The organism is Stenotrophomonas sp. DR822 (assembly GCF_019793815.1).
Classification (GTDB): domain Bacteria; phylum Pseudomonadota; class Gammaproteobacteria; order Xanthomonadales; family Xanthomonadaceae; genus Stenotrophomonas; species Stenotrophomonas indicatrix.
Map to the genome: position 1 here is coordinate 3,163,893 of NZ_CP081826.1, position 112,257 is coordinate 3,276,149.

At 67.0% G+C, this 112,257-nt stretch carries 104 protein-coding genes and 2 riboswitches (2 of these 106 running past the window's edge); of the genes, 56 read left to right on the plus strand and 48 right to left on the minus strand.

The features are described from left to right. From K5K93_RS14505 to ampE, 5 genes are all read left to right on the plus strand, one after another. A protein-coding gene (locus K5K93_RS14505) for a DUF6776 family protein (protein ID WP_025874629.1) crosses the window boundary here: on the plus strand, positions 1–122 show its final stretch. It extends 622 nt beyond the left edge of the window; the window shows 122 of its 744 coding nt (coding positions 623–744); its start codon lies beyond the left edge, outside the window; the stop codon is at positions 120–122. Positions 123–126: 4 nt separating this feature from the next. Continuing rightward, positions 127–591, plus strand: coding sequence for a polymer-forming cytoskeletal protein (locus tag K5K93_RS14510; RefSeq protein WP_222388252.1), 465 nt, complete (start codon positions 127–129; stop codon positions 589–591). A gap of 31 nt (positions 592–622) precedes the next feature. After that, positions 623–1,015, plus strand: coding sequence for an iron-sulfur cluster insertion protein ErpA (gene erpA, locus K5K93_RS14515; RefSeq protein WP_025874631.1), 393 nt, complete (start codon positions 623–625; stop codon positions 1,013–1,015). Between the two features lie 141 nt (positions 1,016–1,156). Further along, positions 1,157–2,089 carry an NAD(+) diphosphatase gene (nudC, locus tag K5K93_RS14520; RefSeq protein ID WP_222388253.1) on the plus strand — a complete coding sequence of 311 codons (933 nt, stop codon included), beginning with the start codon at positions 1,157–1,159 and terminating at the stop codon, positions 2,087–2,089. Between the two features lie 94 nt (positions 2,090–2,183). Beyond that, on the plus strand, positions 2,184–3,071 hold the full coding sequence (gene ampE / locus K5K93_RS14525; RefSeq protein ID WP_222388254.1) for a regulatory signaling modulator protein AmpE: 888 nt from the start codon (positions 2,184–2,186) through the stop codon (positions 3,069–3,071). Between the two features lie 485 nt (positions 3,072–3,556). Here ampE and K5K93_RS14530 read toward each other — a convergent pair whose 3' ends face one another. From K5K93_RS14530 to K5K93_RS14570, 9 genes are all read right to left on the minus strand, one after another. Beyond that, the gene (locus K5K93_RS14530) at positions 3,557–3,982 is read right to left on the minus strand and encodes a DUF2752 domain-containing protein (RefSeq protein ID WP_025874634.1); all 426 of its coding nucleotides are present in this window, start codon (positions 3,980–3,982) and stop codon (positions 3,557–3,559) included. A 43-nt stretch (positions 3,983–4,025) separates the two neighbouring features. Beyond that, positions 4,026–4,310 carry a CD225/dispanin family protein gene (locus tag K5K93_RS14535; protein WP_025874635.1) on the minus strand — a complete coding sequence of 95 codons (285 nt, stop codon included), beginning with the start codon at positions 4,308–4,310 and terminating at the stop codon, positions 4,026–4,028. A 33-nt stretch (positions 4,311–4,343) separates the two neighbouring features. Next, on the minus strand, positions 4,344–4,631 hold the full coding sequence (locus K5K93_RS14540) for a CD225/dispanin family protein (RefSeq protein WP_025874636.1): 288 nt from the start codon (positions 4,629–4,631) through the stop codon (positions 4,344–4,346). Between the two features lie 183 nt (positions 4,632–4,814). Next, positions 4,815–6,704, minus strand: coding sequence for an MFS transporter (locus K5K93_RS14545; protein WP_222388255.1), 1,890 nt, complete (start codon positions 6,702–6,704; stop codon positions 4,815–4,817). Positions 6,705–6,873: 169 nt separating this feature from the next. After that, on the minus strand, positions 6,874–9,051 hold the full coding sequence (gene yccS / locus K5K93_RS14550; protein WP_222388256.1) for a YccS family putative transporter: 2,178 nt from the start codon (positions 9,049–9,051) through the stop codon (positions 6,874–6,876). Positions 9,052–9,171: 120 nt separating this feature from the next. Beyond that, positions 9,172–11,229, minus strand: coding sequence for a TonB-dependent receptor (locus K5K93_RS14555; protein WP_222388257.1), 2,058 nt, complete (start codon positions 11,227–11,229; stop codon positions 9,172–9,174). Positions 11,230–11,477: 248 nt separating this feature from the next. Further along, the gene (locus tag K5K93_RS14560; RefSeq protein ID WP_222388258.1) at positions 11,478–14,600 is read right to left on the minus strand and encodes an efflux RND transporter permease subunit; all 3,123 of its coding nucleotides are present in this window, start codon (positions 14,598–14,600) and stop codon (positions 11,478–11,480) included. A 31-nt stretch (positions 14,601–14,631) separates the two neighbouring features. After that, positions 14,632–17,865, minus strand: coding sequence for an efflux RND transporter permease subunit (locus tag K5K93_RS14565; protein ID WP_222388259.1), 3,234 nt, complete (start codon positions 17,863–17,865; stop codon positions 14,632–14,634). Positions 17,866–17,939: 74 nt separating this feature from the next. After that, positions 17,940–19,178: an efflux RND transporter periplasmic adaptor subunit gene (locus K5K93_RS14570; protein ID WP_222388260.1), complete on the minus strand. Its 1,239-nt coding sequence runs from the start codon at positions 19,176–19,178 to the stop codon at positions 17,940–17,942. Between the two features lie 186 nt (positions 19,179–19,364). Here K5K93_RS14570 and K5K93_RS14575 point away from each other — a divergent pair, with 186 nt between their 5' ends. The 9 genes from K5K93_RS14575 to K5K93_RS14615 all read left to right on the plus strand — a co-directional run bounded on the left by K5K93_RS14575 (position 19,365) and on the right by K5K93_RS14615 (position 28,353). Beyond that, positions 19,365–20,684 carry a M20 family metallopeptidase gene (locus tag K5K93_RS14575; protein WP_093818228.1) on the plus strand — a complete coding sequence of 440 codons (1,320 nt, stop codon included), beginning with the start codon at positions 19,365–19,367 and terminating at the stop codon, positions 20,682–20,684. Positions 20,685–21,247: 563 nt separating this feature from the next. After that, positions 21,248–22,066 (plus strand): NADPH-dependent 7-cyano-7-deazaguanine reductase QueF, encoded by an 819-nt coding sequence (gene queF, locus K5K93_RS14580; RefSeq protein ID WP_222388261.1) that lies wholly within the window; start codon positions 21,248–21,250, stop codon positions 22,064–22,066. A gap of 206 nt (positions 22,067–22,272) precedes the next feature. Beyond that, positions 22,273–22,566, plus strand: coding sequence for a LysM peptidoglycan-binding domain-containing protein (locus tag K5K93_RS14585; RefSeq protein ID WP_093818171.1), 294 nt, complete (start codon positions 22,273–22,275; stop codon positions 22,564–22,566). Between the two features lie 47 nt (positions 22,567–22,613). After that, positions 22,614–23,117, plus strand: coding sequence for a hypothetical protein (locus K5K93_RS14590; protein WP_025878596.1), 504 nt, complete (start codon positions 22,614–22,616; stop codon positions 23,115–23,117). A gap of 371 nt (positions 23,118–23,488) precedes the next feature. Continuing rightward, on the plus strand, positions 23,489–25,711 hold the full coding sequence (locus K5K93_RS14595; protein WP_093818170.1) for an NADP-dependent isocitrate dehydrogenase: 2,223 nt from the start codon (positions 23,489–23,491) through the stop codon (positions 25,709–25,711). A gap of 332 nt (positions 25,712–26,043) precedes the next feature. Then, entirely contained in the window at positions 26,044–26,991 is a 948-nt protein-coding gene (locus K5K93_RS14600; protein WP_059065350.1) for a hypothetical protein, read from the plus strand. Next, positions 26,984–27,532: an ATP/GTP-binding protein gene (locus K5K93_RS14605; protein WP_025878599.1), complete on the plus strand. Its 549-nt coding sequence runs from the start codon at positions 26,984–26,986 to the stop codon at positions 27,530–27,532. The genes K5K93_RS14600 and K5K93_RS14605 overlap by 8 nt, the downstream gene beginning before the upstream one ends. After that, positions 27,525–27,941 (plus strand): roadblock/LC7 domain-containing protein, encoded by a 417-nt coding sequence (locus K5K93_RS14610; RefSeq protein ID WP_222388262.1) that lies wholly within the window; start codon positions 27,525–27,527, stop codon positions 27,939–27,941. Before K5K93_RS14605 ends, K5K93_RS14610 begins: the two co-directional genes overlap by 8 nt. A gap of 52 nt (positions 27,942–27,993) precedes the next feature. Further along, complete coding sequence (locus K5K93_RS14615; protein ID WP_025878601.1) at positions 27,994–28,353, plus strand: hypothetical protein; 360 nt, start codon at positions 27,994–27,996, stop codon at positions 28,351–28,353. Between the two features lie 63 nt (positions 28,354–28,416). Here K5K93_RS14615 and K5K93_RS14620 read toward each other — a convergent pair whose 3' ends face one another. Then, entirely contained in the window at positions 28,417–29,163 is a 747-nt protein-coding gene (locus K5K93_RS14620) for a KilA-N domain-containing protein (RefSeq protein ID WP_025878602.1), read from the minus strand. A gap of 177 nt (positions 29,164–29,340) precedes the next feature. On the opposite strand from K5K93_RS14620, the gene aceK reads away from it, so the two are divergent. Together aceK and K5K93_RS14630 are read left to right on the plus strand one after the other, a co-directional pair. Beyond that, the gene (gene aceK / locus K5K93_RS14625) at positions 29,341–31,071 is read left to right on the plus strand and encodes a bifunctional isocitrate dehydrogenase kinase/phosphatase (protein WP_222388263.1); all 1,731 of its coding nucleotides are present in this window, start codon (positions 29,341–29,343) and stop codon (positions 31,069–31,071) included. A 65-nt stretch (positions 31,072–31,136) separates the two neighbouring features. Further along, complete coding sequence (locus K5K93_RS14630) at positions 31,137–32,012, plus strand: energy transducer TonB (protein ID WP_314818394.1); 876 nt, start codon at positions 31,137–31,139, stop codon at positions 32,010–32,012. Between the two features lie 58 nt (positions 32,013–32,070). Here the strand turns inward: K5K93_RS14630 and K5K93_RS14635 are convergent, their stop codons facing one another. The 3 genes from K5K93_RS14635 to trxA form a co-directional block, all read right to left on the minus strand. Beyond that, positions 32,071–33,645, minus strand: coding sequence for a sensor domain-containing diguanylate cyclase (locus tag K5K93_RS14635; protein ID WP_222388265.1), 1,575 nt, complete (start codon positions 33,643–33,645; stop codon positions 32,071–32,073). Positions 33,646–33,868: 223 nt separating this feature from the next. Further along, entirely contained in the window at positions 33,869–35,638 is a 1,770-nt protein-coding gene (gene rho, locus K5K93_RS14640) for a transcription termination factor Rho (protein WP_222388266.1), read from the minus strand. A 229-nt stretch (positions 35,639–35,867) separates the two neighbouring features. Further along, the gene (gene trxA, locus K5K93_RS14645; RefSeq protein WP_025878607.1) at positions 35,868–36,197 is read right to left on the minus strand and encodes a thioredoxin; all 330 of its coding nucleotides are present in this window, start codon (positions 36,195–36,197) and stop codon (positions 35,868–35,870) included. A gap of 511 nt (positions 36,198–36,708) precedes the next feature. Between trxA and rhlB the strand changes: the two genes are divergently transcribed. From rhlB to rpoH, 6 genes are all read left to right on the plus strand, one after another. Further along, entirely contained in the window at positions 36,709–38,436 is a 1,728-nt protein-coding gene (gene rhlB / locus K5K93_RS14650; protein ID WP_222388267.1) for an ATP-dependent RNA helicase RhlB, read from the plus strand. Between the two features lie 126 nt (positions 38,437–38,562). After that, entirely contained in the window at positions 38,563–39,249 is a 687-nt protein-coding gene (gene ftsE, locus K5K93_RS14655) for a cell division ATP-binding protein FtsE (RefSeq protein WP_025878609.1), read from the plus strand. A gap of 2 nt (positions 39,250–39,251) precedes the next feature. Further along, a complete protein-coding gene (gene ftsX / locus K5K93_RS14660; protein WP_025878610.1) occupies positions 39,252–40,199 on the plus strand; it encodes a permease-like cell division protein FtsX in 948 nt (315 codons plus the stop codon). A gap of 7 nt (positions 40,200–40,206) precedes the next feature. Next, positions 40,207–41,049, plus strand: a complete 843-nt coding sequence (locus tag K5K93_RS14665; RefSeq protein ID WP_093818161.1) for a response regulator — start codon at positions 40,207–40,209, stop codon at positions 41,047–41,049. 9 nt (positions 41,050–41,058) lie between these two features. Beyond that, positions 41,059–41,784, plus strand: coding sequence for a uracil-DNA glycosylase (gene ung / locus K5K93_RS14670; RefSeq protein ID WP_222388268.1), 726 nt, complete (start codon positions 41,059–41,061; stop codon positions 41,782–41,784). Between the two features lie 253 nt (positions 41,785–42,037). Beyond that, the gene (gene rpoH / locus K5K93_RS14675) at positions 42,038–42,913 is read left to right on the plus strand and encodes an RNA polymerase sigma factor RpoH (protein ID WP_093818159.1); all 876 of its coding nucleotides are present in this window, start codon (positions 42,038–42,040) and stop codon (positions 42,911–42,913) included. A gap of 126 nt (positions 42,914–43,039) precedes the next feature. On the opposite strand, the gene purD is transcribed toward rpoH, so the two are convergent. From purD to purH, 3 genes are read right to left on the minus strand one after another with little or no spacing between them, the layout of a single operon-like run. Beyond that, positions 43,040–44,323, minus strand: a complete 1,284-nt coding sequence (gene purD, locus K5K93_RS14680) for a phosphoribosylamine--glycine ligase (protein ID WP_222388269.1) — start codon at positions 44,321–44,323, stop codon at positions 43,040–43,042. A 58-nt stretch (positions 44,324–44,381) separates the two neighbouring features. Further along, positions 44,382–45,260, minus strand: coding sequence for a hypothetical protein (locus K5K93_RS14685; RefSeq protein ID WP_222388270.1), 879 nt, complete (start codon positions 45,258–45,260; stop codon positions 44,382–44,384). Between the two features lie 17 nt (positions 45,261–45,277). After that, the gene (purH, locus tag K5K93_RS14690) at positions 45,278–46,861 is read right to left on the minus strand and encodes a bifunctional phosphoribosylaminoimidazolecarboxamide formyltransferase/IMP cyclohydrolase (protein ID WP_222388271.1); all 1,584 of its coding nucleotides are present in this window, start codon (positions 46,859–46,861) and stop codon (positions 45,278–45,280) included. Positions 46,862–47,074: 213 nt separating this feature from the next. Here purH and K5K93_RS14695 point away from each other — a divergent pair, with 213 nt between their 5' ends. The 6 genes from K5K93_RS14695 to K5K93_RS14720 are packed head-to-tail and all read left to right on the plus strand — an operon-like array spanning position 47,075 to position 52,885. After that, complete coding sequence (locus K5K93_RS14695) at positions 47,075–47,695, plus strand: CDP-alcohol phosphatidyltransferase family protein (protein WP_222388272.1); 621 nt, start codon at positions 47,075–47,077, stop codon at positions 47,693–47,695. A 39-nt stretch (positions 47,696–47,734) separates the two neighbouring features. After that, the gene (locus K5K93_RS14700; protein ID WP_222388273.1) at positions 47,735–49,486 is read left to right on the plus strand and encodes a bifunctional alpha/beta hydrolase/class I SAM-dependent methyltransferase; all 1,752 of its coding nucleotides are present in this window, start codon (positions 47,735–47,737) and stop codon (positions 49,484–49,486) included. Next, positions 49,486–50,820, plus strand: coding sequence for a phosphatase PAP2/dual specificity phosphatase family protein (locus K5K93_RS14705; protein WP_222388274.1), 1,335 nt, complete (start codon positions 49,486–49,488; stop codon positions 50,818–50,820). The genes K5K93_RS14700 and K5K93_RS14705 overlap by 1 nt, the downstream gene beginning before the upstream one ends. Next, positions 50,817–51,254, plus strand: coding sequence for a hypothetical protein (locus tag K5K93_RS14710; protein ID WP_222388275.1), 438 nt, complete (start codon positions 50,817–50,819; stop codon positions 51,252–51,254). Before K5K93_RS14705 ends, K5K93_RS14710 begins: the two co-directional genes overlap by 4 nt. A gap of 12 nt (positions 51,255–51,266) precedes the next feature. Beyond that, the gene (locus tag K5K93_RS14715) at positions 51,267–51,896 is read left to right on the plus strand and encodes a lysophospholipid acyltransferase family protein (protein WP_025878621.1); all 630 of its coding nucleotides are present in this window, start codon (positions 51,267–51,269) and stop codon (positions 51,894–51,896) included. Further along, a complete protein-coding gene (locus K5K93_RS14720; RefSeq protein ID WP_033832372.1) occupies positions 51,893–52,885 on the plus strand; it encodes a phosphatidate cytidylyltransferase in 993 nt (330 codons plus the stop codon). Before K5K93_RS14715 ends, K5K93_RS14720 begins: the two co-directional genes overlap by 4 nt. Positions 52,886–53,009: 124 nt before the next feature. On the opposite strand, the gene fis is transcribed toward K5K93_RS14720, so the two are convergent. The 3 genes from fis to prmA all read right to left on the minus strand — a co-directional run bounded on the left by fis (position 53,010) and on the right by prmA (position 55,113). Next, entirely contained in the window at positions 53,010–53,285 is a 276-nt protein-coding gene (gene fis, locus K5K93_RS14725) for a DNA-binding transcriptional regulator Fis (RefSeq protein WP_006397198.1), read from the minus strand. A gap of 115 nt (positions 53,286–53,400) precedes the next feature. Then, positions 53,401–54,150: a DUF3426 domain-containing protein gene (locus tag K5K93_RS14730; RefSeq protein WP_222388276.1), complete on the minus strand. Its 750-nt coding sequence runs from the start codon at positions 54,148–54,150 to the stop codon at positions 53,401–53,403. A 42-nt stretch (positions 54,151–54,192) separates the two neighbouring features. Continuing rightward, entirely contained in the window at positions 54,193–55,113 is a 921-nt protein-coding gene (gene prmA, locus K5K93_RS14735; RefSeq protein WP_222391087.1) for a 50S ribosomal protein L11 methyltransferase, read from the minus strand. A 150-nt stretch (positions 55,114–55,263) separates the two neighbouring features. Here prmA and K5K93_RS14740 point away from each other — a divergent pair, with 150 nt between their 5' ends. Then, a complete protein-coding gene (locus K5K93_RS14740) occupies positions 55,264–56,229 on the plus strand; it encodes a hypothetical protein (RefSeq protein WP_222388277.1) in 966 nt (321 codons plus the stop codon). After that, positions 56,226–56,600, plus strand: coding sequence for a hypothetical protein (locus tag K5K93_RS14745; RefSeq protein WP_093818147.1), 375 nt, complete (start codon positions 56,226–56,228; stop codon positions 56,598–56,600). The genes K5K93_RS14740 and K5K93_RS14745 overlap by 4 nt, the downstream gene beginning before the upstream one ends. Positions 56,601–56,747: 147 nt before the next feature. On the opposite strand, the gene accC is transcribed toward K5K93_RS14745, so the two are convergent. Genes accC through aroQ form a run of 4 tightly spaced genes read right to left on the minus strand, consistent with a single transcriptional unit; the run spans position 56,748 to position 59,545 of the window. Then, a complete protein-coding gene (gene accC, locus K5K93_RS14750) occupies positions 56,748–58,115 on the minus strand; it encodes an acetyl-CoA carboxylase biotin carboxylase subunit (protein ID WP_025878627.1) in 1,368 nt (455 codons plus the stop codon). Positions 58,116–58,127: 12 nt separating this feature from the next. Continuing rightward, positions 58,128–58,619: an acetyl-CoA carboxylase biotin carboxyl carrier protein gene (gene accB, locus K5K93_RS14755; protein WP_025878628.1), complete on the minus strand. Its 492-nt coding sequence runs from the start codon at positions 58,617–58,619 to the stop codon at positions 58,128–58,130. A 54-nt stretch (positions 58,620–58,673) separates the two neighbouring features. Then, the gene (locus K5K93_RS14760) at positions 58,674–59,096 is read right to left on the minus strand and encodes a lysozyme inhibitor LprI family protein (RefSeq protein WP_222388278.1); all 423 of its coding nucleotides are present in this window, start codon (positions 59,094–59,096) and stop codon (positions 58,674–58,676) included. Continuing rightward, entirely contained in the window at positions 59,093–59,545 is a 453-nt protein-coding gene (gene aroQ, locus K5K93_RS14765; protein WP_025878630.1) for a type II 3-dehydroquinate dehydratase, read from the minus strand. The genes K5K93_RS14760 and aroQ overlap by 4 nt, the downstream gene beginning before the upstream one ends. A 387-nt stretch (positions 59,546–59,932) precedes the next feature. On the opposite strand from aroQ, the gene K5K93_RS14770 reads away from it, so the two are divergent. After that, entirely contained in the window at positions 59,933–60,760 is an 828-nt protein-coding gene (locus tag K5K93_RS14770; RefSeq protein ID WP_222388279.1) for an isocitrate lyase/phosphoenolpyruvate mutase family protein, read from the plus strand. 11 nt (positions 60,761–60,771) lie between these two features. Here K5K93_RS14770 and K5K93_RS14775 read toward each other — a convergent pair whose 3' ends face one another. Further along, on the minus strand, positions 60,772–61,173 hold the full coding sequence (locus K5K93_RS14775; RefSeq protein WP_222388280.1) for a response regulator: 402 nt from the start codon (positions 61,171–61,173) through the stop codon (positions 60,772–60,774). 190 nt (positions 61,174–61,363) lie between these two features. Here K5K93_RS14775 and K5K93_RS14780 point away from each other — a divergent pair, with 190 nt between their 5' ends. Together K5K93_RS14780 and K5K93_RS14785 are read left to right on the plus strand one after the other, a co-directional pair. Beyond that, positions 61,364–61,960 carry an NAD(P)H-dependent oxidoreductase gene (locus tag K5K93_RS14780; protein ID WP_222388281.1) on the plus strand — a complete coding sequence of 199 codons (597 nt, stop codon included), beginning with the start codon at positions 61,364–61,366 and terminating at the stop codon, positions 61,958–61,960. A 9-nt stretch (positions 61,961–61,969) separates the two neighbouring features. After that, positions 61,970–62,572 carry a TetR/AcrR family transcriptional regulator gene (locus tag K5K93_RS14785; RefSeq protein ID WP_229655636.1) on the plus strand — a complete coding sequence of 201 codons (603 nt, stop codon included), beginning with the start codon at positions 61,970–61,972 and terminating at the stop codon, positions 62,570–62,572. Positions 62,573–62,591: 19 nt separating this feature from the next. Here the strand turns inward: K5K93_RS14785 and K5K93_RS14790 are convergent, their stop codons facing one another. Together K5K93_RS14790 and K5K93_RS14795 are read right to left on the minus strand one after the other, a co-directional pair. Continuing rightward, positions 62,592–63,125 carry a hypothetical protein gene (locus K5K93_RS14790; RefSeq protein WP_222388282.1) on the minus strand — a complete coding sequence of 178 codons (534 nt, stop codon included), beginning with the start codon at positions 63,123–63,125 and terminating at the stop codon, positions 62,592–62,594. Positions 63,126–63,194: 69 nt separating this feature from the next. After that, positions 63,195–63,992, minus strand: coding sequence for a serine hydrolase (locus K5K93_RS14795; RefSeq protein WP_222388283.1), 798 nt, complete (start codon positions 63,990–63,992; stop codon positions 63,195–63,197). 84 nt (positions 63,993–64,076) lie between these two features. Here K5K93_RS14795 and K5K93_RS14800 point away from each other — a divergent pair, with 84 nt between their 5' ends. Both K5K93_RS14800 and K5K93_RS14805 read left to right on the plus strand, forming a co-directional pair. Then, a complete protein-coding gene (locus K5K93_RS14800; RefSeq protein WP_222388284.1) occupies positions 64,077–64,631 on the plus strand; it encodes a GIY-YIG nuclease family protein in 555 nt (184 codons plus the stop codon). A gap of 243 nt (positions 64,632–64,874) precedes the next feature. Further along, positions 64,875–65,777 carry a LysR substrate-binding domain-containing protein gene (locus tag K5K93_RS14805; RefSeq protein WP_032976453.1) on the plus strand — a complete coding sequence of 301 codons (903 nt, stop codon included), beginning with the start codon at positions 64,875–64,877 and terminating at the stop codon, positions 65,775–65,777. 36 nt (positions 65,778–65,813) lie between these two features. Here the strand turns inward: K5K93_RS14805 and K5K93_RS14810 are convergent, their stop codons facing one another. Next, on the minus strand, positions 65,814–66,530 hold the full coding sequence (locus tag K5K93_RS14810; protein ID WP_222388285.1) for a transporter substrate-binding domain-containing protein: 717 nt from the start codon (positions 66,528–66,530) through the stop codon (positions 65,814–65,816). Between the two features lie 113 nt (positions 66,531–66,643). Here K5K93_RS14810 and K5K93_RS14815 point away from each other — a divergent pair, with 113 nt between their 5' ends. After that, entirely contained in the window at positions 66,644–67,015 is a 372-nt protein-coding gene (locus K5K93_RS14815; protein WP_099785578.1) for a VOC family protein, read from the plus strand. 32 nt (positions 67,016–67,047) lie between these two features. Here the strand turns inward: K5K93_RS14815 and K5K93_RS14820 are convergent, their stop codons facing one another. Beyond that, a complete protein-coding gene (locus tag K5K93_RS14820) occupies positions 67,048–67,881 on the minus strand; it encodes an arylamine N-acetyltransferase (protein ID WP_222388286.1) in 834 nt (277 codons plus the stop codon). Positions 67,882–68,083: 202 nt separating this feature from the next. Between K5K93_RS14820 and K5K93_RS14825 the strand changes: the two genes are divergently transcribed. Continuing rightward, positions 68,084–70,621: a methyl-accepting chemotaxis protein gene (locus K5K93_RS14825; protein ID WP_222388287.1), complete on the plus strand. Its 2,538-nt coding sequence runs from the start codon at positions 68,084–68,086 to the stop codon at positions 70,619–70,621. A gap of 86 nt (positions 70,622–70,707) precedes the next feature. Here the strand turns inward: K5K93_RS14825 and K5K93_RS14830 are convergent, their stop codons facing one another. The 5 genes from K5K93_RS14830 to K5K93_RS14850 all read right to left on the minus strand — a co-directional run bounded on the left by K5K93_RS14830 (position 70,708) and on the right by K5K93_RS14850 (position 79,066). Beyond that, on the minus strand, positions 70,708–73,233 hold the full coding sequence (locus K5K93_RS14830; RefSeq protein ID WP_222388288.1) for a sulfite reductase flavoprotein subunit alpha: 2,526 nt from the start codon (positions 73,231–73,233) through the stop codon (positions 70,708–70,710). A gap of 691 nt (positions 73,234–73,924) precedes the next feature. After that, on the minus strand, positions 73,925–74,485 hold the full coding sequence (locus K5K93_RS14835) for a TlpA disulfide reductase family protein (RefSeq protein ID WP_222388289.1): 561 nt from the start codon (positions 74,483–74,485) through the stop codon (positions 73,925–73,927). Further along, entirely contained in the window at positions 74,482–76,872 is a 2,391-nt protein-coding gene (locus tag K5K93_RS14840) for a protein-disulfide reductase DsbD domain-containing protein (protein WP_093818134.1), read from the minus strand. The genes K5K93_RS14835 and K5K93_RS14840 overlap by 4 nt, the downstream gene beginning before the upstream one ends. Beyond that, complete coding sequence (gene cutA, locus K5K93_RS14845; RefSeq protein WP_032976461.1) at positions 76,869–77,207, minus strand: divalent-cation tolerance protein CutA; 339 nt, start codon at positions 77,205–77,207, stop codon at positions 76,869–76,871. Before cutA ends, K5K93_RS14840 begins: the two co-directional genes overlap by 4 nt. Positions 77,208–77,275: 68 nt before the next feature. Next, positions 77,276–79,066: an endonuclease gene (locus K5K93_RS14850; protein ID WP_059065293.1), complete on the minus strand. Its 1,791-nt coding sequence runs from the start codon at positions 79,064–79,066 to the stop codon at positions 77,276–77,278. Between the two features lie 352 nt (positions 79,067–79,418). On the opposite strand from K5K93_RS14850, the gene K5K93_RS14855 reads away from it, so the two are divergent. Continuing rightward, positions 79,419–79,706: a co-chaperone GroES gene (locus K5K93_RS14855; protein WP_025878649.1), complete on the plus strand. Its 288-nt coding sequence runs from the start codon at positions 79,419–79,421 to the stop codon at positions 79,704–79,706. Between the two features lie 82 nt (positions 79,707–79,788). Next, positions 79,789–81,438: a chaperonin GroEL gene (gene groL, locus K5K93_RS14860; protein ID WP_093818132.1), complete on the plus strand. Its 1,650-nt coding sequence runs from the start codon at positions 79,789–79,791 to the stop codon at positions 81,436–81,438. Positions 81,439–81,649: 211 nt separating this feature from the next. Here the strand turns inward: groL and K5K93_RS14865 are convergent, their stop codons facing one another. Continuing rightward, a complete protein-coding gene (locus tag K5K93_RS14865) occupies positions 81,650–82,813 on the minus strand; it encodes a serine hydrolase domain-containing protein (RefSeq protein WP_222388290.1) in 1,164 nt (387 codons plus the stop codon). A gap of 178 nt (positions 82,814–82,991) precedes the next feature. On the opposite strand from K5K93_RS14865, the gene K5K93_RS14870 reads away from it, so the two are divergent. From K5K93_RS14870 to K5K93_RS14890, 5 genes are all read left to right on the plus strand, one after another. Further along, the gene (locus tag K5K93_RS14870; RefSeq protein WP_222388291.1) at positions 82,992–83,492 is read left to right on the plus strand and encodes a MarR family transcriptional regulator; all 501 of its coding nucleotides are present in this window, start codon (positions 82,992–82,994) and stop codon (positions 83,490–83,492) included. Next, positions 83,489–84,226, plus strand: a complete 738-nt coding sequence (locus K5K93_RS14875) for a DNA alkylation repair protein (protein ID WP_093818129.1) — start codon at positions 83,489–83,491, stop codon at positions 84,224–84,226. The genes K5K93_RS14870 and K5K93_RS14875 overlap by 4 nt, the downstream gene beginning before the upstream one ends. Before the next feature lie 76 nt (positions 84,227–84,302). After that, the gene (locus K5K93_RS14880) at positions 84,303–84,641 is read left to right on the plus strand and encodes a DUF6616 family protein (protein ID WP_093818128.1); all 339 of its coding nucleotides are present in this window, start codon (positions 84,303–84,305) and stop codon (positions 84,639–84,641) included. Positions 84,642–84,725: 84 nt separating this feature from the next. Continuing rightward, the gene (locus K5K93_RS14885) at positions 84,726–84,986 is read left to right on the plus strand and encodes a hypothetical protein (RefSeq protein WP_089237217.1); all 261 of its coding nucleotides are present in this window, start codon (positions 84,726–84,728) and stop codon (positions 84,984–84,986) included. Between the two features lie 252 nt (positions 84,987–85,238). Next, positions 85,239–86,312 carry a 3-deoxy-7-phosphoheptulonate synthase gene (locus K5K93_RS14890; RefSeq protein WP_093818127.1) on the plus strand — a complete coding sequence of 358 codons (1,074 nt, stop codon included), beginning with the start codon at positions 85,239–85,241 and terminating at the stop codon, positions 86,310–86,312. Between the two features lie 171 nt (positions 86,313–86,483). Here the strand turns inward: K5K93_RS14890 and K5K93_RS14895 are convergent, their stop codons facing one another. Continuing rightward, a complete protein-coding gene (locus K5K93_RS14895) occupies positions 86,484–87,101 on the minus strand; it encodes a trimeric intracellular cation channel family protein (RefSeq protein ID WP_032952083.1) in 618 nt (205 codons plus the stop codon). A gap of 84 nt (positions 87,102–87,185) precedes the next feature. Further along, positions 87,186–87,289, minus strand: a riboswitch (glycine riboswitch). 13 nt (positions 87,290–87,302) lie between these two features. After that, positions 87,303–87,392: riboswitch (glycine riboswitch) on the minus strand. 40 nt (positions 87,393–87,432) lie between these two features. Between K5K93_RS14895 and K5K93_RS14900 the strand changes: the two genes are divergently transcribed. Together K5K93_RS14900 and K5K93_RS14905 are read left to right on the plus strand one after the other, a co-directional pair. Continuing rightward, a complete protein-coding gene (locus K5K93_RS14900) occupies positions 87,433–87,690 on the plus strand; it encodes a GIY-YIG nuclease family protein (RefSeq protein WP_222388292.1) in 258 nt (85 codons plus the stop codon). A 72-nt stretch (positions 87,691–87,762) separates the two neighbouring features. Then, positions 87,763–88,188, plus strand: coding sequence for a nuclear transport factor 2 family protein (locus K5K93_RS14905; protein WP_222388293.1), 426 nt, complete (start codon positions 87,763–87,765; stop codon positions 88,186–88,188). Between the two features lie 67 nt (positions 88,189–88,255). Here K5K93_RS14905 and K5K93_RS14910 read toward each other — a convergent pair whose 3' ends face one another. Continuing rightward, on the minus strand, positions 88,256–89,536 hold the full coding sequence (locus K5K93_RS14910) for an NAD(P)/FAD-dependent oxidoreductase (protein ID WP_093818123.1): 1,281 nt from the start codon (positions 89,534–89,536) through the stop codon (positions 88,256–88,258). Positions 89,537–89,657: 121 nt separating this feature from the next. Between K5K93_RS14910 and K5K93_RS14915 the strand changes: the two genes are divergently transcribed. Further along, on the plus strand, positions 89,658–90,452 hold the full coding sequence (locus K5K93_RS14915; protein ID WP_025879390.1) for an NYN domain-containing protein: 795 nt from the start codon (positions 89,658–89,660) through the stop codon (positions 90,450–90,452). A gap of 57 nt (positions 90,453–90,509) precedes the next feature. On the opposite strand, the gene K5K93_RS14920 is transcribed toward K5K93_RS14915, so the two are convergent. Further along, the gene (locus K5K93_RS14920) at positions 90,510–90,701 is read right to left on the minus strand and encodes a hypothetical protein (protein WP_025879391.1); all 192 of its coding nucleotides are present in this window, start codon (positions 90,699–90,701) and stop codon (positions 90,510–90,512) included. A 78-nt stretch (positions 90,702–90,779) separates the two neighbouring features. Between K5K93_RS14920 and K5K93_RS14925 the strand changes: the two genes are divergently transcribed. Further along, positions 90,780–91,400 (plus strand): glutathione S-transferase, encoded by a 621-nt coding sequence (locus K5K93_RS14925; RefSeq protein ID WP_093818121.1) that lies wholly within the window; start codon positions 90,780–90,782, stop codon positions 91,398–91,400. A 68-nt stretch (positions 91,401–91,468) separates the two neighbouring features. On the opposite strand, the gene K5K93_RS14930 is transcribed toward K5K93_RS14925, so the two are convergent. Then, positions 91,469–93,679, minus strand: coding sequence for a primosomal protein N' (locus K5K93_RS14930; protein WP_222388294.1), 2,211 nt, complete (start codon positions 93,677–93,679; stop codon positions 91,469–91,471). 393 nt (positions 93,680–94,072) lie between these two features. Between K5K93_RS14930 and K5K93_RS14935 the strand changes: the two genes are divergently transcribed. The 4 genes from K5K93_RS14935 (at position 94,073) to sppA (ending at position 99,225) form a co-directional block, all read left to right on the plus strand. Continuing rightward, entirely contained in the window at positions 94,073–95,074 is a 1,002-nt protein-coding gene (locus K5K93_RS14935) for a hypothetical protein (RefSeq protein WP_222388295.1), read from the plus strand. After that, positions 95,067–95,642, plus strand: coding sequence for a DUF3106 domain-containing protein (locus tag K5K93_RS14940; RefSeq protein ID WP_222388296.1), 576 nt, complete (start codon positions 95,067–95,069; stop codon positions 95,640–95,642). Before K5K93_RS14935 ends, K5K93_RS14940 begins: the two co-directional genes overlap by 8 nt. 181 nt (positions 95,643–95,823) lie before the next feature. Continuing rightward, positions 95,824–97,188, plus strand: coding sequence for an MATE family efflux transporter (locus tag K5K93_RS14945; protein ID WP_222388297.1), 1,365 nt, complete (start codon positions 95,824–95,826; stop codon positions 97,186–97,188). A gap of 114 nt (positions 97,189–97,302) precedes the next feature. Continuing rightward, a complete protein-coding gene (sppA, locus tag K5K93_RS14950; protein WP_117311519.1) occupies positions 97,303–99,225 on the plus strand; it encodes a signal peptide peptidase SppA in 1,923 nt (640 codons plus the stop codon). A gap of 137 nt (positions 99,226–99,362) precedes the next feature. On the opposite strand, the gene K5K93_RS14955 is transcribed toward sppA, so the two are convergent. Further along, entirely contained in the window at positions 99,363–99,566 is a 204-nt protein-coding gene (locus K5K93_RS14955; RefSeq protein ID WP_093818115.1) for a hypothetical protein, read from the minus strand. A 111-nt stretch (positions 99,567–99,677) separates the two neighbouring features. Here K5K93_RS14955 and K5K93_RS14960 point away from each other — a divergent pair, with 111 nt between their 5' ends. Next, entirely contained in the window at positions 99,678–100,454 is a 777-nt protein-coding gene (locus K5K93_RS14960) for an SDR family oxidoreductase (RefSeq protein ID WP_176019452.1), read from the plus strand. A 48-nt stretch (positions 100,455–100,502) separates the two neighbouring features. Here the strand turns inward: K5K93_RS14960 and K5K93_RS14965 are convergent, their stop codons facing one another. From K5K93_RS14965 to K5K93_RS15005, 9 genes are all read right to left on the minus strand, one after another. Continuing rightward, entirely contained in the window at positions 100,503–101,240 is a 738-nt protein-coding gene (locus K5K93_RS14965) for a hypothetical protein (protein WP_093818114.1), read from the minus strand. Between the two features lie 168 nt (positions 101,241–101,408). After that, the gene (locus K5K93_RS14970) at positions 101,409–102,116 is read right to left on the minus strand and encodes a DUF4124 domain-containing protein (protein ID WP_222388298.1); all 708 of its coding nucleotides are present in this window, start codon (positions 102,114–102,116) and stop codon (positions 101,409–101,411) included. Positions 102,117–102,159: 43 nt separating this feature from the next. Beyond that, entirely contained in the window at positions 102,160–102,720 is a 561-nt protein-coding gene (locus K5K93_RS14975; RefSeq protein WP_093818112.1) for a Sua5/YciO/YrdC/YwlC family protein, read from the minus strand. Between the two features lie 121 nt (positions 102,721–102,841). Further along, positions 102,842–105,325, minus strand: coding sequence for a DNA topoisomerase I (locus tag K5K93_RS14980; protein WP_222388299.1), 2,484 nt, complete (start codon positions 105,323–105,325; stop codon positions 102,842–102,844). A gap of 222 nt (positions 105,326–105,547) precedes the next feature. Then, positions 105,548–106,477: an RDD family protein gene (locus K5K93_RS14985; RefSeq protein WP_222388300.1), complete on the minus strand. Its 930-nt coding sequence runs from the start codon at positions 106,475–106,477 to the stop codon at positions 105,548–105,550. A gap of 48 nt (positions 106,478–106,525) precedes the next feature. Then, positions 106,526–107,260: a GYF domain-containing protein gene (locus K5K93_RS14990; protein ID WP_093818109.1), complete on the minus strand. Its 735-nt coding sequence runs from the start codon at positions 107,258–107,260 to the stop codon at positions 106,526–106,528. 39 nt (positions 107,261–107,299) lie between these two features. Continuing rightward, complete coding sequence (locus tag K5K93_RS14995) at positions 107,300–107,773, minus strand: DUF494 family protein (protein WP_025879062.1); 474 nt, start codon at positions 107,771–107,773, stop codon at positions 107,300–107,302. Positions 107,774–107,816: 43 nt separating this feature from the next. Continuing rightward, positions 107,817–108,944 (minus strand): DNA-processing protein DprA, encoded by a 1,128-nt coding sequence (gene dprA / locus K5K93_RS15000; RefSeq protein ID WP_222391089.1) that lies wholly within the window; start codon positions 108,942–108,944, stop codon positions 107,817–107,819. A gap of 132 nt (positions 108,945–109,076) precedes the next feature. Further along, positions 109,077–110,204, minus strand: coding sequence for a LysM peptidoglycan-binding domain-containing protein (locus tag K5K93_RS15005; RefSeq protein ID WP_093818107.1), 1,128 nt, complete (start codon positions 110,202–110,204; stop codon positions 109,077–109,079). Between the two features lie 128 nt (positions 110,205–110,332). Between K5K93_RS15005 and def the strand changes: the two genes are divergently transcribed. The 3 genes from def to rsmB all read left to right on the plus strand — a co-directional run. Further along, positions 110,333–110,845: a peptide deformylase gene (gene def / locus K5K93_RS15010; protein WP_025879059.1), complete on the plus strand. Its 513-nt coding sequence runs from the start codon at positions 110,333–110,335 to the stop codon at positions 110,843–110,845. 121 nt (positions 110,846–110,966) lie between these two features. After that, on the plus strand, positions 110,967–111,890 hold the full coding sequence (gene fmt / locus K5K93_RS15015; protein WP_093818106.1) for a methionyl-tRNA formyltransferase: 924 nt from the start codon (positions 110,967–110,969) through the stop codon (positions 111,888–111,890). Positions 111,891–111,893: 3 nt separating this feature from the next. Then, positions 111,894–112,257: the beginning of a 16S rRNA (cytosine(967)-C(5))-methyltransferase RsmB gene (rsmB, locus tag K5K93_RS15020; RefSeq protein WP_222388301.1), read on the plus strand. Its footprint extends 968 nt past the window's final position; the window shows 364 of its 1,332 coding nt (coding positions 1–364); its start codon is at positions 111,894–111,896; its stop codon lies beyond the right edge, outside the window.

Here is a 112,257-nt window from a genome sequence, read left to right on the forward strand (position 1 = left end):
TGATGCTGCCGGCTGACTTCACCCCGCAACGGGTGAAGGTGACATTGGGGAGTGGTGCGGGGGGCACCACGCAGGTATTCGACTGGAAACAGGCCGGCGCACCGGCCAGCAAAGGGGAGTAGGCAGATGTTCGGAAGCAGCAAATCCAGCCGTGACGGCCAACTGGTGGTGGATGCCCTGATCGGCAACCAGGTGGTGATCCGTGGCGATGTGGAATTCAGTGGTGGCCTGTACGTGGAAGGTCGCATCCAGGGCAAGGTGATTGCCCAGGAGGGCGCCAGCGCGGCGACCCTGACCCTCGCCGAGCATGGCGTGATCGAAGGCGAGATCCGCGCCCAGGTGGTGGTCATCAGTGGCCGCCTGGACGGCGATGTCCATGCCACCGAGAAGGTCGAACTGACCCCGAGTGCGCGGGTCAACGGCAATGTTCACTACCAGGTGGTGGAAATGAATGCGGGTGCCCAGCTGAACGGCCGGCTGATCCATGCCAGCGCCCCGATGCAGGCCCTGCCGGCGCCGGAAGGCGAAGCGTCCGCTGACGGCAAGGGCGACACCGCCGCCCGCCGCAAGCTGGCCGAGGCGATGGCTTGAAAGCCAGCGCCGGCGCCCCCATGCTGAGCCCATGAACACGCTCGTCTCCCTCCCCGGCGCCACGCCGGCCGCCGCGCCCGACTACCAGTCGCTGGATCGGCCGCTGAACTTCACCGAGGCCGCTGCGGCCAAGGTCAAGGAACTGATCCAGGACGAGGGCAACCCCGACCTGTCATTGCGTGTGTACATCGAGGGCGGCGGCTGTTCGGGCTTCCAGTACGGGTTCGAGTTCGACGAGAACCGTGCCGGCGATGACCTGGCGGTGCAGACCAGCGGGGTCACCCTGCTGGTCGATCCGCTCAGCCTGCAGTACCTGATGGGTGCCGAAGTGGATTACACCGAGAGCCTGACCGGTGCGCAGTTCGTGATCCGCAATCCGAACGCCAAGACCACCTGCGGCTGCGGCAGCAGTTTCAGCATGTAATTGCAGGGCGTGGGGCATGCACCCCGCGCGCTGCCTTCGGCATATCCACGCCATGCGTGGATGACCGTTACCGCAACCACAGGCGGGTTTCTGCACAGTCTGCGGCTTGCCACTTGCCGTGATTGGCGGCAGGCTAGCTGGATGCTCAATTCTCCTTCGCCGCTTTCCGGTTTTGCCTTCGTGGGTGAACCGTTGGAGCGCGCCGATGCCATGCGCGAAGATGCCGATGCTCTGGCGCGCCTGTGGCCCGATGCGCGCATTCTTGTCCTGGACCAGGACGGCACCGCCTTCACCGGTGACGACGACCAGCCGCTGGCGTTGACCGGCGCCGATGTCGGTGGCGGGCCAGGTGTTGCGATCTTCCTCGGCCTGCGTGGCGAGCAGGCGTGGTTCTCGGTGGAAGCGGCCAGCGTGACGGTCACCGCGCCACGCCGGCTCGATCTGCGCCAGGCCGCGCTGCTGTGGACCGTGGCCGATGCGACCGCCTTCAGCTACGCCCGTGGCATGTCCTACTGGCAATCGCGTACCCGCTTCTGCGGTGTCTGCGGCGGTGCCGTGACCTTCGCCCGGGGGGGCTTCGTCGGCCGCTGCCCGCAGTGCGCGACCGAGCACTATCCGCGCGTCGACCCGGCCGTGATCGTCGCGGTGGAAAACCAGGGCCGGCTGTTGCTGGGCCGCCAGTCCAACTGGGCGCCGCGCCGCTATTCGGTGCTGGCCGGCTTTGTCGAGCCGGGCGAGACCTTCGAGCAGACCGTAGCGCGCGAAGTGCACGAAGAGAGCAAGGTGCGGGTGACCGCCTGCCAGTACCTTGGCTCGCAGCCCTGGCCGTTCCCCGGCGCCTTGATGGTCGGATTCCGCGCGCAGGCACACGACGACGTGCCGACCGTGGATGGCGAGCTGGAAGACGCGCGCTGGTTCAGCGCCGAGGACGTTGGCGCGGCCCTCGCGCGTGACGTCGAGGACGATGGAGAAGGCATCCGTCTGTCACCGCCGATTTCCATTTCGCGGGGCCTGATCGAGCATTGGTACCGCCAGCAACCGGCATCCGGCGGCGCCAGCATTGCCGCCACCTGAACACGCTGCCGGTTACAGTACGGTTCACCGCTGACGGCGACGCTGCGACAGGTAAGGTAGCGACGCCGAACGCTCGCTCGTAGGGAGACCTGCCATGTTCACCACCCTGGTCGCCGTGTTGGTGGCACTGGCCCTTGGCCATGTCGCCCCGGCCGCTGCCGCGTCGCTGCGCCGTTTCGACGGCTTCCGGCGTTGGCTGGGCTGGCTGGACGCGCGCGGTGGTCGGGCCTGGCAGGGGGCCGCCGGCGTGGCGCTGGCGATCGTACCGCCACTGCTGCTGATGGCGCTGGTCGCGTGGCTGCTGCGCGGGGTGCTGTTCGGCCTTCCGGCGCTGCTGCTGGGCGTGGCCGTGCTGGCCTGGTGCTGGGGCCCGCGCGATCTGGACCGCGACATCGAAGCGATCATCGATGCCGACGATGCGCCGACCCGGCAGGCGGCGGTACGCAACCTGCAGTCGGCCGGTGGCAGCCTGCGCGAGGATGTTCCTTCACTGGTCGAGGCGACCGTGCTCAACGCCCTTCGGCGCTGGTTCGCGGTGCTGTTCTGGTTCCTGCTGCTGGGCCCGGTGGGGGCTCTCGGTTATCGCCTGCTGGCACTGATGGCGGAAAGCCCGATGCGCGCGCGCGTGCCGGTGGAGCCGCTGGCGCTGGCACAGCGGCTGCTGGGCTGGATCGAGTGGCCGGTGGCACAGTTGATGGCGTTCTCGATGGCCCTGGTCGGCAACTTCGACACGGCCTGGAAAGCATGGCGCCAGGCGCATGGTGGGCGCTTGGCCGGCGGCATTGGTTTCCTGGGTGCGGTGGCGCGTGCCAGCGTCAATGCCGAGCTGCGCGAAGACGCTCACGATTACACCGAAGCCGGCCTGCTGCCGGTGTGGCAGCGGTTGCCGGACCTGCGGGATGCGATGAGCCTGGTGTGGCGGATGCTGCTGCTGTGGCTGGCGGTGCTGGCCCTGCTGGTGATCGCGGGCTGGGTGACTTAGTTGTTCTTTCTGCAGGGCTTGCCGCCCTGCACCCGCTGGAAGCAACTGCAACTGCAACTGCAACTGCAACAGCGGCTCTGGATTTCCGTGGGTTTGGTGGGGCGGTGTGGGGCTGCAGGACACGCCGTTAACCCATCCATGGGGGCTCGATGGCGCCATCCATGGCGCCAACGGTCCTGCAGCCCCACACCGCCCCACCCCGACAGTTTCCGATGACGGCCAGTAGATCCACGCCATGCGTGGATGCCGAGCGGAGCGACCCGCTTCGGCTTTTGATCTTCTCCTTCTTTTCCGTGGTGGACGCGCACGGAAATTGTCCGTGGCCGGGCGGGATGGGTTTGCGTGGGTGTCCGCGGCATGGATGCCGCGGCCAAGCTTCCACGGACGGAGTCACGGCGTCCCCCGCAAACCCATCCCGCCCGGCCACCCCAGGGCTTCTGCCTTCAAACGGCGCCCACCACGAGGGCTGCGCCGTTGGCCGGAAACTACACCGGAGCCAGGGCGGTGAACGGTGCCCACGGCAGGTTGCGCAGCACGGCATAGCCGGGCAGCAGCCACAGCCAGAACGTGGGGCTGGCCAGTACCCGCATCAGTGGATCAAGCACGCGCGGGCGTACGCCGGCGGTGTTGAGCAGCATCAGGAACAGGAAGGGCAGGCTGATGACCAGCAATGGGTTCATCGCCATCGCGCCGGGCAGGTCGAAGTGGACCAGTGAGTACAGGCAGCGCGTGCTGCCGCAGCCGGGGCAGTAGAAGCCGGTCAGTGCGTACAGCGGACAGCCCGGCAGCGGATTGCCGGAGACATACGGATTGACGTGGCGCAGGACCACGGCGGCACCCGCAGCCAGGCCGGACGCGGCCAGCAGCGGAGCCCAGCGGGTGAGTCGGGAACGAGCAGGAAGTGCGGACATGCGGGGGCGGGATCCGGCGCATGGCCGGACCCCGTCGCGGGCATCAGTAGCTGCCGTTGCCGCCGCTCAGGGCGCCCAGGCCGCCAACGGCCATGATGATGATGAAGTACAGGACGCCAACCACAACGGCAGCGATGGCCGACCAGATGGCCCACTTCTTGGCCTTGTCGGCCGAATCACGGGCACCGGCGACGTCGCCGGCAGCCAGCTTGCCGTTGACCTGGGCGGCGTAGACGATCGACACGATGCCGGCCGGCAGGCAGCAGAACAGGGTGGACAGGATGGCCCAGACCAGATTGTTGGGGACCTGCGCAGTGGTGGTATTCATGGTTCAAGCTCCTCGATGGGTGGTGGTGGTGAATCAAAGGTCGGATAGAGCGCCCAGCGCGGCCAAGCCGCCGAACAGCCCGAACCACAACAGCAACAGGACCGGCAGGGCCGCGGCCGAAGCCACCGCCCACCAGCCCGCCTTGCGCGACGCGCTATAGGCCCCCGGCAGGTCACCGGCCGCATTGCGACCATCGACCTGGGCGGCATACACGATCGACACCACGCCCAACGGCAGGCAGCAGAACAGCGTCGTCAGGATCGCCCAGACCAGATGGTTGGGGATGTAGACCGGACGGCTGAGCGGTGGCGGTTGATTCAAAGCAAGACTCCATTCCTTGGCGGTCGGCGTGTCGTAGACAGGCCGAACCTCCCCCCTGTGGGTGCGTAATCTACCGCAACCGACGACGCATGTATGCGTTTTCAGCCCCGTCAGGCTTTGCATCGCCTCTGGACGGTGGCGTATGCAGCGACCCGTCATCGTCCCCGGAAGGGGACGATTGCGTCAGGCGAGGTCGCCGCGCAGGCTGCGGACCTGCGCTTCCAGGGCGGCGGCATCGGTGGAATGGCCATCCACCGCCGGGGCGGCAACCACCTCCACTGTCGCCCGGAACCGGCGCGGCACGCGCATGCGGCCCAGACGGGTATCGCGGCGGCTCCACATGCTCGACCACATGCCGCGCAGGGCCATCGGCACCACCGGTACCGGGCGGCGTTCAAGGATCTTCTCCACGCCGGATTTGAACGGTGCCATCGTGCCGTCGCGGGTCAGTGCGCCTTCCGGGAAGATGCATACCAGTTCGCCCTCGGCGAGTGCGGCATCGACCTCATCGAACGCGCGCTGCATCAGGGCAGGGTCTTCGCGCGCACCGGCGATCGGAATCGCCTTGGCGGTGCGGAAGATCCAGCGCATGACCGGGATGTTGAAGATCCTGTAGTACATGACGAAGCGCACCGGGCGCGGGATCGTCGCCGACAGGATCAGCGCGTCCATGTAGCTGACGTGGTTGCAGACCAGCAGCGCGGCGCCCTCATCGGGCACGTTCGCTTCGATGCCGTGCGGGCGCAGCCGGTACAGCGTGCGCACCATCACCCAGCTGAGGAAGCGCATCAGGAATTCGGGGACGATGGTGAAGATGTAGATCGCCACCACGGCATTGGCGATGGCCAGTGCCAGGAACAGCTGCGGGATGGTCCAGCCGAGCAGGCGCTGGGTGAGCAGGCCGAGTACGGCCGCAGCGACGATGAAGCCGGAGTTCTGGATGTTCAGCGCGGCGAATACGCGCGACATCTCCGATTTCGGCGTGCGGCTCTGGATCAACGCAAACAGCGGCACCACGAAGAAGCCGGTGAACAGGCCGATGCCGAGCAGGTCGATGATGATGCGGATGCTGCCGGCCTGGTGCACGAACTGGGTGACCGACAGGCCCTGCGCGGTGGCCTCACCGGCGCGTGCGAAGTACAGGTCCAGCAGGAAGGCGGTCATGCCGAACGCACCCAGCGGCACCAGGCCGATCTCCACCGTGCGCGCCGACAGCTTCTCGCACAGCAGCGAACCGACGCCGGTGCCGACCGAGAACAGCGCCAGGGCGAAGATGTACAGGGTGGGCTCGCCACCGAGGTTGGTGACCGCATAGGACGGCAGCTGCGCGGTCAGGATGGTGCCGACGAACCAGAACCAGGACACGCCGAGGATGGCGTTGCGTACCGCCTTCTGTTTCCTGGCCATGCGCAGCACGGCCAGCGATTCGGGGATCGGGTTCCAGTTGATCTTCAGGTCCGGGGCGCCGGCATCCACCTTGGGGATCAAGCGCGCGGCCAGGTTGCCGCAGATCGCCAGCGCGATGACCGCGGTGGCGGCCACGATCGGGCCATGGGTGCCTGCCAGGGTGAACACCAGGCCGCCGACGATCATGCCGGTCAGGATCGACATCGACGTGCCCATCTCGACCAGGCCATTGCCACCGGTCAGTTCTTCCGGACGCAGCACCGAGGGCAGCACCGAGTACTTCACCGGGCCGAACAGGGTGGACTGCAGGCCCGTGCAGAACAGGGCCACCAGCAATACCGGCAGGCTCTCGGTGAGAAAGCCCACCGCAGCCAGCGACATGATCACGATCTCCATGGTGGTGGTGATCACGATCAGCCGCGACTTCTCCAGCTTTTCCGCGATCTGCCCGGCCAGCGCGGAGAACAGGAAGTAGGGAAGGATGAACAGCGCCGGCGCCAGGTTGGTGTAGAGCGTGCGCTCGCTCTCGGCCACGCCCAGATAGAACAGCAGGCCGATGATCGCCTGCCGGTACACGTTGTCGTTGAAGGCACCCAAGCCCTGCACGATGAAGAACGGCAGGAAACGGCGCTGGCGCAGCAGGGCGAACTGGTTGTGACCGGACATGGAACCTCCTTGGACCGGCGCAGCCTAGCATTCCTGCCCGTATGCAGGGACGACGGGACCGTCGTTCCGGGGGTACTGGATGCCGCCGTGGACGCATGCCACTCCAGCAGATCACGCCACGCGTGGATGCCGCACCAGTAGATCCACGCCATGCGTGGATGCCGTCCGCTCAGGCCAGGCCGCGCACCGCGCCATTGGCCGCTGCTCTCACCTTCGGCAACATCCGCAGCACCAGCGCCATCTGCGTGCGGATCAACTGCAGTTTCGGCGGCATCGTCTCATCGAGCTGCTCCAGTTCGGCGGCCACCGCACGATCGGCGTCGTTGTCCTCCTCCGACACCGGCTGCTGCGCCGTCAATGCCGACGCCAGCTGCTGCAGCGCTTTACGCACCCGCTCGCCGGCGGCCAGCGCGAGTGGATCGCCCGCGTAGCTGTCGACCTGGTCGCGGTGCGCACCCAGCGCCGACAGATGCCCGAGCAGGGTGTTGGACAAGGCCAGGAAGTGGAAACCCGAATCGAGGTTGCGGCGCACGTGGCCCGGTTCGCGCAGCATGTTCGACAATGCGGTGGACAGTGCGGCATCGGCGTTGTGCATGTCGCGGCGGGCGATGCGGTAGGCCAGGTCGTCGCGCATGCCGCTGCGGTACTGGCCCAGCACTGATTCCAGATAACGGGCGGCAGTATCCAGCACCCGCGCCAGCACGCGGTGCAGCTGTCGACCCTGCCAGTCCGGCAGGATCAGGAACGCGGCCGCTGCGGCGATTGCGCACCCCAGGACCGTATCGACCATGCGCGGCACGATCAGCACGAAGCCGTCGCCGATCAGGTTGAAGCAGGTCAGCGCCATCACCGTGATGGCGGCCGAGGCGACCAGATAGCGGTCGGTACGGGTGAAGAAGAACAGCAGTGCCGACAGCAGTGCGATCAGCAGCTGGATCTCCAGCGTTGGGAACAGCTGCAGCAGCGCCCAGGTCAGCACCAGGCCGGCGAGCGTACCGACGATGCGCTGGGCCAGGCGCTGGCGGGTGGCACCGAAGCTGGGCCGGCACACGAACACGATGGTCAGCAGGACCCACGAGCCGTTCTGTGCATTGAACAGACGGATGGCAACGAAACCGGCGATCAGCGCCAGCGCCATGCGCAGGCCATGGCGGAACAATACCGAGCCGGGGGTGAGCTGCTGGCGCAGGCGCACGCCCATTTCGCGCAGTGTGTGCGGGTTGCTGTCGCGCAGGCGGGTGTCGACGTTGTCCAGGCTGGCTTCGGAACGTTCGGCATCGAGCAGGCGGCGCTCGATGCTGCGCAGGTTGTGCACCAGCAGGTCCAGCGAGCCGAGCAGGCGCTGCCACTGCGGGCGTTGCTGGTCGCGCAGGTAGGCCAAGGCATCGGCCAGATCGCGCCCGGCCTGCTGGTTGCTCTCGCCGTAGACGAACGGACGACGCAGCCGGATCGCTTCGCCCAGCCGTGCACAGGCCTGGCCCTGCAGGTCGAGCAGGCGCTGGCAGCGGTACAGCACGTCGCTGTGGAAGAACGCGTCGACCAGCGCGCCGTACGGGTAATGCGAGGAGCTGGCACGCTCATGGAAATCCTGCGCCATGTAGTACAGGCGCAGGTACAGGCCGGAGTTGACGCCGGGCCGTCCGGAGCGGCCAAAGCGCGCCAGGATCGCCGTCTTCGCCTCGTTCAGCGCGCCGACCACGCGACGATTCTGTTCGGCCAGGTCGAGCTGGCGGCGCTGCAGGTCGGCCTCGCGCACGGGTTCGAACAGCGCGGCCTTGAGCTGCAGGTAACGCCCCAGTTCCACGTACAGCCGGGCCACGCGCTCGCGCACCGGCCGGTTGGCGAACAGCGTGGTCCACAGGATCGACAGCAGCCCGTACCAGACCGCACCCGCAAGCAGGTGGCTGACCGCATCCAGCGCACTGTGCAGGTCATGGGCGCCATGCTGTTCCAGGCCGATCATGGTGTAGATGGCCAGCGTCACGGTCGCCTGGGCGATGGATGCGTAGCGCTCGCCGAGTGCACCGAGCAGTGTCAGACCGAACGTGGACAGCGCCAGGGCCGCGATGAAGATCCACGGCCAGGGGAACAACCAGATCACCGAGGCCGCTGCCAGGCAGAAGCACAACAGCGACAGCAGCACGGCCTTGGTCCGGCCCCACCAGTTGTCATCGGTCTCGGCAATCGCACTGGCGATGATGCCGAGGAACACGCCGGGCAGCGCGGTCAGCGCATCCAGATGCCAGCACACGGCCATGGCCGCGGTCAGGGCAATGAACACCCGCAGGCCATAGCTGGCCTTCTCGTGGGCCCACAGGCGGCTGAGGCGGGATTCGCGTGCGGACATGCAGGCTCGGCGAAAGGATCGGCCACCATTATTACGGGCCACGCGTGAAATCCGGTAGCACCGCGCCATGCGCGGCGTGGCATGCAACCGCCGGGCATGGCCCGGCGCTACCGAGGCCCGTTACATGTCGAACCGCACGCTGAGCGCGAAGGTGCGCGGCAGGCCGACGCCGGCATTGGACCAGTACCTGCGGTTGGCCAGATTCTCCACGCTGGCCCGCAGGGTCAGCGGATGGCCGGAGGCCAGCTGGCGGTAACCGATGCCGGCGTTGACGAGGGTGTAGTCGGGCAGCTTCAGGGTGTTGTCGGCGTCGTACCAGACATCGCCGTAGTAGCGCACGGCGGCATAGGTCTCCAGCCCTTCCACCCACGGCAGCTGGTAAGTGGCGTGCAGCACGCCGCTCCAGCGCGCAGCACCGACGGTACGGTTGCCTTCCTGCGCCGCGCTGCCCGGTGACAGCTTGTCGTAGGTCGGGTCCAGCCAGGTCACGCCACCGCCCACGGTCAGCGCATCGGTCAGGTGCAGGTCGGCGCTGGCTTCGACGCCTTCGTACAGGGTGATGCCATCCTGCACCAGGCGCTTGCCTGCATCGGTCAGCTGATCGATGTTGGCGCCACGTTCCAGGCGGAACGCAGCGACGTTCGCGTTCCAGCGATTCGCTTCCACCTTGGCGCCGATCTCGTACTGCTTGCTGATGGTGGGGTCGAGCACATCGCCGGCATTGATGTAGCTGTTGCCTGCGCGGCTGCCTGCTTCCAGCGACTCGATGTAGCTGGCATACAGGGTGACGGCCTCGCTGGGCTTGAACATGACCGCATAGGTCGGGGTGACCGGATAGGTGTGGTAGGCGCCCTTGGTCTCGAAGTCGCTGTAGCGCCAACCGGCCAGCACCGACCAGCCATGGCTGAGATCGACGGTATCGCTGACGAACACCGCCTGCTGCACGGTCTCGTCACCGCGGGTCATCACCCGGGAACCCACCGCGTCGTGACGGATGCCATGGCGCTGGTAGAGGTTGGCGCGGCCGATCAGGCTGAACTCGTAGGGACGGTCCCAGCCCAGCCCGGTCTGGTGGCTGACACCGGCCACCAGCTGGTGCTGCAGTGGGCCGGTGCCGAAGCGGCCCTGCACCAGTGCCTGTGCCAGCTTCCACTCGCTCTTGCCGCCGAGCTCATAGACGTTGACGGCGTAGTCGCCGTTGGTATCGTCGATGTAGGCGAAGATCTTGTTGACGTCGTTCCACGAGGTGGTGACGCCATAGCTCAGGCTGGCCTTCCAGTCGCTGTTGATCTGCCAGTTCAGCGCGGTGGACAGCAGGCTGGAGCGGGTGTCGTAGTAGGTGCCGGGCACGCTGTTGTCGACATCGCCGGCGATCGGCCGCGGCAGTGAGGTCAGGCCACGGAAGTAGTACTGCGGTGATTCCTCGCGCAGGTCGCGCGACTGGAACACGCCGTCGAAGGTCCAGGTGAGCGCATCGCTCAGGCGCGCGTCCAGCGACAGTGCACCGACCTTGCGATCGACATGGCCACCGTTGAAGGTTTCGCCCTTTTCCTGGTATGCGTTGAAGCGGTAGCCGAACATCTGCTCGTTGCCGAAGCGGCCGCCGACGTCGATGCCTCCGCTGACGATGCCCTGCTCGCGCCAGCCGAGCTGGGCGGAGAAGGTCGGTACGTCGGTCGGCTTCTTGGTGATGTAGTTGACGATGCCACCCGGCGCGCCGAAGCCGTACAGGAAACCTCCCGGCCCCTTCAGCAGGTCGACCTGTTCCATCACTTCCAGCGGCCATTCGGTGCCCCAGGACGAGACCTGCAGACCGTTGACCCGGTAGCTGTCGAAATTCAGGTCGATGCCACGGTTGCGGATCGGCGAGCTCCAGCCACTGGCATAGGCGCTGACCTGGGTGGTGACCGAGGGGTCGAGCAGGAAGGCTTCGCCCAGCGACACGACCTGGCGCTGTTCGATCTGCTCACGGCCGACGGCGGTGATCGCGAACGGGGTATCACGCAGGGCACGATCGCCGAGGGCGCCAGCCTCGGTGTGGGTACGCTCGGCGATGACCTTGACCGCGTCCAGATCGGTGGCGCTGCGGGATCCGGCCGGGGCCTCGGCGTAGGCCGTGCAGGCGGCGGACAGCGCGACGGCCAGTACGGCCAGGCGGGGGGAGCGAATCGGCAACATCGATGGAGATCCTCGGCGGGCGGCCACGGGCCATCCGCCCATGCAGGGGGGAAAGGTCGGTGGCTGGGATCACGCAGGCGTGCCGGGGACGGCAGCGGGGCGCCGCAAGGGGGCGCAGGACCATGGCTGGATGAGAATTGTTCTCTTTTCGTTACGGCGCGTCAAATGCCATCGGCGTGCGGACCAACGGTCCGCACCCACCAAGGTAGGTGTTGCAGTAGATCCACGCCATGCGTGGATGGGCCTTGCTACGCCCGCTGTGCGCGCCTGAGCAGCTTCGCTTCACGCCTGCGCGCGCGCCGCGCCTTCCAGCGCTCGGCCAGGCACGAGAAGATCACGTACAGCGCCGGCGTGCTGAGCAGGGTCAGGCTCTGCGAGAACAGCAGGCCGCCGATCATCGCGATGCCCAGCGGGCGACGCAGCTCTGAACCTTCGCCCAGGCCGATCGCCAGCGGCACCGCCGCCAGGATCGCCACCATCGTGGTCATCATGATCGGGCGGAAACGCACGATGCTGGCTTCACGTGCAGCCTCGCGCGGAGTCAGCCCATGTTCGCGCTGCGCCACCAGGGCGAAGTCGATCATCATGATCGCGTTCTTCTTGACGATGCCGATCAGCAGCACCAGCGCGATCATCGAGATCACCGACAGTTCGGTATTGGTGCCGAACAACGCCAGCAACGCACCGACGCCGGCGGCCGGCAGGGTGGACAGGATCGTCACCGGGTGGATCAGGCTTTCGTACAGGATGCCCAGCACCAGGTAGACGGTGAGGATGGCTGCCAGCACCAGGATCAGCATGTCGCTGGGGTCGGAGTTGAAGCCGAAGCCGGCGTCGTCGGCCAGGCGGATGTCGCCGGGCATGCGCATGCCGGCCACGGTGCTGTCGATGATGGCCTTGGCCTCGCCCATGCTGACGCCGGGGGCGAGGTTGTAGCTCAGGTCCATCGTCGTGTACTGGTTTTCATGGGTGATCTGCGAGGGCGCCAGGCCCGGCGCCTGGCGGGCCACCGCCGTGATCGGCACCATTTCGCCGTTGCGTGCGCGCACATGCACTTCGTCCAGCGCCGAAGGCGTGGCGGTCTGCGACGGCAGCGCATTGACCACCACGCTGTACTGGTTGATGTCCGAGTAGATGGTGGAGATCTGGCGCTGGCCGAAGGCGCCGTACAGCGCACCGTCGATGGCGCCGACCGAGATGCCCAGGCGCGCGGCCTTGGCCCGGTCGATCTCGATGTTCTGGCGCAGGCCGGCGTTGTCGACGTCGGTGCCGACATCACGCAGCTTCGGGTTCTTCTTCAATGCCGCCTGCAGTTTGGGCAGCCATTCCTGCAGTGCGGCCAGGTCGTTGCCCTGCAGCGAGACGCGGTACTGCGCGCCTTGGCTGTTGCCACCGCCATCGTTGCTGGGCAGGTCCTGGATCGCGCGCAGGCGCAGCTGCAGGTCCGGGTAGCGGTCGGCCTTCGCACTCAGCCGTGCCAGTGCGTGTGCGGTGGTTTCGCGGCGGCCTTCCTTGCGCGACTTCAGTTCCACGTTGAACTGCGCGCTGGAGCCCTGGCGGCCGCTGCCCAGGCGTACGCCCACGGTCTTCACTGCCGGGTCGGCCATCAGCATGTCGGTGATGCGGCGCTGGCGACTGACCATGTCCTCGAAGGACACCGTTGCGCTGGAATTGGCGCGGCCCCAGATCAGGCCGGTGTCCTGCGGCGGGAACGCGCCCTTCTTCACCGCACCGAACAGGAAGATGGTGACGCCGATCAGGATCAACGGCGTCAACGACAGCAGCAGCGCATGACGCAGTGAAAAATCAAGGAACACGGTGTAGATGCGCAGCATCCGCTCGTGACCGGCATCGAGCCAGCGGCCGAAGCGCGACGGTGCCGCCGTGTGGTCGTGCGCGCTGAGGAAGCGGCTGCACAGCGCCGGGGTCAGCGTCAGCGAAACGATCATCGACACCACGATCGCCGCCACCAGGGTCACGGTGAATTCGCGGAAGAACGCGCCCATCATGCCGCTGGCGAACAGCAGCGGGATGAACACCGCGACCAGTGAAGCGGTGATCGAGACGATGGTGAAGCCGATTTCGCGCGCACCGGCGAAGGCCGCCTGCATCCGCGGCATGCCCTCGTCGAGGTGGCGCATGATGTTCTCGATCACCACGATCGCATCGTCGACCACGAAACCGATCGCGATCACCAGCGCCAGCAGGCTCAGGTTGTTCAGGGTGAAGCCCATCACGTACATCACCAGCGCGGCACCGGCCAGCGACAGCGGCACGGTGACCGCCGCGATCAGCGTCGGCGCCAACCGGCGCAGGAACAGCGCCATGGTCAGCACCACCATCGCCAGGCTGATCAGCAGGGTGATCTGCACCTCATGCAGCGACGAGCGGATGGTAGGGGTGCGGTCGAAGTAGGGCGTCATCGTGGTGCCCGGCTGCAGGTAGTCGCGCAACGCGGGAATCTGCGCTTTCACCCGGTCCACGGTCTCGACGATGTTGGCGCCGGCGCGGGTGAACACATACATCACCACGGCCGGTTTGTGGTCGAACCACGCGGCCTGGTAGGCATCCTGCTGGCCGTCGTAGACGTTGGCGACGTCCTTCAGGCGGATCACCCGGCCATCGCCCTGGGTCTTGACCACCAGATCGGCGAAGTCGGCGGCCCGTGCAACCGAATCGTTGGCGATGATCGCCGTGGTGGTGTTGCCATCGCTGAGGAAGCCGGTGGGCGAGGTCACGTTGGCCGCGCGCACCGCATTGCGCAGGTCGTCGGCGGTCAGTCCCAGCGCGTTCATCAGGCGCAGGTTGACGTCCACACGCACCGCCGGCGTCGAGGCACCGGCGATATCCACCGAGGCGACACCGCCGATCTGGCGGATGCGCTGGGCCAGCAGCGAATCGGCAACGTTGTACAGCTCATCGGCGGACTGCGTCTGCGAGGTCAGCGCGATGGCGATCACCGGATCGTCGTTCGGGTTCGCCTTCTGGTACATCGGCGATCCCATGCCCGAGGGCAGGTCGGCCTGCGCCGAATTGATCGCGGTCTGTACGTCCAGCGCGGCCGAATCGATGTCGCGGTCGCTCTGGAAGATCATGAAGACCAGCGAGCTGCCTTCCGAGCTCGACGAGCGCATGCGGTCGATGCCTGGCAGCTGGCCGAGGTGGCGCTCCAGCGGCGCGGTCACCGTGGAGGCCATGGTCGCCGCATCCGCACCGGACTGGCTGGCGTGCACGAAGATCACCGGGATCTCGATGTTCGGCAACGCCGACACGCCGAGCCGCAGGTAACAGATCACGCCGACCATGAACAAGCCGATGGCCAGCAGGGCGGTGCCGATCGGGCGGCGGATGAAGGGGCCGGACAGGTTCATCGTGCAGCCCCCCGAAGGTGCGGGGCCAGGGTCATGCCTGCGGCTCCTGAACCGTGCCATCGCGCAGCGCGCGCTGTTCACGCCGACGGGCGAGCCATTCCGAGAAGCGTTCCATGTACAGGTAGATCACCGGCGTGGTGTACAGGGTTACCAGCTGCGACAGCAGCAGGCCGCCGACGATGGCGATGCCCAGCGGCCGACGCAGTTCCGAGCCGATGCCGGTGCCCAGCGCCAGCGGCAACGCGCCAAGCATGGCTGCAGCGGTGGTCATCATGATCGGGCGGAAGCGCAGCAGGCAGGCGCGGCGGATGGCCTCGCGTGCGTTGGCGCCAGTGCGCCGCGCCTCGATGGCGAAGTCGACCATCATGATGCCGTTCTTCTTGACGATGCCGATCAGCAGCACGATGCCGACGATGCCGTCCACCGACAGGCTCAGGCCACAGACCATCAATGCCAGCAGCGCGCCGACGCCGGCCGGTGGCAGGGTCGAGATGATCGTGATCGGGTGGATGTAGCTCTCGTACAGCACGCCCAGCACGATGTAGATCACCACCAGCGAGGCCAGCAGCAGCCACACCACGTCGGTCTGGCTGCCGGTGAATTCGGCGGCCTTGCCGATGAACTGCGCATGCACGTGCGCCGGCATGTCCAGGCTGGCCTTGGTCTCTTCGATGGCCTTGACCGCATCGGACAGTGAATGACCCACCGCGACGTTGAAGGAGACCGTCACCGCAGGCAGCTGCTGCTGGTGGCTGACCAGCAGCGGCGCGCTGGAGACCTTCGCCTCGGCCAGCGCCGACAACGGGATGATGCCGCCCGCACCGACGGTGATGCCGGTGTTCTGTGCACCGATACCGGTGGCGGTCGACGAGTTGGACGAGGTGACCTGGCCGAAGCTGGTCGCGTTGGTGCCGGTGAGTGCGCCGGCGCCGTTGGAGGCGACCGCCAGCTGTTCCATCAGCGCGGTGCTGGTGCGGAACTGCGGTGCCACTTCCAGCACCACCCGGTACTGGTTGAGCTCGGTGAAGATGGTCGAGATCTGGCGCTGGCCGAACGCATCGTAGAGGGTGTCGTCGATGGTCTGCATCGGCACGCCCAGCACGCTGGCCTTGTCGCGGTCGATGTTCAGTTCCAGTGCGCGGCCCTGGTTGGACAGGTTGTTGTCGACGTCGGCCAGTTCCGGGCGCTGGCGCAGCGCCTGGGTCAGGCGGTTGGCCTGCAGCGCGACTTCCGCGCTGTCCACGTCCGACAGCGAGTACTGGTACTCGGTGGCGGCCACGCGGGTGTCCAGGGTCACGTCCTGTACCGGCTTCAGGTACAGCGCCACGCCGGGGATGCCGGCGACGGATTTCTGCAGGCGCGGCAGGATGTCTTCCAGCCCGTCACGTTCGCCGCGCTCTTTCAGCACGATCGACAGCTGGCCCTGGTTGAGCGTGGGGTTCATGCTGCCGGCGCCGATGAAGGCCGATACGCCGGTGACATCCGGATCCCGGCGCAGCGCTTCGGCCACCTGCTGGGTGCGCTGCTCCATCTGCGGGAAGGCGATGTTCTGGTCGGCCTGGACCACGGCGGTGATCAGGCCGGTGTCCTGCTCGGGCAGCAGGCCCTTGGGAATCAGCACGTACAGCAGCACGGTCAGTACCAGCGCGGCTGCGGCCACGGCCAGGGTGAGCGGCTGGTGTTCCAGCACCCAGTCCAGGCTGCGCTCATACAGGCCGACGGTACGCGTCCACAGGTTCTGCTTGCCGGCCGCGGCCGCACGTTCGTGCGCGTCCTCGCCCTCGGGCAGTGCATCGGGCTTGAGCAGGTAGGCGCACATCATCGGGGTGAGCGTCAGCGAGATCAGCATCGACAGCACCACCGCGATGCTCAGCACCCAGGCGAACTCGTGGAACAGGCGGCCGGTGACGCCGGGCATCAGCAGCAGCGGCAGGAACACCGCCACCAGTGAAACCGTCAGCGACAGCACGGTGAAGCCGATCTGCCGCGCACCGATCTCGGCCGCCTCCTTGCCGCTCTTGCCTTGTTCGATGTAGCGCACGATGTTCTCGATCATCACGATCGCATCGTCGACCACGAAGCCGGTGGCCACTACCAGCGCCATCAGCGAGAGGTTGTCCAGCGACATGCCGGTGAAGGCCATCACCGCGAAGGTGCCGGCCAGCGACAACGGCACCGCCACCGAGGGAATGATGGTGGCCCAGAACCGGCGCAGGAACACGAAGATCACCGCCACCACCAGGCCGATGGTCAGGATCAGGGTGAACTGCACTTCATGCACCGAGGCGCGGATGGTCTCGGTACGGTCGGAGAACACCTCCAGGTGCACGTCGGCCGGCAGCACGCCCTGCAGCTGCGGCAGCAGCGCGCGGATGCGCTCGACGGTCTGCACGATGTTGGCGCCCGGCTGCCGGCGCACTTCCAGCAGCACGGCCGGCTTGCCATCGGCCCATGCCGCCAGCTGGTCGTTCTCCACGCCATCGATCACTTCGGCCACGTCGGACAGACGCACCGGGCGGCCGTTCTTGTAGCTGATGATGGTGTCGCGGTACTCGGCGGCGCTGGCCAGCTGGTCGTTGGTGCCGATGCTGTAGGACTGGGTCTTGCCGTTCAGCGAGCCCTTCGGCGCATTGACGTTGGCCTGGGTGAGCGCGCTGCGCAGCTCTTCCAGGGTCAAGCCCATGTTGGACAGCTGCGCCGGATTGACCTGGATGCGCACGGCCGGACGCACGTTGCCGGCGATCGACACCAGGCCCACGCCCTGCACCTGCGACAGGCGCTGGGCAAGGATCGAGTCAGCGTAGTTGTTGACGTCGCGCAGCGGCCGCGTATCGGAGGTCAGCTTGAGGGTGACGATGGCCGCGTCGGCCGGGTTCACCCGGTTGTAGACCGGCTGGTACGGCAGCGACGAGGGCAGGGTGGCCTGGCGGATCGCCGCCTGCACGTCCTGTGCGGCGATGTCGATGTCGCGGTCCATCGAGAACTGCAGGATGATCGTCGACAACCCCGCCGAGGAATCGGAGGTCATCAGTTCCAGCCCGGAGATCTGCCCGAACTGGCGCTCCAGCGGCGTGGTCACCAGCGAGGCCATGGTGGTGGCGTTGGCACCGGGGTACTGCGTGGTCACCACCAGGCTGGGCGCATCGATTTCCGGCAGCGCCGACACCGGCAGCTTGCGGTAACCGAGAATGCCCAGCAGCAACAAGCCCGCCATCAACAGCGAGGTGGCAATCGGGCGGCGGATGAAGATCGTCGAAAAGCCCACGGACTGATCCTTGCTGGCACTTCAATGGCAGCGCCGGCGGGATCGCCGGCGCGGGGAAGAGCAGGGGCCTGCGCTCAGCGCGGGCCACCACCGCGGCGGCCGCCGCCACTCTTCTGTTCGGCGGCCTTCAGTTCGGCCTCGGTCGGTGCGGCCGGGGTTTCGCCCGGCTTCAGCGCGGTCACCTTGCTGCCCGGCTTCAGGCGGAACTGGCCTTCGCTGACCACGCGCTCGCCGCCTTTCAGGCCTTCGGCGATCTGCACCTGGCTGTCGCCCACTTCCACGCCACTGCGCACGGTCTGCATCTTCACCGTGTTGTCGCCCTGCACGACGTACACGTACTCGCCATCCGGGCCACGCAGCACTGCCTGGGTCGGGATCACCACGCCGCCGCCGATGGTGCGCAGCTGCATGCGCACATTGACGAACTGGCCCGGCCACAGGCCGTTGTCGGTGTTGTCGAACACCGCGCGTGCCTTGAAGGTGCCGCTGTCGGCGCTGATCAGGTTGTCGACCACGTCCAGCTTGCCGTCGCCGCTGAGCACGTGCGAATCGGCGCGGTCCAGCGCTGCGACCGGCACGCTGCCGGCGGCCTGCGCCTGGCGCACGTCGCCGAGCTGGCGTTCGGGCAGGTTGAACAGCACGTGGATCGGATGGATCTGGGTCAGGGTGACCAGTGCGGTACCGGCGTTGACCACGTTGCCGGCGTCGACCGCGCGGATGCCGGCGATACCCGTGATAGGCGCGGTGACCTTGGTGTACTGCAGCTGCACCTGCGCCGAACGCATGCTGGCTTCATTGGCTGCCACTGCGCTTTCGTACTGTGCCACCTGGTTTCGTTGTGTATCCAGATCGGTCTTGGCCACGAACTGGCGGTACTCCGGCGCGTTCGAGCGCTGGTAGTTCGAGCGCGCAGTGGCCAGCAGGGCTTCGTTCTGGCGCTTGGATGCAACGGCCTGGTCATAGCTGGCCTGGGCGGTGCGCGGGTCGATCACCGCCAGCACGTCGCCCTTCTTCACTTCCTGGCCTTCGCGGAAATTGAGGCTCATCAGCTGGCCACCCACCTGCGGGCTGACCGTCACGGTGTTCATCGCGGTCACCGTGCCCAGTGCGCTGGCATACACCGGCACGTCCTGGCGCGCGGCATCGACCACGGTCACCGGCACCGGGCCGGCATCGGGATCTTCACCCCCCTGGCCGGCGCCTGCCTGCTGCCCGGCAGCCTTGTCCTTGCCGCCACCAAGTACGCGCAGGCCGATCACGGCCAGCACCAGTACCGCCACGACCAGCAGCACGATCTTCCAAACACGTGACATTCAAGACTCCAAGAGGGCTGGACGGGGTGGCACCCCGGGTGGCAATGCGCAAAGCATACCTGTGGCCCACCGGGTTTCCTGCATGACGGATGGGACGGGCGCTCAGACAGATGGACGACGCTGGAGGTTCCCGTAACGGCAAGGTTGCCCTACATTCAGGTGCAGACCCCTTCCGTGGAGATCGAGATGCGCCGTTCGTTGCTGCTGTCCGCCCTGCTGCTGGCCCTGCCGGCCCTTGTCCACGCCGAGGACGCGCAGCGCCCGGAAGTGACCGCTGCCGCGCAGCGCCTGCAAGCCAAGGTGGTTGAATGGCGGCGCGATTTCCACCAGCACCCGGAACTGTCCAACCGCGAGGAACGCACCTCCGCCGAAGTTGCCAAGCGCCTGCGCGCGATGGGCCTGAAGCCGAAGACCGGCATCGCCCACCATGGCGTGGTGGCGATCATCGAAGGCGGCAAGCCGGGGCCGAAGATCGCCCTGCGCGCGGACATGGACGCACTGCCGGTGACCGAGCAGACCGGCCTGCCGTTCGCCTCCAAGGCCACCGCGCAGTACCGCGGGCAGACCGTAGGCGTGATGCACGCCTGTGGCCATGACGCGCACACCGCCACCCTGCTGGGCGTGGCCGAAGCGCTGGTGGCGATGAAGAAGGACCTGCCGGGCCAGGTGATGCTGATCTTCCAGCCGTCCGAAGAAGGTGCACCGCCGCCGGAAGAGGGCGGGGCGGCGCTGATGCTGAAGGAAGGCCTGTTTGCCGACTTCAAGCCCGAGGCGGTGTTCGGCCTGCATGTGTTCTCCAGCGTGCAGGCAGGACAGATCGCGGTGCGCGGGGGGCCGCTGATGGCCGCGTCCGATCGTTTCGGCATCAAGGTGATCGGCCGACAGACCCATGGCTCGGCACCGTGGAACGGCGTCGACCCGATTGTTGCCACCGCCGACCTGATCGGTACCGCACAGACCATCGTCAGCCGCCGCGCCAATCTGTCCAAGCAGCCGGCGGTGCTGACCTTCGGCGCGATCAACGGCGGCATCCGCTACAACATCATTCCCGATGAAGTGGAAATGGTTGGCACCATCCGCACCTTTGACGAAGGCATGCGCCAGCAGATCTTCGCCGACCTGCGCAACGTGGCCGACCACACCGCCGCCGCGCATGGGGCCAAGGCGGTGACCGACATCTACGAATCGGAAGGCAACCCGGCCACGGTGAACGACCCGGCGCTGACCGCAAAGATGCTGCCGAGCCTGCAGGCGGTGGTGGGCAAGGACAACGTGTACGAGCCGCCGCTGCAGATGGGCGCGGAGGATTTTTCGCTGTACGCCAAGGAAGTGCCGGGCATGTTCTTCTTCGTCGGTTCCACCAGCGTAGGCATCGACCCGGCGACGGCGCCGGCCAACCATTCGCCGAAGTTCCTGCTGGATGAGAAGGCGCTGGATGTCGGATTCCGCGCGCTGCTGCAGGTGAGCCTGGATTATCTGCATGGTGCCGGCACCCCGGCGGGTTGAGGGTTTCGGGCAGGGCTGCGCCCTGCACCCGCCGAAGCGGTAGTGCCGGCCGCTGGCCGGCAACCTCAACAGCAACGGCAAAAGATGGCTATCTGTGGGATGGCGGGGTGGGTCCGGTGGCAGGGGACGGCGCAAGTACGTCCCTGTAGCCTCGGTCGCGCCATCCATGGCGCTCACGCCCCTGCCACCGGACCCACCCCGCCTTCGACAGCTTCCCGCGGCTGTCGGAACGACATCCTGCTTTGGTAGGTGTCGACCTTGGTCGACACGGCGGACATCATGAACGTCTGAAGCATCGGTTTTTGATTTTGATTCTTTCCTGATCTTTCCCGTGGTGGCGCGGGAAATTGGCCGTGGCCGGGAGGGTGGGTTGGCTGGGGGCGTAAGCGCCATGGATGGCGCGCCCGAGCCTACAAGGACGTATTCACGGCGTCCCCCAGCCCACCCACCCTCCCGGCCAACCCGATAGACCGCTATGCCGACCAACCAACCCCACCACGGAGGGGCTCCGCCGTTGGCCGACCCGGCCGAAGGCCCGCTCTGCGCGCGATACAATAAGCACCATGAACACCCCACAGGATTCCAGCCTCGGTCGCGAGGTCAGTTACCCGTCGCAGTACGATCCCGGCCTGCTGTTTCCCATCCCGCGCGTCGGCGCCCGCGCCGAGATCGGTCTGGACGAGGCCGCGCTGCCCTTCGTCGGCCATGACCGCTGGCACGCCTTCGAACTGAGCTGGCTTGACCCGCGTGGCAAACCGCAGGTCGCCGTCGCCACCGTGCAGGTGCCGTGCACCTCGCCGCGGTTGATCGAATCGAAGTCGTTCAAGCTGTACCTGAACTCCCTCAACAGCACCCGCATCGACAGTGCCCAAGCCCTGCGCGAGCGCCTCGTCGCCGACCTGTCGGCCTGCGCCGGCGCCCCGGTCCAGGTCACGTTCGGCCTGCCGGCGTTGCGCGAATCACCGCTGGGCGAGTCGATCGACGGCCTTGAGGTGGACATCGATTGCTATGGCCCGCCGCAGGCGGACTACCTGTCGGCCAACGCCGATGCGCTGGTGGAGGAGACCCTGGTCTCGGCCCTGTTGAAGTCCAACTGCCCGGTCACCGGCCAGCCGGACTGGGCCACCGTCAGCCTGCGCTACCGCGGCCCGCAGATCGATCGTGCCGGCCTGCTGCGCTACCTGGTCAGCTACCGCGAGCACGCCGAGTTCCACGAGCAGTGCGTCGAGCGCATCTTCAGTGAAGTGTCCGCGCGCTGCCGGCCGCAGTGGCTGGAAGTCGAAGCCCGCTATACCCGTCGCGGTGGCCTGGACATCAACCCGTGGCGCGCCAGCCCCGGCATTGCCGCCCCGGCCGCGACCTACCGCGAACTGCGGCAGTAGCCGCCGCAGGCGGCTACAGGTAGCGCCGGGCCATGCCCGGCGAGCGCAGCGGCCCCATCCAGAGCCGCCCGGCATGGCCTGGCGCTACCGGTTGGGCCCCGATTGTTCAGCCGCCCCGGGGGGCGGCTTCACATCGGCACCATCCCCATTTAACAACCTCTATGACACCGTGCCAGCCATGTAGTCATACAGACGGGAGTGTGTGGATGAGTACCGAGAAGAAAGCCGATTTCTCCGGCGTCAGTGGCAGCGTCGACAGTACCGCCCAGCAGGTCCCCAAGGCGGACTTTTCCGGCGTCAGTGCTTCGGTGGACAGTACCGCCGAGGTGGCCAGCGGTGGCACCTACACCGTGCAGAAGGGGGATTCGCTGTCGAAGATCGCCAAGCAGCATCTGGGCGATGCCAACGCCTGGAAGAAGATCTTCGAAGCCAACCGCGATGTGCTCGACGACCCGGACAAGATCTTCCCGGGCCAGACCCTGAAACTGCCGCCGAAGTAATACCGGCGATCCAATCGCCGTCCGAACAATCCTTGGAGGAATCCCGAATGATCAAGACGACCCCGCTTCAGAATGCCCTGCTGGCCGCGCTGCTGGGCAGCGTCGCCCTGGTGGGCTGCAAGAAGAAGGAAGAAACCGCAGACAACAACGCGGCTCCGGCGGCAACCACGCCGGCCGAGGCGCCCGCGCCGATGACCGGCGCGCCGCCGCCGATGGCTGCATCGGCCGTAGCGGTATCGGCGGTCACTGTCGGCAAGACCGCTGCAGCTGACAAGTCGGTGACCACGGCCGCCCTGTTCGCGCCGAAGGACGATGTCATCGTCTCGGTGAAGACCGACGGCGCGGCCAACAATGTCACCGTCGGCGCCAAGCTGACCTTCCAGGATGGCCAGGTGGCCGGTGAGCAGAACGCAACCCTGAACACCAGCGGTGCAGAGACCACCAACATCACCTTCAAGAATGCCAATGGCTGGCCGGCCGGCAAGTACCGCGCCGAAGTCATGGTTGATGGTAAGGCGGCCGGAACGCCGCAGGAGTTCGAGGTCAAGTAAGTCCCGCCGACTCTCTCCCGGTTGGACTCACGATGGACGCAGCCGCGAGGCTGCGTCCTTTTTTGTTGGCGGCGTTGCGGGAAGGCCTCATCCGCGCAAGGCGTGGATCCACGGGTGCAGACACCTGACCGATCCTCGCGCGGGGATGTTTCCGCAGACCCACGCCATGCGTGGATGGATCACAGCGTTGCCGGCGTGCAGTACCGCCGCGTATGGCACGGCTTTGCCCCGCGCGGCTGAAAACGCGACAATGCAGGGGTTTCCCCGGCGCGCGCCCACCCTGACGGCGGCGGGGAAAGTGACACGGTTGCACGTGGCCCGGCGCTGGCGCCGGCCTTCCCCTGAGCACTGCTACAGAGTCCAAGTCCCCCATGTCCAAGATCCTCTACACGCTGACCGACGAAGCACCGTTCCTGGCCACCCAGTCGCTGCTGCCGATCGTCGACGCCTATACCTCCACCGCGGGCATCGCAGTGGAAACCCGTGACATCTCGTTGTCCGGCCGCATCCTGTCGCTGTTCCCGGAACTGCTGAGCGATGCGCAGAAGGTCAACGATGACCTGGCCGAGCTGGGCCAGCTGGCGACCACCCCCGACGCCAACATCATCAAGCTGCCGAACATCTCCGCCTCGGTGCCGCAGCTGAAGGCCGCCATCAAGGAACTGCAGGACCAGGGCTATCCGCTGCCGGATTACCCGGAGACCCCGGCCGACGACCAGCAGCGCGACTACAAGGCGCGCTACGACAAGGTCAAGGGCAGCGCAGTCAATCCGGTGCTGCGCGAAGGCAATTCCGACCGGCGCGCGCCGCTGTCGGTGAAGAACTACGCCCGCAAGCACCCGCACCGCATGGGCGCCTGGGCGTCCGATTCGAAGTCGCACGTTGCGCACATGGACGCGGGTGATTTCTACGGCAGCGAGAAGTCGGCCACCCTGGCCAACGCCGGCGCGCTGAAGATCACCCTGCACGGCAAGGACGGCAGCACCGTCGTGCTGAAGGAAAAGACCGCGGTCAAGGCCGGTGAGATCGTCGACGCGGCAGTGATGAGCCGCAAGGCGCTGGCCGCCTTCATCGATGCGCAGATCGAAGACGCCAGGTCGCAGGGCGTGCTGTTCTCGCTGCACCTGAAGGCGACCATGATGAAGGTCTCCGACCCGATCATGTTCGGCGTGGTCGTCAACGAGTTCTACAAGGACGTGCTCGCCAAGCACGCCGACACGCTCAAGCAGGCCGGTTTCGATGCCAACAACGGCATCGGCGACCTGGTCGCGCGCCTGCCGTCGCTGCCCGAAGCCACCCGTGCCGCCATCGAAGCCGACCTGCAGGCCGAGTATGCGCAGCGCCCGGGCCTGGCCATGGTCAACTCGGACAAGGGCATCACCAACCTGCACGTGCCGAGCGACGTGATCGTCGACGCCTCGATGCCGGCGATGATCCGCGACTCCGGCAAGATGTGGAATGCCGAAGGCAAGCTGCAGGACACCAAGGCGGTCATTCCGGATCGCTGCTATGCCGGTGTGTACCAGGCCGTCATCGATGATTGCCGCAGCAACGGTGCCTTCAACCCGGCCACCATGGGCTCGGTGCCCAACGTCGGCCTGATGGCGCAGAAGGCTGAAGAGTACGGCTCGCACGACAAGACCTTCCAGATCGCTGCCGACGGCGTGGTCAAGGTCACCGACGAGGCTGGCAACGTGGTGTTCGAACACGCCGTGGAAGCCGGTGACATCTGGCGCATGTGCCAGACCAAGGACGCGCCGATCCAGGACTGGGTCAAGCTGGCCGTCGAACGCGCGCGCCTGAGCAGCACCCCGGCCGTGTTCTGGCTGGACGCCGCCCGCGCCCACGACGCGCAGGTCATCGCCAAGGTCGAGACGTACCTGAAGGACCACGACACCACCGGCCTGGATATCCGCATCCTGCCGCCGGTGGAAGCGACCACCTTCTCGCTGGCCCGCATCCGCAAGGGCGAGGACACCATTTCGGTGACCGGCAACGTGCTGCGCGATTACCTCACCGATCTGTTCCCGATCATGGAGCTGGGCACCAGCGCCAAGATGCTGTCGATCGTGCCGCTGATGGCCGGTGGCGGCCTGTTCGAGACCGGTGCTGGCGGTTCGGCGCCGAAGCACGTGCAGCAGTTCGTCGAAGAGGACTACCTGCGCTGGGATTCGCTGGGTGAGTTCCTGGCCCTGGCCGCGTCGCTGGAGCACCTGGGCAACCGCTACGACAACGCTGCCGCCCGCGTGCTGGCCAAGGCGCTGGACGAGGCCAACGGCCAGTTCCTGGACAACGACAAGTCGCCCTCGCGCAAGCTCGGTGGCATCGACAACCGTGGCAGCCACTTCTACATCGCCCTGTACTGGGCGCAGGCCCTGGCAGCGCAGAACGAAGATGCCGCGCTGCAGGCACGCTTCGCTCCGCTGGCCAAGGCGCTGGCCGACAACGAGCAGAAGATCGTTGACGAGCTGATCGCGGTGCAGGGCAAGGCCGTGGACATCGGCGGCTACTACCGTCCGGACGTGGCCAAGGCCGCTGCCGCGATGCGTCCGAGCGCGACCTTCAATGCCGCGCTGGAGCAGCTGCGCGGCTGATTCATCGCCGCCCGGTTGAGACCTGGAAAGAAACCCGCGCCTCGGCGCGGGTTTCTTTTTTGCGGGCCTGGGGTCAGATCCCTCTGTACCGCAGAGGGATCTGACCCCACCCATGGCGTGGATGTACTCGGGCCCGGAACCGTGAAATCCGTCATCTGTCGGAACGCCGTCAACACGGCATGAAACTTGCCCGCGATGGCAGTCGCAGAACGGACGCATGCATGTTCACCACTGCCACCAATATGAGCAGTCGATCACGACGATGGCGGCAAGCCATGGCCTAGCCTTGGCGATGCGAGACCGCCGGGGAGGTGGTCGCACGGGGAACACGGATGGCACGCGTGCTCGTAGTGGGAACCGACATCCAGGGCGAACAGGCCCTGCTGCAGAGGCTGCGGCTGGCCTCGGCGCTGCCGGACGGGCAGATCCGCCGCAGCCAGGACCTGGACGACTGCGATCTGCTGGTGATCCGCGATACGCCAGCGCTGCGCAACGCGGCACTGCGCATGCGCCAGCAGCGCCCGCGCCTGCACTGCTGGATCGAGGATCTCGGCGGCCAGTTGCGCGAAGGCGATGGCGGCCAGGACGTACTGGATGATGGCGCGATCGGACGGGCGCTGCGCGGCATGCAGACCGGCACCGATGCGACACCGATCCGCCTGGCTGACGGCGCGCATGCGATCACCCGCCTGCTGCGCGAGCGGCTGCCATCGCGGCAGGGCCAAGCGCTGCTGGGCGAGGGTGGAGAGCCGCTGCTGCTGCTGGATCTGGAACAGGACCAGGCGGTGCTGCTGCACGAGCCGGCGACGGTGCTGGTGGAACGGCTGGCGCAGGGCTTCGAGCACCTGTATCTGGATGCGCTGCTGCCGGCGCAGCTGCAGGCACTGGCGGGTGACCGCACGCGACTGCCGTTGCGTCCGTTGCTGTGGCAATGGGCGCAGCGCAGCCGTCATTGGCAGGCGTTGGATGAGCGCCTGCGCGGGGCGTCGGTGAAGCTGCTGCGCTGGCCGGACTTCCGCGTGCTCGGCCACGATCACGATGGCTTCCGTCTATGTTCGCTGCTGCTCAAGCGTGCCTGCACGGTGGACGAATGCGCGATGCTGCTGGATCTTCCCGCCGCCGCCGTGCGCGATTTCATCCACGCCGCCTACCTGTGCGGCTATGCGCAGCTGCAGGTCGCACCTGCAGTACCGCTGGCGGGTGCGCGTGCCAACACTGCCGACAACGGCCTGCTCGCACGCCTGTGGCGCACGCTGCGCGGGAGTGATCGCGATGCGTGAGCACAAGGTGGTGGTGCTCGGTGGCATGGGCAGCGGAAAGTCGACATTGGTCCGCAGCATCGCCGCCGGTGCGGTGGTCGACACCGACGTGGCCAACAGCGACCGCGCGGGTGCCGACAAGGCTTCGACCACGGTGGCGCTGGACTACGCCGATATCGACCTGCCCAACGGCGAGAGGCTGCGCCTGTATGGCACGCCTGGCCAGCAGCGCTTTGATTTCCTGTGGCCGATCCTGCTGCAGGGTGCGCGCGGCGCGGTGTTGCTGCTGGACGCGCGCCGCGCCGGGGTGGCCGCCGAGCTGGACGCCTACCTGCAGGTGCTGCGCCCGTTCGGCCCTGCATTGGCCCTGGTGGTGGCGGTGACCCATCTTGACCAGGTGCCGGCAGCGGCACTGGATGACTGGGCCGAGCGCGCCCGGCTCGATGGCCAGCCGCTGCCGCTGCTGGCGGTGGATGCCCGTGATCGCGAACAAGGACTGCTGCTGATGGACGTACTGATGAGCGAAATGGAAGCGCATGCACTGGTGGCCGCACATGGCTGATGGACAAGGCACGCCGTTGCCGGACGCGCAGCAGCGCGAGCGCCTGCGGCCGCTGCTGCAGGACCTGCAGCAGCGGGTGGAAGGGGTGCGCACCGTGGTGCTGGCCAGCGTCGATGGCTTTTCCCTGGTCAGCGCAGGTGCGGAGGGGCGTGGCGAACGCCTGGCGGCGATGACCAGCGCGATGCTGGCCCTGGCCGCAGCAGTGGGGCGCGAACTGGCACTGGGCGATCTGCAGACGCTGATGCTGGAGGCCGCCGGCGGCAAGGTGCTGATGCTGGCCATCCAGGCCGAGGCGCGCGCGCCGCTGCTGCTGATGGCGGCCTGCGACCAGCGCAGCGTGATCGGCCAGGTGCTGTGGCAGAGCAGGGAATGTGGCCAGGCGATCCTGGCCGAACTCAGCGGATCGTGAGCCCGGCCGCAGGGGAACGAGGGGCTCGAACCAACATTGAGAGGGGTGCAACGTGGCTGGATTGAATGATTCGTTGACTGCACTGATGGGTATCGATGGCGCGCAGGCCGTGGCGCTGGTCGACTACGAAAGCGGCATGCTGCTGGGCGAGGCCGGTTCGGGCATGGACATGGAAGTGGCGGCGGCCGGCAACACCGAAGTGATCCGCGCGAAGATGAAAACCGCCGCCTCGCTCAACCTCAACGATGGCATCGAGGACATCCTGATCTCGCTCGGCAAGGCGTATCACATCATGCGCCCGGTGGCGAAGAAGAAGGGCCTGTTCTTCTACATCGTGCTGGACCGGACCAAGTCCAACCTCGCCCTGGCGCGGCGCAAGGTGCAGGACGTGGAGGCCGAACTGGCGATCTGAGCCGGCTCGGTGGGACCGATCCCTGGTGCTGCACGGCAGCCCAGGGATCGGTCCGCTGTGATGTCATGTCGAAGGCAGCAGAAGCGTGCGTACGAAGGTCAGCGCCTGCCTGTCGCGCGCAGCAAAGTATCTGGGCGCATGCAGTGGGAGCCAGGTCTCGTTGAAGTGCCGGCGAAAGTCTTCGTAAAGCTCGTTCGGATAGAGCTTTGCCTGCACGTTGCGGCCGTCTGGATAGCTGTGCTCATAGGTGTCGAAGGTGTTGGGATCGATGCCCTTGTGATCGCGCAGCCACTTGCAGAACAACCGGCCCTCGGAGATGTCCGGCACCAGCTCCTGCGGCAGCGTATAGCCCGCCTGCTCCAGTGGCGCGATCAGGTTCAGGGTCAGCTCGTTCAACATCGAGAAATGCGTGTAGGGCACTTTCGAGCGGTTCTGCATGTAGCGCTCGATGTGGGCGGGCATGACGGCGTTCGCCCGGCCCTGCTGCCATTCCACCACCCATTGCGACACCTTCACCGCGAATTTGCGTGACAACCATTGGCCGAGATTGATGGCCAGGTAAGGGTGGATCCAAGTGCCCTGCATCGCCGCATTGCCCCCGGACACCACATGGATGAGCTGGTCCTCCGGGAGGCCGGTCTGCAGGGTCAGCTCCTCGATGAACTCACCGGTGGATTTCAGCGACCGATAGTCCGACCAGCGCTTGCCCACTGACTGGCAGAGCGCCGTCGCGCTGATGTAGCCGTCGCGTACCCGTTGCGGGATTACGTTGCCTTCCTCCATGCGTGGGATCAGGGTCATTTGCTGCATGCGTCACCTCATGCCGTTATGGGCCTGAAAGAGTAGGCAATGCAGTCGCCCGGGGTCTGTAGGAATGGTTGCGTTTGTCTGGTTCTCTGAGGCAGCAGCAGCCGAGCGTGGCTCGGCTCTACACAAGCTACCCCACGCCAGCGTATGGTGAGGTCGGTTCCCCCGGATACGTCGTGCATGTCCGATCCTGTCACTGCAGCCGAACTCGCACCGCGCATCGCCGAGGCCATCCGCGATGGTTTCGAGCAGTATCACGCCCGCTTCGCCGCGATCACGGCGCGCGCCCGGGTGCGTTTCCAGCAGCGCGACTGGGCGGCGGCGCGCCACGATGCGGTCGAGCGCATTGCCCTGTACGACCAGTGCATCGCCGAGCAGATGGATGCGCTGCGGCGGCTGGCCGGTGACGCCATCAGCGATCGCGCGCTGTGGCTGCAGGTGCACGCGCACTTCAGTGCCCTGCTGCAGGGCCTGATCGACGCCGAGCTCTACAAGACCTTCTACAACACGCTGTCGCGGCGGCTGTTCGCCATCCGCGGTGTGGATCCGGAAGTGGAGTTCATCGCCTTCGATGTCGAGCCCTCCGATGCGATCACCCATCCGGTGGCGCGCCACACCTACGCGGTCTCGCCGACGCGGCCGGTAGAGGCGCTGCAACGGGTGCTGGCCGACTACCGCTTCGATGTTCCGTATGCGCACCAGTTGCGCTGTGCCGCCGCCATCGCCGTGCGCCTGCAGGATGACCTGGCGCACTGGGGCGACACGCCGGTACGCAGCATTGAACTGCTCGATACCGTGTTCTACCGCGAGCGTCGCGCCTATCTGGTCGGGCGCGTGTTCGGTGAACACCGTTTCTCGCCGTGCGTGATCGCGCTGGTCAACGACGACCGGGGCCTGCGCGCCGATGCCGTGCTGACCCGGCGTCGCGATGTGGCCCATCTGTTCGGCGTGTCGCGCAGCTATTTCCAGGCCGACCTGGGCACGGTTGGCGATGCGGTGGTGTTCCTGCGCAGCCTGCTGCCGGGCAAGCCGATCGACGAGATCTATACCGTGCTCGGGCGCGCCAAGCAGGGCAAGACCGAGCGCTACCGGACGTTCTTCCGCCACTTCAATGAACACCCGAACGAGCGTCTGGCGCATGCCGAGGGCACGCCGGGCATGGTCATGGCGGTGTTCACCCTGCCCAGCTACCCGCTGGTGTTCAAGCTGATCCGTGATCGTTTCGCTTGGCCCAAGACGATGTCGCGGCAGCAGGTGGAGGAGAAGTACGCCCTGGTGTTCAACCTCGACCGTGTCGGTCGCCTGCTTGACGCACAGCCCTACCGGCACCTGCGTTTCCCGCGCGAACGCTTCGCCCCGGTGCTGCTGGACGAGCTGCTGCAGCAGTGTGCGCAGAGCGTGCGCGTGGATGGCGACGAGGTGGAGATCGCGTTGTGCTACGTGCAGCGCCGCTTCCGGCCACTGAATCTCTATCTGCGCGAACAGGCTGGCGAGTCGGTGCGCGCAGCGGTACTCGACTACGCGCAGGCGATCACCGACATGGCGCGCAACAACATCTTCCCCGGTGACATGCTGCCGAAGAATTTCGGCGTGTCGCGCCACGGCCGTGCCGTGTTCTACGACTACGACGAGTTGTGCCTGGTCAGCGACTGCGTCTTCCGGGCCTGGCCCAAGCCAAGCTCCGCAGAGGAAGCGATGGCCGATGAGCCCTGGTTCCATGTCGGTCCGCGCGATGTCTTCCCCGAGCGGTTCGGGCCGTTCATGGGCTTGCCGGCGCAGGAACTGGCAGCGGTGCGCGAGCACTACCGCCATCTGTTCGATCCCGCCTGGTGGCAGGGGCTGCAGGTGCGCTTTGCGGCGGGCGATTATCCGGACACGCCTCCGTACTCGGCTGCGCAGCGGTTGGCGTGATAGGCCGCGCGGACCGCGTGGAACTCGGGTAATCTCGGCACTTTCATCACCAAGGACCGGCAATGATGCGTTCTTCTGTTTTCCTGGCACTGGTCCTTGCGGTGTCTGGCGGCGCCGCCCTGATCGATACCGCCGATGCACAGACCGCGCGCGAGGTACGCAGGCAGGCCGAGGCCAGCATGACCCTCAGTGGCGTCATCGACATCGGCCGCGAAGGCCAGGTGGAAGGGTTCCAGCTCGATCACCGCGAGAAGGTTGATGCTGGCGTAGCGGGGTTCGTCGACAAGGCGGTGCAGAGCTGGCGCTTTGAGCCGACGCTGGTCGACGGCAAGCCGATGCCTGCCCGTACTACCGTCCACCTGCGTCTGATTGCCGGCAACATGGAGGGCAACAGCATGCAGGTACGGGTGGTTGATGCCCGCTTCGGCAAGCTCGGCGGATCCAGTGCGCCGAGCACCGATGACGTCACCGCAGCGAAGACGCGCGCACCGGTCTACCCACCGCAGGCGGCATCGATCCGCGGGCAGGGCACTGTCATGCTTCTGGTCAAGGTCGGGCGTGATGGCAAGGTAGCTGACGTAATTGCCGAGCAGACCAACCTGACCGTGGTCGGTCCCGAGCGTACGATGAACCAGCTGCGCGACGTGCTTGCCAAGGCCAGCGTCAGGAGCGCCCGCGAATGGACCTTCAACCCGCCCACTACCGGCGAGGACAAGGACCGGGACTTCTGGACCGTGCGCGTGCCGGTCAATTATTTCTTCGACAAGCAGAGCGAGCGTTACGGCCGCTGGAGCGCGTACATTCCCGGCCCGCGCCAGCAGGCGCCGTGGAAGACCGGTGAGGAAATCCAGGTCGCCGGAACCGATCTGCTGCCCGAAGGCGGTGTGTACATGGTCGGTCGGGCGCAGGAAGGCCCGCGCCTGCTCACCCCGCTGGGCTGATGCGTGATTGCGGGATGCACCGGGCCTGCCCCGGCGCATCCCGCTTGAATCGATGTGCTCAATCGGCGTGCGGGTACACCACCACCCGGTTGCGGCCCTGTTCCTTGGCCAGGTACAGGGCCTTGTCGGCCAAGCGCAGTGCCTGTTCCGGATCGGTATGGAAACTGGGGAAGTGGGCCACGCCCAGTGACACGGTGATGGTGCCCACCGGAGCGAACGGTTCGTCGGCGATGGCCTGGCGCAGGCGCTCGCCGGTCTGCCGGGCCGCTTCGATGCCAACGCCCGGCAGCAGCACCAGGAACTCCTCGCCACCGGCGCGGCACAGCACGTCGGTCTCGCGCGAATGCCGCCGCATCTGTTCGGCGATATGTGCAATGGCCGCATCACCGACGTCGTGACCGTGGCTGTCGTTGATCGACTTGAAGCGGTCGATATCCAGCGTCAGGATCGCAAACGGCAGGCCCTGCGCCTGCAGCGCGTCGAGCGCCTGCTGCAGCCCGCGGCGGTTGAGCAGTCCGGTCAGCGGATCGGTGCGGCTGGCGCGGTTGAGCGTGCCGATCCGGTCCTGCAGCGCATTGAAGCTGTACAGCACCGCCTGTTTCAGCTGCGCCACCTCGAAGTACCAGGCGCGGATGCCATTGACGTGGCTGATCGCGTTGCCGGTATCTTCGCCGTCCTGCACGTTGCGCGCCAGCTGCCACAGCGGCAACGAAATGCGGCGGGCGAACCACCAGGTGATCAGCAGCGACAACACGCCCAGCGGAATGGCATTCCAGATCACCGCCGACATCAGGCGAGACAGCGGCTGCAGCGTCGCCTCGGTCGGGCGCTGCGCGACGATGCCCCAGCCGGTTGCCGCCACGGGCGCGTAACCGGCCAGCATCGCCACCCGGTGGTTGTTGCGCACCTGCTGCGCACCGCGCTGGCCGCGCATCACTTCTTTCACCGCCGGGTTGTTCAACGCGTAGGTGCCCACTTCCTTGGGGTTGTTGTGATAGATCAGGCGGCCATGGCGGTCCACCACGTACAGGTAGGAACCATCGCGGTAGTAGTGCGTACCCAGCAGGGTGTTGAGTGCACTGCGCTGGCGCAGGTACAGCGTGCCGCTGACATAGCCCCGGTACTGGCCGCTGCGGTCGAATACCGGGTGCGAGATCGAGATCAGCAGCTTGCCGGTGGCCGACTGGTAGGGATCGCTGATCATCGGCTGGCGCCGTTCCAACGCTGCCTTGTTGCCAGCGCTGCGCAGGATCTCGCCCTGCAGCTGCAGGCTCTGCGGCGAGGTCGCGATCACCCGCCCGTCGTTGGCCACCACCAGCGAGGAGTTGAAGCTGCTGGACTGCAGCTGCAGGCGACGGGCCTCATCCTGCGCCTGGGCCGGATCCATGTCGCTGTCGCCAAGCCGGGTGGCGGCATAGGCCAGCTGCTGCTGCGCGGCCAGCAGGAAGTTCTGCGTGGTCTCGGCCAGCTTGGTGGCGTACACGCGGTTGGCTTCCAGGGTGTTGCCCACCAGTTGGTCGCGCTGCACGCGATAGCTGGCAAGCAGCGTATTGGCCAGGGCGATGACGGCGCTGAGCAGGGCCAGGGCAAGGATCAGCTTGCCCAGGTTGAGCCGGGGGGACAGTGTGCGCATGCAGTTGAAGGATCGGGCAGGGCTGGACCCGCCGGATCCTCCGGATGGGGCAACAGCGGGAATCGGCGGCCCGGCCAGCACGGCCGGGGCGGAGAGTCAGGCATTTGTCCCGCAGATTATCGCCAAATCATCGGGCCGCGAAGTGAAGCCGTTTGTCCTGCCGCCACCCAAAGAAAAAGCCCCGCACTGCGGGGCCTTTCCGTATTCCATCAATGCCGCGCGATCAGCGCTTCATCGAACCGAAGAACTCGTCGTTGGACTTGGTGTTCTTCATCTTGTCCAGCAGGAATTCCATCGCCGTCATTTCGTCCATCGGATGCAGCAGCTTGCGCAGGATCCAGATCTTCTGCAGCAGCTCCGGCTCGATCAGCAGGTCTTCGCGACGGGTGCCCGAACGGTTGATGTCGATGGCCGGGAACACGCGCTTTTCAGCGATGCGACGGCTCAGGTGCACTTCGCTGTTGCCGGTGCCCTTGAACTCTTCGTAGATCACCTCGTCCATCTTCGAGCCGGTATCGACCAGTGCGGTGGCGATGATGGTCAGGCTGCCGCCTTCTTCCACGTTGCGCGCGGCACCGAAGAAGCGCTTGGGGCGATGCAGGGCGTTGGCGTCCACGCCACCGGTCAGCACCTTGCCCGAGCTCGGCACGACGTTGTTGTAGGCGCGCGCCAGGCGGGTGATCGAGTCGAGCAGGATCACCACGTCCTTCTTGTGCTCGACCAGGCGCTTGGCGCGCTCGATGACCATTTCGGCCACCTGCACGTGGCGCGCGGCCGGTTCGTCGAAGGTCGAGCTGATGACCTCGCCGCGCACGGTGCGCTGCATTTCGGTCACTTCTTCCGGGCGCTCGTCGATCAGCAGCACGATCAGGTGCACGTCCGGATGGTTGGTGGTGATGGCCGTGGCCACCTGCTGCATCATCATCGTCTTGCCGGCCTTCGGCTGGGACACGATGAGCGAGCGCTGGCCCTTGCCCTGCGGTGCCATCAGGTCGAGGATGCGGCCGGTGATGTCTTCCGACGAACCGTTGCCGCGCTCCAGGGTGAAGCGGCGACGCGGGAACAGGGGGGTCAGGTTCTCGAACAGCACCTTGTTCTTCGACGCTTCCAGCGGCTCACCGTTGATGGTGTCCACGATCGACAGCGCGAAGTAGCGCTCGCCGTCCTTCGGGAAGCGGATGCGGCCGGACAGGTGGTCGCCGGTACGCAGGTTGAAGCGGCGGATCTGGCTGGGCGAAATGTAGGTGTCGTCCGGGCCGGCCAGGTAGCTGGCCTCGGCCGCGCGCAGGAAGCCGAAGCCGTCCGGCAGGATTTCCAGCACACCGTCGGCGGCAACGCCGTCGCCGTGGCGGGTCAGCACCTTCAGCAGCGCGAAGATCACGTCCTGCTTGCGGGCACGGGCCACGCCTTCGGAAATCTGCAGCTGCTCGGCGATCTCCAGCAGCTTCTGGGCCGGCATGCGCTTGAGGTCGCTCAGCGAATAGACCGGGAAGCCTTCGGGCACGTTGGCGTGCGGACGCGGTACGAACGGTTGCTGTTCGCCGTTGTCGTTGGGCATGCCGTCGTCGCGGAAGCGACCGCCGTTGCCACCACCGCCGCCATTGCGATCACGGTCGCGGCGATTGCGGAAACGGTCACGGCGGTTGCCTTGGCCTTGCTGGCCCTGCTGGCCGCCCTGGTTGTAGGGGTTCTGGTTCTGGCCACCGCCCTGGTTGTTCTGCTGCGACTGCCGTGGCTGGCCGGATTCGCGGCCCTCGCCGCCTTCGCCGCCGCCACTGCTGGCAGGGGCCTCGGCGGCGGGTGCGCTCGGCGCGGAAGGCGCTGCGGCCGGTGCCGGCGCTTCGGGCGCGGCTGCCAGCGGAAGGGCAGGTTGCGCCGGGGCGGCGCTGGTTTCGGCGGCGGCCGGAGCGGCAGCCTTGGTCACGCGGGCTTTGCGCACGCGCTTTTCGGCGGGCGCTTCAGCGCTACCGGTTTCGGAAGTGTTATCGGACAAGAGCGTTATTCCTCGCTTGAAGGTGCGAGCGCCCGGCTGGGGCGGCGAACATTGGGAATGGGTCTGGAAGAGACTGCGTCCAGAAGATGCGGCACGCGAACGCGGCCGGATATGCCGACACTATCATCGGCCTGCGGCGCCACGCAAGGGTCGCCGGATACGGTATTCAGTCAGGCGCGGGGGCGCCCGCCCGGCAGCCGTGGAAAACGGCTGCCGGTAACCTGCGGGATCAGGCCAGAGCCTTGTCCAGCAGGCCGGCCAGCTGGGCCTTGCCAACGGCACCAATCTGCTCGCCAACCTTCTCGCCGTCCTTGAAGACGACCAGGTAGGGAATCGAACGCACGTGGTACTTGGCGGCCAGGGCGCGGTTGTTGTCCACGTTGACCTTGGCGATCTTGGCGCGGCCCTGGTAGGCATCGGCCAGTTCATCCAGCGCCGGGGCGATCATCTTGCACGGACCACACCACTCGGCCCAGAAATCGACCAGCACCGGTTCCTTGGAATTCAGTACGGCGCTATCAAAGTCGGCATCGCCGACGTGTACAACCTTGTCGCTCATCTTGGTTTCTCGTCTTGGATTGCACCCGGCCAGGCCGGAGGTGGGTGAACTGGGCCATGCCCGGTGGCGTGACCCTCGTCGTTGCCTCGCGGCCGACTGCCACGGTGCGTTCGGCGGGATGCCTGGACGCTCACGGCCGGCAGTGTACCCCTATCGCAGGGCGGGGACAGGTGCTGGCTGGAACCCAGCGTATCGTGATCGGGGGTGAGCACGGTAGGTGTCCGATTTCACTGTCCCCGCCTGAAATGGGGGTGTCGGCGCGATAGGCCATGGGAGCCCGCGCCGCTGTTCAAGCGCGGTACTGCGGGGTGAAGAGGTGCGTCTCCGTATGGGGTGAGACGGCGGATTCCGGTTTGCCGGCCCGAGTGCGGTAAACTGGGGCATTGTGCGGCGCGCGGACCCGAGAGTCCCGGCCAGCCCGACCCGCCGCAGGGGCCGCAGTTTGCGACGGAGCCCCAGACAGATTTCAGTGCCGCCGCCCGCAGGCGCGTGGCCATACCAAGACGGACACATGAGCGACAAACCGCTGACCGATTTGACTTTTTCCTCCTTTGATCTGCATCCGGCCCTGCAGGCCGGTCTTGAAGGAGCCGGATTCACCCGCTGCACGCCCATCCAGGCGCTGACCCTGCCGGTCGCGCTGCCCGGTGGCGATGTCGCCGGCCAGGCCCAGACCGGCACCGGCAAGACGCTGGCCTTCCTGGTCGCTGTCGTGAACCGCCTGCTGACCCGCCCGGCACTGGCCGACCGCAAGCCGGAAGACCCGCGCGCACTGATCCTGGCGCCGACCCGCGAACTGGCCATCCAGATCCACAAGGATGCGGTGAAGTTCGGTTCCGAGCTTGGCCTGCGCTTCGCCCTGGTCTACGGCGGCGTTGACTACGACAAGCAGCGCGAGATCCTGCAGCAGGGCGTGGACGTGATCATCGCCACCCCCGGCCGCCTGATCGACTACGTCAAGCAGCACAAGGTGGTTTCGCTGCACGCCTGCGAGATCTGCGTGCTGGACGAAGCCGACCGCATGTTCGATTTGGGCTTCATCAAGGACATCCGCTTCCTGCTGCGCCGCATGCCCGAGCGCTCCACCCGGCAGACCCTGCTGTTCAGCGCCACCCTGAGCCATCGCGTGCTCGAGCTGGCCTATGAGCACATGAACGAGCCGCAGAAGCTGGTGGTCGAAGCCGAGACCATCACCGCCGCGCGCGTGCGCCAGCGCATCTACTTCCCGGCCGACGAAGAGAAGATTCCGCTGCTGCTGGGCCTGCTGTCGCGCAGCGAAGGCGCGCGCACCATGGTCTTCGTCAACACCAAGGTGTTCGTCGAGCGCGTGGCCCGTTCGCTGGAGCGCGCCGGCTACCGCGTCGGCGTGCTGTCCGGCGACGTGCCGCAGAAGAAGCGCGAGAGCCTGCTCAACCGCTTCCAGAAGGGGCAGCTGGAAATCCTGGTGGCCACCGATGTGGCCGCCCGCGGCCTGCATATCGACGGCATCAAGTACGTCTACAACTACGACCTGCCGTTCGACGCCGAAGACTACGTGCACCGCATCGGCCGTACCGCCCGCCTGGGCGAGGAAGGCGATGCCATCAGCTTCGCCTGCGAGCGCTATGCGATGGGCCTGCCGGACATCGAGGCCTACATCGAACAGAAGATCCCGGTCGAAGCGGTCACCAGCGAGATCCTGACTTCGCTGCCGCGCCCTGAGCGTGCCGCCCCGGCACCGGGCGAGGAAGGCGACGAGAACGAAAGCGTCGGCCAGATCTTCCGCGAAGCACGCGAAGCGCGCGCCGCCGAGGAAGAGCGTCGTGGCGGCGGCCGTAGTGGCGGTCGTTCCGGCAGTGGCGGCAGTGGCCGTGGCAGCCGCGATGGCGAGCGCAGCGGCGAACGCCGTCCGCGTGGCCCGCGCAAGCCGCGTGTGGAAGGTGAGCAGGTTGCTGCCGCCGCAGTCGAGGGTGCGGTGACGGCTGAAGCCGCCGCTGTACAGGCCCCGCGTCCGCCGCGCGCCGAAGCTGCGCCGGAAGGTGCGGTGGATGGTGAGCGCAAGCCGCGCAAGCGTCGTCGTCGTCGACACGGCCGTCCGGTCGAGGGTGGCGAAGCTGTGGCAAGCAACGCCGGCAACGGCGCCAGCCCGGTCACTCCGGTGCAGGTGGTGGCCAAGCCGGTGCGCACCAGCGCCGATGCCGGCGACTCGTTCCTGACCCGTATCGGCCGCAAGATCCGCCGGATGCTGTCGGGCAATTAAGCCGGTAGCGCCGGGCCATGCCCGGCGAGCGCAGCGGCCTCCGTCCGGGGCCGCGATGCCGGAAGGTTTTCGCCGGGCATGGCCCAGCGCTACCGATCCGTCGCGCCGGTCCTGCATAATCGGGGCATGAGTGTCCTGCGCTTCGACAATGTCAGCAAACAGTACGCCGGTGGCCACGAAGCCCTGACCGATGTCAGCTTCGAGGTCGCGCCGGGCGAAATGCTGTTCGTCACCGGTCACTCCGGGGCGGGCAAGAGCACCCTGCTCAAGTTGATCCACCTGGACGAGCGGCCCAGCCGCGGCGCGGTGATGTTCGACGAGCGCAACCTGCTGAAGGTGCGCGGCGGTGATGTGCCGCGGCATCGACGCGCGGTCGGCGCGGTCTACCAGGACCACCGCCTGCTGATGGACCGCTCCATCGCAGAGAACGTGGCGCTGCCGCTGATCCTGCGCGGCACCCGCCGTGGCGACATCAACAAGCGCGTGCGTTCGGTGCTCGAGCGCATGGGCCTTGGCCACCGCGAGAAGGCGCTGCCCTCGCAGCTGTCGGCCGGTGAGCAGCAGCGCGTCGGCATCGCCCGGGCGATCGTCGGCGAGCCCAAGCTGCTGGTGGCCGACGAGCCGACCGGCAACCTCGATCCAACCCTGGCGGCCGAGATCATGTCCCTGTTTGCCGAGCTGCCCGCGCGCGGCACCAGCGTGCTGGTGGTCAGCCATGACCTGCCGCTGCTGCGCCACATGCGCAAGCGCGTGCTGATCCTCGACCACGGCCGGCTGGTGGACGACATCTCGCCGCAGGATCTGGCGGAGTAACCATGGCCAAGAACGAAAACACCGAAGCTGCTGCGCCGTCGCGCCTGGGCGTGTGGTTCCAGCATCACGTGCACAGCGTAGTGTTCAGCCTCGGCCGCGCCTGCCGCAAACCGTGGGCGACGCTGCTGACCGTGATGGTCATGGCGCTGGCCCTGGCGCTGCCGCTGGGCCTGTCGATCGCGCTGGACAACCTCAAGCAGTTTGCCGGCAGCGTGCAGCAGTCGCGCGACATCAACGTCTTCCTGAAGGCGGACGTCGACGGCCCGGGTGCGCTGCGCCTGGCCGGGGAACTGCGCGATCGCCCGGACGTGGCCAGTGTCACCGTGCGCACGCCGGAGCAGGGCCTGGAGGAACTGCGGCAGGCCGGCCTCGGCGAAGCCATCGACGCACTCAACGACAACCCGTTGCCCTCGTTGCTGGTGGTCACCCCGGGCCAGGGCCAGGACGATGCACGGCTGGCACGCGCGCTGGAAAGTCTGCCCGGTGCCGACCTGGTGCAGCACGACGCCCTGTGGCGGCAGCGCCTGGATGCCTGGCTGGCCTTCGGTGCGCGGCTGGTGCAGGTGCTGTCGGTGCTGCTCGGCGCCGGTGCCGCGCTGGTGGTCGGCAACACCGTGCGCCTGGACATCCAGGCCCGCCGCGAGGAAATCGGCGTGCTGCAGCTGCTCGGCGCCAGCGATGGTTTCATCCGCCGCCCGTTCCTGTACCTGGGCGCCTGGTATGGCCTGGGCGCCGGTGCGGTCGCGCTGGGCCTGATCGGCATTGCCGGTGCCGCCCTGCGCGCGCCGCTGGCCGAGCTGTCGCGCAGCTACGGCAGCCCGTTCGTGCTGCATGGCCTGGACCTGCTGCATGGCAGCCTGGTGCTGCTTGGCACCTTGTTGCTGGGCTGGCTGGGCGCATGGCTGGTGACCGGCCACTTCCTCCGCCAGACCCGCCCGACCGACACCTGAGACCGGCATGCAACCGCAAGCGCTGAAGCACCTTGAAGGGCCCGCGACGCGGGTGATGGTGGTTGACGGCTCCAAGCTGGTGCGCAAGCTGATCGCCGACGTCCTGCAGCGCGATCTGCCGGGCGTGGAGGTGATCGGCTGCGACAGCATCGAAGACGCACAGCATGCGCTGGCGCAGGGGCCGGTCGATCTGGTCACCACCTCGTTGACCCTGCGCGATGGCGACGGCCTGGCGCTGGCGCGGAAGGTGCGCGAAGCGGCAGGGCAGGCCTATGTGCCGGTGATCGTGGTCTCCGGCGACGCCCAGCAGCACCTGGAGCAGCGCCGCTTCACCGAGTACGTCACCGACTACTTCGACAAATCGCTGGGCCACGAGGCCCTGGCGACCTTCGTGCGCGGCTACGTGCAGCCGCAGACCATTCCCGGCGCGACCATCCTCTACATCGAGGACAGCCGGGTGGTGGCCGAGGCGACCAAGCGCATGCTCGAGCGCCAGCAGCTCAATGTGATGCATGTGGTCAGCGCCGAAGAAGCGTTTACCCTGCTCACCGCCGAATCGCTCGGGCGCAGCCGCCATCGCATCGATCTGGTGCTGACCGATGTGACCCTGAAGGGAGAGCTGAGTGGTCGCGACGTGGTGCAGCGCGTGCGCGTGGACTTCGGCTACGGCAAGCGTCGCCTGCCGGTGCTGGTGATGACCGGCGATGGCAATCCGCACAACCAGACCGGCCTGCTGCAGGCTGGCGCCAACGATCTGGTGCTGAAGCCGATCGAAGAGCGCCTGCTGATCACCAAGGTGCTGTTCCAGCTGCGGCTGGCCCGGTTGAATGATGGACCCCTGTTGCGATGACGTGTTGCGATGATCGATGAAGTAGTGGACACCCCGGCGATCCAGCTGGAACCGAGCTGGAAGCAGCGTGTGGGCGATTACCTGCTGCAGCCGCAGATGCGCGAGCTGTCCAGCTTCCTGCGGCAGCGCAAGGCCATCGGTGCGGCGGTGTTCCCGCCTGGACCGCAGATCTTCGCCGCCTTCGATGCCACCCCGTTCGATCAGGTGAAAGTGGTCATCCTCGGCCAGGACCCGTACCACGGCCGTGGGCAGGCCCATGGCCTGAGTTTCTCGGTGCAGCCGGGCGTGCCGGTGCCGCCGTCGTTATTGAACATCTACAAGGAAATCGAGGGTGACCTCGGTATAGCCCGCCCGGACCACGGCTGCCTGATCCCGTGGGCGCAGCGCGGCGTGCTGCTGCTCAACGCGGTGCTGACGGTGGAAGAGGGCAAGGCCGGTGCGCACCAGGGGCGTGGGTGGGAAGGCTTCACCGACCACGTGGTGGACGTGTTGAACCGCGAGCGCGAGGGCCTGGTGTTCATGCTCTGGGGCGCCTACGCGCAGCAGAAGGGCAAGGTGATCGATACCGGCCGCCACCGCGTGCTGAAAGCCCCGCATCCCTCGCCGCTGTCGGCCCACCGCGGCTTCCTCGGCTGCCGTCATTTCTCGATGGCCAACGAGTACCTGCAGCGCCGCGGGCAGGCGCCGATCGACTGGTCGCTGCCGCCGCGGGCGGCGCTGGCGCCATCGGGCTGAACGGCGGGCAACGCTGCCCCGTGCTGATGGGCGAAAACGCCGCCCGTTCAGCTGCCTTTGACCTGGTAAGGCTTTGTTTTGCGGGCTAGTGGGTTGAATTGCAAGGGATTGTGTATCCCGAAAAGCGCGCTCGCCACTGTCATCAAATCGCGCTACGGTAGGGTTCTGTTTGGGACCAGTGTTTCATCAATGGAATGCTGGAACTTTTTCCTCCTTTAGCAGTCCAAATCCCAGACTGCTAAGATGGGTGCCTATGAGCCAGAACACCTCTACTGCCCTTGTGGCAAACAATCTGCCGATTCCCAGTGCGCTCGGTTCGCTGGACGCCTATATCGGTGCCGTGCACCAGATCCCGGTGCTGTCGGTCGATAACGAACAGGACCTGGCCCGTCGCTTCCGCGACGGCAACGATCTGGACGCTGCCCGTGAGCTGGTGCACTCGCACCTGCGCTTCGTGGTGCACGTGGCCCGCGGTTACAACGGCTACGGCCTCGCGCTGGGCGACCTGATCCAGGAAGGCAACATCGGCCTGATGAAGGCGGTCAAGCGCTTCGACCCCGACATGGGCGTGCGCCTGGTGTCCTTCGCCGTGCATTGGATCCGCGCCGAGATGCACGAGTTCATCCTGAAGAACTGGCGCATCGTGAAGGTCGCCACGACCAAGGCGCAGCGCAAGCTGTTCTTCAACCTGCGCAAGTCGAAGAAGCGCCTGGGCTGGATGAACGCGGCCGAAGTCAGCGCAGTGGCCAAGGACCTGAACGTGTCCGAGCGCGAGGTGCTGGAAATGGAGTCGCGCCTGTCCGGCCGTGATATCGGTTTCGATGCCCCGACCGATGAGGACAGCGACCACGCGCCGCCGTCGCCGGCTGCGTATCTGGTGGCCAATGACGAAGATCCGTCGATGGCCTACGAGCGCGAGGACAGCGAAGACAACCAGATGCAGCTGCTGCGCGAAGGCCTGGCGGAACTGGATGCGCGTTCGCGCGACATCATCCGCCGCCGTTGGCTGGATGCGGACAGCAAGGTGACGCTGCAGGAGCTGGCGGACGAGTACGGCGTATCGGCCGAACGTATCCGCCAGGTTGAAGCGAACGCGCTGAAGAAGATGAAGGCGCTGTTCACCGCATAAGGCGGCGAAGCGTTTGAGTAATGGAAAGGCCCGGCATTGCCGGGCCTTTTTTTTCCTGCTGGATCCACGCATGGCGTGGATCTACTTCGCGATCCTGATCCACGCCACGCGTGGATCAGCGCGGTCTCAGATTTCCCGCGCGATCGCCCGCCAGCCGATGTCGGTGCGGTGGAACTCGTTGGCCCAGGTCACCTTCGCCACGCCCGCGTACGCGTTCGCCTGCGCGTCGCGCACGCTGTCGCCCAGCGCCGCCACGCACAGCACGCGGCCACCGGCGCTGAGCACCTGGCCCTGCGCATCCAGCGTCGTTCCTGCATGGAACACCTTGGCCGTTGCCGGCACATCATCCAGGCCGGAGATCACCTCGCCGGTGATCGGCGATTCCGGATACGGCCTGGCGGCCAGCACCACGCCGAGCGACGGGCGCGGATCCCACTGCGCGTCCACCTGGTCCAGACGGCCATCGATCGCCGCGTCCAGCAGGTCGACCAGGTCCGATTGCAGGCGCAGCATCACCGGCTGGGTTTCCGGGTCGCCGAAACGCACGTTGAACTCGATCACCTTCGGCGCGCCGCTGGCATCGATCATCAGGCCGGCGTAGAGGAAACCCGTGAACGGGATGCCGTCGGCGATCATGCCCTGCACGGTCGGGTTGACCACCTCGCGCATCACGCGGGCGTGCACGTCCGGGGTGACCACCGGGGCTGGCGAGTACGCGCCCATGCCGCCGGTATTCGGGCCGGTGTCGCCGTCGCCGACGCGCTTGTGATCCTGCGAGGTGGCCATCGGCAGTGCATGCATGCCGTCGACCATCGAAATGAAGCTGGCTTCCTCGCCGTCGAGGAATTCCTCGATCACCACGCGTGCGCCGGCATCGCCGAAGGCGTTGCCCGAGAGCATGTCGCGCACTGCGTCTTCAGCCTCGGCCAGGGTCATCGCCACGATCACACCCTTGCCGGCGGCCAGGCCGTCGGCTTTGACCACGATCGGCGCGCCCTTCTCGCGCAGGTAGGCCAGTGCCGCGTCCACCTCGGTGTGCACCGAATAGAACGCGGTGGGGATGTTGTGGCGTGCCAGGAAATCCTTGGCGTAGGCCTTGCTGCCTTCCAGCTGCGCGGCCGCCGCCGTCGGCCCGAAGATGCGCAGGTCGGCGGCGCGGAAGCGGTCGACCACGCCGGCCACCAGCGGCACTTCCGGGCCGACCACGGTCAGCGCCACGCCTTCGGCCTGGGCCAGGGCGAGCAGGCCATCGATGTCGGTGACCTTCACCGCCACGTTGCGGCACTTGTCTTCGTTGGCGGTGCCGGCATTGCCGGGCGCCACGAGCACTTCAGTGACACGGGAGGACTGGGCCAGCTTCCATGCCAGGGCGTGTTCGCGGCCGCCAGAGCCGATGACAAGTACGTTCATCACGAGATTCCAGATTGCGTGGGAAGGGAAGTTCCAGGTCCCCGGCGGCGCGTGTGCGTCATTGGCAGCCTTCGCGTCGCAGCGATTCGGGGAAGGAGTAGGTCCAGGACTTCGGGTCCAGGGTGAAGCGGTGCTGCTGACGCACCCGCTTGCCGCCGCAGGTGTTGCCGGTTTCCTCGATCAGCAGTGGCCAGATGCGCGCACCGCGGTCGCTGTCGTCGAAACGCAGTGCGAAATCGATGCTGAAGCGGCGGGTGCGGCAATCTTCGGCGGTATCGGGGTCGGCGGCCGCGTCGACGTTCTCGCATTCGTACTGGGCGTCGTTGTCGATGTGGCTGCGCACGTTGCCGGTGCTGGTCAGGCCTTTCGGGCCCGGCAGGACCAGGGTCTGCGAGAGCAGCGAGAAGCCCTGGCCGAACCAGCCATCCTCGACGCGGAAGCCGTAGAAATCGCTGCCGGCGCGGATGATGCTGGCGGTGCCGGGCTGGCCGCCACTGCCGAAGCGCTCGCCGGTCAGCTCACTGGTGACCCCGAAGCCATCGCCCTTGGGCTGCAGCACGAAGAACTCGATCGTTCCCGGGTCGATGTGCGCACCATCGACCAGCGCACCACACACCGCCAGCAGCTGCTGCCAGCTGTCACCGGTCACCACCGGCTGCTCGGCGCAGACCTGCCAGTCGATCGCGCGCGTTTCATCATCCTGGGTCCAGCTGCCGCGCCATTGGCCGGAAAGCGTGGCGTCCTTGCCGTAACGCCCGGTCAGGAACGCCTGCAGCCGCGCGGTGCGACTGACATGCGCCGCCGGTTCGCTGGCGGCGGGCTTTGCCGCATCTGCCTGCGGGGCAGATGCGGGTTCGGCGGCCGGCCTGCAGGCGGCCAGCAGGGCCGTGCCAGCGAAGGCGAGCACGGCAAGTGGTTTCAAAGAGACGGCAGACATCCGTGTCGCTCCAGCAATCAGTGGCGGAAGTGGCGAACGCCGGTGAACACCATGGCCAGGCCATGTTCGTCGGCGGCGGCGATGACTTCAGCATCGCGCATCGAACCGCCCGGCTGGATCACTGCCTTGATGCCGGCGGCGGCAGCGGCATCGATGCCATCGCGGAACGGGAAGAACGCATCGGAGGCCATCACCGAACCTTCGACCACCAGGTTCGCATCGGCCGCCTTGATGCCGGCGATGCGTGCCGAGTAGACGCGGCTCATCTGGCCGGCACCCACGCCGATGGTGCGGTTGTCCTTGGCGTAGACGATTGCGTTGGACTTGACGAACTTGGCGACCTTCCAGGCGAACAGCAGGTCGGTGAACTGCTTGTCGGTCGGTGCCAGCTTGCTGACCACCTTCAGTTCGTCGCGGGTCATGCCGCGGTTGTCCGACGACTGCAGCAGCAGGCCGGAGCCCACGCGCTTGTTGTCGAAGTTGTTCAGGCCGTCGCCGTGCGGGATGCGCAGCACGCGCACGTTGGCCTTCTTCTGCGCGTATTCCAGCGCGGCCGGTTCGTAGTCCGGCGCAATCAGGACTTCGACGAACTGGCGGTCCAGGATCACCTGCGCGGTGGCTGCATCGAGCGGCTTGTTGAAGGCGATGATGCCGCCGAAGGCGCTGGTCGGGTCGGTGGCGTAGGCCAGCTCGTAGGCATCGCCGTTGCCGGCGCCAACGGCCACGCCGCACGGGTTGGCATGCTTGACGATGACACAGGCCGGCGCGTCGAACTGGCGCACGCATTCCCAGGCTGCATCGGCATCGGCCAGGTTGTTGTAGCTCAGCTCCTTGCCCTGCAGCTGCTGGAAGGTGGCCAGCGTGCCCGGCACCGGATGCAGGTCGCGATAGAACGCGCCGCTCTGGTGCGGGTTTTCGCCGTAGCGCAGGTCCATCACCTTCACGAAGGTGGAATTCATCTGCGCCGGGTACTCGGCACGCACCGGCACGGCGGCGTCGGTGGCGGTGACCGCCGACAGGTAGTTGCTGATCGCCGCGTCGTACTGGGCAACGCGGTTGAATGCGGCCACCGAGAAGGAAAAACGGGTGCCGGCCGACAGCTGGCCGTCGTTGGCATCCAGCGAGGCCAGCAGTTCGGCGTACTGCGACGGGTCGGTGGCCACCGCCACGCGGGCGAAGTTCTTGGCCGCCGAGCGCAGCATCGCCGGGCCGCCGATGTCGATGTTCTCCACCGCGTCGGCCAGGGTGCAGTCGGCCTTGGCAGTGACCGATTCGAACGGGTACAGGTTCAGCACCAGCAGGTCGATGGCACCGATGCCGTGCTCGGCCATCACCGCGTCGTCCAGGCCGGAGCGGCCCAGCAGGCCGCCATGCACCATCGGATGCAGCGTCTTGACCCGGCCATCCATCATTTCCGGGAAGCCGGTGACCTCGGCGACGTCCTTCACGGCCAGGCCCGCATCGCGGATCGCCTTGGCGGTACCGCCGGTGGACAGCAGCTCCACGCCGCGTGCAGCCAGCGCGGTGGCCAGCTCGACCAGGCCGGTCTTGTCGGAAACGGAGAGGAGGGCCCGGCGGACGGGCAACAGATCAGCAGTCATGGGGACAGGGCAATCGGCAGCGGAGCGGGGCCGATATTGTAGGCGGTGGGGGCCGGTGGCGGGCGCTGGTGGGGGAAATTGGCCGGTGCCGACTCCTGTCCTGGTCCGCCCGGCAGTACCTGCATGGGCCGGCATTGGGCGCAATTCGATACGTGGCGCTGTCGCAATCAGGTAGGCTGTGCCCGCACTGCCAAGGATTAGCGGGTTCAGATCGTGTCGATCTATGCATTGAAAGGACGTTTCCAGGACCTGCTGCGTCCGGCCGTACACGGCCTGTACCGCATGGGGATCACCGCCAATACGGTGACCGTGGCTGCGGCCGTGGTCTCGCTGCTGGTGGCCGCTGCGGTGTGGTGCTGCGCTCCCACCCAGCCGCTGCTGTATCTGGCCCTGCCGCTGTGGATGCTGCTGCGCATGGCCCTCAACGCCGTCGACGGCATGCTGGCCCGCGAATTCGGCCAGCAATCGCGGCTGGGCGCCTATCTGAACGAGTTGTGCGATGTGATCGCCGACGCGGCGCTGTACCTGAGCCTGCTCAGCGTACCGGGCGTGCGCCCTGAGGCACTGTGGCTGCTGGCCTGGGCCGCCGCGCTGAGCGAGTACGCCGGCGTGCTGGGCCTGATGGTCGGCGCCAGCCGCCGCTATGACGGCCCGATGGGCAAGAGCGACCGTGCGTTCGTGATCGGCGTGCTGGGCCTGCTGCTGGCGTTTGCCTGGGCAGGCGCGACCGTGGTCAGCGCGGTCGCCGCACTGGCCGCACTGCTCTGTGGGGTGACGGTGGTCCGTCGCGTACGCCAGGGATTGAAGGAAGCCGCGGCGATATCGCAGCGGTAAGCACAACACGATTACACGCCCTATCCATACGGAGATTGCATGCGTCAGGCGCAGGAACGGGAATTCCACAGCTTCGACCAGGTACCGCTGTTCTACCGGTATTGGCCGAACACGACGGCAACCACGCCGGCCAAGGCCATCGTGCTGCTGCATCGCGGTCATGAACACTCCGGCCGGGTCACCCATCTGGTCGACGAGCTGGACCTGCCCGACACCGCGTTCTTCGCGTGGGATGCGCGCGGCAATGGCCGCTCGCCCGGCACGCGCGGCGACGCACCGGGCTTCCCGGCGCTGGTGCGCGACCTGGACAGCTTCATCGCCCACATCAGTGCCGAGCATGGCATCGCGGTGGAGGACATCGTGGTGATCGCGCAGAGCGTGGGCGCGGTGGTTGCCGCCACCTGGGTGCATGACTATGCGCCGCGGCTGCGCGCGCTGGTGATGGCTTCGCCGGCATTCAAGGTGAAGCTGTACGTGCCGTTCGCACGCGCTGGACTGGCGCTGATGCAGAAACTGCGCGGCAACTTCTTCGTCAACAGCTACGTCAAGCCGCAGTGGCTGACCCACGACCCGGCACGGGTGGAAAGCTACCGCACCGATCCGCTGATCACCCGGCCGATCTCGGTGCGCGTGCTGCTGGGCCTGTACGAAGCGGCCGACCGCATCGTGGCCGACGCGCAGGCGATCAGCGTGCCGGTGCAGTTGCTGGTATCGGGCTCGGACTTCGTGGTGCATCGCGGCCCGCAGGACCGCTTCTACGAACGCCTGTCCAGCCCGATCAAGGAGCGCGTGCACCTGCCGGGCTTCTTCCACGACACCCTCGGCGAGCGTGACCGTGCACCGGCGCTGGCGCGTATCCGCAGCTTCATCCAGGCACGCTTTGCCGAACCGCTGCAGGAGCTGTCGCGGCGCGATGCGCATCGGCATGGCCCGACCTTCGAGGAATCGGAGATCCTGTCGTGGCCACCGGAGCGCAACAGCCTGGCCGACCTGCGTTGGCGCGTGGTGCGCGGTGGCCTGCGTTTCGGCGGCACGCTGTCGGAGGGCATCGCGCTGGGCCTGCAGACCGGCTTCGATTCGGGCAGCACGCTGGACTACATCTACCGTGATGAGGCGCGGGGCAAGGGCCCGCTGGGCCGGATGGTCGACCGCAACTATCTGGATGCGATCGGTTGGCGCGGCATCCGCGTGCGCGGCAAGCACCTGCAGGAACTGCTGCGCGATGCCGCCCAGCGACTGCGCGGGCAGGGCGCGCCGGTGCGCGTGCTGGACGTGGCGGCCGGCCATGGCCGTTACGTGCTGGAAGCACTCGGCCAGGGCGAACAGCGTGCCGACCGCATCGTGCTGCGTGATTTCAGCGAGCTGAACGTAACGCAGGGCAAGGCCTTGATCGAGCGCCTCGGCGCGGCCGACATCGCCCGCTTCGAACAGGGCGATGCGTTCGATCCGGCGCAGCTGGCAGCAGTGGAACCGGCGCCGACGCTGGCGGTGGTGTCCGGCCTGTACGAACTGTTCCCGGACAACGATACGGTGCTGCGTTCGCTGCAGGGCATCGCTGCGACGGTGCCGGTGGGCGGTTACCTGGCCTATACCGGGCAGCCGTGGCATCCGCAGCTGGAGTTCATCGCGCGTGCGTTGACCAGCCATCGTGGTGGCGCGGCGTGGGTGATGCGCCGCCGTACCCAGCATGAGATGGACGAACTGGTGCGCCTGGCCGGCTTCCAGAAGGTGGCCCAGCGCATCGATGACTTCGGCATCTTCACCGTATCGCTGGCACGACGGATCGCGTGATGGCGACGCTGGCGGCAACCGCATCATCCAGCGAGGTGCGCCCCTGGCGGCGCGCCCTGCTGTGGCTGGCCCTGCTCGGTCCGTTCTTCTTCGCCAGCTATGGCTTCGCCAACTGGATGGCCGGCCGCCATGCCCAGCTGCCGGTGATGGCATTTGCCTGGGAGGCGCGGATTCCGTTCGTGCCGTGGACGATCGTGCCGTACTGGTCGATCGACCTGTTCTATGCGATCTCGTTCTTCCTGTGCCGGCGCCGGCTGGAGCTGGACCGGCACGCGCTGCGCCTGCTCAGCGCGCAGGTGATCGCGGTGGCGTGCTTCCTGTTGTGGCCGTTGCGCTTCAGCTTCGAACGGCCGGAAATCGGCGGTGTGTTCGGCTGGTTGTTCGACGTGCTGCTGGGCTTCGACAAGCCATTCAACCAGGCGCCGTCGCTGCATATCGTGCTGCTGATCGTGCTGTGGGTGAAGTTCGCGCAGTACCTGCACGGGGTCTGGCGGCTGGTGCTGCATGTGTGGGCGCTGCTGATCGGCATTTCGGTGCTGACCACGTTCCAGCATCACTTCATCGACATTCCCACCGGGCTGCTGGCGGGCTGGTTGTGCGTGTGGCTGTGGCCGGAGCAGGGCACGCCGCCGTTGCGCGCCTGGCAGGCTGCCGGTGACCCGAAGCGTTGGCGGCTGGCCGCGTTGTATGTGTCGGGTGCCGGCCTGCTGCTGGTGCCGGTGGTGATGCTGCGCGGCACCGCATTGTGGCTGCTGTGGCCCGTGGTGTCGTTGCTGCTGGTGTCGCTGGCCTATGCCGGGCTGGGCACGGCGGTGTTCCAGAAGCGCGCCGATGGCCGGTTGACGATGGCCGCGCGCTGGCTGCTGGCACCGTACCTGGGTGCGGCGTGGATCAACTCGCGGCTGTGGACGCGCCGCGCGCCGCAGCCGGTGCCGGTCGTCGACGCTGTCTGGCTGGGGCGCCTGCCAGGTACCGCACTGCCGGCACCGCTGGTGGGCGTGGTCGACACCTGTGCGGAGCTGTCCTGCCGCGCGCCGGGAGCAGCGTACGCCAGCGTGCCGATGCTGGACCTGGTGGTGCCTTCGGCGGCGCAGCTGCGTGCCGCGGCAGATGCCATTGAACGCCTGCGCGGCCATGGCCCCGTCCTGGTCTGCTGTGCGCTGGGGTATTCACGTAGCGCGGCCAGCCTGGCGACCTGGTTGCTGCGCACCGGCCGTGCGCGCGATGTGGCCGACGCGGTGTCGATCGTACGTGGCGCGCGGCCGTCGATCGTGCTGCACGACGTTCATCTACAGGTGATCGCGGCCGCTGCCGCGCAGGAGACCATTGCATGAGCGCCGTGCCCGATCTGCCGATGATGCATCTGCTGCTGCGGCAGGGGCGAGTGCCTGCCGCGTTGTCGCTGGGCCTGCTGCTGGCGGCCCTGTTGTTGCTGGGCATCGAGCCTGGGCTGGCGATGTTCGCCGCTGGCCTGCTGCTGCTGAGCCTGGTTGCAGGTGTTGTGCAGGCGTACTACGCGGTGCGGGTGCAGTTGGACGCCAGCCTGCTGCGCCTGCTGCAGCAGGAGGGCCTGCAGGGTGAAGACGCAGCGCAGCGGGTGGACCAGGCGCTGCACACCGCTGGCCTGCGCAGGCTGGACGCACAGGTGCCGACGCGTGGCTGGGATGCGCGCTGGACCGGCATGCGGCGTCTGCTGATGCGCCAGTACGCCGCCACGCTGCTGCAGTTCGCTGCGTTGCTGCTGGCCGTGCTGTGGCCGCAGACCTGACCGGAGGTGCCGATGTTCGCTGAACTGATCGCCCGCGCCTGCAGCGCGGCCATCCATGTAGTGACCGGCGCACGCGCGCTGTGGGTCGGCTGCGCGCCGTCCAGCGAGCACCGCGTGTACTACGGCAACCATGCCAGTCATGGTGATTTCGTGCTGATCTGGTCGTCGATGCCGCCGGCGCTGCGGCGCCAGGTGCGGCCGGTCGCCGCCGCCGAGTACTGGCAGCGCGACGGTCTGCGTCGTTACCTGATCGACGCGGTATTCAATGGCGTACTGGTGGAGCGCGAGGCCGGCAACCGCCACCAGGATCCGCTGCAGGTGCTGCGTGATGCGGTGGACGAGGGCTGTTCGTTGATCCTGTTCCCGGAAGGCACGCGCAACATCGGTGATGAGCCGCTGCTGCCGTTCAAGAGCGGCATCTACCACCTGGCCCGGCAGCGCCCGGAGCTGGAGTTCGTACCGGTGTGGATCGACAACCTCAAGCGGGTGATGCCGAAAGGGCGGTTCCTGCCGCTGCCGCTGCTGTGCACGGCGACCTTCGGTACGCCGCTGCGGCTGCAGGCCGATGAGGACAAGGCGGCGTTCCTGGCGCGCAGCCGGCAGGCGCTGCTGGCCCTGGCCCCGAACGGAGGCCGTGCATGAGCTTCATGATCGATGTGTCCGGCGATCTTGCCGCGCGAAGCGTGGGTCAGCAGACAGGGCTGCTGTTCGCGGGCGTAGGCGCCGTGCTGGTGCTGGCCACGCTGGTGTCCGAAACCCTGCGCTGGCGCCAGCGTGGACAGCCCAGCGCGGTGATCGCCAACCTGGTCTCGCGCATCCGCGCGTGGTGGGTGATGGCCATCGTGGTCGGGCTGGCGCTGTTCTTCGGGCGCGCCGGAGTGATCGTGCTGTTCGCCATCATCTCGCTGTTCGCACTGCGCGAATTCATCACCCTGGCGCCGACACGATCGGGGGACTACTACGCGTTGCTGGCGGCGTTCTACATCGTGCTGCCGTGGCAGTACTACCTGGTGTGGATCGACTGGTATGGCATGTACACGCTGTTGATCCCGGTGTACGCGTTCCTGTTCCTGCCGATCCTGGCCACCATCGGTGGTGACACCACCCACTACCTGGAGCGCACGTCGAAGGTGCAGTGGGGCCTGATGATCTGCGTGTTCTGCATCTCGCACGTGCCGCTGCTGCTGAACCTGCGCGTGCCGGGCTACGATCCGGCGCGCAACGTGCTGCTGTTCGCCTTCCTGGTGATCGTGGTGCAGTCGTCGGACGTGCTGCAGTACATCTGGGGCAAGCTGCTGGGCAAGCACCTGATCGCGCCGAAGCTGTCGCCGTCGAAGACGGTGGAAGGCTTCGTGGGCGGAGTGCTCTGTGCCAGCGCATTGGGCGCCGCGCTCTGGTGGATCACCCCGTTCACGCCGCTGCAGGCGTTCGGCCTGTCGCTGCTGATCAACCTGATGGGGTTCTGGGGCGGCCTGGTGATGTCGGCGATCAAGCGCGACCGCGGCATCAAGGACTGGGGCAACATGATCGAGGGCCATGGTGGCATGCTCGATCGGCTGGACTCAGTGTGCTTCGCCGCGCCGGTGTTCTTCCACGTGGTGCGTTACTACTGGAAGGCGGGTGGTGGTTGACCCTGGTCGATGCCGTGGTAGCGCCGGGCCATGCCCGGCGAGCACGAAGTGCGGCAGATCACCATGCCGCCGGGCATGGCCCGGCGCTACCGGATGGGGTGTTCCGCGGTAGACGCATCCGCGCCTACGCGCTGATGCCGTATTCCTTCAGCTTCTTGCGCAGGGTGGCGCGGTGGATGCCCAGCATCGCCGCTGCGCGGCTCTGGTTGCCTTCGCAGTGGTTGAGCACTTCCACGAACAGTGGAATCTCCATCTCGCGCAGCACGATCTCGTAGACATCGTCCGCATCGCAGCCATCGAGGTCGCGCAGGTAACGGCGCACGGACTGGGCCACGTGTTCGCGCAGCGGTGGCCGGGCAGCGCCACGACTGTTGTCAGGACGAGAAAGGACAGCGTTCAAGGGGGTTCCCGATCTGGTTGGTCCATGCACGCGGGGCGCCGGACCGGATGAGGTGATTGCCGTCAGTCTAGCGCGAGCGTGCCCGGCCTGCCACGGCCGGACGGTCAGGTCCAGGTCAAAGGAACTCGAAGGTGAATGCGACCGTGGATGCGGCAGGCTCCTGCACGCGGAAGGCGATGCGGGCGCTTTGACCCGGTTCCAGCGCGGTGGCCCCCGGGTTTTCGCCGAGGTACTGCGCCGGGGTGAACACGCCGGTGCCGATCACCCGACCATCGGCATCGGACAGCGACAAGCGCAGATCCGGCCAGGCCTGCGGCCAGCGCGCATCGTTGCGGATGCTGGCCTGGATCTGCAGGACGCCCGCCTGGGTCGGCAACGGGCGGATTTCACGGCTGGTCATCGTCAATGCGGTGGGCTCGCGCCAAGCGGGCAGCTCGCAGCGCAGCACGCTGCACAGCGCACTGATCCACGGCCGGGTACCGGCATCGGCGGCCAGCCGTGCACGGTCGGCAAGCACGCTCTGCAGCAACAGCAGCAGCGCCAACCCGGCCACCAGCAGCCAATGCCAGCGAGGGGTGGGCAGCGCCCGCGGGCGCACGCCGAGGAAGCTGGGCGCATCGGCGGCGGTGGCAACGATGCCGGGCTTGGCGGTGAAGTCCGGCTCGATGATTGGATCAGCGGCGGCCACCGGTTCTGTTTCGGTTGCCGCCACGATGTCCGTTGCCGGGTCGATGTCCTCGATCACCGGCACTGCATCGGTCGGCACCGGTTCGCGCGGTTCGGTGGCTTCAGGCGCGGCATCGCATCCCGGCGCGGTGCGCAGGAACGTGGCCAGGGGGCGACGCGGTGGGTTCGGCTCGGACATGCTCAGGGCGCGGGCTCGGATCCAGCAGTCATTCAACCACGATCAGGCGCGGCGCACGCCGGTGATGCGCATCCAGTCGCCATCCTGGGTGGCCTGCAGGTCGTCGAACCACGCCGCATAGCGCTGCAGCAGTTCGTCTTCCTGGCCATGCAGGATGCCCGACAGGGCGATGCGACCACCGCTGGCGACACGGGTGGCCAGCAGTTCGGCCAGTGCGTCCAGTGCGGAGGCCAGGATGTTGGCGACCACGATCGGGTAGGTGGCGACCGGTTCGTCCTGCGGCAGGTACACCTGCATGCGTGCCTGTTCGCCGTTGCGTTCGGCATTGCCGGCGGTGGCGATCAACGCCTGCGGGTCATTGTCCACGCCGATGGCCTGGGCGGCACCGAGCTTCAGCGCGGCCAGGGCGAGAATGCCCGAACCACAGCCGAAGTCGAGCACGCGCTGGCCCTGCAGCTGGCCATCAATGGCCAGCTGGTCCAGCCAGCGCAGGCACAGCGCGGTGGTCGGGTGGGTGCCCGAGCCGAAGGCCAGGCCCGGGTCGAGGCGCACGATGGCGGCGTCGGCGGCCTTCGCGGCGTCCGGCAGTTCGTGGTTCCACGGCACGATCCAGGTACGGCTGCCGAAGTCCATCGGCTGGAACTGGTCCAGCCACGCGCGCTCCCAGTCTTCGTCTTCCACGGCGCGGAAGCTGCCGTTGCTCCAGTCCAGCTCCGGGTCGAAGGCTTCCAGCGCGGCCAGCAGCAGCAAGGCGTTGCTGTCGGCCGGGAACAGCGCGCTGAGCACCAGGGTGTCCCACAGCGGGGTCTCGCCCACGCCGGGTTCGAGGATGGCCTGTTCGTTGCTGGTGTCGGCTTCGGCATCAAGCAGGGTCACCGCCAGCGCGCCCACATCCTCCAGCGCATTCTCATAGCGGGGCTGGGTGGCTTCGGTGCAACGCAGGGTCAGTTCCAGGAACGGCATGGCGGTGAGGGCAATCGCGGGAAAGGGGGCCATGCTAGACCATCGGGGCGTCTCCGTATGCCTTGAGATGAACGAAGCCGGTTCAGACAGGCCTCACGGGCCTTGCTAAACTCGGCGCTTTCCTGTGCGCCGTACCGCCGACCGTTGCCGATGGCCTTCGCCCCGACCCTGAAAACCTGGTTGCTCGTCCTGCCGGCCGTGGCCGTGCTGGGCGTGGCCGGTTATCGGGCCAACGGCCACAGCCGGGCCATGGACGCGCACGTCGACGTGCCGCTGGCCGCCCAGGCCAGCGATGCACAGGGCGCGCTGGCACCGGTGATGCCCGAAGCGCTGGCACGCCGCCTCGCGGCTTTCGAACGTGGCACCGCTCTGCCGTCGGGCCTGCCGCTGGATATCCGCGCCGACATCGAAAGTGCCACCGATCTGTACGCCTACGCGCAGCGCCTGCGCGTGCAGGCCGACCAGGGCAACCACGAGGCGCGCTGGATGCTCAGCCGGGTCTACGATTACTGCGCGCAGTACGCCGTTGACCCGGGCGGCTACCGGCTGGACAACAACGTGCTTTCCGGCCTCGGCCTGAGTGCGGCGCCGGAGATGGTGGAGGCGCGCGAACGGGTGGCGCAGCGTTGCGGTGGCTTCGTGCCCGGCGACAAGCTGGGGCCGGCACTGGTGATCGGCGAGCGTCGTCGCGCGGCCCAGCAGGGCAACCTGGCGGCCGAAGCAGCGCTGTTTGCCGAAGGTGAGCCACTGCAGGACAGCGAGCAGTACCGCCGCGACCTGGTTGAACGCGTACGTACCTCGCGCGACCCGGAGGCATACATGGCGATCGCGCCGGGCATGGGACTGCGTGCGGCGGGCGACAAGGCACTGACCGGCATGGTGGCCGGTGAACAGCTGAGTGAACTGGCATGGCGGGTTGCGGCCTGCGAACTCGGTCTTCCCTGTGGAGCCGACAGCGTGCTGGTCAACAGTTTTTGTGCGAATGGAGGGATCTGTTCGCCGGATGGAACGCAGGACTTCCGTGATTTTGTGTATGACGCCGCGGTTTCGCGGCAAGGTGCGGGGAAAATGAAGGAATGGATCAAGCGATTGATTGGCACGAGGGACGGGCGATGAACTACCGTCGATTCCTGCATGGGGCCAAGTTCTGGTTCTGGGTGGTGTTGTTCGTGGCCTATTCGGCCGGTGCGGTAGGCCTGCTGATGATCGACACCTACGAAGACCGCTACCGGCATCTGTCGAAGGTGGAGCTGACCTCGGTGAAGGCACAGGAGGATGTACGCCGTGCCGGCGCCAGCCAGGTTGCCGCCGTGTACCGCGCGCAGAGTGGCGTGCCATTCTCGTCGTTGCCGGCCGGCAGCACCTTCCAGGTGGTCTGGCCCGATGGTTCCAGCGAGACCATGGTGATCGTCGATCCGACCTCACCCAACGGCGTGCGTCCTTTGCCGAACTCGCAGATTCCGGCGACCGCGGCCGACGCGCGCTGACGCCACGCCGGTAGCGCCGGGCCATGCCCGGCGGGTGGGCGGTGGCGATGGAAGGCCGCCGGGCATGGCCCGGCGCTACCGAAAACAAAAAAGAAAAGGGCGGGGAAATCCCCGCCCTTTTCGTGTCCGGCGATGGCACTCTGCCGATCAGGTCAACGCGATCGGCTTGCTCTTGCGCTCGGCAAGGCGCTTTTCCAGGTAATGGATGTTCTGGCCACCGGCCTGGAAGCCCTTGTCGCGCATGATCCGCTGCTGCAGGGCGATGTTGGTCTTGATGCCATCGACCACCATCTCGCTCAGCGCCACCCGCATGCGGGCGATGGCGGTCTCGCGGTCCGGACCGTGCACGATCAGCTTGCCGATCATCGAGTCGTAGTTCGACGGCACGCGGTAGCCACTGTAGATGTGGGTATCGACGCGTACGCCGGGGCCGCCCGGTGCGTGGAAGCCGGTGATGGTGCCCGGGCTCGGCACGAAGGTTTCGGCATCTTCGGCGTTGATGCGGCACTCGATCGCGTGACCGGTCAGCACCACATCGCTCTGCTTGATCGACAGCTTCTGGCCGGCAGCGATTTTCAGCTGTTCGGCGACCAGGTCGATGCCGGTGACCATCTCGGTGACCGGATGTTCCACCTGGATGCGGGTGTTCATTTCGATGAAGTAGAAGCGGCCGTCTTCGTACAGGAACTCGAAGGTGCCGGCGCCGCGGTAGCCGATGCGGATGCAGGCTTCCACGCACACCTTGCCGATCTGCTCGCGCTGCTCGGCGGTGATGCCCGGTGCCGGCGCTTCCTCGACCACCTTCTGGTGACGACGCTGCATCGAGCAGTCGCGCTCGCCGAGGTGGATGGCGTTGCCCTGGCCGTCGGCCAGTACCTGGATCTCCACGTGGCGCGGGTTCTCCAGGAACTTCTCCATGTAGACCTCGCCATTGCCGAACGCGGCCTTGGCTTCGCTCTTGGTGGTCTCGATGGAGGTCTTCAGCGAGGCTTCGGCGTGCACTACGCGCATGCCGCGGCCACCGCCGCCGCCGGCCGCCTTGATGATGACCGGGTAGCCGATCTCACGGGCGATCTTGGTGTTGGCGACGATGTCGTCGCCGAGCGGGCCGCCCGAACCGGGCACGCAGGGCACACCGGCCGACTTCATGGCACGGATCGCTTCGACCTTGTCGCCCATCAGGCGGATGGTGTCTGCCTTCGGGCCGATGAAGATGAAGCCGGACTCTTCCACGCGCTCGGCGAAGTTGGCGTTCTCGGACAGGAAGCCGTAACCGGGGTGGATGGCCTGGGCGTCGGTGACCTCGGCCGCGGCGATCAAGGCCGGGATGTTGAGGTAGCTTTCCGCCGACGCCGCCGGGCCGATGCAGACCGATTCATCGGCCATGGCCACGTGCTTGAGATTGCGGTCGACCGTGGAGTGCACGGCCACCGTGCGGATGCCCAGGGTGTTGCACGCGCGCAGGATGCGCAGCGCGATTTCCCCTCGGTTGGCGATGACGACTTTGTCGAGCATGGCAGCCGCCCCTTAGCCGATCACGAACAGCGGCTGGTCGAATTCCACCGGCTGGCCGTTCTCGCCGAGGATGGCGACGATGGTGCCCGACGCATCGGCTTCGATCGGGTTGAACATCTTCATCGCTTCGATGATGGCCAGGGTCTCGCCGGCCTTGACCTGCTGGCCGATGCTGACGAACGCCGGCTTGTCCGGTGCGGACGAGGCGTAGAAGGTGCCGACCATCGGCGAGCGCAGCACGTGGCCTTCCGGCAGCGCGTTGCCCGGCTTGGCGGTGCCGCCGGTGGAGGCTTCGGTCGGCGACTGCATCGGCATGGCCGGGGTGGCCGGCTGGGCGGCGGCCGGAGCGGCCATCATCATCTGCGGCGGGGCCTGCATCATGCCGTAGCCGGACACCGGAGCGCGCGACAGGCGCACCGACTCTTCGCCTTCCTTGATTTCGATTTCAGCCAGGTTCGACTCTTCCAGCAGGTCGATCAGCTTCTTGATTTTGCGGAGATCCATGGTGGCCTCTTTGCTCTTTGATGTCAGTGTGGTGGGAAGCGCGTTGCGCTCGGGTCAAAGCAGTTCGTAGAAGTCGCGCAGCTGCCGGGTGCGGTCGCGCGCGAGGGTGATCAGGCAGCGCATCTGCGCGCCGTTGCGGGCGGAGCCGTCGGAGTTGAGGGCATACACCGCTTGGCAGTCGTGGTCGCGCAGCTGCATCCATGCGCGCTGGGCCAGCACCAGTTCCTGTTCGGCGTTGCCGCAGTAGCTGCAGGTGCCGCCGTTGGCCGGCGTGCGCAGCTGCCTGCGTGCCTGGGCATAGACGGTGTTGAGTTCGACGTCGGCGGCCGCTGCCACGTCCGAGGCGCACAGGTCGCTCTCCATCGTGGTGGTCGGATGCGCGCAGTCGATGCCTTCGTCCTTGCGGTCGAACGCGCTGGCAGCGCCGCACAGGCCGGCCCACAGCACTACGCTGGCGAGGACGCGCGACAGGCTCATGACGCGGCGGCAGCCTGCACGCGCGCCAATGCCGCGTCCATCGCATAGCGGTAGCTGTCGGCACCGAAGCCACACACCACGCCCACCGCCTTGTCGCTGAAATAGCTGTGCTGGCGGAAGGGCTCGCGCGTATGCGGGTTGGACAGGTGGATCTCGATGAACGGCACCGCCACCGCCGCCAGCGCATCGCGCAGGGCAACCGAGGTATGGGTGAAGGCGGCCGGGTTGATCAGGATGAAGGCCGTTCCGTCGGTGCGTGCGGCCTGTACACGATCCACCAGGACGTGCTCGGCGTTGGACTGCAGGCTCTCCAGCGCATGACCTGCGGCAGCGGCCTGGGCGGCCAGCGCCTGGTCGATGTCGGCCAGCGTGGTGTGGCCGTAGACCTCCGGCTCGCGGCTGCCGAGCAGGTTGAGGTTGGGGCCATGCAGGACCAGCAGCTTCGCCATGGGATCCGATTGACGGGAAAGGGCGGCAGTCTGGCGGAAGCTGAGGATGCTGTCCAGTTCGGCGAAATTAGTGGTGTTTAAAGCGGCCGTTTGAAAGATGCGGTCTTCCGCGTGGTTGCATGGTGTACGTAAGCTGGGACGCTTCCTATAGATAGTAGATAGTGGGAAGCGCGCATGCCCAGCATCCCCTCGGCGTTCGCGGCTTTCCGCGCCCGGTGGCCCCATCTGGCCGGGCGCAGCGCTGGCGTGGCGGGGACGCTGGACAGGACAATGTTGCAGAGCCTGCGCCGCAGACGACAGTGGAACCGGGCCGCGCCGCCGTGAAGCCCGCTGCCAGATGACCACTGCGCGGGCAGCAACCGGGCAAAACGTATCCACCAGGAGTCCGTGATGAGTGCCGACGCCATCCGAAACCGCCGTGCCGCCTTCAGGGCGCTTCATGCCTCCGGTTGCTTCCTGCTGCCCAATCCATGGGACGTGGGCAGTGCCGTGGCGCTGGCGCGATTGGGTGCCCAGGCACTGGCCACCACCAGTTCCGGCCATGCCTGGGCCCACGGGCAGCCTGACGGGGCGATGGGTCGCAGCGAGATCCTCGCTCATCTGCAGGCGATGGTGGCGGCGACCGATCTACCGGTGAACGCCGACTTCGAAGATGGTTTTGGCCGCAGCCCGGAGGCGGTGCACGAGAGCGTGTCGATGGCGATCGCTACCGGTGTGGCTGGCCTGTCGATCGAGGATTCCAGCGGCGATGCGGACCATCCGCTGCGCAGCATCGAAGACAGCGTGGCCCGGCTGCAGGCCGCGCGCCGTGCCATTGATGAAAGCGCGCACGACGTGATGCTGGTGGGGCGCGCGGAGAACTTCTTCGTCGGGCGACCCGATCTGGACGATACATTGGCCCGCATCCGCGCCTATGCGCAGGCGGGTGCCGACTGTCTGTACGCGCCAGGCATCCGGACCGCAGAGCAGATCCGCGCCGTGGTGGAGGCCGCCCGTGGCAAGCCGGTCAACCTGCTGATCGGTGCGCCCGGCGTGATGACGCTGCAGCAGGCCGCCAGTCTGGGCGTGCGCCGGGTCAGTGTCGGCGGTGCGTTGGCCCGCAGCGCGTGGTCGGGCTTTCTCGACGCCTCCCGGCAGATGCTTGCCAGTGGATCATTCGATGCGCTGCCGGCCACCCCGTCCGGTGCCGAGCTCAACGGGTTGTTCAAGCCGTAGGTGCGTGCAGGCTAGTGCGGCGTCGTCGGCGGGGTGGCCGTCCTGCCGAGCGCTTCGCGCACCGCGCGCTGCAGGCCCTGCACATGGAACGGTTTGGCCAGGAAGGGCGCGCGCCGATGCCGGACCGGCACCAGCTGGTCGTATACCGCTGAAGCGAAAAGGTAGGGGATGCCCAGTTCGAGCAGCCGATCGGCCACAGGGAATACCACGCCATCACGAAGTTCCACGTCCAGCACGGCGCCGTCGAAGTGGCCACTGTCGAGCATGCCCAATGCCTCGAAGACGCTGTTGGCGTGGGCGATTTCGTTGCCTTCGTCGGTCAGGGCCTGTTCCATCAGATCAGCCAGATCGAGCTGGTCTTCCACAAGGAGCAGGCGGGGTAGCGGTGCGGGTCGTTCGTTGTTGCTCTGCATGGTGTGTTGTCGTGCGAATGCTGCGTTGGTCCGGCAAGCATCCGCTTACCGGCATCAAGGCCGTGGCAGCCCGGTGTGGCTGTGATGTGCACAACAGCGACTGCGGCGCGCAACAGCATTCCACCGATGGTGCTGGTGCTGGCTGCAATCGTAGTTACCATTGGTAACTAGTGAACAGCAGAGCCCCATCATGCATAGCCATATTGTCGTGGCACATCCTGAACCGGCCTCGCTCACCCACGCGGTCGCTGCGAGGATCGGTGAGGCCATCGTCAACGCCGATGCCGGCAATACGGTCACCTCGGTGGATCTGATGGCCGAAGGCTTCGATCCACGTTTCAACGCCCAGGACCACGGATTCTTCCGCAGGACCACAACGCTACCGGCCGATGTCGCCGCCGAGCACGCTCGGCTGGATGCGGCCGACACGCTCGTGCTGGTCTACCCGCTCTACTGGTGGTCGTTCCCGGCGCTGCTGAAGGGATGGATCGACCGCGTCTTCACCCAGGGCTGGGCCTATGACGAAGGTGCCGATGGCAAGGTGGAAAAGAAGCTGCAGGGGCTGCAGGTGCATCTGGTCGGGCTGGGCGGCGCGGGCCAGCAGATGATCGACCGGCGTGGCTATGGCGCGGCGATGAAGACCCAGATCGACGAGGGTATCTTCGACTACTGCGGAGCGCCGGTATTGTCATCCACGCTGCTGCTGGACGCCGACAGCGGCATGGCCGAAGCGCATCTGCAGACGGCAGTGGACATCGGACGTAAGATCGGAACCCCCGCGCCCTGACGATCTCCCTTGCCTTCCAGACCTGCCGCGCCCGAGCCCCGTCGCCGCCTGACCCGTGAACAGCGCGCCCGCCAGCTGCTGGACGTGGCGTGGGCGCTGGTTGGCGAAGAGGGCACCGATGCGCTGACCCTGGCCCGCCTGGCGGAGGCGGCCGGTGTGACCAAGCCGCTGGCCTACGACCACTTCGAAACCCGCAACGGCCTGCTGGCCGCGCTGTATGCCGACTATGACCACAAGCAGACCGTGGTCTTCGATGAGCGCATCGGCAGTGCGAAGGCCCGGTTGAAGGATCGCGCGCATGCCATCGCCTCGGGCTACATCGATTGTGTGCTGTCGCAGGGCAGCGAGATCCAGGACATTCTCGCCGCGCTGGCCGGATCACCGGAACTGCGTGCGGTACGCCGTTGCTATCAGCAGGATTTCATCGACAAGTGCGCGCAGTGGCTGGGCCCGTTCGCAGTAGGCGAGGCCGTGCCGGCTACCGGGCTGTGGGCCATTCTCGGTGCCGCCGAAACCCTGTCTGAAGCGGTTGCGGCCGGCGCGGTGGAACACACGGCTGCCGAGGCCGAGCTGGAGCGCGTGATCGTCGCCATCGTCAAGCGTGGCAGCTGAATCGTGTGGGCGAAGCGGCCTAGAGTTGCTCGACGCTGACTGATGGCAGTGGCACGTCACGCGGCAGGTCCGGCAACAGCTGTCGCAGCAGCTCCGGCATTGCCTGCATGGCGGCACCATCGATGTAGCGCCACTGCGTACCGCCGACCTGCCGGATGGCGACCATGAAGGTGAGGCTTTTCACTGTCTGTGCGTCGGTGGTGAATACCGTGGTCCGCGGCACGAAGCAGACTTCTTCGTCGCCGGCAGCGTAGGTGCCGGTCGGTTCGCCGACATCATCGCTGATGAGCTTCAGGCCCATGTCGTCGAGTGCCTTCATCGCATCGCGCGTGGCCTTCGCATACGCCGCGTCGCCGCCGGCAAAACGCTTCACGCTCGGATGCGTGCGCTCGATCATGGCATCGGTATCGCCACGCGCGAAGGTGGAGAGCAGAGAACGCACATCCTGCTGCAGCGCCTCGGTCTCGGCAGGGCTGAGTTCGCCGGCATGGGTGATTGCAGCGGCGAACATGCAGGACAGCGCAAGCATCCAGCACAACAGGCGTCGATCCATCGGTGGGGGTACTCCTTCGGGCGCTGGACTATAGAGCGCATTGCCCGTGGTGTCTGCCCAGCCTGCCGGTCACGCGCGTTGGGCGTCGGCCATTCCGGCGCTGGCGAAGCCTGCATCAAGCTGCGCGCGGACCTGATCATCGCGCGACGCGCGGGAATCAGCGCCCAGCACCACGGTGATCAGGCGCAGTGGCAGGGCGTGCCCAGCGCACCTGCGACGGGCGGTGGCTGCCAGGCAGAAGCCGGCCGCCTGGGTGTAACCGGTCTTCAATCCATCCACGCCGTCTTCGCCCAGCAGGGCGTTCTGGTTGGCCTTGTGCAGGGTGCGGTGCACGAAGCTGTGCTGTGCGGTGATCGCCAGCAGATGGGGGTGGCGGGCGAGCAGGTGCGCGGCCAGCATCGCCATGTCGCGTGTGGTCGACAGATGGCCCGCAGTGGTGATGCCGGACGCGGAGATGAAGTGCGTATCGTGCAGGCCCAGCGCTCGCGCGTGATCGTTCATGTGCTGCACGAACGCCGCCTGCGATCCGGCCAGGTGACGGGCCAGGGCGAGCGCGGCATCGTTGCCGGAGACCACCATCAGGCCCTCCAGCAGCCGGCCGAGGACGATGCTTTCACCGGGCACCAGGCCCATCCGTGTTTCATCGTCGGCCACCTCGTGCACGTCGCGCGGATCGATGGTGATCATGTCCGACCACGAACCGCCCGACTGCGCGAGCAGGTCGTACGCGGTGCAGGCGGTCATCAGCTTGGTCAGCGAGGCCGGTGGTCGTCGCAGATCCGCGTGCTGCTGCTGCAGGATGTCGAGCGAGACAGCATCGATCGTGATCGATGACACGGGCGGGCGAGGGGCGTGCGATGAAGACATGGTCGCGCAAGCGTAGCTGGAAGTACGCATGCCGTGGGCATTGCCTGCACATCCTGCGAATACCCGCCACGCGATCCTGTGGAAATGGATTCCGACATCCGCATCGATGGCCGCGTGTTCGCCTACGTCTTTCCCTGTGCCTGGGAGGACTACGCGAAGATCGGCTTCTCGCGCGATCCGCTGGGCCGGATCAGTGCGCTGCATCGGCGCTGGTTCGAGTTCTTCGATCTGGAAGCAGGCGCGCTGGTCGAGGCGGAATCAGAGCGGGATGCGCGTGACCTGGAACTGCAGTTGCGCCGGCCCTTCAAGCTGCATCGTGCACCGGCACCGATGACGGTGCAGGACAAGGCCGGTGGGCACACCGAATGGGTGCGCGGGGCCAACGCTGCATTGGCCCAAGCTGTGCAAGCGCTGGCGCAGCAGGGCTATCACACCTATCCGCTGCGGCTGTGGCTGCGGGCTGCGATGGTCCAGCGCCTGGACCGGCTGCATGACTGGGCTGCAGTGCAGGTGCCGGAAGAGGAAAGCCTGCGTTCGCCCGTCGGCGTGGCCGCACTGCGCGCCGCCATCGATGCGTATCGCGCGCTCGCTATCGATCCGCATCCGTGGTTGCCCGAGCACCTGCAGCGCGGGTGGTGACACTGCCCGGGGCGGCCGGGGGGTTGCCCGGACGGGGTGCCCGGCGTGCATCGGGCGCTGCGGGAACGGGACTGGCCAGGCGCTGGGCCAGGGCAACGTTGGTCACATGACCCTGCAGGAACAACAGACCGCTGAAGATGTTCATGATCGTGTCTCCACTTGAGTGGAATGCACGATACGGGCAGCATGGCGGTGCAAAAAGCGACATTTCCGCAAGGTCGACTTGAGAGGAATTCAAAGCTTATGTCCCGCCCGCCGCTACATGCCCTGCAGGGCTTCGTCGCTGCCGCACGCCTGGGCAACCTGTCCCGCGCCGCCGCGTCGATGAACCTGACGGTCAGTGCGCTCAGCCATCAGATGCGCCAGCTCGAGGAACGCCTGGGCCAGCCGCTGCTGATACGGCAGGCACGCGGTGTGGCCTTGACCCTGGAAGGGCAGCGCCTGCTGGATCAGATCGGCCCACACCTGGATGCGATCAACGAAGCCTTCCAGCCCTACGCCGCTCGACCGGAGCATGTGCTCACCCTCAGCGCCGTGCCGTCGATGGCCAGCGCCTGGCTGGTGCCACGCCTGGGCAACTTCGTGGCGGCGCATCCGCAGATCGAAATCAATCTGCAGTCGAGCGAGCGGCTGATCGACTTCGACCGGCAGCTGCAGTTCGATGCAGCGCTGCGGCTGGGCAGCGGACAATGGCCGGGGCTGGTGGTGGAACCGTTGTTCGACGAATGGCTGCTGCCCATGGCCAGCCCGGCACTGATCGAGCGCATGGGCGGCATCGGCCACCTACCGTTGGCACAGTGGCCGCTGCTGGGAGACCCCGACGGCGCGTGGGGCGCATGGTTCGCGCTGACCGGGCAGCGCCCGCCGGCGCGGTACGTGGCGGTGCTGGATGATTCCGAAGCCCACCATCGCGCCGCACTGGACGGCGTCGGTGTTGCCCTGGGACGGGTGACGCGGGCGCGGCTGCTGCTGGATTCCGGCCAGTTGGTTGCGTTGTCGGACCGGCGCCTGAAAACCGCATGGCCGCATTGGCTGGTGTATCCGCAGCGCTCGGTGCGGCACCGTGGTTTCCTGGCCTTCCGCGAATGGTTGCACGCCCAGGCGGCCGAGCATGTGCGGCACATGCAGGCCGCAGACGCGGGGTAGTGTCACCCGGGCAGGCGCGACGCCATGAAGTGAGCGTCACCGCAACAGCGTGACTGCCTGCCCGGCACGCGCGAAGGCCTCGCCCAGCAGCGGCCCGGCCTTGATCGCCTGCACTTCCGCGAACAGCGCCTGCAACGCCGCTGCGGGCCGTACGATGGGCGCGGCAACCGCTTGCTGGATGACGGTGAAGCGATCGGCCAGCACGCGATGGCCGCGATGTGCCTGCGCCCAGGCCAGCAGGGGCTGGCGTACGCCGGCCGCTGCATCCAGCCGCTGCTGGCCGAACAGGGTGATGGCCGCGGCCGAGGTGTCGGCACGTTCAATCGTCGCGTGCCGCAGCTCACGGCTGAGGAACAGATCGTAGGCGGCGCCGCGTCCCACCGCGATGCGCAGCCCGTTGCGATCAAGGTCTGCAACCCGTTGTGCTGGACTGTCATCGCGCACCAGATAGGTGCCTTCGATCTCCACGTACGGCGCGCTGAAGGCAATGCGGTCGGCACGTGCCGGGTCCACCGCCAGGAAGGCCAGATCCCATGCATCGTCGCTGGCCGCTGCAACCACCGATGCGGCCGCGTCGTGGCAACTGAAGCGTGCCTGCACACCCAGCCGCTGTGCCAGCGCGGTGGCCAGCTCCACCGACGGCCCACGTGGTGAATTGGCGTCGCCCTGGGCCAGCACCGGGTTGCCCAGGTTGATGGCAACGCGCAGGAAGCCCAACGGGGCCAGGGCATGACGGTGATCGGCCAGGGACATGGGCGCTTCCAGTACGGTGGCAGGCTGTCCAGCATGCCAGTCGGGGCCGTATCGTGCCGTGCACAGGGCGGCGATGCTGCCTTTCATCCACCTGCACGCCGAGCACCATCACCATGAATCCCATTCTGCATGTTGAAGTTCCGGTCGCCGATCTCGAACGCGCCGTGATGTTCTACGAGCACTGGCTGCAGGTGCGCATCGAAGCGCCGATCGACCTGCATGACTGTCGGATGGCCTACCTGTCGTTCAACGACGACGCCGCAGGTGCCAGCATGGCGCTGGTACACGGCGCCGACTACGTGCCGTCGGAGCAGGGCCCGCGCATCTACCTGGGCGTGGACGATCTGGATCGGAGCCTGCAGCGTGCCCTGCAGGCCGGCGCGGTGCTGTGCTTTGGCCCGGCCGTGGCCGGTGGCTGGCGGGTGGCCGAGATCCGCGACAGCGAGGGCAACCGGATTGCCTTGCAGGCACCCGTCAACCCATAGCGGCAAGGACGGCAGCCGAACATGGCGCGGCGCTACACGGACGTGGCCCGTGATCGCTGCAGCCAATCGGCGATGGCCGGATCCAACCGCGGATCGTCGGGGAGGCGCATGCCGAAGCCCCGCTGCAGCACCTCGCGCACATCCTGCACATCACGCAGCGGGCGCTTGGCCGGCGCCTGGCCCGGGCGGTATTCGGTGTAGTTGCCGCTGCCGATGGTGCGTCGCCAATCCGGCCCGGTCAGTGATGCACGCAGCTGGCCGGGAAAGCTCGACTGCGGATGCGTGCACACGTACCAGTTGCCTACCTCGTTGTCGATCGGCGCCGGTGGCTGCAGGTCGAAGCGGTACAGCGCCCGCCAGTCATCCCCCGCCTCGGCGGCGAGCATGAAGTCGCCATCATCCAGCGTCCGCACTCGGTAACGCTCGTGCGGTGTGTCCTGCACTGCGGTCTCGTGCAGGCGCAGCGGTACGGTCGGGGTCAGGCTGCCGAAGCCGGTATCGACCAGCCAATCCTCTTCCTGCAGACGCACCCGCAGGAGCAGATGCGTACGCGCAGTCAGCTCGCCATCGGTGGCCGACAGCAGCACCCGTGCGCTCAGTGGCTGCGCATCGAAGCCCAAGGCCTGCAGCAGGGCCAGGAACGCGCCATTGAGTTCAAAGCAGTAACCGCCGCGCTGCGCGTGCAGCAGCTTGTGCTGGACGCTGTCCAGGTCGATCGCCACCGCGTCGCGCAGCAGGCTGGTCAGGGTCTCGAACGGCAGCAGGGCGTTGTGGCGCTGCTGCAGCAGGGTCAGCCCGGCCAGGGTGAGCGGGGGCGGGGCATCCAGCTGCAGGCGCTGCAGGTAGCGGGGGACGTCGATGGGCATGGCAGGCATCACGGGCAGGGGCCTCCACTGTGATACCGCAACCGGGGTTGAGGTCAAGCGCATCCCGCCGGTGTCATCCCCCGGTCGTCTGCGGCCGGTACAACAGCGACAACTGCCCGCCGCTCGTGGCAGGAATCAATCCGGGGCTAAAGTTCTGCTGCAACCAGTCGATACAGGTGCGTCCTTCCGCCTGGAGTCTGTCATGCCGGCCGTCGTTCCCCACCTTCGGTCCCTGCGTAGCCGCGTTGCCGGGTTGCGTTCGCGTTTCCCTGGCCTGCTGCGCTGGTTGCAGCCCCATCGGCTGAGCGTCGCCGACAAGCTCAAGGCGACCCTGCTGGTCTGCAGCCTTGGCCTGGTGGCCATTGCCGCCGTCCATGCCTGGACCAGCCATGCGAGCAAGCAGGCGGCGCGCGATCAGGCCAGCTACCAGCAGGGCAGTGACCGCGTCGCTTCGCTGGCAGCGCGGGTGGCCGAGGCCCGGCGCCTGCAGACCCAGTATGCGCGAAGTTTCGACGATGCCGACCGCAGCCAGTTGCTGGCCACGCAACGGATGTTGAAGCAGGATCTGCAGGCGTTGCGTGCAATGCCGATGGATGCGGGTCGGCGCAAGGTGCTGCAGGCGATGACTGAAGCCGTCGACGCATTCTCACAGGGCATCGCCGCGTTGTTCGAGCGGGTGGATGAGATGGGACGCGGCGACGCAGGCCTGGCCGCGCAGCTGCAGCAGTCCGCCGACGCACTGCAGTCACAGGTGGACGCGCTGGAGCGCCCTGCGCTTTCCCTGCATGTGCAGCGGATGCGGCGCCAGGAAGCGCTGCTGCTGCTCGATGGCGATTCCACCCACGCCGATCGTGCCAGCGAAGAAAAGCTGCCCTTCGATCTGGCATTGGCGGGCCTGCCAGCCGAGGTGCAAGAGCACGTGCGCACGGGCATGGAGGCCTACCAGGCCGCGCTGCTGGGCTATACCGCCGCGCGTGTCGGCCTGGATGTGGAAGCACAGTCGCTGCTCGAGACGGCGGCAGCCGTGGGCCCGGCACTGGCCGCATTCCAGCAGGCACAGACTGCGGCACTGGCCCAGGCGCAGCTTCGTCAGCAGTCGGGCGCACGGATGGCCAGCGTGCTGTTCGTGGCCACCCTGCTGCTGGTGGCCGGTGTGCTGATCACCAGCCTGGTGCTGGTCGTCCGCGCGGTGCGTCGGCCGATCCAGGACACCCTGCGTTTCGCTGGCGATATCGCCGATGATCGGCTCGACACCACGCTGCGCGTGCACAACGCCAACGATGAGATCGGCCAGCTTGCGCAGTGCCTGGTCGACATGCAGCAACGCCTGCGTGCGCGGATCGAAACCGAGCGCGCGGTTGCGCGCGGCAACACGCGCGTGCGGCAAGCGCTGGACAGCGCGCAGACCGGCTTGATGGTGGTCGACGCGGAAGGGCAGGTGGCCTACGCCAATCCAGCGCTGCTGAAGCTGCTGGATCGTCCTGCAGAGTCGTTGCTTGGCAGCGACGCGGTCCGCCTGCACCCGGTACTGGCGGGGCTGATTGGTGTCCGTCAGCGCGAAGAGCGCGAGATCGGCCACGCCGGCACCCGCTACCAGCTGATCGCCAACGCCATCGTCGAGGACGACCACTTCCTCGGCGTGGCAGTGGAATGGCGCAGCCGCGCGCTGGAGACACTGCTGGAAACCGAAGTGGCGGCACTGGTCGACGCGGCGGCGCATGGCGAGCTGCAGGGACGCATCGTGCTTGAGGGCAAGCAGGGCTTCGTGCGCACGCTGTCGACCAGCATCAATCGCCTGCTGTCCACCTTCGAGGCCAACCTCGGTGATCTGCAGGCGCTGCTGGCCGCACTGGCACGCGGCGACCTGAGCGTGCGCCTGGAGGGCGACCTGCAGGGCGTGTTCGCCCGCATGCGTGACGATGCCAACGCCACTGTCGCGCAGCTGGGCCACATCGTCACCCGCATCCAGCAGGCCACCGTCCGCCTGGATGTGGGGGTGGGTGAAATCGTTGCCGGCCATCACGATCTTTCCCAGCGCACGGAACAGCAGGCCGCCAACCTGGAAGAAACCGCTGCATCGATGCATGAACTGACCGATACCGTCGGCCGCAACGCCGATGCGACGGAGCGCGCCGATGGACTGGTACGTGAGGCCGCCCGGGTTGCCGAGCGCGGCGGCACTGCGGTCGGCCAGGTGGTGGCCACCATGCAGGGCATCAGTGCGGCGTCGCGGCGCATCGGTGACATCATCCAGCTGATCGATGGCATCGCCTTCCAGACCAATATCCTGGCCCTCAACGCGGCAGTGGAGGCCGCGCGTGCAGGCGAGCAGGGCCGAAGTTTCGCGGTGGTGGCGGCCGAAGTGCGCTTGCTGGCCCAGCGCAGTGCCGATGCGGCCAAGCAGATCAAGGGTTTGATCGAGGATTCGATGACGCGGGTCGACCAGGGCAGTGCGCAGGCCAAGCAGGCGGGTACGACGATGGACGAGATCGTCAGCAGCGTGCAGCAGTTGGCCGGCCTGCTGGCCGGTATCCGCAGTGCCTCGCACGAACAGCATGCGGGCATTGCCCAGGTAAACCAGACCGTCGTACAGATGGAGGCCAGCACGCAGCGCAATGCGAGCCTGGTGGAAGAAGCCGGCGCGTCGACTGCGCAGATGCAGACCCAGGTGCGCGCGCTGGCCGAAGCGGTGGCCGCGTTCCGGCTGCAGCCCGAGCGCCGGGCACGGGCTGCAGCGTGATGGCCTGATCGCCTTCGCCGGGCGTGGCCCGGCGCTACCGTTGAAACCCATGAAGGGTAGCGCCGGGCCATGCCCGGCGAACGGATTCAATACACGTCGCGCCGGTAGCGCCCATTCTCCAGCAGCAGCTCCACCCTTTCATCGCCCAGTGCCTCGCGCAGCACCTGGTCCACGCCGTCGGCCATGCCGTGCAGCGATCCACACACATGGATCACTGCACCTCGTGCCAACCACGCCTGCAGTTCATCGGTCGCAGCCCGCAGTCGGTGCTGTACGTAGCTGCCATCGTCCACATCACGCGAATAGGCCTGATCCAAGCGCAGCAGATGCCCGTCAGCCTGCCACCGGATGATCTCGTCGGCGAACAGGAAATCGTGCGCGCGCTGACGCTCGCCGAACAGCAGCCAGTGGCCGTGCTCGCCCTGGTGCGCGGCTTCGCGCAGCAGGCTGCGCAGGCCGGCGATGCCCGTGCCGTTGCCGATCAGCACCATCGGCGCACCCGGCTGCCGATGGAAGCCGGGGTTGCGATGCACGCGGGCGGCTATCGCACCGTCCATCGGCGCATGCAGGCCCAGCCAGCCCGAGCCCAGGCCGGCGCGGCCCGCTGCGTCGCGGACCAGCCGCACCACCAGCTCCACTTCGCCATCGGCGGCGCATGAGGCGATGGAGTACTCACGCCCAGGCAGTGACGGCAGGCCCGACAACCACAGGCCTGCATCCTGCACCGGCAACGCACGGCCGGGTTCGGGCAGCACGCGTTCGCTGGCCAGTTCCAGCAGGGTCTTGGCAACGCCATCGATCAGCTGTGGCTGTTGGGGATCCAGGCCATGCGCGCGCAGTACCGCGCTTGCGTGCATCGGGTCGTGGCGGGGCGCGATGTGCAGGATGTCGCCGGCCCGCCAGTCGACATCGGCCGGTGGTGCCAGGCGGATCTTCCAGATCTGGCCGCCGACGCTGCCGGGGTTGAGCAGGGTGCGGCCGAGCAGGCGCCAGTCGTGCATCACCGTGGCGGCCGGCAACACGCTGTCGTCGGTGTCGATGCCAGTGAGTCCGGTCAGCTGCAGCTGCCATTGGCGCAGCGCCTTTACCGAAGCGGCATCAACGTCGATGCGGGCGAACAAGGCTTTCGCGCCCGAGCGCGTCAACCAGTCGTCGATCTGGATGCCGAACCCGCAGAACTGCGCGTACTGGTGATCACCCAGCGCGAGCATGCCGTAGCGCAGCCCGGAAAGATCCGGAAGCTGTGCCAGCAACTGGCGCGCGCTGCGCCGTGCGTTGTCCGGTGGTTCGCCATCACCGAAGGTGCTGAGCACGAACAGCGCTTGTGTGGAGGCCTGCAGCTGCGTGGCAGCTACGCGCGCAAGCGGCAGTACCTGCACTCCATGGCCGGCGGCCTGCAGCTGTGCCGCCGCACGCCAGGCCAACTGTTCGGCCAGGCCGCTCTGGCTGGCATGCACCACCAGCCACGGCGTGCCCGCGGCATGGGGTGCTGCTGCCGGCACGCTCTGCCGCAGCACGCGGGCGGCACGCTGGCCGCGGCGGCGGTCCAGGTACAACAGCCAGCCGGTAACGAAGAACAGGCACATGCCCAGGCTGCTGAGCATCACCACGATGCGCCCGGGCATGCCGAAGAAGCTGCCCGAGTGCAGGGCGAACATGCTGGTGGTGAGCTGGCCGCCGGCACCCTGGCGCGCGTAGGGGCGCGCGTCGAGGACCGCGCCGGTGGCCGGGTCGAGCTGCAGCAGGTCATGTGCGCGGTCGTGATGGCCGCCCCGTTGTGCGGGATCCGCCGACATCACCCGTACGTTGAGCTCTTGACCGGGCTTCTCCGGCAGGCGCAGGTCGATGAAGCCTTGGCGCACTCCGGGCAGTGCGTACAGCGTGGCTTCGACCTTGTGCAGATCCAGGGGCAGATCCGTGGCGACCTTGTGCTTGGCTGGGGGCGCGACACCCAGCAGCTGGGTCAGCCCGTTGCGATACCAGTCGAACGACCACCACAACCCGGTCAGTGCGCTCATCAGGTAGATCAGCAGCACCCAGGTGCCGATCACCGAATGCAGGCTCCACAGGAAGCCCCGGCCCTTGCGCGCCCATTCCACCGCCAGCCAGCTGCGCCAGTGCCACCAGCGGCGTGGCCAGCGCAGGTACAGCCCGGACAGGGTGAAGAACAACAGCGCGATGGCACAGCTGCCGGTGATCCACGAGCCGCGTTCGCCGGCGACCATGTGGCGGTGCAGGTCCTCGACGAAATCGAAGAAGGCCTGTCCGCGCAGCGCGCTGAAGCGCTCGCCGCTGTAGGGGTCGAAATAGACCCAGTGGTCCTTGCCGCCGGCAAAGCGTGCCACCGATGGCCGCTGGCCGCTGGCATCCACCCGCAGGCGCTGCAGCGGCCGCTCGCTGCCTGCCTGCAGCAACGGCACCAGCTCGCTCAGGGCGAGCGGCTGCTGGTTGTCGGCATGATGCTCGGCGATCTCGGCGAAGCCGGGATTGGCGGCGCGCAGCAGTTCATCCTCGAACGACAGGACTGCACCACTCAGGCCCATCACGGCCAGGATGGCGCCCGCGCTGATGCCCAGCAGCCAGTGCAGTTGGAACAGGACGTTCTTGAACATCGGGATCGAGGGCCGTCGAGGCTGCCGCCCGCATCCTGCGCAACAGCAAATGAGAATTAATCTCGTAATTCTCCGGGTCGCAGGCCGCTGCGGTCAAGGAGGGCTTGCCGGCAGGGCTGCGCCCTGCACCCGCCGTAGTGCCGGCCGCTGGCCGGCAACCTCAATAGCAACATCAACATCAACAGCAACAGCCGAAGCTGGTTTCCTGAGGGTAGGCGGGGTGGGTCCGGTTGCGGGGGACGCTGCAAGTACGTCCATGTAAGCTCGGTCGCCGCATCCATGCGGCTCACGCCCCCGCAACCGGACCCACCCCGCCTTCGACAGATTTCCGCGATCTGTCGGGAAGGCATGGCCTGCTCTTGGTGGGTGTCGACCTTGGTCGACAGGTAGATCCACGCCGTGCGTGGATGTTCTTCGTTCAATTGTCGAAATATTCGATTCGATGGAAATCCATCCACGCATGGCGTGGATCTACCACATACCGGGAACCTGTCGAAGGCGGGGCGGTGTCGGATTGCGGGGCATCCGCGCCATGGATGGCGCGGCTGAGCCTACAGGGACGTACTTGCGGCGTCCCCGCAGTCCGACACCGCCCCGCCATCCCACGCAATGCCGCTTTGGCCGTTGCTTCGGCTGTTGCTGTTGCTGTTGCCTGAAAGCATCTGCAGGTGCAGGGCGCAGCCCTGCCGGCCTACTTCGCCCAGCCTTCGATTTCGCCGTGCGCGAACGGTCCGAGCTTGGCCTTCACCATCCGTCCCTGCGCGTCGAACAGCACGCTGTAGGGCAGCAGGCCCTGCGCGTTGCCCAACTGCACGCTGGCATCGCGTGGGCCGGGGGTATCGAGCACGATGGGATAGTCCACCGGCACCCGCTTCAGGAAATCGCGCACGCCGTCCGGCGTATCCAGTGCCAGGCCCAACACCTGCACGCCGTGTGCGCCCTGGCCCTCGGCAAAGCGGGCCAGTTCGGGCATCTCTTCCACGCAGGGGCCGCACCAGCTGGCCCACACATTGACCAGCAATGGGTGGCCCTTGAAGCGTTCGCGGATATCCAGCGCGTGACCTTCAGCATCGGCAAGCACCAGCGCCGGCAGCGGATCACCGGGCCGCAGCATCGGCAGCGCCGGCGGCGATACCGCAACAGGCGCTGCAGCTTCCGTCGCCGGCTCCGGCGCCAGCCGGTTGCCGGCCCATAGGCCAAGACCGGCAGCCAGCACTGCTGTCCACAGCAGCCCTGGCCGTTGCCACTTCATCGCGCGGTGCGCAGCAGCGCTTCTTCCACCAGCGCCTGCGTCAGCAGGGTCGGCAGCACCGTCGGCGGGGCGCCGGGGCCGTACACCACGTACAGCGGCACGCCCACGGCCTTGTGCTCATCCAGGAACGCGGTGATCTGCGGGTCGACATTGGTGTAGTCGCCACGCATGTACACCGCGTTGGTGCGCTTGAGCAGTTCCTTGAACTCCGGGCGCGACAGCACCGCGCGTTCGTTGGCCTTGCAGCTCACGCACCAGTCGGCGGTCATGTTGACGAACACCACGCGGTTGTCGGCGCGCAGGCGGTCCAGCATCTGCGGCGAATAATCCACCACGTTCTCGCTGCTCGCCTGCGCGGCACGCGCCGGCGGTGCCAGCTGGGTCACGCCCCATACCGGTACCAGCGCGGCGATCACCAGCAGCACGCCCAGCAGCCCGGCCGCGCGCTGGCTGCGCCAGCGGCTGCGCTCGAACAGCCACAGGCCACCGGTAAGCAGCAGCAGGCCACCCAGCGCCAGCGCCATGCCATCCACGCCGCGCTGCTTGCCCAGCACCCACAGCAGCCACAACGCGGCGGCGTACATCGGGAAGGCCAGCACGTGCTTGAGGGTTTCCATCCACGGCCCCGGCTTGGGCAGGCGACGGGCCAGCGCCGGCACGAAGCCGATCAGCAGGAACGGCAGGGCCAGGCCCAGGCCGAGGAACAGGAACACCAGCATCGCCGCTACCGGCGGTGCAACGAAGGCATAGGCCACCGCCGGGCCGAAGAACGGCCCCACGCACGCACTGCCGACCACGCAGGCCAGCACGCCGGTGAAGAAATCGCCGGCCGGGCCACTGCGTCGCGCCAGCGACTGGCCGAAGTTGCCGATGCCGCCGCCCATGGTGAACACGCCGGACAGGCTCAGGCCCACCGCGAACATGATGTAGGCCAACGCCGCGACCACGCCGGGATGCTGCAGCTGGAAACCGATGCCGACCGCATTGCCAAGCATGCGCAGGCCGACCATCAATGCGCCGATCACCGCAAAGGCAACCAGCACGCCCAGCGTGTACCACATGGCATGGCTGCGGGCGCGCTCGGCGCTTTCACCGCTCTGCGCCAGGCTCAGCACTTTCAGCGACAGGATCGGCAGCACGCAGGGCATCAGGTTCAGCACCAGGCCACCGCCCAGTGCCAGCAGCAGTACCCACAGCAGCGAGCTGTCGGTCTTCGGTACGCGGCTCGGAGCCTTGGTACGCAGTGCATTGTCCTGCTGCGCGTCGGCGGCGAAGGCATCGCGCGAGCCGCTGCTGGCGTCGGCAGTACCGGCGTTGGCCGGCGCGTCGTTGGGCACGGTGGGAAGCAGGCGCAGCGGTGTACCGTTTGCACCCTCGCGGGTGCCGGCAGCGGGCGAACCCGGCTGCGAGCGGATCACGTCGTCGCGTGCGGCAGGTGCATCGCCGCTGGCGCTGGCCTTGCCGGCGGGGATCGACAGCTTCACCCGGCGCGTCATCGGCGGGTAGCAGATGCCATCGGTCTGGCAACCCTGGAAGGTCACCACCAGCGTGCTGTCGACCGCTTCGGCGCGGCTGCGGCGCAGCGGCACCGGCACTTCCACCTGGTTGAAATAGACCGCCACGTCACCGAAGTGCTCGTCGCGATGCGACTGCGCCGCCGGCCAGCGCGGCTTGTCGGCCAGCACCCCGGCGCTGCCTTCCAGCTTCAGCGAGGTGCGGTCGCGATACAGGTAATAGCCTGGTGCCGGGCTGAAGCGCAGCAGCAGGGTATTGCCATCGCTGGCGATGGCATCGAAGCCGAACGCCTGTTCCGAGGGCAGCGGCAATGCCTGGCTGTTGCTGGTGCCCGGCAACCGCAGGCCACCGCCACCGCCGGCGCCCGCCAGTGGGTTGTTGAACGCACTGGCGCCGGTGGCGCGTGCGATCGGCAGCGTGGCCGCCGCACCGCCTGCACCAGGCAGGGTCACCTGCACCACGCGCTTCTGCGGCGGGTAGCACACACCGGCATCGGCGCAGCCCTGGTAACGCACTTCCAGGCTGATGGTGCCGGCGGCATCGGTGGGCGCGCCGGGCAGGGTGGCCTGCAGGCGCTCGCGGTAGGTCTCCACCTCACCGAAAAAATCGTCGTGGTGCTTCTTGCCTGCGGGCATCTGCAGCGCGGCGGCGTTGAACGCCGGATCGGCCTTCACCGTGGTGCGGTGGCGATACAGGTAATAGCCGGGGGCGATCTTGAACTGCAGTTGGATCTGGCCACGCTCAGGCGCGCTGGCGGTCAGCGCGAACGCCTGGTCCACCGGCAGCAGATCCTTCTCATCCAGCGCGAAGGCCGGCAATGAAAGCCACAACAGAGCGCACAAGGCGGCGCCACGCGCAAACAGAGTCTTCAATCAGTGTCCTCCCGGGTCTGTGCCCGGATCCAGTCCAGATACGCCGGCAGGCCGGCCCGGGTTTCGACCGCGATGCACTCCGGGAGTTCATACGGATGCAGTTCGACGATCCGGGCGATGGCTTCATCGACACGGCTTGCGGTGGTCTTCACCAGCAGCTGCAGCTCGGTGTCGGTGGTGACCTCACCCTGCCAGCGGTAGGTCGACTGTGCGCCGTCCAGGCGGGTCACGCAGGCAGCCAGGTGCTCGGCGACCAGCGCGTGCGCGATGCGCTCGGCACTGGCCCGGTCCGGGCAGGTGGTCAACAGCAGCAGGACGGGATCGACGGTCGACATGACCGTCGAGTATAGAGCCGTCGCCGGGGCAGGGCCCGGCGACGGCAGTGGACCGCAGCGTTGCGCGGTCAGTTGGCCAGCTGGCAGGTGGCCGGCTTGGCCGAGGTGAACAGGCCCGGGGTGGCCCACTCGGGGTGGTCGATGAACGGGTTGCGGTTGCCCTGGAACGAGTAGATCACGTCATTACGTGCCTGCTCGGCGGCATCCGGCGGATCGGACAGGTGCCAGTCGATCAGGGTCGACAGCAGGCCCATGTAGGCCGGCGAGCTGCTGGTCTTGACGATCTTGCTGCGGTCGTCGGTCAGTTCCAGGTCCGGTTCGGACTGGCCGGTGGCCGCATCCTTGCCACCTTCATAGCGGATGGCCATGTACATCACCGCCCGTGCCATGTCGCCCTTGCGATGGCCCCACACCTCGAAGGTTCCGGCGTTGCCATCCGGTGTGCGTACCCAGTTCGAATTGCCCGGGTAACCACCGCTGCCACCGCCGTGGCCGTTGTTGGCTTCGGTGGCACGCTCGCCGCAGTTGGCATCGCACTTGCCGAACGGCTTGTTGCCGCGGTCGGCATTCCACTGTGCGTCGGTCAGGTACAGCATGTGGGTATCGGTGTAGGGCGCGTACGGCAGGCCCTTGTCGCCGGTGGTGCTGGCAAAGCCCAGCGAGTTCGGCCAGGTGTGCTCGCGGTTGTACTTCAGGCCGCTGCCACTGCCTGCACGGTCGGTCACCTTGGCGAAGCTGTGGTTGCGGTAGGCATCGAGGATCCGGCCGCTGTTGTTCGGATCTTCGTCGGCGATCTCCAGGATGGTCCAGGTGCTGGTGCCCGAGCCACTGTACGGGTACGCGGTGTGGCCCTTGATGGTGGCGTGCAGCGAGCAGCGCAGCTGGCTGGGGCTGCTGGTGTTGACCTTCGAGTAGTAACCGGCCGGTCCGCCGGGATTGCCCGGGTCCGGATTGCCGGTGGTGGTGGCCACGGTGAAGGCGATGCGGCTGTCGGTCGCCGGGCGGGCACCCTGCGCATCGGTGATGCGTGCGGCACGGATGTCGAAGCGGCAGGCTTCACCGGCGACCAGCGCGGTGTTGGTCGACAGCTTCACGCTCTTGCCGCTGGCCGGCCAGGTCAGCGGCACGCTGCCCGAAGTGCCGCAGGTCAGTGCGAAGGCGCCGCTGGCGAGGTTGACCGTCTCGCTGAACACCACTTCCAGGTCGGCGGCGGCAGGGAAGGTGCTGCTGCCCTGTGCGGGCGTGGTGGTGGACACCGACGGCGGCGTGTTCGGTCCCGGGGTGCCGCCGCCGCTGAAGGTCTGGTTGTTGTTGCAGCTGCCGAAGGTCTGCCTGGCCGATTCGGCCCAGGTGAAGTGCGCGTACTGGCTGCCGCTGCCGGTCAGCTGCAGCGAGGTGCCCGCTGCGGTGCTGTTGGTTTCGGCAACCGGAATGTTCTGGCTGGTCATGCCGGCGGCGGGGCCACCGGAAGCGGTGATCGCGCCCTCGTAGCTGAGGAACTGGACCACCTTGCCGCTGGCGTCGACCAGGGCGATGCCGTCGTTGGCACCGTTCTGCAGGCCGTTGCTGGGGTAGGTGACCACCGCCAGGGTGGCGCTGCCGCAGCTGGCCGCGGTTCCGGCCGGCACCGCGTTGTTGGCGTAGACCGTGGCGGCCGACGGGTTGCTGCCGTTGTAGAGGTACAGGCGGTAGCCGGACAGGTCCTCGCCGGCGGTGGCGACCACTTCGATGGCTTCGCCGACGTCACCGGCAGCGGTGCTGTCGTCGTAGTGCAGTTCGTTGATGAAGACCTCGGCCTGGGCCGGCGCTGCAGCCAGGGCCAGCAGGCAGGCGGCGGCGAGCGGGGACAGCAATCGCATCGACTACTCCTTGTGATTGGGAATGCCGGGCCACCCTAAAGCCGATCCGGTGACACTTTGTCGTAAATGAACGCCAGATATCTGACAGTGCGACGGCGGTCACCAAATGGTGGCCAATTCCCCCTTGGCTTGCCGCGACGCATCCCTATAAAGGCGTCCGCGCAGGGATGGTGTGCCGCCGGTCCGCCGGGAAAAATTTCGGGGGCGGGCCTTGAAAGGGCTCCGGAGGTCTCCATCTCTGTCGTGCTCCCGACCTGTCGGGCTTTTTCACGCGCGTTGCTGGCAGTCGCCTGGTGTGAGTGCTAACATCGCCGGACTTTTTCAGACCAATCAATAACTTAAGAGGTCCCACATGAGCATCAAGCCGCTGCACGACCGCGTTGTGGTCAAGCCGATCGAAGCCGACGAAGTTTCCGCCGGTGGCATCCTGATCCCGGACTCCGCCAAGGAAAAGTCCACCAAGGGTGAAGTCGTGGCCGTGGGCCCGGGCAAGCCGCTGGACAACGGCAACGTGCGCGCTCCGTCGCTGAAGGTCGGTGACAAGGTCATCTACGGCCAGTACGCCGGCAGCTCGTACAAGAGCGAAGGCGTCGAGTACAAGGTCCTGCGCGAAGACGACGTGCTCGCCGTCATCGGCTGAGCGTCGGCGCGACCTGCTTCATCCCCTGATTCCAACACCCAGCCGCCGGGCATGGCCCGGCGCTACCAATGAGGTAAACGCAATGGCTGCCAAGGATATTCGTTTCGGTGAAGACGCCCGTTCGCGCATGGTGCGCGGCGTCAACGTTCTCGCCAATGCCGTCAAGGCCACCCTGGGCCCGAAGGGCCGCAACGTCGTGCTCGAGAAGAGCTTCGGCGCCCCGACCATCACCAAGGACGGCGTGTCCGTCGCCAAGGAAATCGAACTGGCTGACAAGTTCGAGAACATGGGCGCGCAGATGGTGAAGGAAGTCGCCTCGCGTACCAACGACGACGCCGGCGACGGCACCACCACCGCCACCGTGCTGGCCCAGGCCCTGATCCGCGAAGGCGCCAAGGCTGTTGCTGCCGGCATGAACCCGATGGACCTCAAGCGCGGTATCGACAAGGCCGTGGTGGCCGCCGTCGCCGAGCTGAAGAACATCTCCAAGCCGACCGCTGACGACAAGGCCATTGCCCAGGTCGGCACGATCTCGGCCAACTCGGACGAGTCGATCGGCCAGATCATCGCCAACGCGATGAAGGAAGTCGGCAAGGAAGGCGTGATCACCGTTGAAGAAGGCTCGGGCCTGGACAACGAGCTGGACGTGGTCAAGGGCATGCAGTTCGACCGCGGCTACCTGTCCCCGTACTTCATCAACAACCAGCAGTCGCAGACCGCTGACCTGGATGACCCGTACATCCTGCTGCACGACAAGAAGATCTCCAACGTCCGTGACCTGCTGCCGGTGCTGGAAGGCGTCGCCAAGGCTGGCAAGCCGCTGCTGATCGTTGCCGAGGAAGTCGAAGGCGAAGCGCTGGCGACCCTGGTGGTCAACACCATCCGCGGCATCGTCAAGGTCGTGGCCGTCAAGGCGCCGGGCTTCGGCGACCGTCGCAAGGCGATGCTGGAAGACATGGCCGTGCTGACCGGCGGCACCGTGATCTCCGAGGAAGTCGGCCTGTCGCTGGAGAAGGCCACCATCAAGGACCTGGGCCGCGCCAAGAAGGTGCAGGTCTCCAAGGAAAACACCACCATCATCGATGGCGTGGGTGACAAGGCTGCGGTCGATTCGCGCGTTGCGCAGATCAAGACCCAGATCGAAGACACCTCCTCGGACTACGACCGCGAGAAGCTGCAGGAGCGCGTGGCCAAGCTGGCCGGTGGCGTTGCAGTGATCAAGGTCGGCGCGTCGACCGAAATCGAAATGAAGGAAAAGAAGGATCGCGTCGACGACGCCCTGCACGCGACCCGTGCGGCCGTTGAAGAAGGCGTGGTCCCGGGCGGCGGCGTTGCCCTGGTCCGTGCGGTCTCCGCACTGGCTGGCCTGAAGGGTGGCAACGAAGACCAGAACCACGGCATCCAGATCGCCCTGCGCGCGATGGAAGCCCCGCTGCGCGAAATCGTTGCCAATGCCGGTGAAGAGCCGTCGGTCATCGTCAACAAGGTCAAGGAAGGCACCGGCAGCTTCGGCTACAACGCCGCTACCGGCGAGTTCGGTGACATGCTGCAGTTCGGCATCCTGGACCCGACCAAGGTGACCCGTTCGGCGCTGCAGAACGCAGCCTCGATCGCTGGCCTGATGATCACCACCGAAGCCATGGTTGCCGAAGCTCCGAAGAAGGACGAGCCGGCCATGGGTGGCGCTGGTGGCATGGGCGGCATGGGTGGCATGGGCGGCATGGACTTCTAAGTCCCGCTGCACTGCTGCAATGAAAAACCCCGCCGCAAGGCGGGGTTTTTTGTGGGTGGCGTGTTGCCGCCAATGGGTCCATACCCGTGTATCCATACCCATGTGTCCATGCCAATGAATCCATGCCCATGGGGCCATGCCCATGAATCCATGCCCATCGGTCCATGCCCATCGGTCCATGCCAGTAGATCCACGCCATGCGTGGATGGCGTCAGCGCACGAACACCTTCTGCGTGCCGTACTCCCAGTCCCACGGCACTCCGGTATCGCCCAGCACGAACGCCACCAGCGCCGGAAACGCCGCCTCGGCGCGGACATCGTTGCCCAGCATCACCACGCAGCGCTGGCCCTGCTCGATGCACACCAGGGTGTTGCCCACCGCGTCATCGTGGCCGCCCTTGTAGAAGCCGGGCCCCTGCGGTCCGCGGAAGGTGACCACGCCCAGGCCGGCTGCCAGGTCCCTGCGCCGCTCCGCTACCGGCAGTTCCGCCTGCAGGGTCGGAAACTGGCTGGCCGTGGTGATCGGCAACTGCGGACGTACCAGCTCCTGCCGCATCGCCGCTGAAAGGCCTTCGCCGCGCACATAGCCCGCTGCGAAGTTGGCCATGTCGGCGATGGTGGTATCCATCGAGCCGGCAGCCCGCACCCGGCTGCGCTCGTCATGCGGCTCGGGCGTGCCATCGGCGGTCCAGCCGTCGGCCAGGTTGGCGGCGAAATCCCCGCGCCACATCATGCTGGTGCGGGGCATGCCGAAGCGATCAAACACGCGCCGCTGCATCAGCGCGCCGATGTCCTGGCCAAGGCGCCCCCGTTCGAGCACGAACTGCAGCAGGATCAAGCCTTCGCCGGAATAGCCGTAGCGGCTGCCCGGATCGAAATGGAATTGCAGCCTGCCATCCGGTTCCAGAAACGCGAAGTTGGCAAAGCCGCTGCCATGATTGAGCAGCAGGCGCGGGGTGAGCCGGCGCCAGCGTTCGTCGCCGGCCAATACGCTGTAATCGGCGTAGTGCTTCGTATCGACGGGGTAGTCCGGCAACGGCTTGTCCAGATACGTGGCAATGCCGGCGTCCAGCGCGATCACCTGGTCCTGTGCCAGCTGCGCGACCAGGTGGCCAAAGGCCATCTTGGTCAACGAAGCGGCGTACATCACGGTGTCGGTACGCAGCGGTTCGCCGGCGGCGTTGCGCTCGCCATAGGCGGCCACGTGCACCACCTTGCCAGCGTCGATCACCGCCAGCGCCATGCCACGTGCGTGTGCGGCCTGCATCAGCCGTCGCGCCTGGGCATCAATGCGGGCTGGCGAGGGCAGCGGAGGGGGCGCGGCGACTACGGCGATCGGCAACAGCGTCAGCAACAACAGGACGACACGGCACATGCGTGGAACTCCTGGCGGGACGTGGCGCGATGCTACCGCAGCTTTGGCTGCCGGCGCCGGTCGACCGTAGCCAGGCCCTGGGGCGGCGCCGCGTCATGCCCTGCGGCAACCCGGTCCGGGCTTGCGCCCTGCGGGATCGTGAATATAATATGGCGCCTAATCATCATGGATATGATGGATGCTTGAAGCAAAACACACGGCTCTCCTCCAGGAGGCTGGCCGTCGCGGCGATCCCCACCTGGCCCAGCTTCGTCTGTGCTTCCAGCTGCTTTCGCTGTCCACCGCCATCGACCGCGACTGCGCCGCACGGTTGGCGCCGCACGGCCTCAGCGAAGGCCGCTTCGTGGTGCTGTTCCTCCTGCACGGCGCTGGTGGCACCTTGCCACCGCATACGTTGGCCGAGCGTGCCGGCGTCACCCGCGCCACCATCAGCGGACTGCTTGATGGTCTGCAGCGTGACGGCCTGCTGCAGCGGCGCAGTGACGCCGAGGACGGCCGCCGTCTGCAGATCGTGCTGACCGCGCGCGGCAAGCGCCTGGCTGACGATCTGTTCGACCAGCACACCCAATGGATCGGTGGACTGTTCAACGGCCTTGATTCCGGTGAACAGGTGCAGTTGTCGCTGCTGCTGGAAAAAGTCTGGCGACACACCGACGCAGGCCAGGAAACAGGCACATGAGCGGCACCATCGGCACGGCACGCCTGCAGGCACTCAATGCGGGCAGCGTATCCAGCACGCACCTGGCCGAGTGCCTCGCAGTGGATTTCGCCGCACTGCTGCAGGCGGTGGCACCGACCTTGCCCCAGGCATCCACGCAGCGCATGCGCGCCGCTGCAGGCAAGGGAATCACCCAGCGCATGGCATTGGCCGCAGCGGTGCTGCGCGAGGCGGGGCAGGGGGACGTGCACTGCTGGCAGGCGCATCCCTCCGACACCGTGCGCGGATGGGCCTGTTATCTGATCGGCGGCGACGTGCGGACGGCATTGGCCGACAAGCTGCAGGCGATGCGTCCGCTGGCAGATGATCCGCACTTCGGTGTGCGGGAATGGGCATGGTTGGCCCTGCGTAGCGATATCGTCGCCGAGCCGCTGGAAGCGCTTGCCCTGCTGCACCCCTGGACGCAGCAGCGCTCGCCCCGTCTGCGCCGCTTTGCCTGTGAGGCGCTTCGCCCCCGCGGTGTATGGGCCACGCACGTTGTGTTGTTCAAGCAGCAACCCGAGCACGCGTTGCCCCTGCTGGAGGCGCTCGCTGACGATCCCGAGCGCTACGTGCAGGACTCGGTCGGCAACTGGCTGAACGACGCCGGCAAGAGCCAGCCTGGATGGGTGCGCGATGTGTGCACGCGGTGGCAGTCAACGCACGACAGCGCAGCCAATAGGTACATCCGCAAGCGCGCGCTGCGCTCGCTGTAGCGCCGTACCGTTCACCCACGTTTCCCGGTAGTGCCGGCCGCTGGCCGGCACTCCCACGACCCTCAAGGAAGACCACATGTCCCACCTCCTCATCGAGCTGTACGCGGCGACGCCGGCCTGGAAAGCGCTGTGCGCGGAACAGCGGAACGCCTTCTTCACCCGCATCGGCGCCGGCATGCAGCAATTGGATCCCGCACGCATCGCACCGTTGGCGATGGGCCGCGTGGCCAGCGACGTGTCATATGCCAGCACCGAGCAGTACTACGCGGTCTGGAGGTGCGGCAGCCGTGCAGATGCCGATGCCCTGGTGGCCGCCATCAGTGCCACTGGCTGGCATGACTACTTCGCCACCACCAATGCCGTGGGCGCGGTGGATGCGATGGCCCAGCACCTTGCGGATCTTGCAGCGCTGTAACGCGGCCTGCGGTGGCACATGCGCGTGTCATCCATTCCAGGTAAAGATGGCGCTCGGCCGCATCCATCCGCAGGGAAGTCGAGCATGCAGAGCAAGATCCAGGTGACGTTGTACGGAGCGCTGGGCAGCAGTCCAGCGCTGCAGGTACCCGGCCTGGAAGGGCCGGTGGTGGCCATCCAGGAAGCCACCCTGCGGCAGCTGGTGTCCGATCTGTATACGGCCAGGTCCATGCTCAACCCCGAACAGCTTGATGAGGCCAGGCAGGAACTGGACCGCGTGGTGGAGCGTTGGGTCGACATCCACGAGACGCTGCTGCTGGATGTGGAAGTGCATGGCAGCCGATAGTCCGCTGAACCGCGCCCGCAGTTGCGGATGAAACAGTTGGCACCCGCCAAAACCCTGTGTTATCAATAGATCCCATGAACGCAACCCACGCCAGCTTTTATTGGTATTACTTTCCGAAGCCCCCGGCGGAGGAAGGATTGCGCTCACCCTGAAGAAAGCTTCAGACGCATTCCCGAAAGCCGCCAGCGAACCTGGCGGCTTTTTTCATGTCGCCACGCTGCGGACCCCCACCTTCCGTAGAGACCCCTCACCATGCCCCCGCACACCGACGACCTGCGTATCCGCACCATCGAACCGCTGACACCGCCTGCCCAGCTGCTGGCGATGCTGCCCTGCGATGACGAAGCCTCCGACACCGTCAGCGCTTCGCGCGCCGCCCTGCACCAGATCCTGCACGGCCGCGACGACCGCCTGGCGGTGGTGGTCGGGCCGTGCTCGATCCACGACCCGAAAGCCGCCATCGAGTACGCACAGCGCCTGAAGCCGATGCGCGATGCGCTGGCCGGCGAGCTGGAAATCGTCATGCGCGTGTACTTCGAGAAGCCGCGCACCACGGTGGGCTGGAAGGGCCTGATCAACGATCCGGACCTGGACGGCAGCTTCAAGATCGACAAGGGCCTGCGCATCGCCCGTGGCCTGCTGCGCGACATCAACAAGCTCGGCCTGCCGGCCGGCGTCGAGTTCCTCGACGTGATCTCGCCGCAGTACATCGCCGACCTGGTGGCATGGGGCGCGATCGGTGCACGCACCACCGAAAGCCAGGTGCATCGCGAGCTTGCGTCGGGGCTGTCGTGCCCGGTCGGCTTCAAGAACGGCACGGACGGCAACGTCAAGATCGCCGCTGATGCCGTGGGCGCGGCCTCCAATCCGCATCACTTCCTGTCGGTCACCAAGCAGGGCGGCACCGCCATCGTCTCCACCACCGGCAACCCCGACTGCCATGTGATCCTGCGTGGTGGCAAGCAGCCGAACTACGATGCGGCCAGCGTGGCCGATGCCTGCCAGGCGCTGGCCAAGGCCAAGCTGCCGACGCGCCTGATGATCGATGCCAGCCACGCCAACAGCCTGAAGAACCACGAAAACCAGCCGAAGGTGATCGAAGACATCGCCACCCAGCTGGAAGACGGCGAGCAGCGCATCGTCGGTGTGATGGTCGAAAGCCACCTGGTCGGCGGTCGCCAGGAGCTGGTGGAAGGCCAGCCGCTGGTCTACGGCCAGAGCATCACCGATGGCTGCATTGATTGGGACACCACCGTGCAGGTGCTGGAGCGGCTTGCCGCTGCCGTGCGCGCCCGCCGTGAGGTGAAGGTGTCCGAAGCCGCTTGAGTGCGGCACGTGTGTGGATGGCGGCCAGCGCCTGCGGGGGTGCGGCCGCGATCAGGGCCGGTCGGAGTTGGAGACCGGCCCGTCTGCACCGGCGATGCGCCTGGCGCTGCGCACTCTTGCCAGCGCCAGGTACATCGCCGGGGTGGTGTGAAACCCGGCGAACGTCAGCGCTCAATGCACTTCGTCGTGGTACACGAACTTCGGCATTTCCCAGCGGTAGTGGATGGCCAGCAGACGCACGGCGAAACCACCGCCCAGGCAGCACAGGATCGCCGTGGCATCGGCCACGCCCCAGTGCAGCAACAGCAGATACACCGCACCGGTCAGCAGCGAGATGATCGCGTACAGCTCCTTCTGGAAGATCAACGGCACCTCGTTGCAGAGGATGTCGCGCAGCACGCCGCCGAACGCGCCGGTGAGCATGCCGGCGATCAGCACGATCGGCAGTGCATGGCCGGCCTCGCGCGCGATCGAGCAGCCGATCAGGGTGAAGGCGATCAGGCCCAGGCCATCGAGCACCAGGAAGGTACGGCGGAAGTGGTGCATCCAGCGCGCCACCCAGGTGGCGATCAGCGCCGCGCACACGGTGAAGCCGAGGTACTCGGGGTGTTTCACCCAGCCCAGCGGATAGTGGCCAAGCAGGATGTCGCGCAGCGAGCCGCCGCCGAGGGCGGTGACACAGGCGATCATGACCACGCCGAACAGGTCCATGCGGCGGCGGCCGGCAGACAGGGCACCGGTCATGGCTTCGGCGGAAATGGCGATCAGGTAGATGATGGACAGCAGCATGGGACAGGCTCCGGGCGCGGTGGGGCCGGCCATGCGCACATACCGCCACTGCCTGCGCAATGACGGGATGACGATGACCGGTGCCGCTCCCGCTGTCCTTTTGCCTGAGAGTTCAGCGGCGTGAGCCGCGTGCCCCTTCGGCGGATCGTCCCGGGCGTGCCCGGTGACCTCTCTCCAGCTCGGCGAGTCGAATGCATGGTTGGTGGGATTCCAGCCCACCGGCCTGAGCGATCATGGGAGCCTGCGCCTTCGGCGGGCGCCAGCGCGGCGCCTCTCTCCTGCATTCGGGCGGCAGTATATCCGCTGCAGTGCAGCACGGCATAATCCGGCCATGGTTTCGCCTTCCCGCCCGTGGTTCCTGTACCTGCTCGAATGCCGCGACGGCAGCTATTACGCCGGCATCAGCACCGACGTGCCGGCCCGCTTTGCTGCCCACCAGGCCGGCAAGGGGGCCCGCTACACCCGGTCGCGGCCGCCACTGCGGGTCCTGGCGGTGCGTGAGTACCCAGACCGGGCAGCGGCCTCACGTGCCGAATGGGAGCTCAAGCGGCAGCCGCGCGAACGCAAGCTGGCCTGGCTGTTGCAGTAGATCCACGGCATGCGTAGATCGGGCGCATCCGGCCATGCCATGATCGCCCAGCCCTCAGCGCTGGAGACCCGGATGTCCACGCTTGCCCTGTTGTTCGCTGTCGCTGCGGCGACAAGCCCTGTCGCCGACGCCGCCACGATCGCAGCCATCGAAGCCACCTGCCACGACTACGTGGATGGCCAGCTGGAGGCCGACCCGCAGCGCGTCGCCCGTTCCCTGCATCCGGACCTGGCCAAACGTGCGGTGCTCGGTGATACACCGGACGAGCGCCTGGGCCTGCGCCGGATGTCGAAGGAAGAGCTGGTTGCGTTGACCAAGCAGGGCGCGTTGAAGACCCCGAAGGATCAATGGGATCGCCGCTGCACGGTGTTGGACGTGACCGGCAACGTCGCATCGGTGCGGCTGGAAACCCCGTGGTTCGTCGACTACTTCCACATGGGCCGCTTCGAGCAGCGCTGGGTCATCGTCAACGCGCTGTGGTACCCGAAGCCGAAGTAGAGCCACGCCATGCGTGGCTGCGCTCCATGCAACCTGCACAGAAATTCATCCACGCATGGTGTGGACCCTACCGCTTCGGCCGCCGGTCTTCGCGGTCATCGCCGAAGATGATCCGCGCGCTGCGCTGGTAGCTCCAGTACGCCACCGCCCAGTTCAACAGCACCACGACGCGGTTGCGGAACCCGATCAGGAAGAACACGTGCGCGGCCAGCCAGAACCACCAGGCCAGCACGCCGGACAGCTGCAACTTGCCCAGGTGCACGATCGCGGCCATGCGGCCGATGGTGGCCAGGTTGCCGAAGTCGGCGTACTTGAACGGCCCGGGTGCTGCCTTGCCATGCAGGCGCGCGCGGATCACGTCCGCCACGTACTTGCCCATCTGCTTGGCGGCAGGCGCAACGCCCGGTACCGGTTTGCCGTTGGCCTGGTTCAGCGCAGCAAGGTCGCCGGCCACGAACAGTTCCGGATGACCAGGCAGGGTCAGGTCGGGCTGCACCTGCACGCGACCGGCGCGGTCCAGCGGCACGTCCAGGGTGCGCGCCAACGGTGAGGCGGCCACGCCGGCGGCCCAGACCACGGTACGCGCGGGCACGAACTGGTCGCCCAGCTTGAAGCCCTGTCCATCAATGTGGCTCACCGGCGTGCCGGTCATCACTTCCACGCCCAGTTTTTCCAGCTGCCGGCGTGCCTTCAGCGAAAGCACTTCGGGGAAGGTGGACAACACGCGCGGACCGGCCTCGACCAGCCGTACCTTGGCGCTGGCCGGATCGATGTGGCGGAATTCATTGCGCAGCGTATGCCGGGCGATTTCCGCGAGGGTGCCGGCCAGCTCGACGCCGGTCGGCCCACCGCCCACCACGGCAAAGCTCAGCCATGCCGCCTTCTTTTCCGGGTCCGGTTCGGCTTCGGCGCGTTCGAACGCCAGCAGCAGTTTGCGCCGCAGGGCGATGGCATCGTCGAGCGTCTTCAGGCCGGGTGCATCGTCGGCCCATTCGTCGTGACCGAAGTAGGCGTGGGTGGCACCGGTGGCCAGCAGCAGGCTGTCGTAGTCCAGCGTGCTGCCATCGGCCATGCGTATCTGGCGGGCCTGCTTGTCGATGGCCACCACTTCACCCAGCCGCACCTCCACGTTGCGCTGGTGGCCGAGGATGTGGCGCAGCGGTGCGGCGATATCCGGAGCGGACAGCCCGGCGGTGGCCACCTGGTAAAGCAGCGGCTGGAACAGGTGGTGGTTGCGACGGTCGACCAGGGTGATGCGTATGCGTTCGCGGGCCAGCGCACGGGTGGCCCACAGGCCGGCGAAACCGCCGCCGACTACGACCAGGTGGGGGACGCGATCACGACTCATCGACTCACTCCAGGGGGGCATGGGGGAAGTGCCTGGCATCTTCGCACGGCCGCTCCTTGTCACGTCAGCGTGCATCGGGATCGGCGATACTCGGGTTCAGGCAACTGCCCGTGAGGAGTTCATGAGCGAACCGGAAAAGCGCATCGCCCTGTTGATCGACGCCGACAATGCACCGGCCTCGAAGATCGACGAAGTCCTGGCCGAGGTCGCGCGCTACGGTGTGGCCAACGTCCGCCGTGCCTACGGCAACTGGAAGAGCCCACGACTGAAGGGCTGGGAGGCGGTGCTGCACGAGTACGCGATCCGCCCGATCCAGCAGTTCGCCTACAGCAAGGGCAAGAACGCGTCGGACATGGCGATGGTGATCGACGCGATGGATCTGCTGTATGCGCGCAACCTGGATGGCTTCGCAATCGTGTCCAGCGATGCCGACTTCACTCCGATGGTGATGCGCCTGCTGACCGATGGCGTGAAGGTGTATGGCTTCGGCGAAAAGAAAACGCCCGAACCCTTCGTCAACGCGTGCTCGAAGTTCACCTACCTCGAAGCGTTGGGCCAGACCCACGCCAGCGTGCAGGATGTGGAGCAGGCAGCGAACGAACAATCATCGAACGGACAGGCGCCCAGCGAGCAGGCCACCAGCGATGATGCGCGCCCACGCAAGAGCGGGGCGGAAATGCGCAGCGACACGCGTCTGGTGAAGATGCTGCGCCGTGCGGTGTCCTCGGCAGAAGGCGAGGATGGCTGGTCACACCTGGGTCCGGTCGGCAGCCAGATCGGCAACCAGGCCTCGTTCGATCCGCGCAACTACGGTTACGGCAAACTCAGCGATCTGCTGGCGGCGATCGGTTTGTTCGAACTGAAGAAGGACGGTAAGTCCTCCTACGTACGCGCGCTGCCGAAGAAGAACCGGTAGCGCCGGGCGTTGCCCAGCGTGTGCCGGTCGCGCAGCACTGCAGAAGACATGGTGTGGCTACAGCGTACGTGCGCTGGAGCCGGCATAGCCTTCCGCAAATCCGTTGGCGAAGTCTTCAACGCCATTGAAGGCCAGCAGCAGCACGCCGGCGCACAGCAGCATGTTGCGGTTCGAGCGCCGGTACCCGAGCACCAGCATCACCAGTCCTGCTGCCAGAAGCGTGTAGTTCACTGCATCCCATGCGGTCATGTCGTCTCTCCCTGTGGATGGGCGTATCGTAGCGGCTCCGCGCCATCGCGGCGCACTGCTGCACGCAAGGAAACCCGCATGTTGAAGATCTGGGGCCGCCGCAATTCCAGCAACGTCCGCAAGGTGCTGTGGTGCGCCGAGGAAATCGGCCTGCCGTACGAGTCCATCGAAGTGGGTGGCAGCCACGGTGGCACGCAGTCGCCGGAGTACGTGGCGATGAACCCGAACGGCCTGGTGCCGGTGATCGAAGACCACGGCCTGCCGCTGTGGGAGTCGAACACCATCGTGCGCTACCTCAGTGCGCGCTATTCGCTGGGCACGCTGTATGCCGAAGATCCGATGGAGCGCGCCCAGGCCGAAAAGTGGATGGACTGGAGCACCTCGCGGATGGCGCCGCTGTACTCCGAACTGATCTGGGGCATCATGCGCACCGCACCGGCCGACCGCGATGAGGCGCGCATCAATGCAGCGATCGTGCGCGCCGGTGATTTCCTGGCGCTGCCCAACGCAACTCTGGCCAGGCAGCCGTGGCTGTCGGGCGAGACGTTCGCCATGGGTGACATCGCGCTGGGCTCGTTGATCTACGCCTGGTTCGAACTGCCGATCCAGCGCCCGGACCTGCCGCACCTGGCCGAGTGGTATGCGCGTCTGCGCGAACGCCCGGCGTACCAGCGCGGCGTGATGTCACCGATGACGTAAGCGAAGGGGCGACGTTCGGGGTCAGAACCCTTTTCTGCGGAAAGGGATCCGACCCCAGCGCATTGCCCTCAGTACAGATCCGTCGGATCCACATCCAGCGACCAGCGCACCTTGCGTGCCTCCGGCAGCGCGTACAACTGCGGCACCAGCTGTGCCAGTACCCCGTGCAGCGGCGGCCGCTGTGCCGCCGACAGCAGCAGCTGCGTGCGCTGATAACCGGCACGGCGTGGCATCGGCGCCGGCATCGGCCCGTAGGCCTCCACCATGTCCTGTTCACCCAGCAGTTTCCGCGCAGCGAGCAGGAACGCATTGGCATGCTCGACCTGTTGTGCTTCGGCACGCATCAATGCCAGGTGCGCGAAGGGCGGGAACCCGGCTGCCTGGCGCTGGTTGAGTTCGGCCTGCGCGAACGGGTGGTAGCCACCGTTGACCAGCGTCTCCAGCAGCGGATGGCCCGGATGATGGGTCTGCAGCCACACTTCACCCGGATCGCGCGCGCGACCGGCGCGGCCGGCTACCTGGATCAGCTGCTGCGCCAGTTTTTCGCTGGCGCGGAAATCGGCCGAGAACAGCCCTTCGTCGATGCCCACCACCACCACCAGCGTCAGCTTGGGCAGGTCGTGGCCCTTGGCCAGGATCTGCGTGCCGACCAGGATGCCGGGCGCGTCGCCGAGCTTGGCCAGCTGCTGCTCCAGCGCATCACGACGGGCGGTGGTGCCACGGTCGATGCGCACCACCGGGAAATCGGCGAAGGCACTGACCAGGTGTTCTTCCAGCCGCTCGGTGCCGATGCCCTGTGGCTGCAGGGCCAGGCTGCCACAGGCGGGGCAGGCCAGTGGTGCCGGCTGCCGCGCACCGCAGTGATGGCATTGCAGGCGACGGCCACCGCCATGCACGGTCATCGGTGCATCGCAGCGGTTGCAGGGTGCGGTCCAGCCGCAGTCGTGGCACAGCAGCACCGGCGCATAGCCGCGTCGGTTCTTGAACACCAGCACCTGCTGGCCACGCTGCAGGTGTTCGCCGATGCCGGCCAGTACGTCGGCGGAAAGGCCATCGCGCAGCGGACGCTTGCGGACGTCGAGGATGCGCACGCGCGGCGGTCGGGCATCACCGGCGCGCTGTTTCAGGCGCAGGTGCGCATAGCGGCCGGCATAGGCGTTGTGCAGGGTTTCCAATGACGGCGTCGCGCTGCCCAGCAGCACCGGAATGCCCTGCGCCTTGGCCCGCACCAGCGCGAAATCACGTGCGTGGTAGCGGATGCCGTCCTGCTGCTTGTAGCTGCCGTCGTGCTCTTCGTCCACGATGAGCAGGCCGGGCTGCGGCAGCGGAATGAACACCGCCGAGCGCGTGCCCACGATCACCCGTGCTTCCCCGCGCGAGGCCGCGGCCCACACGCGCGCACGCTCGTTGTCGGTCAGCCCCGAGTGCAACGCATGCACGGCGATGCCGAGACGGCCGCGGAAGCGCGCCAGGGTCTGCGGGGTCAGGCCGATCTCGGGCACCAGCACCAGGGCCTGCCTGCCCTGCGCCAGGCAATGGATGATGGCCTGCAGGTAGACCTCGGTCTTGCCGCTGCCGGTCACCCCGTCCAGCAGGAATGCCTGGAAGCTCTCGGCGGCGGTGATTGCGGCCACCGCTTCGGCCTGCTCCGCATTGAGGGTGGGGCCGGGCAGGGGCTGGGCGTGCTGCGGCGCCACGCTCAGGGCGATGCGCTCGGCCAGGTCGCGCTTGCCCAGGCTGCGTGCGGCCACCCGCCAGTCCTGCATGCGTGCGGACAGGACATCTTCGTCCACCACCGCTTCGGCCAGCAGCTCGGCCAATTGCCGCGGTCGGCTGCCGGCGCGCAGCTTCTCGCGCTGTGCGTGGCCTTCGGCTGTCAGCTGCCAGCCCCAGTGATGGGTGTCGGGCAGCGGTTCGCCATGCCGCAGCGGGCCGGGCAGGGCGGTGCTCAGTACGTCGCCCAAGGGGGCGTGGGTATAGCGGGCCAGCCACTGCAGGCTCTGCCACAACTCGCCCTGCAGCAGCGGTGTGGTGTCACACCAGGCCAGTGCCTGGCGCAGGCCCTGGCTGTCCTCTACCTGCCCATGCCCTGCCACCACGCCGATCAGTTCGCGGTTGCCGAACGGAACCTTCAGCCGGCAGCCGACCGCTACCGTCGGGCCTTCGCCCTGCGGTGGCAGGTAGTCGAACAGGCGCGGCAGGGGCACGGGCAGGGCGACCTGCAGGGTCGGGACAGGGCCGGATTCAGGGGCGAGCATCGGGCCAGTGTAACGGCCCATGCGAGGGGGCATGGCAGTGGCAGATGCGACTGCCATGCCCTCCGGCGAATCATAAATGTCACCTAAATATCGGTGTCTATTGGAGATTCAGTCTTATCCACATCTTCTGTGGATAAGTCTGTGCGTTAGCGGCTCATGCCGCCGTATGAGGCCGATGGCGACGGCCTCACGCTTCGGTTGGTCAAAAAATAGCCACACTTTAAATTCAATATAAATCAACAACTTAAGTGTGAAACATTGCTGAAACAGGGTGAATTCAGCCATTCCCGCAGGAATCGCCCGGTTCCCGCGTGGTGCTGTGCACAACCTGCAGCAGAAAGCGTCTGCAATCGCAAGTCCTGCCGGGCAGCGATGGGCTGCCGCTATCATGCCGCCAGACCTTTGGAGTGACCGATGACGGCTGTGCCCGCCCCTGTTTCCTCGACCGCGGCCGGCGCGCTGTCGGCATTTCTGCGTGGCGTCGAACGCCGTGCCCTGGTCGTGGCCGAACTGCAGTGCGGTGACCCCGCCCGTGCCGAACAGACGCTGGTGGCGGTGATGCGCGCCTTCGCCGCGGTCGCCAGCGACCTGCCGATGGCGCAGTGGCCCAGCCGCTTCTGGACCCTGCTGGGCCAGCGCCAGGCGCTGCGCGAGCCGGCCAGCGGTCAGTGGCCACCGTCATTGGCCGCGCTGGGTGAGATGGCACCCTTGCCGCGGCTGGCCCTGCTGCTGCGGGTGGGGGGCAGCCTGGACGAGAGCATCGCCACCCGCGTTCTGGATGTCGACGAAGAAGGCTATCAGCGCCTGTTGGCCACGGCCTGCCCACGCGATGCCGATGGCCAGCCCGACGCCGCTGCATGGCGCGCTCTGGCCGAACAGGTGCAGCTGCGTGTCCGCGACCTGCCGGCCAAGCGCCTGCAGCAGCTGCAGCAGCCGTCCGCGCCAGCGGCCAACAATCAGGCGCCTGCGTCGAGCTGGCGTGCACCGCTGCGCGACGAACGCGCATCTGCAAGCGGCAAGCGTCGCCGCGCCAATGCCAAGCCGCGCTGGCGTGGCCCGGTGATCCTGTTGATCACCGTGGCGGTGCTGCTGCTGGCTGCGTTGGGCTGGCGCCATTGGCAGGGCCGTGCGCTGACTGCCGATGGCCCCCTGCCCGAAGGCGTGGTGGGTGAGGCCGGGCCGGTCACCGTCGAGGCGCTGCCCGCCAGCGATGTCCGCCCTGCTGCGGGCGGCGATGCGCAGGCCAGCGAAGATGCTGCGATGCTGGCCGACCGCGATTACCCGCTGCTGGCCGAGGCCGACATGCATGCCTGGAGTGCCGCCGGTGGTCCGTTGCCGGTGGACGAGTCACAACCCAAGCCGACCCACCCGGAACCGGTCGGCGCAGCGCTGGAAACCTCTGCTGCCGATGAATAAGCTCCTGCTCGCCGGCCTGCTGCTGGCCCTGCCGCTGTCGCTGGCGGCCGCTCCGCAATCAGTGAACGTGCCGCTGCCCGCACCGTCGGCAACACCATCGGCCGCGCCCACTGCGGCGTCCACTGCCGCGGCGTCATTCGCGCAACTCGATCCCGCCCAGCAACGCCAGCGCCGCAGCGAATACGCCGCATGGCGGGCACTGCCCGAGGGTGAGCGCGAACGCATCCGCCAGGCCGCCGCCCGCTTTGCCGCCTTGCCGGCCGACCAGCAGCAACGCCTGCGCGCGCAGTTCCAGGCACAGGACCAGGCCTTCCGCGAAGGCTGGCGGCTGGGCCCGCAACTGGGCGCCGAGTTCCCCAAGCTGCACGGCCTGTTCGGCTTCGTACCGCCGCAACAGCGTGATGCCGTGCTTGCCGTGCTGCGCCAGCTGAGTCCGTCGCAGTTGGCGCAGCTGGCCCTGGTCGCCCAGCGCACGCCGCCGCAGGAACGCGACAGCGTACGCAGCGCATTCCTGACGGTCCCCGCGGCCGAACGCGACACCTGGCTCAAGCGCCAGGCCGGCCAATAAGCGAAAAGGGGACGGAGGGAGTTAAGTCGTTTCTGGCTCGACTGTGCCGGATACGACTTAACTCCCTCCGTCCCCTTTATGGGGCAGTCATGGGAATGACCGCCCGGCGCGCGTAAGATGGCCGGCCGCAACCCGGTGCCTGTGCCCTTCGCGCGCAACCGTAGTTCGCGTCAAGCACCTTATGTCTACTGCAACCTCCACGCCGCGCTTCAGCAAGGAAGTCGGCGCTACCGGTCTGCTTGCCCTGCCGCTTGTGCTCGGGCACGTCTCCACCGGTCTGATCTCCTTCGTCGACAACGTGATTGCCGGCCACCATGCGACCTCCACCCTGGCCGCAGTGACCATCGGCACGGCGCTGCTGTGGCTGCCGATGCTGATCCCGATCGGCACGCTGATCTCGCTCACCGCCTCGGTGTCGCAGCTGCATGGCGCCGGCCGTGAGCGCGAGATCGGCCCGCTGTTCCGGCAGGCGCTGTGGCTGGCGCTGGGCCTGGGCCTGATCATGTTCGCCTTCCTCACCGTGGTGCCGCCGCTGCTGCCGGCCTTCGGCATCGCCCCGGACATCGTGCCCGGCGCAACGGCCTTCCTGCATGCGGTGCGCTGGGGTGGCCCGGCGCTGACGCTGTACTTCTGCATGCGCTATCTCAGTGAAGGCATGCATTGGACGCTGCCGACCATGCTGCTCGGTTTTGGTGGCCTGCTGGTGCTCGCGCCGATGGGGTACGTGCTGGCCAACGGCAAGCTGGGCTTCCCGGAAATGGGCGCTGAAGGCCTGGGCATCGCCTCGGCGGTGATGATGTGGCTGCAGGCGATCGCCTTCGGTACCTACCTGTGGTTCACCAAGCGCTTTGCCCACCTGCAGCTGTTCTCGCACTTCGAGGGTCCGCGCTGGAAAGCGATCTGGGACCTGCTGCGCACCGGCCTGCCGATCGGCATCACCGTGCTGATGGAAGGTGGCCTGTTCATCGTCACCGCATTGCTGATCGGTCGCCTGGGTGCCAATGAAGCGGCCGCGCACCAGATCGCGATCAACGTGGCGCAGCTGTGCTTCATGATCCCGATGGGCGTGGCCGAGGCGACCACCGTGCGGGTCGGCCATGCGGTCGGCCGTGGCGATGGCTTCGGCGTGCGCCGTGCGGCGTGGGCCGGCTACGCGATCATCATGGGCACGCAGACGCTGTCGGCGGCGGTGCTGCTGTTCGGCCACGACGCCATCGTCGGCGTCTACACCAACGACCTGGCCGTGGCCGGGCTGGCCTCGACCCTGCTGCTGTATGCGGCCACCTTCCAGTTCCCCGATGGCATCCAGGTGCTGTCGGCCGGCGCACTGCGCGGCCTGAAGGACACCCGCGTGCCGATGTTCATCGCCATGTTCGCCTACTGGGGCCTGGGCATGCCGCTGGGCGCCGGGCTCGGCCTGGGCCTGGGCATGGGGCCGCAGGGCATGTGGATCGGCCTGATCGTCGGCCTGACCGCCGCCGCCATCCTGATGGGCTGGCGCCTGGGCCGCAGCAGCAAACGCATTGGCCAGTCCACGCTGGCCTGACATCGCGCCGGTCCCGGGCAACCGTGACTGGCGATCCCCTGACTTGTGTCCGATGCTGCCTCACGCGGCACCGGCTATGCTGTTACCACGGCAAGAAGCCATCCGGAGTGCTCCATGAACCAACCCGTGCCGCCGCTGCCCCCGGCGAACCGCAATCCTGTCGCCAGCTTCTTCATCGGGCTGTGGGACGTGATGAATTTCACCCGCCGGTTGATCCTCAACCTGGTGTTCTTCGGCCTGTTGCTGCTGGTGCTGGTGATGTTCATCGTCGCTGCGGGCATGGGCGCTGGTGCCAGCAAGGCGCTGCAGGACCGCACCACGCTGGTGATCGCGCCGGAAGGCCGCCTGGTCGAGCAGTACAGTGCCGATCCGGTCAGCCGCGCGCTGGCCAAGGCCGTCGGTGACAACGGTGCCGAGGAAGTGCAGCTGCGCGATCTGATCCGGGTGATCGAGAGCGCGCGCGATGACAAGAAGATCGAGCGGGTAGTGCTGGAACTGGACAAGCTGCAGCCGTCCGGTTTCGCCTCGCTGCGCGAAGTGTCCGCCGCGCTGCAGGACCTGCGTGCCTCGGGCAAGCAGCTGGTGGCCTTCAGCGAGAGCATGGGGCAGTCGCAGTATCTGCTCGCCGCACAGGCCGACGAGGTCTACCTGGACCCGATGGGTTCGGTGGTGCTGGAAGGCCTGGGTCGCTACCGCCAGTATTTCCGCACCGGCCTGCAGGACAAGCTGGGCGTGGACGTGCATCTGTTCAAGGTGGGCGAGTACAAGTCGGCCGCCGAGCCGTACGTGCTCGACGCGGCATCGCCGGCATCCAAGGAAGCCGATCTGTTCTGGATGAACGATGTGTGGCAGCGCTACCTCGGCGATATCGCCAAGGCCCGTCGCCTGGATCCGGCACAGCTGGCGGCCGGCATCGACACCCTGCCTGAAGGCGTCGCTGCCGCCGGCGGCGACCTGGCCAAGTTCGCCCTGCAGCAGAAGCTGGTGACCGCGCTGAAGACCCGCGAGGAATTCGAGGACCTGATGATCGAACGCGGCGTTGCTGACGAAGACGCCGACGGCGGCTTCCGCAACATCGATTTCGGCACCTACATGGCCCAGCTCGATGCGCGTCGCAACCCGGTTGATTCGCGTCCGCAGGTCGCCGTGGTGGTGGCCTCCGGTGAAATCAGCGGCGGCGATCTGCCGGCCGGCCGTATCGGCGGTGAATCGACTTCGGCGCTGCTGCGTGCGGCGCGCGACGATGACGACGTCAAGGCTGTGGTGCTGCGCGTGGATTCGCCGGGTGGCGAGGTCTACGCCTCCGAGCAGATCCGTCGCGAAGTGGTGGCCCTGCAGGCTGCGGGCAAGCCGGTGGTGGTGTCCATGGGCGACCTCGCTGCGTCCGGCGGCTACTGGATCAGCATGAACGCCGATCGCATCTATGCCGACCCGTCGACCATCACCGGTTCGATCGGCATCTTCGGCATGATCCCCAACTTCAGCCGTGCGCTGGACAAGTTCGGCGTGCACACCGACGGCGTCGGCACCACCCGTTTCGCCGGTGCCTTCGATGTCACCCGGCCGATGGACCCGGCGGTGGGCCAGGTCATCCAGTCGGTGATCAACAAGGGCTATGCCGATTTCACCGGCCGTGTCGCCGAGGCCCGCAAGAAGCCGGTCGAGGCGATTGACGAAGTGGCCCGTGGGCGTGTCTGGAGCGGCGCGCAGGCCAAGGAGCGCGGTCTGGTCGATGCCTTCGGTGGCCTGAAGGATGCCGTGGCCGACGCCGCTGGCCGTGCCAAGCTGGGCGCGACCGACAAGTACCGTGTGCGTTACATCGAGAAGGCGGCCACGCCGTTCGCGCAGTTCGTCAGCGGCTTTGCTGGCAGCCGCGCCGGCGCCTGGATGCTGGCCGATTCCGGCGTGGGCCGGATGATGCTGGCGCGCACCATGCCGGAAATCGATACGCAGCTGCGCTTCGTTGAAAATGCAGCGCGCGAGAAGGGCAATGGTGCACCGGTGAAGTCGCTGGCGTATTGCTTCTGCGGGTTCTGATGGCCCATCCACGCATGGCGTGGATCTACTGGGGATGTTCACGCATGGCGTGGATCGACCAGAAGTATCCACGCATGGTGTGGACCTGCTGAACTCGCAACGCCCGGCTCTGGCCGGGCGTTGTTGTATGCGGGCATCTACTGCGCGTCGGCCTCTGCCTTGCGCTCCCGTTCGGCGGCCTCGTCCAGGGTCTTCTGCACGGCCTTTGCGCGGTCCACCGGTTGATTGATCGCCTTGGCCATCGCCTGCGGTTGCGGTGGTCGTTCGGGATCGGGTGGTGCAGGGCGCTGGCACCCGGCCAGCACGACGGCCGACAGCAGGACGGGAATCAGGACGCGCATGGCAGCTCTCCACGAGGGACGTGCAGCCAGTGTCGCATCCCGGGCGACGGACGGTCGTGAGCGCGTATCCTTGCCGCATCGAAACACAGCGGGCGCGGCCCCGGAGGACATATGACCCAGCAACGGTGGCGCCTGGATGGGCAGACGGCCCTGATCACCGGTGCCAGCGCCGGCATCGGCCTGGCGGTCGCGCATGAACTGGCGGGTCTCGGCGCCGACCTGATGATCGTCGGCCGCGACCTGGACATGCTGGAGAGTGCCCGTGACGAACTGCTGGATGTGTATCCGCAGCACCAGGTGCACGCCTTGGCTGCCGATGTGTCCGACGATGAAGACCGCCGGCAGATCCTGGACTGGGTTGAGGACCACGCCGATGGCCTGCACATCCTGGTCAACAATGCCGGTGGCAACATCACCAAGCCCGCCACGGAGTATTCCGAAGACGAATGGCGCGGCATATTCGAGACCAATCTGTTCTCGGCGTTCGAGCTGTCACGCTATGCGCATCCGTTGCTCGCGCGCCACGCGTCATCGGCCATCGTCAACGTCGGCAGCGTGTCCGGCCTGACCCATGTGCGCAGCGGCGTGGTCTATGGCATGACCAAGGCGGCGATGCACCAGATGACCCGCAACCTCGCGGTGGAGTGGGCCGAGGATGGCATCCGGGTCAATGCAGTGGCGCCGTGGTACATCCGGACCCGTCGCACGTCCGGCCCGCTGTCCGATACCGACTACTACGAGGAAGTGATCGGCCGCACGCCGATGCGGCGCATCGGTGAGCCGGAGGAAGTGGCCTCGGCCGTGGGCTTCCTGTGCCTGCCGGCATCGAGCTATGTCACCGGCGAATGCATCGCGGTGGATGGTGGCTTCCTGCGATACGGGTTCTGACGGGACCACCCGTTGCGGATGGAGGCATCCACGGCGGGCGTGGATGCTTCACTTCGGCACGGGGCAGTCGCTGGCTTCCAGCACGGCCTGCAGGCGTTCACGTTCGCCGCGCGCTGCCGGTTGGTTTTCGGGCGCGGCAAAGCGCTCGCGACCGCGTGCATCGCGGAAGCGCTGCTGCCAGCTGCCGCAGCGCTGCGCTTCGGCCACTTCAGTGCAGCGGTCCCTGACCACCTCGCAGCTGGCGGCATTCACCGGTGTCGCCCCGCCCAGGCCCTGTACGTTCAACAGTTCGCAGCGGCCTGGTGCAGCCTCGTACTCATGCAGGTAGGAACCCCCCTGCGTGTCGATGCACTGGAAGATCGCCGGCAGCGGAGGCTTCGGTGGTGCGTCCTTGTCCGTGGCAGCGCCTTCACCGCGATCGTGCAGCATCGCGCTGTCGAGAATGGTGTCTCCTTCCGCGCTGTCGACCATCCGGGCTTCCATGACCGGTCGCTCTTCGCCGGCGCGTGGACTGGCCGACGTGGCGGCCGGCATGCCCGGTGTGGCGGTGGGGGACGAAGCGGGCCAGGCCTGCGGGCCGGGCGGAGGCGCTTCCGGCATGGCAGCAACGGGCACCGCCCGTGCCGGATCGGCCACACGCTGCACGCGCTGCGTGCTGCCCTCGGGACAGGGTACGCGCTGGATGGTCTGCACGTCGCTGGCCGAGGTGCAGCGGTAGATCACCATGTCATCGGCCAACGCGTTGCCGGGCAACAGGGCCATGGCCAGCCAGATCAGTCTTCTCATGCGAGCAGCGTACAGCGGCGGCCCATGCCCGGGTAGGCGCCCCACCTGGGTTGGCACACGTAGGTCCCATGCCGTGGTAGTTGCCAACCTTGGTTGGCACCGCTGTCTGCCAGTGCCCACCAAGGTGGGCATCTACCAAAGAGGGGGGGACCGTCCCCAGCACAGGGCTCAGCCGCCGCAGTCCTGCGCCAGCCGTGCGTCGATGCCACGCTGCTCCTTGCTGATCGCGGTGCGCTCGCTCTGCAGCGCGCTGTTGTAACGGCGGTCCAGTTCCCAGCGACGATCACGCAGGCGTGCGCACACTTCCTGCGGGGGCAGGGCATGGCAGGTATCGCGCACCAGGATGTTGCCGGCAGGCACGTTGACACCAACGCCCACTGACGGCGGGCGATACACCGGAGGCCTGCCGCCGATGGGGGTACCGATGGTGCTGCCGCTACCGGCCGGACGCGGCCCCGGATGCGGTCCGGGGTACGCACCGCCAGCATGACCGTGCGGGTACCAGACCGTGGTCCACAGCGGCACCCAGCGCGGATTCCCTTCGTTGTTGTCGCTGGTGTAGCGGTCGCCGTCTTCACTCACGCATTCGTACATCGGCTGTGGCGGCTGGATGTAGACATGGCGCACCTCGCGCTCGCGCATCGCTGGCGTCTGCACCGGTGCGGGCGGCGCGGTGTCGGTGCTGACCACCCGTGGCGGCGGGTCGCGCGGCCGTTGCAGGTCGCGCACCTGCTGGCGGCCGGCCGTGCAGGGCTTGTCCTGCAGCGCGACGGCACCATTGCTGCCGACGCAGCGATAGACCCGCACGTCGTCGGCGGCAAGGGCCGGCAACGACAGCAGCAGGGCCAGAGACAGGACAGGGCGCAGCAGCGTCATGGGCGCAGCGTGCGCGATCGGCAACGCCGACGCAATCGACCTGTCAGGAGCGCAGTACGTTGCCACTGAGCGCGTCCCGGATCGGCGTGGGTTGGGCCAGGCCGCCGGTCTGCCCATCGAGGATGCCGTCGAGCAGGCGCAGCAGGCGTGGGTCCAGTTCTTCGCGGCTGCGCGCGGGGGGCTCACCGGCAAGGTTGGCGCTGGTGGAGACCAGGGGGCCACCCCAGGCCTGGCACAGCGCCGCGACCAGCGGGTGGGCGCTGATGCGTACCGCGATGCCGCTGTGTTCGCCGGTGATCCAGGCTGGCGCGCGGGTGCCGGCGGGCAGGATCCAGGTGTTGGCGCCGGGCCAACTGGCCAGCACTGCGCGCTGGCGTGCATCGGGCAGTGCCTGCAGGCGCACCCAACCCTGCAGCTGCGACAGGTCAGCGGCCACCAGGATCATGCCTTTCTCGATCGGGCGCTGCTTCAGCCGCAGCAGCGTGTGCACCGCTGCCTCGTGCGCAGGGTCGCAACCCAGGCCCCAGACCGCTTCGGTCGGGTAGGCAATCACCCCGCCACTGCGGAGCGTGGCGACTGCGGTGTCCAGTGTGAGTTCTTTCATGGCGGCGACCGGGCCCGGCGTGGGCCTTCATTATCCCCCCGCTGCGTGCAGAACGGGTGGAACGGTGGGCGCGGACCGTGGGTCCGCTCACCTTGGCAGATCATCCACGCATGGCGTGGATCTACTTGACAGCCTTCTTGACCGCCTTCTTTGCCGGTGCCTTCTTGGCCACGGCCTTCTTCGCAGCCGCCTTCTTGGCCGGCGCCTTCTTGGCAGCCGCCTTCTTCGGCGCGGCTTCCTTCTTCACTGCCGCCTTCTTTGCCGGGGCCTTCTTGGCGGCAGCCTTCTTGGCGCCGAAGCCCTTGCGCACCGGCTTGCCGGTTTCTTCCATCAACTGCTGCACTTCGGCCAGGGTCAGCGATGCCGGTTCACGATCCTTGGGGATCTTGCCGTTCATCTTGCCGTCGCTGATGTACGGGCCGAAACGACCGTTCAGCACCTGGATGTCGCTGCCGTCGAACTCCTTGATGATCCGGTTGCGCGCGATTTCTTCCTTCTCTTCGATCAGGAACACGGCGCGGGCCAGGTCGATGGTGTACGGATCGTCTTCCTTCTTCAGCGAAGCGTAGGTGCTGCCGCGCTTGGCGAACGGGCCGAAGCGGCCGATGCCGACGCTGACGTCCTCGCCCTTGTCCTCACCCAGCGCGCGCGGCATCAGGAACAGCTCCAGCGCGTCTTCCAGGGAAATGGTGTGCATCGACTGGCCCGGCCGCAGCGAAGCGAACTTGGGCTTGTCCTCGGCATCCTCGGCGGTGCTGCCGATGGCCGCGTACGGCCCGAACCGGCCCAGGCGCACGCTGACCGGCTTGCCGGTCTTCGGGTCGGTACCCAGTTCGCGCGCACCACTGGCCTCGGCACGGTCGACCGATTCCTTCTTGTCTTCGACCAGTTCCTTGAACGGTCCCCAGAAGCGCGACATCAGCGGAATCCACTCTTCCTCGCCACGCGAGACGGCATCGAGCTCGTCCTCCAGCTTGGCGGTGAAGTCGTAGTCGACGTACTGGGTGAAGTGGCTGGACAGGAACTTGGACACCGCACGGCCGACATCGGACGGGCGGAAGCTGCGGCCTTCCATTTCCACGTACTTGCGGAACAGCAGGGTCTGGATGATCGAGGCGTAGGTCGAAGGACGACCGATGCCGTACTCTTCCAGTGCCTTCACCAGCGCCGCTTCGGTGAAGCGCGGCGGCGGCTGGGTGAAGTGCTGGTCGGCCACGATGCGCTCCAGCGGCACGCGGTCGCCCGGCTTCATCGCCGGCAGCTTGCGGCCTTCGTCGTCATCCTCGGCGCTCTTGCTGTCCTTGCCTTCCTCGTACACGGCCAGGAAGCCGGGCACCACCACCGTGGTGCCGCTGGCGCGGAACACGTGTTCGCTGCCGGCCGACAGATCCACGCTGACGGTGTTGAGCGTGGCCGGGATCATCTGGCAGGCCACCGCACGCTTCCAGATCAGCTCGTACAGCTTGCGCTCGTCGTCGGTCAGGAACCGCGCAACCTGGGCCGGGGTGCGCAGTGCCGAGGTCGGGCGCACCGCTTCGTGCGCTTCCTGGGCGTTCTTGGACTTGGTCTGGTAGGTGTTGGGCTGGTCGGGCAGCGAGGCGATGCCGTAATCGCGGGCAATCACGTCGCGGATTTCGGCCAGCGCATCCTGCGACAGGTTCACCGAGTCGGTACGCATGTACGAGATCAGGCCGACCGTGCCTTCGTCGCCGCCGATGTCCACGCCTTCGTACAGCTTCTGCGCGACCTGCATGGTCTTGCGCGTGGTGAAACCGAGCTTGCGCGAGGCTTCCTGCTGCAGCGTGGAGGTGGTGAACGGCGGCGCGGGGCGGCGCTTGCGCTCCTTGCTGGCCACGTCGGTGACATGCAGGGCGCCCTGTGCGGCCTGCTGGATGCGCAGGCGGGCGGCCTCGGCGGTGTCGCCGTCGGTAACGGTGAACTGCTCGAACTTCTGCCCGTCGAGCTTGACCAGCTTGGCGTTGAAGTGCTGCGAGGGATGCGCGCACTCGGCGGCGATCGACCAGTACTCGCGGGCGATGAAGGCTTCGATCTCTTCCTCGCGCTCGACGATCATGCGCAGCGCCGGGCTCTGCACGCGGCCTGCCGACAGGCCTCGCTGGACCTTGCGCCACAACACCGGCGACAGGTTGAAACCGACCAGGTAGTCCAGCGCGCGGCGCGCCTGCTGGGCATCGACCAGGTCGCTGGCGATCTCGCGCGGCTGGCTGATCGCTTCCTTGATCGCGCGCGGGGTGATCTCGGTGAAGACCACGCGCTGCATCGGCTTGTCCTTGACCAGCCCACGCTCCTTCAGGATCTCGGCGATATGCCAGCTGATCGCTTCACCCTCGCGATCCGGGTCGGTCGCCAGCAGGATGTCGTCGGCGCCCTTTGCGGCCTTGGCGATCGCATCGACATGCTTCTCGTTCTTCTCGATCACGTCGTAATGCATGGCGAACCCGTTGTCCGGGTCAACCGCGCCTTCCTTCGGGATCAGGTCACGCACGTGCCCATACGAGGCCAGGACCGTGTAGTCCTTGCCGAGGTATTTGTTGATCGTCTTGGCTTTGGCCGGCGATTCAACGATGAGCAGGTGCTTGGGCATGGCAGCAGGGTCTGTGGGTAAGCCGCGGGGAAGGGCCGCTAGGGTGGAGCAAACGGCCGCATTAGTGAAGCGGCCACGGGCAAATCAATAAACTGAACGCCCGGGACTGTGCCGGGCGTTCAGGTTTCACCTTATTAGAGGAATCACGCCTGGCCTGCCATTGTCAAGCAGGGGGGCGTGAGGATGGCCGTCCGCGACGGCGCATTGGCCCTCGATCCGCGATCACGACGCCATGCTGGCGATGACGCCGACGGCGAAGATGATCGCGGCGAAGCCGGCCAGCATCAGCAGGCCGCCCAGCACCAGGATCACGATGGTCACCGTGCCCATTTCGCGGCGCTGCAGCTGCGGCTGGTCGGTGTAGGCCCAGCGGTCGACCACCACGGTGTCGCAGATCAGGTCATGCAGGCCCTGCTTGCGCTCGGTGAAGGCGGCCATCAGGTAGCCGATGCAGAGGGTCAGGCCACTGAGGATGGTGGCGAAATAGCGGCCGATGCTGCGGCCCAGGGTCAGGCGATCGCCATTGCCGCGCACGACCTTGATGCCGATGGCCATCTTGCCGAGGGTGGCACCGCCACGGGAGGCATGGAACCAGCCGTAGTAGGCGACGGCGATGAACAGGCCAGCCAGGCCACTGATCAGCTGGGTGATCACTTCCACCGCTGTTTCGCCGCTGCCGGCAGCGCCCATGCCCGCGCCGAGCACGAAGCCCAGCACGCCACCGACCACGCCGCTGGGAATCAGCAGCACGAAGTAGTCGATCAGGTAGGCGGCAAAGCGCTTCCAGAAGCCGGCGTAGACCACTTCGCCGCCCTGCACCGGCTGCGAATGGTCACTGCCGCCCGCGCCGGGCGCGGCGTAGGGCGAGCTGCTGAGGGCGCCGGTGCCTGGCAGGGGCGCGGTGCCGTTGTCGATCGCGGCGTAGTCGTTGCGCAGGTCGAAGCCACCGGTGGCGGTGGACGTGCTGGCATCGGCCAGGGTCTGCAGGCCCAGCTCTTCCGCCACCTGCCGCAGTGGCGCCCACTGCCCCATGCCTTCGCGCCAGACCAGGGTGTCCAGGTTCAACTGGCCGCGCTGGAAACGCTGGCGGATCTCGGTGATCTCCAGCGGTCCCTGGCGTTGCTGGCCTTCGGCGTAGTACCACTCAGTCATTGCATGTCCCCTGTTGGGTCGTCCTTGGTGGGTTGCCCGATGCGCGGCTCAGCCGCGGCATTGCGTCGGCAGATACTTGTCGTCGCTTTCGCCACTGCATTCCCAGCGCCCGCTGTCGCGGTCGTATTCGAGCCAGAGCAGGTCGCCATCCTGGCTCTTGCCGGGAACCGCCAGCGTCGCTTCGATACCGCAGTGGCCATTGTTGAAGCGGCCGATATGCACGGCCGACAGGCCCTGGCCTGCGAATTCGTCCGCCGCCGGGAAGCCGGCATCGTTGGCGCCCGGGCAGCGGCCCTGGTCATCGGCGAAGTGCTGGACCTTGTCCTTCAGCGGCTGCAGCACGGTGATCGCGCCGGCGACCTTGGCCTTGATGGTGTAGTCGTTGTAGGCCGGCAGGGCGATCGCGGCCAGGATGGCCAGGATCGGCACCACCACCAGCAGTGCAACGCCGCCGATGATGGCGGTCAACGCGCAGCCGGACAGGCCCTTCTTCGCGACCGGCGCAGCGTCCATCGGCGTGGTCGCGTACGGAGAGACAGGGGGAAGCGTTGGCGGCAGAGGGGCTGCAGGCGGCGGCGGTGGCGCCGCGGCGGCTGCATCAACGGCGGGCACGATCAGGCCCAGTTCGTCGACCACGTTGCGCAACGGCTGCCATTGCGGCAAGCCGTCGCGCCATACCAGGGTGTCCAGGGTGATCTGGTTGCTGCGGAACAGCTCGATCAACTGTTCCGAGGGCAACGGGCCTTGCTGGCGGTTGCCTTCGGCGTGGAACCACTCACTCACGGGGACGCTCCTGAATGCGCACGGCCCCCAAGTGTACGGTCAGTGCAGGGGTTCTGGCTCGTCCACGAACATCTGCGTTTCCATCCAGGCATAGGCCGCCTCGGCACCGGGCTGGTTGAACAGCACCATCAGCACGACCCATTTCAGGTCGTCCAGGTCCAGTTCGTCCTGGTCCAGGGCCATCGCCCGGTCCAGCACCAGTTCGCGCTGGCCGGCATCAAGGATGCCGTGCTGTTCCAGGTACAGCAGGAAGCCACGGCACTCCACGTCAAGCTTGTCCAGCTCTGGGCCATGATAGATGCGCACCGGGCCATCGACCCGGGCCTGGGCCGCGCTTGGGCGCTGCGCTGCCAGGGCATCGAGCCATTCGAATGCCTTGTTGATCTCAGTGGGGCTGAAACCGGCCTGGATCAGGCCATTCTGCAGTGAGTCGCGATCACGGATCAGGTCCGCATCTTCGCTGAAATAGTGTTCAAACAGGTACAACAGTACATCCAGGATGCTCTCTTTCATTGCCCCTCGGCCTGCGTCGCGCGACGCTGTGGAGGTGAAGAAACTAGGGACGTCGACAGTAGCGGCCGTGTACGCACACCACGATCCCCGCAAGTTCCATGGCCAGCAGCATGGAGGACACCTCCGACGCCGTCAATCCACACTGCGTGATCAGTGAATCCATACTGATTGGGTCGTGCCCCAGCGCCCGCCACAAGCTCTGGTAGTCAGCGTCGTTCGCCCAGCATGCCGGCAGGTCTGCCGGCGCTGCCTGTTCAGTGGGGGTGGCAAGCCGGGTTTGCAAGCCCGGAAGCTGGTGGCGCAGGGCCGGGGCCAGCAGTTCCAGCACTTCTTCGGGGCGTTCGACCAGGGCAACCCCTTCACGGATGAGCCGGTGGCAGCCGGCGGCGCGCGGATTGAGCACCGAACCGGGTATCGCGCAGACCTCGCGGCCGGCGTCGGCTGCCAGCCGGGCGGTGATCAGGGCGCCCGAGCGTTGTGCGGCCTCGACCACTACCGTGGCCAGGGCCAACCCGGCCACCAGCCGGTTGCGCGCGGGGAAGTGCCCCGGCCGTGCGGGGGTGCCTGGCAGGTACTCGCTGAGCACCGCGCCGTCGGTGGCGATTCTTGCCTGCAGGCGGGCATGGCTGATGGGATAGGCGCGGTCCGGGCCAGTGCCTATCACCGCGAGGGTGCAGCCGCCCGCGTCCAGTGCCGCCTGGTGGGCGGCTGCATCGATGCCTGCCGCCAATCCACTGGTCACCGCCAGCCCGGCCTCGACGAAGCAGGTGGCGAACCGGGCGGCGAGGGCACGGCCGGCGGGGGTGGGTGAACGGCTGCCGACCAGGGCCACCGCAGGGCGCCAGGCGATGGCCGGATCGCCGGCAACGAACAGCGCCAAGGGCGGGTTGGGTGCGTCGAGCAGGAGGGGCGGGAAGGCTGGATCGTTGCAGGCCAGCAGATGATGATCAGGCTGCTGCAGCCAGCGTTGCGCAAGCGAGAGGGTGCGGGTATCGGGACGCTCCAGCGCAGCGCATTGTTCCGGCGTGCAGCCGTGGGCCCGCCAGCCGGCAACGCCCAGCGCCAACGCTGCATCCGCATTGCCTGTGCTGTGCAGCAGGGTGCGCCTGGGAGCCAGGGAACCACCGGCGATCAACAGGCGCAGCAGCGCCTCATGTCCATGCTCAGTCATCCCCCGACTATCGGCCTCATGCAACAAAGGCGCCCTAGGGCGCCTTCGCGTATTGCTGTCAGGGTATCCCGGAGGTTGCCGGCCGATGCGGCCGGCACTCCCCGCCGGGGCCGGGCGGGGCCCGGCGCTGGTTCATTTCGCGTCCGGATGCAGAGCGCTGTAGCCCACACGCACCGGCTTCACACCCTGCATCACCAACGCATAGCTGACGTTGTCGAAGGTGCGGAAGACCATGGCATGCGCGGCGTACTCATCCGGCAGGGTGACCCGGCCGGCGCCCGTGCTGACCGAGTCGTCCATGCGCGAGGACCCCGGGAACTTCATCCGGTGCGCCACGTGGCTGCCCTGGCGCCACAGCGAGAACACGGTGCCGTTGTCCACGCCCTGGGCGCGGCCAGCGGAAATCGCGATCACATCGCGCGGACCGCCGGTGCTGAACATGTCGGTGACCGCCAGTACGCGCACATCCAGGCCTTCCACGCCGGCGGCGGGCACATGCGGGAAGAACTGCAGGTCGTACGGCGTGGCTTCCACCGGCACCAGACGATCGCCGGCACGCACTTCACGGCCGCCGCTGGCGTTGTCCAGGACCAGAGTGGAGGCTTCGGTCCTGCCGCCCGCCACCTTGGTGATGGTGCCGGTGCCGACCTGCGCCAGCTCGTAACCCAGGATGCCGCGGCGGTGGTTGGGCGCGCTGAAGGCCTTCCAGAGATTGCCGCTGCCGGGGGTGACATCGCCGTTGGCGGTCAGGTCCTCGGTGGGCTTGGGCTGGGCATAGCGCACGGTCGGGCGGACCACGGCCCAGCGCTGTCCGGCCTGGGCGTCCGCCAGGCGCACATAGGCGGTCTGCCCACCGGTGGCGCGCAGGCGGTTGTCTTCCAGGCCGACCACATAGGGCAGCTGCTCGATGCTGTCGACCACGCTGAGCTGCTTCAGGAACGGCTCGACCTGGGCCAGCGGCACGCCGGTCACCGGAGCTTCCTGGCGCGGGCCGGGCTGGGCCGTCACCCGGTCCAGGTAGGCCAGGCTGAGGACGTCACCGGGATAGATCAGGTGCGGATTGGCAACCTGTGGATTGGCCTGCCAGATCTCCGGCCACAGCCATGGTTTCTGCAGGAATCGTCCTGCAATGTCCCACAGGGTGTCCCCTTTGCGGACCACATAGGTGTCCGGGTGCCCGCCATTCACTTCCACGGCGGTAGCATAGGCAGCCACGGTCAGCATCGCCGCGGCGACGACCGTACGAAAACGAAGCAACATAGGTGTGAAGCCCTGATTCCCCAACAGGTTCGCGCACTATAGTCCAGAAACCGGGGCGCAAGGCAAGCGTTGGAGCTAGAATCTGCGACGTATGCCGGCGTACCCCGGCCCCAACCCCGGAAACTGCCATGGCTTTACTCCCCATCCTTGAGTTCCCCGATCCGCGCCTGCGTACCAAGGCTGCGTTGATCGATGCCGCCGAAGTGACCACGCCGGCGTTCCAGGAGCTGCTCGACAACATGTTCGAGACCATGTACGACGCCCCGGGCATCGGCCTGGCTGCCAGCCAGGTGGACGTGCACCAGCGCTTCATGGTCATCGACGTGAGCGAAGAAAAGAACGAGCCGCGCGTCTTCATCAACCCGGAAATCGTCGCCAAGGACGGGGGCCAGGTGTACCAGGAAGGCTGCCTGTCGGTGCCTGGCATCTTCGCCGACGTGACCCGTGCCGACACCATCACTGTCAAGTTCCTCGACCGCCAGGGGCAGCCGCAGGAGTTGACCACCGACGGTCTGCTGGCGGTCTGCGTGCAGCACGAGATGGACCACCTGGACGGCAAGCTGTTCATCGATTATCTGTCGCCGCTCAAGCGCGAGATGGTCCGCAAGAAGCTGGCCAAGCAGCGCAAGCACGTGGCGTGATCGCTGCTCCGGGCCGCCCTTCGGGGTGGCCCGCGCCTGCGCGTGACGCGCGGGCCGCATGGCGCCGGCCGACGGCGCCGTTTTTTTTCCTGCACGATTTCATCCTGCAAGTGGGGTTGCCATGAGGATTGTCTTTGCCGGTACGCCGGAATTCGCGGTGTCATCGCTGCGCGCGGCCGCGCGTCATCACGAGGTGGTGGCTGTCTATACCCAGCCCGATCGCCCTGCCGGTCGCGGCCGTGGTCTGGCGCCTTCGCCGGTCAAGCTGGAAGCGGTCGCCCGTGGCATCCCCGTGTACCAGCCGGAAACGCTGAAGGACGAAGCGGCCCAGCAGCAGCTGCGTGACCTGCAGCCGGACCTGATGGTGGTGGTGGCCTATGGCCTGATCCTGCCCAAGGCGGTACTGGCCATTCCGACCCACGGTTGCTGGAACGTGCATGGTTCGCTGCTGCCGCGCTGGCGCGGCGCCGCACCAATCCAGCGCGCCATCCAGGCCGGTGACAGCAGGACCGGCATCTGCCTTATGCAGATGGAAGCCGGCCTGGATACGGGCCCGGTGCTGCTGCACCAGGAGCTGCCGATCGCCGCTACCGATACTGGTGGCCAGCTGCACGACAAGCTGGCCGAGCTCGGCGCGCAGGTGCTGTCCGATGGGCTGGGCCTGCTGCGCGCCGGCATCAAGCCGATCGCACGGCCGCAGCCTGAGCAGGGCGTGACATACGCGCACAAGCTGGACAAGGCCGAGGCGAAGCTGGATTGGGCGCAGGACGCCGAAGCGCTGGCGCGCACGGTGCGTGCGTTCAACCCGTGGCCGATTGCCGAGGCACTGCTGGCCGGTGAGCGCGTGCGCATCCATGGCGCGGTGGCGCTGGATGTGGCGCATGGCCAGGCGCCGGGTACGGTGTTGGCCGCTGGCCGCGAGGGCATCGACATCGCCTGCGGCCAGGGCGCGCTGCGCCTGCGTGTACTGCAGCGGGAAGGCGGCAAGGCCATCACTGCGGCCGACTACCTCAATGCCCGCCGTGACCTGCGCGTGGGGGTCTGACGGGTGAGCAAGGCAGACGATTTCTCCATCGCCAAGGCGGCGCCGGGTGCGGCCACCCGCATGCTGGCCGCGCGCGTGCTGGCGCAGGTGTTCACCCGCGGTCGTTCGCTCAAGGCCGAGCTGGCCTGGGCGTTGCCCAAGCTGGCCGACACCCGCGACCGCGCGTTGCTTGAAGCGTTGTGCTTTGCGGTGCTGCGCCGTCGCAGCACCTATGACGCTGCCCTGCAGGCGTGGATGCAGAAGCCGCTGTCCGCGCGCGACGCCGACCTGCGCACGCTGCTGATGGTGGGCTTTGCCCAGTTGGATGTGCTGGCCCTGCCGGCCCATGCGGCGCTGTCGGCCACGGTCGATGCTGCGCGCGCACTCG

Excerpts from the sequence above, each read along its gene's own strand:
- K5K93_RS14945 (WP_222388297.1), top strand. The coding sequence starts at position 95,824 with ATGTCTACTGCAACCTCCACGCCGCGCTTCAGCAAGGAAGTCGGCGCT.
- K5K93_RS14705 (WP_222388274.1), top strand. The coding sequence starts at position 49,486 with ATGGCGACGCTGGCGGCAACCGCATCATCCAGCGAGGTGCGCCCCTGG.
- K5K93_RS14575 (WP_093818228.1), top strand. The coding sequence starts at position 19,365 with ATGCGCCGTTCGTTGCTGCTGTCCGCCCTGCTGCTGGCCCTGCCGGCC.
- sppA (WP_117311519.1), top strand. The coding sequence starts at position 97,303 with ATGAACCAACCCGTGCCGCCGCTGCCCCCGGCGAACCGCAATCCTGTC.
- K5K93_RS14855 (WP_025878649.1), top strand. The coding sequence starts at position 79,419 with ATGAGCATCAAGCCGCTGCACGACCGCGTTGTGGTCAAGCCGATCGAA.
- K5K93_RS14555 (WP_222388257.1), bottom strand. The coding sequence starts at position 11,229 with ATGTTGCCGATTCGCTCCCCCCGCCTGGCCGTACTGGCCGTCGCGCTG.
- K5K93_RS14825 (WP_222388287.1), top strand. The coding sequence starts at position 68,084 with ATGCCGGCCGTCGTTCCCCACCTTCGGTCCCTGCGTAGCCGCGTTGCC.
- K5K93_RS14880 (WP_093818128.1), top strand. The coding sequence starts at position 84,303 with ATGTCCCACCTCCTCATCGAGCTGTACGCGGCGACGCCGGCCTGGAAA.
- K5K93_RS14730 (WP_222388276.1), bottom strand. The coding sequence starts at position 54,150 with ATGTCCGAGCCGAACCCACCGCGTCGCCCCCTGGCCACGTTCCTGCGC.
- ftsX (WP_025878610.1), top strand. The coding sequence starts at position 39,252 with ATGGCCAAGAACGAAAACACCGAAGCTGCTGCGCCGTCGCGCCTGGGC.
- rhlB (WP_222388267.1), top strand. The coding sequence starts at position 36,709 with ATGAGCGACAAACCGCTGACCGATTTGACTTTTTCCTCCTTTGATCTG.
- ftsE (WP_025878609.1), top strand. The coding sequence starts at position 38,563 with ATGAGTGTCCTGCGCTTCGACAATGTCAGCAAACAGTACGCCGGTGGC.
- K5K93_RS14700 (WP_222388273.1), top strand. The coding sequence starts at position 47,735 with ATGCGTCAGGCGCAGGAACGGGAATTCCACAGCTTCGACCAGGTACCG.
- K5K93_RS14895 (WP_032952083.1), bottom strand. The coding sequence starts at position 87,101 with ATGCTGCTGTCCATCATCTACCTGATCGCCATTTCCGCCGAAGCCATG.
- K5K93_RS14960 (WP_176019452.1), top strand. The coding sequence starts at position 99,678 with ATGACCCAGCAACGGTGGCGCCTGGATGGGCAGACGGCCCTGATCACC.
- K5K93_RS14905 (WP_222388293.1), top strand. The coding sequence starts at position 87,763 with ATGTCCACGCTTGCCCTGTTGTTCGCTGTCGCTGCGGCGACAAGCCCT.
- aceK (WP_222388263.1), top strand. The coding sequence starts at position 29,341 with ATGTCCGATCCTGTCACTGCAGCCGAACTCGCACCGCGCATCGCCGAG.
- K5K93_RS14995 (WP_025879062.1), bottom strand. The coding sequence starts at position 107,773 with ATGAAAGAGAGCATCCTGGATGTACTGTTGTACCTGTTTGAACACTAT.
- K5K93_RS14985 (WP_222388300.1), bottom strand. The coding sequence starts at position 106,477 with ATGACTGAGTGGTACTACGCCGAAGGCCAGCAACGCCAGGGACCGCTG.
- groL (WP_093818132.1), top strand. The coding sequence starts at position 79,789 with ATGGCTGCCAAGGATATTCGTTTCGGTGAAGACGCCCGTTCGCGCATG.
- K5K93_RS14795 (WP_222388283.1), bottom strand. The coding sequence starts at position 63,992 with ATGTCTTCATCGCACGCCCCTCGCCCGCCCGTGTCATCGATCACGATC.
- K5K93_RS14605 (WP_025878599.1), top strand. The coding sequence starts at position 26,984 with ATGCGTGAGCACAAGGTGGTGGTGCTCGGTGGCATGGGCAGCGGAAAG.
- K5K93_RS14600 (WP_059065350.1), top strand. The coding sequence starts at position 26,044 with ATGGCACGCGTGCTCGTAGTGGGAACCGACATCCAGGGCGAACAGGCC.
- prmA (WP_222391087.1), bottom strand. The coding sequence starts at position 55,113 with ATGCCGTTCCTGGAACTGACCCTGCGTTGCACCGAAGCCACCCAGCCC.
- K5K93_RS14970 (WP_222388298.1), bottom strand. The coding sequence starts at position 102,116 with ATGACGCTGCTGCGCCCTGTCCTGTCTCTGGCCCTGCTGCTGTCGTTG.
- K5K93_RS14740 (WP_222388277.1), top strand. The coding sequence starts at position 55,264 with ATGGCCTTCGCCCCGACCCTGAAAACCTGGTTGCTCGTCCTGCCGGCC.
- erpA (WP_025874631.1), top strand. The coding sequence starts at position 623 with ATGAACACGCTCGTCTCCCTCCCCGGCGCCACGCCGGCCGCCGCGCCC.
- K5K93_RS14955 (WP_093818115.1), bottom strand. The coding sequence starts at position 99,566 with ATGCGCGTCCTGATTCCCGTCCTGCTGTCGGCCGTCGTGCTGGCCGGG.
- K5K93_RS14935 (WP_222388295.1), top strand. The coding sequence starts at position 94,073 with ATGACGGCTGTGCCCGCCCCTGTTTCCTCGACCGCGGCCGGCGCGCTG.
- nudC (WP_222388253.1), top strand. The coding sequence starts at position 1,157 with ATGCTCAATTCTCCTTCGCCGCTTTCCGGTTTTGCCTTCGTGGGTGAA.
- purD (WP_222388269.1), bottom strand. The coding sequence starts at position 44,323 with ATGAACGTACTTGTCATCGGCTCTGGCGGCCGCGAACACGCCCTGGCA.
- K5K93_RS14850 (WP_059065293.1), bottom strand. The coding sequence starts at position 79,066 with ATGCGATTGCTGTCCCCGCTCGCCGCCGCCTGCCTGCTGGCCCTGGCT.
- K5K93_RS14610 (WP_222388262.1), top strand. The coding sequence starts at position 27,525 with ATGGCTGATGGACAAGGCACGCCGTTGCCGGACGCGCAGCAGCGCGAG.
- accB (WP_025878628.1), bottom strand. The coding sequence starts at position 58,619 with ATGGATCTCCGCAAAATCAAGAAGCTGATCGACCTGCTGGAAGAGTCG.
- cutA (WP_032976461.1), bottom strand. The coding sequence starts at position 77,207 with ATGTCGACCGTCGATCCCGTCCTGCTGCTGTTGACCACCTGCCCGGAC.
- K5K93_RS14760 (WP_222388278.1), bottom strand. The coding sequence starts at position 59,096 with ATGAGCCTGTCGCGCGTCCTCGCCAGCGTAGTGCTGTGGGCCGGCCTG.
- K5K93_RS14885 (WP_089237217.1), top strand. The coding sequence starts at position 84,726 with ATGCAGAGCAAGATCCAGGTGACGTTGTACGGAGCGCTGGGCAGCAGT.
- K5K93_RS14900 (WP_222388292.1), top strand. The coding sequence starts at position 87,433 with ATGGTTTCGCCTTCCCGCCCGTGGTTCCTGTACCTGCTCGAATGCCGC.
- K5K93_RS14665 (WP_093818161.1), top strand. The coding sequence starts at position 40,207 with ATGCAACCGCAAGCGCTGAAGCACCTTGAAGGGCCCGCGACGCGGGTG.
- K5K93_RS14585 (WP_093818171.1), top strand. The coding sequence starts at position 22,273 with ATGAGTACCGAGAAGAAAGCCGATTTCTCCGGCGTCAGTGGCAGCGTC.
- K5K93_RS14830 (WP_222388288.1), bottom strand. The coding sequence starts at position 73,233 with ATGTTCAAGAACGTCCTGTTCCAACTGCACTGGCTGCTGGGCATCAGC.
- K5K93_RS14810 (WP_222388285.1), bottom strand. The coding sequence starts at position 66,530 with ATGTCCCTGGCCGATCACCGTCATGCCCTGGCCCCGTTGGGCTTCCTG.
- K5K93_RS14535 (WP_025874635.1), bottom strand. The coding sequence starts at position 4,310 with ATGAATACCACCACTGCGCAGGTCCCCAACAATCTGGTCTGGGCCATC.
- K5K93_RS14590 (WP_025878596.1), top strand. The coding sequence starts at position 22,614 with ATGATCAAGACGACCCCGCTTCAGAATGCCCTGCTGGCCGCGCTGCTG.
- K5K93_RS14920 (WP_025879391.1), bottom strand. The coding sequence starts at position 90,701 with ATGACCGCATGGGATGCAGTGAACTACACGCTTCTGGCAGCAGGACTG.
- K5K93_RS14715 (WP_025878621.1), top strand. The coding sequence starts at position 51,267 with ATGTTCGCTGAACTGATCGCCCGCGCCTGCAGCGCGGCCATCCATGTA.
- K5K93_RS14930 (WP_222388294.1), bottom strand. The coding sequence starts at position 93,679 with ATGGGCCGTTACACTGGCCCGATGCTCGCCCCTGAATCCGGCCCTGTC.
- K5K93_RS14975 (WP_093818112.1), bottom strand. The coding sequence starts at position 102,720 with ATGAAAGAACTCACACTGGACACCGCAGTCGCCACGCTCCGCAGTGGC.
- K5K93_RS14630 (WP_314818394.1), top strand. The coding sequence starts at position 31,137 with ATGCGTTCTTCTGTTTTCCTGGCACTGGTCCTTGCGGTGTCTGGCGGC.
- K5K93_RS14570 (WP_222388260.1), bottom strand. The coding sequence starts at position 19,178 with ATGTCACGTGTTTGGAAGATCGTGCTGCTGGTCGTGGCGGTACTGGTG.
- ung (WP_222388268.1), top strand. The coding sequence starts at position 41,059 with ATGATCGATGAAGTAGTGGACACCCCGGCGATCCAGCTGGAACCGAGC.
- yccS (WP_222388256.1), bottom strand. The coding sequence starts at position 9,051 with ATGTCCGCACGCGAATCCCGCCTCAGCCGCCTGTGGGCCCACGAGAAG.
- queF (WP_222388261.1), top strand. The coding sequence starts at position 21,248 with ATGAACACCCCACAGGATTCCAGCCTCGGTCGCGAGGTCAGTTACCCG.
- K5K93_RS14560 (WP_222388258.1), bottom strand. The coding sequence starts at position 14,600 with ATGAACCTGTCCGGCCCCTTCATCCGCCGCCCGATCGGCACCGCCCTG.
- K5K93_RS14635 (WP_222388265.1), bottom strand. The coding sequence starts at position 33,645 with ATGCGCACACTGTCCCCCCGGCTCAACCTGGGCAAGCTGATCCTTGCC.
- K5K93_RS14620 (WP_025878602.1), bottom strand. The coding sequence starts at position 29,163 with ATGCAGCAAATGACCCTGATCCCACGCATGGAGGAAGGCAACGTAATC.
- K5K93_RS14965 (WP_093818114.1), bottom strand. The coding sequence starts at position 101,240 with ATGAGAAGACTGATCTGGCTGGCCATGGCCCTGTTGCCCGGCAACGCG.
- K5K93_RS14745 (WP_093818147.1), top strand. The coding sequence starts at position 56,226 with ATGAACTACCGTCGATTCCTGCATGGGGCCAAGTTCTGGTTCTGGGTG.
- K5K93_RS14805 (WP_032976453.1), top strand. The coding sequence starts at position 64,875 with ATGTCCCGCCCGCCGCTACATGCCCTGCAGGGCTTCGTCGCTGCCGCA.
- K5K93_RS14980 (WP_222388299.1), bottom strand. The coding sequence starts at position 105,325 with ATGCCCAAGCACCTGCTCATCGTTGAATCGCCGGCCAAAGCCAAGACG.
- accC (WP_025878627.1), bottom strand. The coding sequence starts at position 58,115 with ATGCTCGACAAAGTCGTCATCGCCAACCGAGGGGAAATCGCGCTGCGC.
- K5K93_RS14545 (WP_222388255.1), bottom strand. The coding sequence starts at position 6,704 with ATGTCCGGTCACAACCAGTTCGCCCTGCTGCGCCAGCGCCGTTTCCTG.
- def (WP_025879059.1), top strand. The coding sequence starts at position 110,333 with ATGGCTTTACTCCCCATCCTTGAGTTCCCCGATCCGCGCCTGCGTACC.
- purH (WP_222388271.1), bottom strand. The coding sequence starts at position 46,861 with ATGACTGCTGATCTGTTGCCCGTCCGCCGGGCCCTCCTCTCCGTTTCC.
- K5K93_RS14890 (WP_093818127.1), top strand. The coding sequence starts at position 85,239 with ATGCCCCCGCACACCGACGACCTGCGTATCCGCACCATCGAACCGCTG.
- K5K93_RS14940 (WP_222388296.1), top strand. The coding sequence starts at position 95,067 with ATGAATAAGCTCCTGCTCGCCGGCCTGCTGCTGGCCCTGCCGCTGTCG.
- K5K93_RS14780 (WP_222388281.1), top strand. The coding sequence starts at position 61,364 with ATGCATAGCCATATTGTCGTGGCACATCCTGAACCGGCCTCGCTCACC.
- K5K93_RS14530 (WP_025874634.1), bottom strand. The coding sequence starts at position 3,982 with ATGTCCGCACTTCCTGCTCGTTCCCGACTCACCCGCTGGGCTCCGCTG.
- K5K93_RS14720 (WP_033832372.1), top strand. The coding sequence starts at position 51,893 with ATGAGCTTCATGATCGATGTGTCCGGCGATCTTGCCGCGCGAAGCGTG.
- ampE (WP_222388254.1), top strand. The coding sequence starts at position 2,184 with ATGTTCACCACCCTGGTCGCCGTGTTGGTGGCACTGGCCCTTGGCCAT.
- K5K93_RS14775 (WP_222388280.1), bottom strand. The coding sequence starts at position 61,173 with ATGCAGAGCAACAACGAACGACCCGCACCGCTACCCCGCCTGCTCCTT.
- K5K93_RS14870 (WP_222388291.1), top strand. The coding sequence starts at position 82,992 with ATGCTTGAAGCAAAACACACGGCTCTCCTCCAGGAGGCTGGCCGTCGC.
- K5K93_RS14835 (WP_222388289.1), bottom strand. The coding sequence starts at position 74,485 with ATGAAGTGGCAACGGCCAGGGCTGCTGTGGACAGCAGTGCTGGCTGCC.
- K5K93_RS14875 (WP_093818129.1), top strand. The coding sequence starts at position 83,489 with ATGAGCGGCACCATCGGCACGGCACGCCTGCAGGCACTCAATGCGGGC.
- fmt (WP_093818106.1), top strand. The coding sequence starts at position 110,967 with ATGAGGATTGTCTTTGCCGGTACGCCGGAATTCGCGGTGTCATCGCTG.
- dprA (WP_222391089.1), bottom strand. The coding sequence starts at position 108,944 with ATGACTGAGCATGGACATGAGGCGCTGCTGCGCCTGTTGATCGCCGGT.
- K5K93_RS14510 (WP_222388252.1), top strand. The coding sequence starts at position 127 with ATGTTCGGAAGCAGCAAATCCAGCCGTGACGGCCAACTGGTGGTGGAT.
- K5K93_RS14865 (WP_222388290.1), bottom strand. The coding sequence starts at position 82,813 with ATGTGCCGTGTCGTCCTGTTGTTGCTGACGCTGTTGCCGATCGCCGTA.
- K5K93_RS14910 (WP_093818123.1), bottom strand. The coding sequence starts at position 89,536 with ATGAGTCGTGATCGCGTCCCCCACCTGGTCGTAGTCGGCGGCGGTTTC.
- K5K93_RS14815 (WP_099785578.1), top strand. The coding sequence starts at position 66,644 with ATGAATCCCATTCTGCATGTTGAAGTTCCGGTCGCCGATCTCGAACGC.
- K5K93_RS14915 (WP_025879390.1), top strand. The coding sequence starts at position 89,658 with ATGAGCGAACCGGAAAAGCGCATCGCCCTGTTGATCGACGCCGACAAT.
- K5K93_RS14800 (WP_222388284.1), top strand. The coding sequence starts at position 64,077 with ATGGATTCCGACATCCGCATCGATGGCCGCGTGTTCGCCTACGTCTTT.
- K5K93_RS14710 (WP_222388275.1), top strand. The coding sequence starts at position 50,817 with ATGAGCGCCGTGCCCGATCTGCCGATGATGCATCTGCTGCTGCGGCAG.
- K5K93_RS15005 (WP_093818107.1), bottom strand. The coding sequence starts at position 110,204 with ATGTTGCTTCGTTTTCGTACGGTCGTCGCCGCGGCGATGCTGACCGTG.
- K5K93_RS14820 (WP_222388286.1), bottom strand. The coding sequence starts at position 67,881 with ATGCCCATCGACGTCCCCCGCTACCTGCAGCGCCTGCAGCTGGATGCC.
- K5K93_RS14790 (WP_222388282.1), bottom strand. The coding sequence starts at position 63,125 with ATGGATCGACGCCTGTTGTGCTGGATGCTTGCGCTGTCCTGCATGTTC.
- K5K93_RS14925 (WP_093818121.1), top strand. The coding sequence starts at position 90,780 with ATGTTGAAGATCTGGGGCCGCCGCAATTCCAGCAACGTCCGCAAGGTG.
- trxA (WP_025878607.1), bottom strand. The coding sequence starts at position 36,197 with ATGAGCGACAAGGTTGTACACGTCGGCGATGCCGACTTTGATAGCGCC.
- K5K93_RS14595 (WP_093818170.1), top strand. The coding sequence starts at position 23,489 with ATGTCCAAGATCCTCTACACGCTGACCGACGAAGCACCGTTCCTGGCC.
- K5K93_RS14685 (WP_222388270.1), bottom strand. The coding sequence starts at position 45,260 with ATGTCTGCCGTCTCTTTGAAACCACTTGCCGTGCTCGCCTTCGCTGGC.
- rpoH (WP_093818159.1), top strand. The coding sequence starts at position 42,038 with ATGAGCCAGAACACCTCTACTGCCCTTGTGGCAAACAATCTGCCGATT.
- aroQ (WP_025878630.1), bottom strand. The coding sequence starts at position 59,545 with ATGGCGAAGCTGCTGGTCCTGCATGGCCCCAACCTCAACCTGCTCGGC.